Consider the following 86,758-nt stretch of genomic DNA (forward strand, 5'->3'; position numbering starts at 1 on the left):
CCCCTCGACAACGAGGTGGGCGCCCTCCGCTCCGGCCGTCTGGTGGCCCCGAACGAAGGCGCGCACGAGGACGAGGAGAGCGGGCTCATCGCCACGGACATCGGCATCGACGGCGCCGCGGCCTCGGCGGAGGAAGCCGCGATGCACATCGTCGACGAGGACGCCGTGTCCGGCTGACCGACACCCGTCCCGCGCCTGCCCCAAGGAGTTCCCATGCAGCAGGACAAGCAGCCCGACTACCACCCCGTGGTCTTCCGCGACCGCACCGCCGGCTACGCCTTCCTCACACGCTCGACCGCGACGAGCGACCGGACCATCGATTGGGACGACGGCGAGACCTACCCGGTCGTGGATGTCGAGATCTCCTCGGAGAGCCACCCCTTCTACACAGGCAAGGCCCGCACGGTGGACTCGGAGGGCCGCATCGCCCAGTTCGAGCGACGGTTCGGAGGCGGGGAGCAGGGGTCCGGCGCAGGGGAGAACGCCTGAGCGGAACAGGCGCGATCCCCTCACTGACGGACGTCCCACCGCCCGAGCCGGACACCCGGACGGACCGCCGCTCCCGCCATCGCACACCGCCGCTGCGGGCACGAGTCGCCCCGTACCGGCCGACGAGACCGACGAAGCCGGGCGCGGGGGCGGCCAGGGAGGCACCGGGCGCCGGCGTGGCCCGGGAGGAGCCGAGCGCCGGTGCGGCCCAGGAGGAGACGAACTCAGATGAAGTTCAGCGCCGCCGCGCAGCCCACGGCGCCCAGCAGCATGAACACCGGCGTCAGCACCTTGAGCTCGACCCAGCTGCCCGCGCGGAAGCGCATCACCTTGGGCGGGCCTATCGGGTACCAGCGCTTGCGGCCGACCGGGATGGGCCACAGGATCGGGCAGCCGGACACCGTCAGCGCGTCCCCGATGCAGTGCACCAGGGCGCCGAGGACGACCGGCAGGCCGAGCCACAGGTACTCCTGGCCCGGCGCCGTGAACAGCCAGTTCGCGCCGTTGCCCGGCTTGTCCAGGGTTTGCGCGAGGATCCACGAGGTCGTCGCGGCGAGCAGCCAGACCAGGATGTCGCTGCTGGAACCGCGGGCGGCCCGCCACAGCAGACCCTCGATGGCGAGCACCATGTGCACGAAGAGAATGGCCAGGACCGCCCAGCGCCCGCAGGTGATCGCCAGCCCAGCCGTGCCCGCCCCGATCATCACCGCCCACAGCCAGGTGTGGGTCAGCGTGCGGTGACCGCCGTTGCGCCGGGGGTCGCCCGCCTTCCTGGTCCCCTTGTAGGCGGCGTAGGAGAGTTTGTCGACGATCTCGCACAGCCTTCGTGACACCGGTCCGAAGGCGTTCGAGATGGTGGCGGCCTTGTGGTCCAGGTCCGGGGCCAGAGCGGCGCCGGCGCAGATCAGGGCGCCGACGAGCAGGACCGGCCAGGGCATGGTGTGGCCGGCCGCTGCGGCCGCCGCTCCGACGCCCAGCCAGGCCGCAGCCCCCGACAGTGAGTGTGCTGGTCCCATCATGGCCGTTCCCCGCCCTATTCCTCTTGTACCGCTGTCCAGTTGTCCGTGCACGCTGACGCGACGCCGGCGCCACAGCGTAGCGGTCGTGATCTTCCCCTGAGCATCCGATTCCCCCATCACGTGTATCGACAGGCAAGATGGGGGCGTGACCCTTATCGATCAGCTGCCGCCGACCGCAGACCCCGACGCCCTCTACGAAGCCTTCGAGTCGTGGGCCGGGGAACGCGGTCTCACGCTCTACCCCCATCAGGAGGAAGCGCTGATCGAGGTGGTCTCGGGTGCGAACGTGGTTGTCTCGACACCCACAGGCTCGGGCAAGAGCATGATCGCCGCCGGTGCGCACTTCGCCGCGCTCGCCCGGGACGAGGTCACCTTCTACACGGCGCCGATCAAGGCGCTCGTCTCGGAGAAGTTCTTCGAGCTGTGCAAGATGTTCGGCACCGAGAACGTCGGCATGCTCACCGGCGACGCCTCCGTGAACGCCGACGCTCCGGTGATCTGCTGCACAGCCGAGGTCCTGGCGTCCATCGCGCTGCGGGACGGCAAGCACGCCGACGTCGGTCAGGTCGTCATGGACGAGTTCCACTTCTACGCCGAGGGCGACCGGGGCTGGGCCTGGCAGATCCCGATCCTGGAACTTCCCCAGGCGCAGTTCATCCTGATGTCGGCGACCCTCGGCGACGTCTCGATGTTCGAGAAGGACCTCACTCGGCGCACCGGCCGCCCCACCGCGGTGGTCCGCTCGGCGATCCGGCCCGTCCCGCTGTCCTACGAGTACGTGCTCACTCCGCTGACGGAGACGCTCACCGAACTGCTCGCCACCAAGCAGGCCCCGGTCTACATCGTGCACTTCACCCAGGCGCAGGCCGTGGAGCGGGCGCAGGCGCTGATGAGCATCAACATGTGTACGCGTGAGGAGAAGGACCGGATCGCCGAGCTGATCGGCAACTTCCGGTTCACCACCAAGTTCGGCAGCAACCTTTCCCGTTACGTACGCCATGGGATCGGCGTGCACCACGCCGGCATGCTGCCCAAGTACCGCCGGCTGGTGGAGAAGCTGGCCCAGGCCGGTCTCCTGAAGGTCATCTGCGGCACGGACACCCTCGGTGTCGGCGTCAACGTCCCCATCCGCACGGTGCTGTTCACCGCGCTGACGAAGTACGACGGGACGCGGGTGCGCACGCTGCGTGCCCGCGAGTTCCACCAGATCGCCGGCCGGGCCGGGCGCGCGGGGTTCGACACGGCGGGCTACGTCGTGGCTCAGGCGCCGGAGCACGTCATCGAGAACGAGAAGTCGCTGGCCAAGGCGGGCGACGACCCGAAGAAGCGCCGCAAGGTGGTGCGCAAGAAGGCTCCCGAGGGCTTCGTCGGCTGGACGGAGACCACCTTCGAGAAGCTCATCACCTCCGATCCCGAGCCGCTGACCTCGCGCTTCCGCGTGACGCACACGATGCTGCTCTCGGTGATCGCCCGGCCCGGCAACGCCTTCGAGGCGATGCGGCATCTGCTGGAGGACAACCACGAGCCTCGAAAGCAGCAGCTGCGACACATCCGGCGGGCCATCGCGATCTATCGCTCGCTTCTCGACGGCGGCGTCGTCGAGAAGCTCGACGAGCCCGACCCGACCGGCCGCATCGTGCGGCTCACCGTCGATCTCCAGCAGGACTTCGCACTCAACCAGCCCCTGTCGACGTTCGCGCTCGCCGCGTTCGAGCTGCTGGACCTCGAATCCCCCTCGTACGCCCTGGACATGGTGTCCGTCGTGGAGTCCACGCTGGACGATCCTCGGCAGATCCTCGCGGCCCAGCAGAACAAAGCCCGTGGCGAGGCCGTGGCCGCGATGAAGTCCGACGGCGTCGAGTACGAGGAGCGCATGGAGCGGCTCCAGGACGTGTCGTACCCCAAGCCGCTGGAGGAGCTGCTCTTCCATGCGTACAACACCTACCGCACGAGCCATCCGTGGGTCGGCGACCACCCGCTGTCGCCGAAGTCCGTCATCCGTGACATGTACGAACGGGCAATGACCTTCACCGAGTTCGTCTCCAACTACGAGCTCGCCCGCACCGAGGGCATCGTCCTGCGCTACCTGGCCAGCGCCTACAAGGCCCTTGAGCACACCGTCCCGGACGACCTCAAGTCCGAGGACCTGGAGGACCTGATCGCCTGGCTCGGCGAGATGGTGCGCCAGGTCGACTCCAGCCTCCTCGACGAGTGGGAGCAGCTCGCCAACCCCGAGGTGGTGACGGCCGAAGAGGCCCAGGAGAAGGCCGACCAGGTCAAGCCGGTAACCTCGAACTCCCGTGCCTTCCGGGTCCTCGTCCGCAACGCGATGTTCCGCAGGGTCGAGCTCGCCGCGCTGGACAACGTCCACGAACTCGGCGAGATGGACGGCGATTCCGGCTGGGACGCCGACGCCTGGGGCGAGGCGATGGACAAGTACTGGGACGAGTACGAGGACCTCGGTACGGGTCCCGACGCCCGTGGCCCCAAGCTGCTGTCGATCGTGGAGGAGCCGCAGAACGGACTGTGGCGCGTCCGCCAGACTTTCGCGGACCCGAACGGCGATCACGACTGGGGCGTCAGCGCGGAGGTCGACCTCGCGGCCTCCGACGCCGAAGGCCGTGCCATCGTCAAGGTCACCGACGTCGGACAGCTGTGAGCACAGGAGAATCCCACCGATGACGAACCCTGCCGAGAAGCTTGTCGACCTGCTCGACCTGGAGCAGATCGAGGTCAACATCTTCCGGGGCCGCAGCCCGCAGGAGTCCCTCCAGCGGGTCTTCGGTGGCCAGGTGGCGGGCCAGGCGCTGGTCGCCGCCGGCCGCACCACCGAGGGCGACCGGCCGGTGCACTCGCTGCACGCGTACTTCCTGCGTCCGGGCCGGCCGGGCGTCCCGATCGTGTACCAGGTCGAACGGGTGCGGGACGGACGGTCGTTCACCACGCGCCGCGTCACCGCTGTGCAGCAGGGCCGCACGATCTTCAATCTGACCGCCTCCTTTCACAAGCCTGAGGAAGGGAGCTTCGAGCACCAGCTGCCGCCGGCCCGCGAGGTGCCGGACCCCGAGTCCCTGCCGACGGTGACGCAGGAGATCGAGGAGCATCTGGGCGTTCTTCCGGAAGCGCTGGAGCGCATGGCGCGACGCCAGCCTTTCGACATCCGCTATGTGGACCGGCTGCGGTGGACGCCCGAGGAGACCAAGGGCGCCGAGCCGCGCAGCGCGGTGTGGATGCGTGCCGTCGGACCGCTGGGCGACGACCCGCTCGTGCACACATGTGCTCTCACCTACGCGAGCGACATGACTCTCCTGGACGCTGTCCGCATACCGGTGGAACCGCTGTGGGGTCAGCGCGGTTTCGACATGGCGTCGCTGGACCACGCCATGTGGTTCCACCGGCCGTTCCGCGCGGACGAGTGGTTCCTGTACGACCAGGAGTCGCCGATCGCGACGGGCGGCCGCGGTCTGGCCCGCGGGCGCATCTACGACCGGGAGGGACGCCTGCTCGTCTCGGTCGTGCAGGAGGGCCTTTTCAGGGCGCTGTAGGCGGGCGCGGGTCCGGGTTCCTGCGGCGCAGCCATCCGAGCAGCCTCCGTGACCGCGCGGACTCCGTGGTCCTGAGCGGGTCGTCCACGGCGGCGAACCGTTCTCGCGCGATGCGCTGAGCACTGGCCGGTGACGGCGGGGCCGCTGGCATTGGAGCCCCTGCCGGCCGGCCGACGGGCGCTGCGGGAGCCGACCCCAAAGCTGCGACGGTTGAGGCAACGGGTGTCGGGCGGGGCGCGGGGTGGTCCTCCCTCGCTTCGCAGACGCTCTGACCCAGGTCGGCCCTGAGCCAGCTGATCTCGTCGGGGTCGTCCGCCGTAGTGATGCGCTCGGCGATCCGGGCCCCGGGCGAGTCCGGCGCGGCTTGTGAAACAGGCGCGGGCCGGAGGCGGTTGAGATGGGCGCGCTCGTAGGGATCCTGGACGATCTCGGCCACTTGGACGGGGTCGAGCAGGGACGCCACCACGGCGGCCCGGGCCCAGGAATCCTCGGTCTGCCTCAGCAGGAACCCCATGTGACGGCCACGCCAGTTGCGAGGACGGAGGTCCAGGCCTTCGTCGAGCTGATCGCGGAGACCTTCGGGCGTCCGCCCGCTCAGCAGCGGCGCGTTCTGCTCGTCGGTGGTGAACTGCCGCAGTTCCTCGGCGAGGTAGAGCCATACGACTACCCGGTAGCGGTTGAAATAAAATTTGACCGGCACCACCAGTCCCAGGCGCGCGAGGCGGGTGAACCGTGTGCTCGTGACGCCCATGAGCGCGGCACCATCCGTGGTGCCGACGGCCTTCACCCGCTCGCGCAGCGCCTCCGGGAAACCGGCTTCGGCGCGCACCCGGTCGATCTCCGCGCGTGCGACCCGGCGTCCCCCGCCTCCCTCGTCGGGAACCGAGCGCACGCAGCCGAGGTGCAGGGCGAGGTCGAACTCGCCGCGCCTGAGCTCCAGTTCCCGTGCGGCCCGACTGAGCGAGCAGGTGGCGGACGGCGTGATGGTGTTGCCGGACATGACGGTCTCCCCTGTGGTGTCGAAGGCTCGCGCCGGTGTGCGCTCGCCTCGGGAAAAACCGTATCCGGCTCGTCGGACATCGTGGCGAGCCTGTGGAAAACTTCGGCCGCGACGACATATCGGCAGGTCAGAGGTCTGAAGCGGGCTTGCCTTCCGGCTGTCGCGCATCCACGCCAAGGTGTTCGCCGACGCGGTTCACCAGCAACGTCATCTCATAGGCGACCTGGCCGATGTCCGCCTCCGCCCCGCTGAGGACGGACAGACAACTCCCCGCGCCGGCCGCGGTGACGAAGAGCACCGCTTCGTCGAACTCGACCATCGTCTGCCGTACTTGCCCGGCACCGAAATGGCGGCCGGAGCCCTTGGCCAGGCTGTGCAGTCCCGAAGACACCGCGGCGAGGTGTTCGGCGTCCTCCCGCCGAAGTCCTGTGCTCGCGCCCGTCACCAGCCCGTCGTTGGACAGCACCAGCGCGTGCCGAACGTGCTCGACGCGCTGGGTGAGGTCGTCCAGCAACCAGCCAAGTCCCGTGTTCTGCTCCATGATCCGGTCTCCCCGTGTGTCGTTCCCCCTGGCCGGAGGACTCGACCAGCAAGCCTTCCCCACAGCCGCCGTCCGGGCAAGGCGGATGGGTGGCATGGCAGAGAAGATGGCCGACGAGCAGGCGTGAGCGGTCGCGCAACGGGGAAGTCGAGCGATGGTGCCCGGGGAGGGCCGAGCGGGGCCGGCGCAGATGTCGACGAGCGGCCTCAGCCGACGGAGTCGAGCAGCCGGGCGGTGTGTACCCTCCCGGCGTATTCGACGAGCCGGATCAGTACCTCCTTCCCGGAGTCGCGGTCACGGGCGTCGCAGAGGACGACCGGCGTGCCTCGGTCGAGGTCGAGGGCGCGGGACACGTCCTGGGCCCCGTAAGCGCGTGCGTCCGCGAAGCAGTTGACGGCCACCACGAACGGGATGCGCCGGTGCTCGAAGTAGTCGACCGCGGGGAAGCAGTCCTCCAGCCGGCGGGTGTCCGCGAGAACGACGGCACCGAGAGCGCCCGTCGACAGCTCGTCCCAGAGGAACCAGAAACGGTCCTGGCCGGGTGTTCCGAAGAGGTAGAGCGAGAGGCCGGACCTGATGGTGATGCGTCCGAAGTCCATGGCCACGGTCGTGGTGACCTTCTGGCCCACTCCGCCGGTGTCGTCCACCGACTGACCGGCCTCGCTCAGCAGTTCCTCGGTGCGCAGCGGCCGGATCTCGCTGACCGCGCCCACCAGGGTGGTCTTTCCCACGCCGAACCCACCGGCGACCAATATCTTCAATGCCAGGGCGGTCGAGTCGCCACCCGAGGCATCGGAGTTCTCGGAGACCATCGATCACCTCTCTCGGGAGTGCCGACATCCGCCGGCATCGGTGCGTCTGTACGGGTGCGCGAAGTCAGCATCATGACAACTGCGGTTCCGGCGAACGGGGTTGGACCGCACATTGCCTCTTTCGACCGGAACACACCCATTCAGTGCCCAGGAGTGAAATCGAAGAGCCGCAGTGCCGACCGAAGTGGATCGCCTAGAGCGCCCTCAGCCCCGCGATCACCTCGCGGAGGATGCGCTCGTCGGGCAGTTGGGCGGGCGGCACCGGGCGGCTCACGGTGACACAGCTCCGTTCCAGGAGGTCGCCCAGGAGCACCCTGACCACACCTACGGGAAGATCGGCGCCCGCGGCCAGTTCGGCGACCGACTGCGTCTCGGTGCGGCACAGCTCGATCAGGGTCCGGTGCTCCGGACCGAGCGAGGTGTCCTCGTCGGTCCCTGGTGCGGCGCTGTCGAGCGTGACCAGGGCGATCAGATCGAAGTGCATCCCGGTCGGACCGGCTTTGGTTCGGCCGCCCGTCATGGCGTAGGGACGGACGAGTGGCCCCGCCTCCTGGTCGTACCACTGGCTCCCCGGCTGTGGCGGGGAGCCCGATGTGTCTTCGGTCATCTGCACAGGCCGTCCTCGGTCATCCTGCCGCGGGCGGCTGTACCGCGACGCGCGGCGGGGCGTGGAGATGCTCACCGACGCGCTTGACCAGAAGCGCCATCTCGTACGCCACGAGGCCGATGTCGGCGGTGACGGCGGTCAGGACGGCGAGGCACGAACCGTCCCCCGCCGCGGCGACGAACAGGAACCCCTCGTCCATCTCCACCATCGTCTGGCGTACCCCGCCCGCGCCGAAGTGGCGGCCCGCCCCCTTGGCCAGACTGTGGAATCCGGAAGCGACGGCCGCGAGGTGTTCGGCGTCCTCGCGCCGCAGGGCGGTGGACGCGCCCACTGCCAGTCCGTCGTTCGACAGCACCACGGCGTGTCGTACTTCGGTCACGCGCAGCACCATGTCGTCCAGCAGCCAGTCGAGTTCGCCGGACCGCTGGGCGCTTCCCGTGCTCGGATCCTGGATCATGCGGGGTCTCCTTCGCTGCTGTCGCTGCCCGCTTCGGGGCCGGGGGTGGCGCCGACGCCGGGCGACCGGCCGCCGCCGCGTACCCAGCCGGCCCGGTACGCGGCCATACGCGCCCGTACGAGTTCCGGTGTGCGCTCGTCGTCCGCCGTGGACACCGGGGGCTCCGCCGACTCCTCGGAACGCTGTCCGCGCAGTTGGGGGGCGAGGTTCGCCTGGCGGACACGGCGTGGAAGGTCGTCGGAGCCCTCGGAGTCGTCCCGGGGACGGTGCAGACGGAGCGCCGCGACTGCCGGAGGCGCGGTCTCCTTCGAACCGTTCGCCGCAGACGGGGTCTCCCGTGAACCGTTCGCCGGGGCCTTGGAAGCCTTCGGCCTCGGGGGGACCAGTGCGGGCCGCCCAGTGGCGGCCTGGACGGCGTCGTGCTCCGGAGCGGCCGACACGCGCGCGTACTGCGTTTCCAACGGCCTGTCCGTGTCGGCCTTGCGGAGGGAACGTTCCGCCGGGCCGTCGTGCAGCAGCGCCGTGGGCAGCAGGACGACCGCGGTGGTGCCCCCGTAGGGCGAGGTCCGCAGGTGCACCCTGATGCCGTGCCGGGCCGAGAGCCTGCTGACCACGAAGAGGCCGAGCCGGTCGCTGTCGAACAGGTCGAGCGCCTCGGACTGCTCGATGCGCCGGTTGGCCTCGGCGATCCTCTCCTTGCCCATGCCCAGCCCGCGGTCCTCGACCTCGATCACGTAGCCGTTTCCGACCGGTTCGCCGGTGATCCGCACTCTGGTGTGCGGGGGCGAGAACTGGGCCGCGTTCTCGACGACTTCCGCCAGAAGATGGGTGAGGTCGGCGACCGCTCCGCCGACCACCGCCACCTCGGGGAGTTGCCGTACCTCCACGCGCGCGTAGTCCTCGACTTCGGAGACTGCCGCCCGGACCACGTTCGTCAGCGAGACGGGCCTTCGCCAGGCCCGTCCGGGGGCGGCTCCGGAAAGGATGATCAGGCTCTCCGCGTGACGCCGCATCCGTGTGGTGAGGTGGTCGAGCCGGAAGAGGTCGCTCAGCTCGTCCGGGTCTTCGGACCTGCGCTCCATGGCGTCCAGGAGATTCAGCTGCCGGTGCACGAGTACCTGGCTGCGCCGGGCGAGATTGACGAAGACCCCGGAGATGCCACCGGCCAGCTCCGCGCGCTCGACCGCGGCGCGCAGGGCGGCTCGGTGCACGGTGTTCAGTGCCTGGGCGACCTGTCCGGTCTCGTCCTCCGAAGGCCGCCTCAGCGGGGCCTCGTCGTCCACGTCGACCGTGTCGCCCGCGCGCAGTCTGCGCATGGCCTCGGGGAGTTTCCGGCGGGCGATGTCGAGTGCGCTGTCCCGCAGGCCGCCGAGTTCGACGACGAGGTCGCGTCCGATGCGTACGGAGATGATCAGCGAGGCGACGACGGCGGCGAGGCCGCAGAGGACCGCGGCACCGGCGGGGGTGAGCAGGGCGTGCCCGAGCGGGTCGCTCCCGTCCGCGACACCACGGCCCGCGTCGGCCTCTACCGTGCGCATCCCGTCGCTCACGCGCTCGTGAGCGATGTTCCAGACGGTCTCCGGGGCGGCATCGAGGGCCTTGGCGCCGGGGCGCGAGACGAGCACCTTGTCCTCGACGGCGCGCACGTCGTCGTACGCGCTCCCCTCCACGAGGTCGTTCCAGGCGGCTCGTTCGGGCCCGCCGAGATCCGGCGCGGCGGCGTCCGTCAAGGTGCGGCGGGTTTCGACGGCCCCCGTGAACAGCCTTAGCCGCTCGCCGTCGAGGGTCCCGGCGAGCCGGGCCCCGCCGAGCACGGCGTTCTCCTGGGCGAGCGCCTCCCCCGCCCTGGAGAATTCGAGCAGGACGCGCGCCTCGGAGCGCAGGCCCGCACCGGAGATACCGGTGAGCGCTCCGTCGACACCGAACGCCGTCGAAATGGTCCTGGTGTACTCCCCGTATGCCTCGTCCCATCCGGTACGGCGTTCCAGTACGCCAGTGCGCAACGACCGCAGTCGCTCCGCGTCGGCGACGAAAGCGGTGAGCCGCCCGGCCACTCCGGCAGGCAGGTCGGCGCCGTCGGCGACAGTGTTGCGGTCCCCAAGGCGCAGTTTCGCAACGGCGCGGTCGGTGAGCCGTGAGAGGTCCTTGAAGTCGCTCGGCGGCACCGTGGCGGGGTCCGTCGCATAGCGGACGGCTTCCGCCCGTTCGGCCTGGAGCGCGGCGACCGCGGCGTCGACGGGGGCCCGGACCGTCGAGTCCACGCGTTGCACCTGCCGCAGGCGCGCGACGTCCTGCGCCGTGCTCACCGTGGCGTAGGCCCAGAGGGCGAGCAGGGAGACGATCGGCACCATCAGCAGGCTGACGATCTTGGCCCGGACGGTGCGGGGCCGGATGTGCCACCGCACCGCGCGCGCGAGTGCTTCCGGCGAAGGCCCGGCGACGGGCTCGCCGATGTCCGCGCCCTCGTCGGCCGGCGGGCCCGCGTGCGCACGCCGACCGCGCAACGGCGGCGCTGGCTGGGCGCCGGCTTTGGTGGTCCTACGGGGTGTACGCATGGCCTCCTCGATCGGAGAGGTTCGGGGGTGCCGCACGGGCCGCGGCGGCTCCGGGACCGCTGTCAGCGGGCAACGCTCTCGACCGGCCGCCGGGCCGGCGCGGACGCCTCGGGCCGGCCGGACATCGGGGAGAGCGCGACGAACGCCGCCGTCAAGAAGAGGTAGGACCCGAGACCGACGGCGAGGGGGAAGATGAACTGCATGGCCGTGACCCCGGGCAGTGCGCCGCCGGAGGGGCTCACGCGTACGCTCACCGCCATCATTCCGGTGTAGTGCATGCTGCTCACCGCGCCGCCCATGACGAGGGAGGCGACGGCCACCGCCACGGGGGACCTGATGGAGAGCGCGGCCCACAGCGCGGCGGTCGCTGCGATCACGCCGATCACGACGGAGAGCCCGACGAGTGCCGGGTCGTAGCGCACCTGACCGTGCAGCCGCAGCGCCGCCATGCCCAGGTAGTGCATGCTCGCGACACCGAACCCGGTGGTGAGCCCGCCGATGACGAGTGCGCGGTGCCGGTCGCGGCCGTAGCCGACGGCGAACAGGCCCGCGCCGACGACAGCCATGGCGACCAGCAGGCTGAAGATGGTCAGCGGCACGTTGTAGCGGATCTCCGTGCCGGTGACACCGAAGCCGAGCATCGCCACGAAGTGCATCGTCCAGATGCCGGTGCCGATCGCGGAGGCCGCCGCGAGGAGCCAGTTGCGGCGCGACCGTCCGGTGGCGTCGAGTGCGCGGACCGTGCAGCGCAGCCCCAGCGCGGAGCCTATGCAGGCCATCGCGTACGACAGTACGGGGGTCAGCCAGCCGAAGGCGGCGTGGTCCATGTGTCCCATGACCCAGGGACGCTAGTGCGCGCTGGGGCGCACGACTGGGGCGCATTTCGAAAGCTGTTGCAAAGTGACGAAGAGATGCACCTGAGCGATCGCGCCGGGCTCGAACGTGTGCGCCGCGTCATCCTTCGTGTCGGTGAGAGATCATGCGGCACATGAGCGACGACCACACACACGTCCAGAAGTTCTTCGGCGCGCGCGCCGCCGAATGGGACAGCCGCTTCCCCGACGACGGGCCCGCGTACGCGGCCGCTGTGGCGCGCATGGGGCTGCACGCGGGTGACCGCGTGCTCGACGCGGGCTGCGGCACCGGACGGGCCCTGCCTCCGTTGCGAGCGGCCGTGGGCGGCACCGGGGTGATCGTCGGAGCCGATCTGACGCCGGCCATGCTGGAGGCCGCGGTTCGGGCGGGACGCGACCGCGACGGGCAGCTGCTGCTGGCCGATGTCACCGGACTGCCGCTGCGTTCGGAGTCGCTGGACGCGGTGTTCGCGGCCGGACTCGTCGCCCACCTGCCGAACCCGGGTGAGAATCTGCGGGAGTTGGCCCGGGTGGTACGGCCCGGAGGCAAGCTGGCCCTCTTCCACCCGATCGGCCGGGCGGCTCTCGCGGCCCGCCAGGGACGGCAGATCACTCCGGACGACCTGCGCGCCGAGGCCAACCTGGGTCCCCTGCTGGCCGGTTCCGGCTGGGACATGACCTCGTACGTGGACGAGGACGCCCGCTTCCTCGCGCTGGCCGTACGCCGGGGATGACCGCCGACCGGATCCGGTGATCGGCCGTCAGGCCGTACCGGCGACGGCCGCCGCGAAGACGTCGGGGTTGTCGAACATGATGTTGTGTCCGGCGCCCGGCACGGTCACGACGCGCACCCCTGCCGCCTCCAGGCCTTCCGCTCCCGGCAGTTCACCGCTGAGTTCGCCCTGGAGGTAGACACGCTCCACGGTCAGCCCGACGAGCAGCTGACGCATCGTCGGGCCGGTGCCCTGCCCGAGCCCCTTCGCCGTGCGGTGCAGGGCGCGCGGATCGGCAAGGCGCATCGTCGCGGCCCAGGAGGGGCCGACCTTTTCGAGCACGCGCGCGTGACCGCCGTTCTCGACGTAGTCGTCCTCCTCGTAGGAGGCGATGCCACTGCTGCCCGGGGTGGCCGGAGGGTACGGGTCGAGGTTGGCCTCCACGAGGACGAGCCTCGAGACGAGTTCGGGCCGGTGATGGGCCAGCACGATGGCGACAGCGCCGCCCATGCTGTGTGCGACGAGTTCCGCCCCGGTGACCTCAGCGGCGTCCAGGGCGACCGCCAGCGCCGTGGCGTGGTCCTCCAGGGTGTAGCCGAAGTCCGCGGGCCGGTCACTGATGCCGTGGCCGGGCAGGTCGACGAACAGGGTGCGGCGTCCCGCCAGTTCGGGCCGGGCCGCGATATGCGCGTTGTAGACCGTCGAGGCCGACCCCAGACCGTGCACGTACACGCGCGCGGGTCCCGCGCCCGCCGCCTCGGTCCAGCGGATCTCGCTTCCCCTGCCGTCGAACTCGGCCTGCCGCATAGCGCTCTCCCCTGTCGCCGTTCCTTCGTTCCCACTGCCCCAGGAGCATACATCGGTTCCGATGTATGAAAGAAGCGATGTACAACGCTGGTAGGGCAGAATGTGGGCATGCTGGAGCTGGCCATCCTCGGATTTCTGTACGACGCCCCGCTGCACGGCTATGAGCTGCGCAAACGCATCACCGCGCTGACGGGCCATGTGAAGCCGGTGGCGGAGAGCACGCTGTATCCCGCCATCAAGCGGCTGGAGAACGGGCAGCTGCTGGAGCGGGCCACACAGCCAGGCTCGGTGGCCGCCCCGCGTCACGTCCTGACACTCACCGAGGAGGGCAGGCGCGAACTGCGCCGCAGGCTCGCGGACCCGGCGCTGCGGGACATCACGGACGAGAACCGCTGGTTCACGGTGCTCGCCTTCCTGCGGCATCTGCAGGACCCCGAGGCGCAGGCCACCGTGCTGCGCCGCAGGCTGGCCTTCCTGGAGGAACCCGCGAGCTTCTTCTACGACGGCGACCGGCCGCTGCGTGCCGAGGAGCTGGACGACCCCTTCCGACGCGGCATCCTCACCATCGCGCGGGCCACCACCCAGGCCGAACTGACCTGGCTGCGGACCACCCTCGACTCACTCGACGCGGTCGGCCGCTGAGACGGGGCAGAGCTTCACCGGGCCGTCCCTCTTCTGTCGCCGCGACTCCGTCTCTACGTTGAGTAGCAGCAACTGCACGATCAGCGATCACGCAGGGGGATGGTGACCCGATGCCCGGCATATTCGGCAGACTCCGCACGATGGGACGCAGGAAGACGGCCGAACGGCCCGAGGGGCGCCCGCCGGAGACGGCTCGGAAGGAGAGAAAGCGCACATACAACCTCTTCGAGGCGGCCGCGGCGTACGTGTCCGCGTGCGCGGAGGACAACCAGGAGCAGATCGACGAGGCGGCCGCCTGGGTGTCGCCGGAGGCGCTGTCGTTCGGCGTGAACGAGCTGGCCTGCCGGGCCGTCATCGCCCTCGCCCGTGAGCGGGACGAGTCGCCGCAGGCCGTCGCCCGTACCCTGCTCGGACTGCCCGCGGCCTGACCTGGGCGGGCCCGCGCGGGCGTTTCGCCCCTGTCCAGTCGGATAGCTGCAGCTCCGCATGCGTTTCGGGCCCGTGACAAGCGCCTTCCGGTCGCTTAAGGTGCGCCGACAGATGGAGCGATCGGGAGGCTGGAATGGCCGGGACGGACGAAGACGCCGTCGCCACCGGGGACGACGACGCGCTGTACGTGCTGACGGCGGTGTTGCTGACACCGGCGAAGTTCCCCAGCGTGCTCGGCGACGACTACCCGGAGGCCTGCGCGACGCTCGACCTCGCGCCTCTCGCGGAGGGGTACGGGCTGGTGCTCGGCCAGGACAGTGAGGGCGCGCGGTGGACCGTCATCATCGACGACGTCTCCCTGGTCGCCGTCGCCATCGCGTCCTGGGACTGCGGAATGGAGCACGAACTGTCACCGGACGAGCGGACGGTCGTCGCCGCACTGCCCGGCTGGCCCCTCGATGTAGCCGTCTCGGCCCCCGGGGTGCCGGCTCCGCACGATCCGTCGACGGAGCTCACGGACCGACCTCCGCTCAGCCCGCCGGACACCTCCACCTGGGGACCGGCCCAGCGACGCCACGGCGCCGACGAGATCGCGCTCCAGTGGGCGATGTGGCGCGAGCAGATCGACGACAGTGATTTCGCGCCCTCGGACGGTGCCGGGCAGCCATCGGACGACGCCGAGGACTCTCCGGACAAGGATGGCGAGGGCGGGAACCGCGCCGGTGTCCGCCGCGTTCTCGCGGAGGCACGCTCGTACGTGGACACACCGCCCCCACTGGGCCGTGTCCGCTCGTCCTTCGCCACGGGCGACGCTCGTACCCTGCGCGCCGACGGCCCCGGCTGGTCGCTCGTCGCCAGGACCGACGACATCGCGTTCGTCCTGCTCGACGAGGAACCCGGCGAGGTCCTGCCCGTCGGTCGCGGACCGGAGTTGCCCGGCCTCCTGGAGGCCCTGGACAAGATGGCGGTCCGCCCCAGCTGAGTGGCCGCGTCACACGGAATCCCGGTGACGCGGCCTTGATCAGTCCCCCGTGTCAGTTGTGTCGGTCTCTCCGGCCCTCACCGGCCGCGGTGATCGGAGGGGCTCCCGACGGATGGGCGGTCGCTCCTCAGCGGCCGAGCTCCTTGCGGGTGGCACGGCGCAGCCGGCGCCGCTGCGAGGGGTCCAGCGCCAGATACGCGGCCGCCGGAACTCCCAGCACGATCAGGAAGGCGGCCCACCAGGGCAGCCAGATCAACAGAATCAGGCCGACCGCCACACCTCCTGCGGCGATCTTCGCGTTCTTCGACATGTGTCGCCTCCTCCGCGGCTGCTGCCGCTCTCTGTCCTGAGAACGGGTCCCCGTGTCCCACGGTTCCGGACCGCGACCCTGATACGTCCCTGACGCGTGCCCCCTACTCAACCCTGAGAGGCTCTCCGGTCTCGCGCACAGGGCACAGGGCCTGCCGGTAGGAGTCGGCGAGCCCGGTCTCCGCACAGGGAATACCCAACTCCAGACAGGGCGCACGCACCAGGGGTCGAACACCGCGCAGATGACGGTGGCGCAAGCTGGGCATCAAGTGGTGCTCGGCGGATTCCGGACCGGCCTCCGGCGCGCCGCACGAGGTTCCGCGGCCTCGCCCGGCGGAAACCACCCGCGAACCTGTCAGGATGCGAAATCATGAGGCATGCGTTCGGACGACTGGCACCTCACCGAAGACATTGACGACTTTCTCGCCCGATCGGGAGACTTCCTGCGCTCGCGCCCCGTCCTGCACAACACGCCGCTCAGGGTGTTGGAGAAGTGGCGGACCGTCCCGGGCGCGTTCGAACCCGGGGCCGTCCTCTTCGGCCGACTGGAGTCAAAGGGCGAGACCCAGGCGATCTTCTACCGTCCGCCGACCCGCCGTCTGACTCTCACCGCTCTCTCCCCCGAGCAGGCCGACGCCCTCGCCGCCCAGCTTGCGGCCCTCGGACACCGCTTCGCCGGCGTCACCGCGGACCACGACACCGCCACCGCCTTCGCCGAGGCATGGCAGCGGCGCACCGGCGCGACGCCGACACTCCGCGTCCGGATGCATCTGTACCGCCTCGGCACGCTCACCCTGCCGGAGCCGAACCCGGAGGGCCGCGGCCGGATGGTGGGCGAGCAGGACCACGAGCACCTCATGCGCTGGTGCGGTGAGTTCGCCGCGGACGTCGGGGAAACCGTCTCGATCGACGCCGCTTCCTGGGCCGGCACCCGCTTCGCCGAGAAGCGCTATACCTACTGGGAGACCCCGGACGGCACGCCCGTCTCCATGGCGGGCGTGAACCCGATGGTCGCCGGCCAGGTCCGGGTGGATCCCGTCTACACCCCGTCACACCTCCGGGGCCGCGGCTACGCGGCCGCCGTGAGTGCCGAGGTGAGCAGGGCCGCGCTCGCCGCAGGCGCCAGGGAGGTCGTGCTGTTCACGAACGCGGCCAACCCCACGAGCAACGCCCTCTACCAGCGCCTCGGGTACCGCCGGGTCGCCGACTGGGCCCCGTACGACTTCTCGTGAGCCGCGGATCGGACGCGACGGCACGTGTTGGCCCTACCGGAAGGAGTGCGTCCTACGGGGCTCCCAGGCGGCGGTGAAGACCCGTCAACCGGCCTCGCGGCAAACGAGGAAGACCCGATGATTGGTTGACGCACGGCGTTCATCCTCAGGTCGTGAGCTGTTCGACATCGGGGCCAACTCTGGCCGCTGTCAACGAACTTGTGTCTCAGGAGGCCTGATGTCCCCGCATGCCGTCGGCCGGCGCCACGTCCACCGATCCGTCGTCCTGGGCGTACCCCTCGCCGTGCTGGCCGCCTTCGTGGTGGCCGGCACCGCGAGCGCGACCTCCGGACCCGCGCAACCGCACGTGACGCACACCGCGACGCTCGGAGACCTCCCCCTCGGCGCGTTCAGCAACGCGCTGCTGCCCGGCACGGTGGACAACGACCGCGGTGTCGACCTCGGCGGCATCGGCAGCGACATCTACCCGACCGGACGCAAGGGCGAATACTGGACGATCACCGACCGGGGGCCCAACGGCCAGATCAAGGTTGACGGCAAGAAGCGCCGGACGTTCCCGGTCCCGGGCTTCGACCCGGCGATCGTGAAGATCCGGGTGTGCGGCGACACCGTGAAGGTGCTCGACGCGATCCCGATCACCACGTCCTCGGGGAAGCCGGTCACCGGGCTGTCCAACCGGGCGGGACGCGACGAGGCGCCGTACTCCTACGACGCGCAGACCCCGCTCGCGTACAACCCGAACGGCCTGGACACCGAGGGCATCGTGCGGGCGAAGGACGGTTCGTTCTGGCTCGTCGACGAGTACGGCCCGTCGCTGGTCCATGTCTCCGCGCGCGGGAAGGTACTCACGCGCTATGTGCCCAAGGGTCTCAACCTGACCGGCACTGACTACCCGGTCGTCGAGGCGCTGCCCACCGTCCTGCTCCACCGCAAGATCAACCGTGGACTCGAAGGGCTCGCCCAGCTCCCCGACGGTGACCTGGTGATGGCCCTGCAGAGCCCGCTCTCACTGCCGGACGGGGGCGCGGGAGACGCGTCGCGCACCACACGGCTGCTGCGCTTCTCGCCCAAGAAGCGCGCCGTGACCGCCGAGTACGCGTACCGCTTCGACCCGGTGAACGTGGTCGACCCGAGCGAGGACGACACGTCCGAGCTGAAGATCTCCTCCGTGGTGGCCGTCGGCCGCGACCGACTGCTCGTCGAGGAGCGCACCGACAATGCGGCCCGTCTGCAGTCGGTACGGCTCACGCGCGACGCGGACATCCTCGGCGGTCCCTGGGACAGCGACACCACGTCGCCCTCGCTGGAGCAGTTGGACGACCCCGCGTCGGCCGGCGTTCCGGTGCTGACCAAGCGTCTGGTTGTCGACCTTGGCACCGTGGCGGGGGTACCCGGCAAGATCGAGGGCGTCGCACGCGTGGACCACGGCACTCTCGCCCTCATCAACGACAACGACTTCGGGATGACCGACGGGGCGGGCGCCTTCGACGCACAGGGCCGGCTGGTGGACAGCGGCATCGAGACGACGGTCACCTATGTGCGGCTGCCGCACGGGTTCTGATCCCGGACCCCCTCGAACTCGGCACGCGTGCGTGGAAGATGGACAGCGGCCACGCACGCGTGTCGCTCACTTCAGCGGCCCGGTGAGCTTGTGGGTGCCCTTGCCGACGTCCGCGGCCAGGCTGCAGGCGACCTTGTCGATACCGGTCTTGTAGCCACCGGTGTCCGGGTACTGCACGACGGTGTCGCGCACCGTGCCGGCGGCCTGGCCTGCCGCCTTTCGCTCCAGAGGAGCCTTGCACAACGCGGACGCGGCCTTCTTGAGGGCCGCGTCCGTCGTGTAGGTACCGTTGAGTTCGGAGACCTTCACCACTTCGGCGTCGTGGGGTTGGGTGCACCGCCGCTTGGCGGCCTGTCCGGGCAGACTGTCGTCCGTGTCGAAACAATCGCCCTTCCGGAGCATGTAGTACGGCACCTCGTCGTCCGCGAGGGACGGGAACAACGATTGCAGGTCGCTGGGCACCAGCCCGGTGGGCAGGTCCGTGGGGAGCGACGGCACGACACTGGGCAGGCCCGAGGGAAGTGACGGCAGTTCGGACGGAAGACTCAGCGAGGGACTCGGCGACCGCCCGCTGCTCTCGGTGGGGGACTTCTTGTCCTTCCCGCCGCCCGTGGCCGCCACGGCCACGGCGACAATGACGCCGACGCCGACGATCGCGGCGATGACGAGGAGCAGGGTGTTGCGGCGCCGCCCGCCGCGATGACCACCGGGCCCGTCCGGCGGTCCGGGTGGCGGCGGTGGCGGAGGTGGCGGCCATCCCCCGCCGCCCTGCCCGGGAGGCCAATCGCCCCCTTGTGCCGGTGAACCGTACTCCCCAGGGGAAGGGTCGTTGGCCCCCGGAGGAGCGCCATAGCGACCCGGGGGCGGACCGTAACCGCCGGAGGACGGAGGACCATAGCCGCCGGAAGACGGAGGACCGTAACCGCCGGAGGACGGCGGGCCGGACCCACCGGAACGCGGGCCCTGGACATCACCCCCTGGAGGGTGCAGGTCTCCCTGCGACCGTGGAGGCTGAGGCGGTTCGGGCGGCATGGCCATACCGCCAAGAGTCGTCCCGAACCGGTCATCGCGCGACCCTTATGCGGAAGTTGATGCGGACTCATGCCATGGATCGCGTGATTCCGGGATATTCCACGCGAGGATCAGCGGCCGCGGAGGGCGGGCCGGACCCACCGGAAGGCGGGTCCGTGCCCTTGAGAGCGGCCCGATCGTGCCCTTGGGAGCGGCCCGATCAGCCCCGAGCGCCCAGGAGATGCTCCATCGCCAGCTGGTCCAGCTGCTCGAAGGCCATCCCGCGCGCGGCCGCGGCCTCGACGTCGAAGTCCTCGAAGGCAGCACGGTCGGCGAGCAGCGCCGCCAGGCCGTCCTCCGCGGTGGGCTGCGCCAGCTCGTGCAGACGCGAGGCGCGCAGCGCCGCCTGGACCTCGGGATCGGCGCGGAACGCCGCCGCGCGCTCGCGCAGGATCAGGTAGTTGCGCATGCAGCCCTCCGCCGACGCCCAGACGCCGTCGAAGTCCTCGGTCCGCGGCGGCTTGAAGTCGAAGTGCTTCGGACCCGCGTAACCGGCGCTCTCCAGGAGGTCGACCAGCCAGAACGCGGACCGCAGATCGCCGGCTCCGAACCGCAGGTCCTGGTCGTACTTGATGCCGGACTGACCGTTGAGGTCGATGTGGAAGAGCTTGCCCGCCCACAGGGCCTGCGCGATGCCGTGCGCGAAGTTCAGCCCGGCCATCTGCTCGTGACCGACCTCCGGGTTGACGCCGTACATCTCCGGGCGCTCCAGGCGCTCGATGAACGCGAGGGCGTGGCCGACGGTGGGGAGGAGGATGTCGCCGCGGGGCTCGTTCGGCTTGGGCTCGATCGCGAACTTCAGGTCGTAGCCCTGCGAGATCACGTACTCGCCGAGGAGGTCGAAGGCTTCCTTCATGCGGTCGAGGGCGACGCGTACGTCCTTGGCCGCCCCGGACTCCGCTCCCTCCCGGCCGCCCCAGGCGACGTACGTCTCGGCCCCGAGCTCGACCGCGAGGTCGACGTTGCGGATGGTCTTGCGCAGTGCGTAGCGGCGCACGTCGCGGTCGTTCGAGGTGAACGCGCCGTCCTTGAAGACGGGGTGCGTGAACAGGTTGGTGGTGGCCATCGGCACCTTGAGGCCCGTGGCGTCCAGGGTCTGCCTGAACCGCTTGATGTGCGACTCGCGCTCGCTGTCCGAGGACCCGAAGGGGATCAGGTCGTCGTCGTGGAAGGTCACTCCGTAGGCGCCGAGCTCGGCCAGGCGCTGCACCGTCTCGACCGGGTCCAGGGCGCGCCGCGTGGCGTCGCCGAACGGGTCCCTTCCCTGCCAGCCGACGGTCCACAGGCCGAAGGTGAACCTGTCCTCGGGGGTGGGCTGGTAGTTCATGTCGCGGCTCCTTGCTAGCTCCGACTATTTCGTCATGGCGGTTTACAAATTAGTATGCGGACGCGTCTCTGGGAAGAGACGAAGTAGGAAACCCTGGTCACATGGGTCCAGGGACGAAGCGCGGGACCCGGGCCATGACGGTCCGGGCAACCCTGTGACCAGCACAGATCCCGCAGAGCCGCGAAAAAGGGAGAGCCCGATGTCAGCAGCCGAGGGTCCGCTCGTCGTCGGGGTGGACTCGTCCACCCAGTCCACCAAGGCCCTGGTCGTCGACGCCTCGACCGGACAGGTGGTGGCGAGCGGACAGGCGCCGCACACCGTCTCCACCGGTGCGGGCCGCGAGAGCGACCCCCGCCAGTGGTGGGACGCGCTGTGCGAAGCGCTGCGCCAGTGCGGTGACGCCGCGCACGAAGCGGCGGCGGTGTCGATCGGCGGGCAGCAGCACGGGCTCGTGACGCTCGACGCCCGGGGCGAACCCGTACGACCCGCCCTGCTGTGGAACGACGTGCGCTCGGCGCCGCAGGCACGTCGGCTGGTCGAGGAGCTCGGCGGCCCGAAGTCCTGGGCCGAGCGGACCGGCAGCGTGCCCGCCGCGTCCTTCACGGCCACGAAATGGGCCTGGCTGGCCGAGCACGAGCCCGACGCAGTCCGGGCGACGGCGGCGGTCCGGCTGCCCCACGACTACCTCACCGAACGGCTCACCGGGCAGGGCACCACCGACCGCGGCGATGCCTCCGGCACCGGCTGGTGGGCCTCCGGGAGCGAGGCGTACGACGAGGAGGTCCTCGCTCACATCGGTCTCGACCCCGCTCTGCTCCCCCGCGTCGCCCGGCCGGGCGAGGTGGCCGGAACGGTGCACGCCAGGGGTGAGCTGCCGTTCTCCAGGGGCACCCTGGTGGCGGCCGGAACCGGGGACAACGCGGCCGCCGCGCTCGGCCTCGGGCTCCGCCCCGGCACCCCGGTGGTGAGCCTCGGCACCTCGGGCACGGTGTACGCCGTCTCGACGCACCGCCCCACGGACCCGACCGGCACGGTGGCGGGGTTCGCGGACGCGCGCGGCGACTGGCTCCCGCTGGCCTGCACCCTGAACTGCACGCTGGCCGTCGACCGGATCGCCGCGCTGCTCGGCCTCGACCGCGAGGCCGTCGAGCCGGGCGCCTCGGTGACGCTGCTGCCCTATCTGGACGGCGAGCGCACACCGAACCTGCCGCACTCCTCGGGACTGCTGCACGGACTCCGGCACGACACGACGGGCGGGCAGCTGCTCCAGGCCGCGTACGACGGTGCCGTGCACTCACTGCTGGGCGCCCTCGACCTGGTACTGGACGCGGACGCCGACCCCTCGTCGCCCTTGCTGCTGATCGGCGGCGGCGCGCGCGGCAAGGCCTGGCAGCAGACCGTACGCCGGCTCTCGGGCCGACCCGTTCAGGTGCCCGAGGCAAGAGAACTCGTCGCGCTCGGTGCCGCCGCCCAGGCGGCGGGCCTGCTGACGGGTGAGGACCCGGCGGCGGTCGCGAGGCGCTGGGGCACTGCTCGCGGGCCTGTGCTCGACGCCGTGGAGCGGGACGACGAGACGCTCGCGAGGATCACCGGGGTACTCTCCGACGCGGCCCCGCTCCTCGAACGGGAGCCGACCAGAAACTGAGGACCGACCGGGCCCCGGCGTGACCGGCTCTCACGAGTGACGTCCCGCGTGAGCGGTCCCGGCCGGGGCCGCCCGGTGGGAGCCCGCGCAACGCGGGACCGCCCTGTGGGGACCGGCACCGAGAGAGGCCGACGGAACCCGGCCGGAGGAGGATTGACGGAGGCATGACCGCACCGCTGCACGAAGCCCACCCGACCGGTTCCGGCCGACGACTGCCCGACACCCAGCAGGGCATGCGCCGCCGCAACCTCTCCCGGGTCATGCACACCGTCAGCGACGAGGGACCGTTGTCGCGTGCCGCCGTCGCCTCTCACATAGGTCTGACCCGGGCGGCCGTGTCCACCCTGGTCGACGAGCTGATCCGGGCTGGGCTACTCGAAGAACTGGGGCCCGAGCGACCCGGCAGAGTGGGGCGGCCCGGCTCCGCGCTCGCCGTCAGCGGGCACGGCCCCGCCGGGATCGGCGCGGAGGTGGGCGTCGACCATCTCGCGGTGTGCGCGGTCGATCTGCGCGGCGCGGTGCGAGCCCGCGCCGTACGCCATGGCACGAACCGCGGCCGGCCGGCCGGGCCCGTGATCCGGGAGCTGACGGCACTGGTGCGTGAGGTCGTCGCCGAGGCCGACCGGCAAGGGCTGTGGCCCGCGGGCCTCGCCGTCGCCGTCCCCGGGCTCGTGGCACGCGACGCCCGGACCGTGGTCCGAGCCCCGAACCTCGACTGGCACGACACGGACCTCGGTGAGCTGCTGCCCTCCGAGCTGCCGCTGACCGTGGACAACGAGGCGAACTTCGGCGGTCTCGCGGAACTCTGGCTCGGTGACGCCACCCCACGCGACTTTCTGCACGTGTCCGCGGAGATCGGCATCGGTGCCGCGGTACTCGTGGACGGGCGGCTGCTGCGCGGGACCCGCGGCTTCGCGGGCGAATTGGGACATATACCGGTGCGTCCGGAGGGACCGGCGTGCCCGTGCGGCGGACGTGGGTGCCTCGAACAGTACGCCGGCGAGGAGGCCGTTCTGCGCGCCGCCGGTCTCGAACCCGGCGAGGACCGGGTCGGTCTGCTGTCCCGGCGCGCCGCCGAGGGCGATCCGGACGTGCGCCACGCCCTGCGCGACGCTGGAACCGCGCTCGGCATCGCCCTGACCGGGGCGGTCAACCTTCTGGACCCGGAGACGGTCGTGCTGGGCGGGGCCCTCGCCGGTCTCGCACCCTGGCTGCTCCCTTCGCTGGAAGGCGAGTTGGCGCGACGCACGGCCGGCCCCGCCTGCCCGGTGTCCGTCTCCCGACTGGGATCCGAGGGACCGCTGCTCGGTGCGGCGCATTCGGTGGTGCGAGGGGTGCTCGACGACCCTGCGGCGGTGGCCGGACGGGCGTAGGCGGCAGCGGCCGGACGGTCGCGGTCGGCTGACGGCTGACGGCTGACGGCTGACGGCTGACGGCTGACGGCTGACGGCTGGACAGTCACAGACGGCACGCCGTACGCGGCACGCGGCACGCGGCACGCGGCACGCGGCCGGACAGTCGCGGGCAGTGCCCCGACGTCACGCGTCGAGGCTCGCGCATCGCACGTAGGCCGTTCCCCCTCGCGGGTGATCGCCATGTCCACAATCCGCGGGCCGTCCACGGACTCGCGCCTCGCTCTTCCTGCCCAACCGGCAAGCGCCGTACCGTAATTCACGCGAGGCGCAGCCGTCCTGCCGATGGCTGTGTTCCCAGTCGAATCGGGGGGTTCACATGTCGGAGGGGGCGGTTCCGGGGCTGCGGCGTGAGGCGATCGGCCTGCGCGAGGTCCTGTTCCAGAGCATCACGGCCATGGCGCCGGCCGCGGCGGTCGCCGCGTCCATTCCGTCCGGCGCGGCGTTCGCGGGCGGCAGTCTGCCGCTGTCCGTGCTGATCGCCCTGGTGGCCTGCCTGTTCACCGCGTCGTGCGTGGCCGAGCTGGCGCGGGAAATGCCCGCCGCGGGGTCGGTGGCCACCTACACCGCGCAGGGGCTGCATCCGTCCGTCGGATTCCTCGTGGGCTGGGGCTATGCGTTCGTCGAAGCCCTGGTGCCGCCTCTGCTCCTTCTTCAGCTCGGGTTCACCACGGCGGGCACACTGCACCAGGAATGGTCCTCGTATCCGGACGACCTCTGGTGGCCCTGGTCGCTCGCGGGCGCGGCGGTCATCGCGGTGGCGGGATATCTGGGGGTACGTGCCTCGGCCCGTTTCGGAACCGTCCTCGGCATCTTCGAAGTACTGGTCTTCCTCGTCTTCGCGGTGTGGCTGATCGCCAAGGCCGGCGGGCAGAACACGCTGTCGGTGTTCGGGACATCCCACACCGCCACGGGATACGGCGGGATCAGCGGTGTGTTCGCGGGATCGGTGTACACCGTGCTCGCCTTCGCCGGGTTCGAGGCGGCGGCCCCGCTCGCGGAGGAGACCAAGGACCCACGCCGCACGATGCACCGGGCCGTCCTCGGCGCGGCGCTCGCGATCGGCCTCGTCTACGTGCTGACGACATACGCCATGTCGGTGTACTTCGGGCCAGACCGGTTCGCGTCCTTCGGAGCCTCCGGCGCCGCCTCGTGGGAAGGCGTGGCACGCGCTTCGTTCGGACTGTTCTGGGTGCTGGTGTTCCTCGCGGTGGTCAACTCGACGATCGCCAACGCCAACGCGTGCGCCACCGTCTCCACGCGAACGGCCTTCGCCCTGGCTCGGATTCGGATCTTCCCCGCGCTCTTCGCGCACATGCACCCCAGACACCGCTCCCCCGCGGCCGGGGTGGCGGTGCAGTGCGCCGTGGCCGTGGCGGCCGTGCTGGGACTCGGTCTCTCGTACGACCCCGTGACCGCGTTCCTGCTCCTCGCGACAGTGATCGTCACCGTGGTGATCGGCGTGTACATCGTGGTCAATCTCGCCTGTGCGGGCTACTTCCTGCGCCGCAGACGCGAGTTGCTCAAGCCTGTGCGACATCTGGTGTTCCCGGTTCTCGGCATCATCGCGTTCGTCCCCGCGCTGCTGACGGCCGCGGGTCTGCCGGTCTTCGATTTCGTGACCGAGCTGACCCCGCCCGTGTCGTACGCCGGGCCGGTCGTGGGTGTCTGGATGTCGGCCGGTGTCGTGATATTGATCTTCCTGCTGCGCCGCCACCCCGGGCGCATAGCCGAGACCGCCCGTGTCCACCTCGACGAGACCTCCACCCCCGCCCCTTCGCAGAGCGGAGCCGTGCAGCCATGAGCGACCCCCGGATCCTGACCGTGCGCCCGGCGCCGGGCGAGTTCGCCTGGACGTTCGGCGGCGCACCGCCCGTGGCACGCATCGCGCCGGGCACTGTGCTCGATCTCTACACCGAGGACTGCTTCGCCGGACGAGTGCGCTCCGAGAAGGACCTGGTGTCCGAGGTGTGCGAGTTCCCGTTCCTCAATCCGCAGACCGGTCCCTTCCACGTCGAGGGAGCGGAGCCGGGTGACACGGTCGCGGTCCACTTCGTCGCGATCGAGCCGGCCCGTGACTGGGCGGCGTCGACGACGGTCCCCCTCTTCGGCGCCCTGACCTCCACGCACACCACGGCGTCCCTCCAGCCGCCGCTGCCGGAGACCGTGTGGATCTGGCGGCTCGACCGGGAGCGGCGGACCGCGCTGTTCAGCGCACGGGACAGCGACATCCGGATCGAACTGCCGATGGATCCGATGCACGGCACCGTCGGTGTGGCGCCCGCGAACCTGGAGGTGCGTTCCGCCCTGGTGCCCGACGCGCACGGCGGAAACATGGACACGCCGGAGATGCGGGCCGGAGTGACCTGCTACCTCGGGGTGAACGTCGAGGGTGCCCTGCTCAGCCTCGGCGACGGGCACGCACGGCAGGGTGAGGGCGAGACCTGCGGAGTCGCCGTCGAATGCGCGATGAACACGGTGGTGATCGTCGAACTCCTCAAGGGAGTCGCCACCCCCTGGCCTCGCATCGAGTCCGACACTCACATCATTTCGACCGGCTCGGCACGCCCGCTGGAGGACGCCTTCCGGATATCCCAGCTCGACCTTGTGCAGTGGCTGGTGCGCGACTACGGGTTCAGCGAGCTGGACGCGTACCAGTTCGCGACGCAGACGGTCGAGTCTCCCGTCGCGAACGTCTGCGACACCAACTACACGTGCGTCGCCAAGCTGCGCAAGGAATGGCTGCCCCCGCGTGAGACCCATCGCGGACTGCACGCCCGACTGCGTGAGACGGCCGCGTCACTCCGGCACTGATCGCGCGGCCGGCGCGACAGGCCCTTGACCGACACGCCGCTCCCGACACCCGACTCCGGGTTCCCGACTCCCGGCTCTCAATTCCCGTCGCCCAACCGACAAACCACAGCCTCCGCCCTCGCCCTCAGCCCACCGAAACTCAGCCTCAAGCCCCCCCCCACGACGAAAGGCCAACTCTCCATGGAGCGAGCGCGATCGTTCCCGAGCCGGCGGCGGCTGCTCAAGGGCGCAGTCCTCGCGGCCCTCCCCTACGCGTTACTCCCCGACGTCAAGGCGACGGCGCAGGCGGCGGCCGTCGACTATCCGGGCGCCGAGTGGACTCCGGCGACCAGCTCCAACTACACGGCGTCCGATCGCCCCTACACCTACGAGCTGGACTATGTGATCATCCACGTCACACAGGCGACGTACGCCACCACTCTGTCCATCTTCCAGAATCCGCAGAAGAAGGTGTCCGCGCACTACCTCGTACGCTCGGCCGACGGCCATGTCGCCCAGTGCGTGAGAGAGCACGACGTCGCCTGGCACGCGGGCAACTGGGACTACAACACCAGAAGCATCGGCATCGAGCACGAGGGCTGGGTGGACCAACCCGCCTACTTCACCAACGCTCTCTACGAGGAATCGGCCAAGCTCACGGCCGCGATCTGCGACCAGTACGGGATCCCCAAGGACCGCGCCCACATCCTCGGTCACTACGAGGTGCCGGGCACCGATCACACCGATCCCGGGCCGAACTGGGACTGGACGCGCTACATCAGGCTCGTCAACTTCGCCTGACCAGGGGCGGCCTCGCGGTGGCCCGAGCGGGCACGCCGCGAGGCACCGAGCGGAAGGGGAGCGTCACACGGGTTGTCGGGGCCCGCACCGGGAGTGACGATGGACCCAGTCGCATCGCCTTCCGGGAGGCCGAGTTGACCGATCCTTGGGTGGCCCTGGAACCGGGGACCGACCCCGCCGAGCGGGTTCGGCTGCTGCGCCGCGCGTACGAGTCCTTCACCGAGGCCGGGACGGTGCCGCGACCGGTGCGTGCCGTGGTGGCGGAGTCGTGGCGGCGTTCGGCGCGGGCGGGCGTCGTTCCGGAGGGCACCGCGAGGGTGGAACTCATGGACGGGGAACTGGGTTCCTACCGGGCGGAGCATCCGCTCGCGCGGGTGATGCCGCTGTTCCGGGAGCTCATGGGGACGTTCGCGGCGGACGGGGAGCATCTTCTGGCGGTGTGCGACGCGCAGGGCAGGCTCTTGTGGGTCGAGGGCCATCCGGGGACGCGGCGGCAGGCCGGACGGATGAATTTCGTGCCGGGCGCGCGGTGGTCGGAGACGGCGGTCGGTACGAACGCGCCGGGCACGGCGGTCGCCGTCGACCGTCCGGTGCAGGTGTTCGCGGCCGAGCACTTCATCCGGCGGGTGCAGCCCTGGACCTGCGCGGCGGCCCCCGTGCACGATCCGCGCACCGGACGGGTGCTCGGCGCTGTCGACATCACCGGCGGGGATGGGCTCGCGCATCCGCACAGCCTCGGCTTCGTGCAGGCGGTGGCACGGGCCGCCGAGGCCCATCTGGCGCTGCTCGCACCGCCGCAGACCATGGAGGGCGCCCTTGAACTGACCGCGCTGGGGCGCGACGAGGCTCAACTCGTCGCGGCCGGACGGAAGATCAGGCTCAGCCGCAGGCACAGCGAGATCCTGGTCCTGCTGGCGCGGCATCCGGAAGGTCTGACGGGCGACGAGTTGCAGTGCGCGCTGTACGAGGACGAGTCGGTGACGCCGGTGACCCTGCGGGCCGAGTTGGCGCGGCTGCGCAGAATCCTCGGTCCGGGCCTGCTGGGTTCGCGTCCCTACCGGCTCACCCGGCCGGTCGAGTCCGATGTGGCGGTGGTGGAGCGGCGGCTCGGTACCGGCGCGGTGACGGCTGCCGCGGCGGTGTACGCCGGTCCGCTGCTGCCGGGTTCGACGGCGCCGGCGGTGGTGCGGCTGCGGCGAAGGCTCGCCGACGGGCTGCGGACGGCGATCGTCGCCCGGCGGGACCCCGACCTGTTGGCCGACTGGGCCCGTGCGCCGTGGGGCGAGGACGATCTCGACGTCTGGCGGGCGCTGTCCGCCGTACGCCCGGCCGCGGCGGTGCACGCGCGTCTGGTAGAGCTGGAGTCCGAGCAGGCCGCACCGGCCGGATGGGCCCACTCCGCAAGCGCCGGCCGTATGCGACCGCCGCCGCGCTGAACGGAACGGGCGCGGCCCCACCCTGCGGAACGGGCACGGCCCGCCTGCGGATTGGGCGCGGCCCCGCCCGCGGAGCGGGGAGGGCGGTTCCGGGGACACGCAACGTCCTTGCAACGTACGGGTTCCTAGCCTCGCGGCGAGAGCTGCCCAACGGCGGGCGGCGCTTCTCCGGGAGGCAACCAGCATGACCCGTTACGCGGCGCCCGGCAGTGAAGGCGCGATCGTCTCCTACCAGGCGCGTTACGACCACTTCATCGGCGGGGAGTACGTTGCCCCGGCTCGCGGACAGTACTTCGAGAACCCGAGCCCGTTGAACGGGCAGCCGTTCACCGAGGTCGCGCGAGGCACCGCCGAGGACGTGGAACGCGCGCTGGACGCGGCACACGCGGCGGCGCCCGCCTGGGGGCGCACCTCCGTGACCGCGCGCGCCGACATCCTGCTCAAGATCGCCGACCGGATGGAGGCGAACCTGGAGAAGCTGGCGGTCGCCGAGAGCTGGGAGAACGGCAAGCCGGTACGCGAGACGCTGGCGGCCGACATCCCGCTCGCGATCGACCACTTCCGCTACTTCGCGGGCGCGATCCGCGCTCAGGAGGGTTCGCTGGGCGAGGTCGACGACGACACCGTCGCGTACCACTTCCACGAGCCGCTCGGCGTGGTCGCGCAGATCATCCCGTGGAACTTCCCCATTCTGATGGCGGTGTGGAAGCTCGCTCCGGCGCTGGCGGCGGGCAACGCGGTCGTCATCAAACCGGCCGAGCAGACACCGGCGTCCATCCACTACTGGATGAGCCTGATCTCGGATCTGATCCCGCCGGGTGTGGTGAACATCGTCAACGGCTTCGGCGTCGAGGCGGGCAAGCCCCTGGCGTCCAGCCCGCGGGTGGCGAAGGTCGCGTTCACGGGTGAGACCACCACGGGGCGGCTGATCATGCAGTACGCCTCGGAGAACATCAAGCCGGTCACGCTGGAGCTCGGTGGCAAGTCCCCGAACATCTTCTTCGACGACGTGTGGGCGCAGAACGACGACTTCCGCGACAAGGCGCTCGAAGGCTTCACGATGTTCGCGCTCAACCAGGGCGAGGTGTGCACCTGCCCCTCGCGCGCTCTCGTCCAGCGCGGCCACTACGGCGAGTTCATGGAGGCGGCGGTCGCCCGCACCGAGCTCATCAAGCCCGGCAACCCGCTCGACACCGACACGATGATCGGCGCCCAGGCGTCCAACGACCAGCTGGAGAAGATCCTCTCCTATCTGGACATCGGCCGGCAGGAGGGCGCCAAGGTGCTCACTGGCGGTGAACGCATCGAGCACGACGGGGAGTTGAAGGGCGGTTACTACGTCCAGCCGACGATCTTCGAGGGCGACAACCGGATGCGGATCTTCCAGGAGGAGATCTTCGGCCCGGTCGTCTCGGTGACGTCGTTCGACGACTTCGACGACGCCATCAAGATCGCGAACGACACGCTGTACGGGCTCGGCGCCGGCGTGTGGACGCGGGACATCAACACCGCCTACCGGGCGGGCCGTGCCATCCAGGCCGGGCGGGTCTGGACGAACTGCTACCACGCATATCCGGCACATGCCGCGTTCGGTGGATACAAGCAGTCCGGCATCGGCCGCGAGAACCACAAGATGATGCTGGAGCACTACCAGCAGACGAAGAATCTTCTGGTGTCGTACTCGCCGAAGAAGCTGGGCTTCTTCTAGGCGCACGAAAAAAGGCGCCTGACCTGGTCTTTCACCCGTCAGGCGCCTTTCCCTCAGCTTACTCTCGGCCGAGCCCGGCTTGCGTGCTAACTCCCAGTTCCTCCCACACCTGTACCGCTCCTGACCAGTACTTCCGGACCAGTCACGGACCAAACCCACGCTTCAGCCCTCGGTTGCTTCGCCTTGGCTGACACGCCCCCACTCCTGCATCGACTGCTCGATGAGGCGGTTCGCCTGTTCTCGAACGCCGTCGAGGAACTTGGCGTAGTGACGGAAGAGAACCTCGATGCTTTGGCCGGCGCGGCGGGCGCATTCGGCCGGGTCTACTCCGGAGTAGAGCCAGAACGAGATCCCCGCGTGCCGGAGATCGTAAGGTCGCTTAGCCAGGCCAGAGGTGCGCTCCAGGCGAGTCAGGGCGTGTTCCCGGGCCCGCGCCCACGTCTTGCCGTATGCGGCAGCGTCGACGTAGTTGCCAGCCTCGTTCCGGAAGAGTCGGCCATCAGGTGCCACGTCGAAGCGTTCCACGTGGGCACGCAGCATGCGTACGAACTGCGGTGGGATGGGCACAGGCCGCGTCGCGCTTGCCGCGCGACGCTTGAGCGAGTGCACCTCGTGCACCTCACCGTCGTCAGTCCACTCCTTGCCGGACGTGACGACCCCGCCCGAAAGGTTGAGCATTCCCCATCCGGTCTTCGGCAAGTGGCATTGCTCGATCCGAAGATGGATGACCTCAGCGGGCCGCATGGCCGCGAAGTACATGCAGCCGAAGAACGCCTCAAGATGACGCCCCCGCCCCGACTGGCCGGCAACAGCCTCGAGTAGCCGAAGCACCTGGGCCGGATTCGGAACGGCAGCCGGATCCACCTCCTCATTGACCGCCAGCGCATTCCACCGGATCCCGTTGAGGGGGTTCTCCGCGAAGTACCTCTTCTCCACCGCAGTGTTGAGAGCTTCGTTGAACGCAGCCCTCTTGCGTCGGGCTGTCTTGGCCGCAGCCGCCTTGCCGTCCAGCCTGCGGCACATAGCATCGAGGGCCCTGCGCAGAACATCCGCATCCGCAAGGGCGCTGACAGGCAGAGAGTTCCGCTTCATCCAGTCCAGCGCGTGGAGCCACTCCTCGTCGGGTTCGCGCTGCCAGGCGTTCTTGTTGAATGCCCAGGAGTACAGGGCACGCCTCAGTACCCGCGGATCGGAATACGTTGCGCCGGGGTGCACCAGGGCGGGCGTGATGGTAGCGAAGGCATCGGCCAGGGTGCGGCGGGTGTTCCCTGGCGTACGCTCCCATCTTTGCTCGATGTATTCGTGCGCCAGGTCGTACCACGTAGTCCGCTGCTTGATGGCCCGCAACTCAGATGCGGGCAGACCGGTGTGCTCATCAAAAGGCTCACCCTCGCGCGCCGCTGTCATCAGCTTCGCGCGCCGGCTATCAGCAAGCGCGAATGTGATGAAGGACGCGGACTTCTCGCACCCGTTGACCGTCCACCGGATCTGGAAAGGCTTGCGCCGATCAGAACGCTCGCGTATGTCCCAGAAGCGGACGTTATAACTCATAGCCATCCAGGCGTATCCCTTTCACACGCCTCCCACCACGCATCCAGATCAGCGCGGCGGCAGCGCAGTTCACCATTCGGTAGCTTGATCATTCGGGGAGCCTGACCGCGAGCGCGTAGGCGGTAGAAGGCCGATGCGCTCATGCGGATTTCCGCTAGGACTTCGGCAAGCTTGAGCGCAGGTGGACGAGCCATTGATGCCTTCCTCGGGCATTCCGGATTTGTCGGCCACCCAAGCGGCAGCGCGACTTGTACCCACTCCGCCACAGCTGATGGGCAGGCGCTGTCAGTTACAGGGGCTGCAGGGCGCCGACATGAAGGGCCATAGTGTCCGAACGACTCCACCGCCAAGCACAGCCGCTGCGAACACCCTCAATGGTCTTCATGATCGCCGGTTTGGCCAACCGGCGATCGTGGTCTATGTTGTGCGCCCCACAGGGAAATTCACGGACGATCGCCAGCGGACGAAACTCAGGGACCAGCCGGTGCGATCGGACAACGGGGTCGCGCCGTCCGTCACGAGCACCCGGAGCCCGCCGTCAATTAGCCAGTCCAAATCGTGCGCAACGATGCGCTCGGGAGCGCCGACGGCTCGGGCTATGTACCAGGGTGGGGCTCCAGACGTGTCGCGATGCGCGCGAGGACCACTCGGTCCCGGCGATAGCTACGTTGCAGCAAGTCCTCGCCGACCAACCCGATCGCACAGACGCAAAGAAACAGCACCGTGGATGAGCGTCGTAATCCTCTCGCTCCGATGTGGTCCATACGTTCAGGGCGTCAAGTGCCAAGCGGATGGGGGCGTTGAATCGGACGGATCGGAGAGCGGCATTCGACAGGGGGTACTCCTTGGGTCGGGCCTCTGCGATGAGGCCGAGCAGCACGAGGTACCGGCCTCCGGCATGGCCGACCTGCAGGTCGGCCCGGAATCCTGAATCCCATCACTGACCTGGTGTTTTTCGGGGACGTTGTACGTTGACATAGTCCCAGAGAAGGTTCCAGTCCTTCGGGGCTATCTCTCGTCTGCCGTGGGCGAATGCCGGGCCGAGGGAAGTCCAACCGGAAAACGTCAGGGGCTTACCGTCGGAGAAGAGCGGCAGGGCATGCTCCGCCTTCGCCTGGCTCGGGCGCACCGTGAAACCGGTGCGCACGGCGCCGGCGGCCAGCCCGGACGAGAAGCCGACAGCCTCCGAGAAAGAGGCGGCGCGGAAGTCGCTGGCTGTACTGCGGACAGACCTGCGGGTGGCGCAGATCGCTGGGAATCGGGGCCCGGAGTGAAACGGAAGGGCTACAACGCCTGAGTGTCGCGGCGTTCGCGAGGGCTACATGATCCCTTTCCAGTGCCAGGGTCACTGCTCTGCACGGCCACGCAGGCAGTCGACACGGTACTGAGCCTCTGCCTGCGAGTCAGGTCGCATGGACGCGTGCTGGGCTGTGTAGGTCGTCATGCGTAACTCGCAAGTAATTGTCAAGAGTTGTGGATCAGCAGCGGCTCACCATGATTCGCGGCCCAGGTGCACGAGACCTTGGATGGTGCCCAGGCGGGTGTGCAGGGTGGGCTCTGGGGCCGGGGTGTTGGTGAGCAAGAGGATCCGGACCGCCGGGTGTTCCGGGGTGTAGAGGTCGTCCTGGCCGTCATCTCCGGGAATGGCGTTCGGCTGGATCTCGATGCGTCCGTAGGTGCCCTGGGCAAGGTGGTAGACACCCCGGTAGTCACTTTCACGCTCGGTGAAGACCACATCGAGGTGGCCGGTGACGAGGCGGACCAGTTCACTCGCGGTGTGTCTGCTGGTGCCGTAGGTGTCGTAGTCGGTCATGGTGGCTGACCTTATGCCGCGAGCGTTTCGGGGCGTTCGAGGAGCTCGCCGCATTCGAAGCGGGCTCCGGCCCTCACCAGGGCGACGAGGTGGGGTGCGTTGACGGCCCGCCATCGTGCCTGGGCGGACTCGACGAGCTTGAACACCATCGCCAGGGCGGCCGCGCGGGAGCCGGCACCCTTGGTGACCTTCGTCCGCAGCCGCACGGTCGCGAAGGTCGACTCGATCGGGTTCGTGGTCCGCAGATGGATCCAGTGCTCGGCGGGGAAGTCGTAGAAGGCCAGCAGCTCGGCCTCATCGTCCGTGATCTTCTTGACAGCCTTGGGGAACTTCGCCTTGTACTGCTTCTCGAACGCCTTGACCGCCCTGGCCGCATGCTCCTTGTCCTCGGCGTTGTAGATGTCCTGGATGGCCTTCTTCGCGGCGGGCTGGGCCGACTTGGGCAGGCAGTCGAGGACGTTGGCCGTCTTGTGAACCCAGCACCTCTGGTGACGGGTTTCGGGAAAGACCTCGTGAAGCGCATTCCAGAACCCGAGGGCGCCGTCGCCGACGGCGAGGACGGGAGCACGCATGCCCAGCCGGGCGGCGTCCCGCATCAGGCTCGCCCAGGACTCCGCGGATTCCCGGTAGCCGTCGGCCATGGCGATCAGTTCCTTGGTGCCGTCCGCGCGTACGCCCATCACGACCAAGACGGCGGCCTTGGCCTCCTCCAGGCGTATGCGCAGGTGGATGCCGTCGGCCCAGACGTAGACGTAGTCCGCGGCGGACAGGTCGCGCTCGCCGAACGCCTTGTGGTCGGCCTGCCACTGGGTGGTCAGCCGGGTCACGGTAGCCGGGGAAAGGCCGGCAGAGGAGCCGAGGAACTGCTCGAGCGCGGGCACGAAGTCGCCGCTGGACAGGCCGTGCAGGTAGAGAAGCGGCAGCACCTCGCTGATCTTCGGGGACTTCCTTGCCCAGGGCGGCAGGATCGCCGAGGAGAACCGCTTGCGCTCGCCCGTCTCCTCGTCGATGCGCTTGTCGTTGACGCGTGGAGCCTTGACCTCGACCGTCCCGGCCGCAGTGGTCAAGTTCCGGGGCTGGTGGTGTCCGTTGCGGACCACGAGCCGCCGCCCGCGCTCGTCCTTCTCCTCGGCCAACTCGGCTATGTAGGCGTCAACTTCGGCCTCCAGTGCGGCGGCCAGCATCCGTCTGGCGCCCTCCCGGACGATCTCGTCGATCAGAGACCCGCCTCGCGTCGAGCCGTCCTCGGTGACTACCGTGAGCATGGGCGTACCTTCCCAGCCGACGGGCCAACGTCGGCCTACTCGATTCCAGTCAATCGATCACCCGGGAAGGTACGCCCTTCGCGTCCAACCCGGGGCCGATCCACAGACATCCGAGCTTGCTAAGAAGTCAAGCCGCGAGCGTCACCAGCGGCGTGGACGTGGTGGGGAACGCCTTGCCGGGATCGAACTTCTGCCCGGTCTGCAGGCAGTGGTGGAGGCATCCCAGGAGGCGGTTGAAGACGTTGCGCATGGCGGCGGTGTGACGGTCCCCGAGATCGCGGCGTCGGTCGTATTCGGCCTTGACCGGTGGAGAGGGCAGTGCGCCGAAGATCCAAACGTAGCCTGCGGCGGCCAGTCGCTGGTTTTTGACCCGGCGGTGGCGCACGAGGTGGCTCTTGCCGCTGGCGATGGTGACCGGCGCCGAGCCGGCATATGCCTTCAGGGCGCGGGCGTCGGCGAAGCGGGTGCGGTCGTCGCCGATCTCGGCCAGGACGCGTGCGCCCGTGAGCGGACCGATACCAGGGAAGCTGCCCAGGATTTCGGCGTCCGGATGGCCGGCGAACGCTTCGGCCGCGGCTGCGGCGAGGTCGTCGGCTGCCCGGCAGGCGGCATCCAACTGGGAGACCAGCGCGAGGGTTTGGCGTCCCATGGCCTGCTCGACGAGCGGCGGCTGGTGCAGGTAGTCGCCGGTGAAAAGGGTGCGCAGCCGCTCCACCCAGACCTCGATGTTCCGCTGCCGTCCGGATCTGCGCAGTGCGGCCCGCAGCTGGGCACGGGTCAAGCGGGCGGCGGTATGCGGGTCGGGTGCCGCGGCGAGGACCGCACGTGCTTCCCGGGAGTCCAGGCCCACGCCGCGGACGGCGAACGCCGCGAGGGCGGCCGGGTAGTACTGCTTGAGGTGCGAGCGCAGCTGGTTGTTGAGCTGGGCTCGGTTCCACACCGTGTCTGCTGGGCGCGGGCCAGGACGGCGATCGCACGGACCAGTTCGGAGTCGGCGGGCAGCGGCCGGTGCACGTCGGCATCGGTCCGCAGGATGTTGGCCAGTGTCATCGCGTCGGCGTGGTCGGACTTCGCGCGGGCACTGCGGTGCCGCTCGCGGTAGCGGGCCACCGCCATCGGGTTAATCGAGTACACCTTGCGGCCGGTGGTGCGCAGGCAGGCGAACACCAGGCCGCGGGCGGTCTCCACCGCGACCGGTATCGGCGCCTCAGCGCAGTCACCAGCTTCTGCGAGCAGGGCAAGCAGTTGGCGGAAGCCGTCCGCGTCATCTTTGATGCGCTGCTTGGCGACCAGCTTTCCTGTCTCGTCGACCAGCGCCACGTCGTGGTGGTCTTCCGCCCAGTCGATCCCGCACATGATCGTCAACTTCAAGCTCCCTGCTCTTCGTGCTCGTCCTGGTGTGTGAACCCGCGCAGGGCGCGCCGCGACCTAATAGGAGGGCTCGATGGCCCGACATCCGATGAGCAGTTCGCAGCCCCAGCTCCCCGCACGGTCCCCGGTCTCTGGAAGGAGCTCGGCGGCTCGCGTGGTGAGGGAGGGGTGGCCGTACGGACGGCTCAGGTCACGATCATGACTTCATCGTGGAGATATGCGACGTACCCCGGCAGATGCACGGTGACGGGGCCCTCTGCCTGTGGAGAGGAGTCCGGCTCCGGGTATTGAGTAGGGGTCACCCGTCACCGTGCACTGCTATTAGGTATTGAGCATTGCTCGTAACTCGCGAGCCCCAGCGAGAAGCTCGTATCCCTCCCACTCGGTGACGTCCGTTCCGTACGGACTCTGCTGCGCATTTCGCTGGGGCGTGCGGGGTGACCCTGTCGGGGGCCGGCAGCTGCGAGGTGACGTGGGGGCGTCAGGTCTCCCGGTGCTCGCTCAGAACAGTGCTGGGCCCTCGCCGCTGGTGTCCACGATGACTGGCCGGAACTGGGCAGGGAGGCCGTCCAGGCGGTCAGGACCGGCCGCGGCGGCCACGGCAGGGGCCGTCTCGGCCAGCCAGGTGCGAAACCGCTCGGCGGCTTCGCGGTAGGGGACTCGCGCCAGGACACGGTGCTCGCCGGAGGGGCAGAAGTCGACGGCGACCGTGAGCAGGCAGGAACGGGGCGCCTGGTGACTGCCCGTCCAGGACACGCGCAGGACACCGCAGGGCTTGCGCCCGCGGGGAGCGGGGTGGGTCGGGCGCAGTGATCGGCAGGCTGTGTGGGCGGTCCATGCGGCGAGGTGCGGCAGGGGCAGGGTGGTGCGTGCGCGGCAGCCGGGGCAGCGGTGCCAGTGGCGGAGCCAGTCGCCGGTGGCGGTGTTGAAGAGGCGTGTGTAGCGGTTCGCTACGCGGATGTCGTTGCTGTACAGGTGGTCGGGGCGTTCCAGTGTGTTGCAGGACTGGCAGAGGGGGGCGCGGACGTAGCCGTGTTCGTGGCAGTGGTCGAGGACTGTGGCGGGCGCAGTGCGGCAGACAGCGCACGCCCACCCAGCCACCCTGCGGGAGGTACCGGGCTTCCTGCTGAGCACCGAGTACAGCTGGCCTTCCAGCTCTGCGTTGTACGGGCGCAGGGAGGCGGTGGGGCCCTCGGGGCTCGTCGTCTGCCGACCGCCGGCGTCTCGGGCCTGCCGGGGGTAGGAGGGCGGCTCGGTGACGGCTGCGCCTGTCTGGCGGGTCCGCGCGGCTTTCACCCACTGCGTTTCGGTGTGCTCGGCCGCATCCAGCAGCCTGACCACAGCACGCGGCAGCCACCACGTCCGCTGCGTCCCGTCGCGGGTCTGCTCCACGAGTATCTGTCGCCAGTCGATCCCCGCCAGATGGTACGGCCGGCCGACTTCACGTCGTGCTGCCCGCGCGGGGCCGCCCGGCTCCTGCAGTTCCCGCGTGATGCGCCGGCGCCAACGCAGCGGCGTTTCCTCGTTGTACTCCTGCCTCGGCGCCCCACGAAACGGACCGATGCGGACCAGGTCCTGCCGGTCCATTCCCACCGCGTTCAGTTCCGCGGCCGCCCGGCGCACCTCAGCCTCCGGAACACTCCACTGACCGCCGCTCGCCCTCACCGTCGCCACCACATGGCCGCCGAGCAGGACGTAGCCCGCCCGAGCATGGGCAGGAGAGCAGGTGAATGCCCCAGAAGCCGTCGGCACAGCACTGTCGGCCGTCAAGTCGACCCACAGAGCGTCCGCGGCACCCAGGGTGATCAGGCCATCCGTGCGACCGGGCATGACACGCTCTGACATACCGACAGGCTAACGGCCTGCAACGCGGCAACGGGTCTCCAAGCTCCTCGGTCAGCCGGGCCGCCGCCCCCAACTCCATATTCCTGAGCATCTGGTTCGTCAGCACCTCCCGTGCCCGCAGCGTCACCACCAGAACGTCAAGAACCGGGCAAGTCACCCTCGCGCATCAGCGGTCCCCGAGCCCAGACGAATTGAGCAACAGAGTCCGTACGTCTCACAAAACTCGGCGTACTCGGCCTCGGTGACCGCGCCGGTCGTCGTCATCTTGACCGCCGTAGAGACGAGATCCCACTCCGAGGGCCCGGCAGAGACCAGCTTGAAGTCCATCAGCAGCGGCCGGGCCGCCGTGCGGTCGACGTTGCCGACCCACGCGCCGTGCACGACGCATTCGGGCGTGCCCGCGGGCCTGTGCTCCCGCCACTCGCGGAGTTCCGCATGTCGTTGCCGCAACCACCCGCGATCACCCTCAGACAGGGACGTCGCCGCCTCGATCACTCGGCGACCCGTATGACTGTTCGGGTCTGTCGAGCGGAAAGCCCGGCACGGGCAAGGGGCGGAGCTGTTTCAGCAGCGTGACGTGTGCCCTTGACGGCTGGGTAGAGTCGCGGTATACGAGCTGGAGAGGTAGTTGTATGGCCAACGATATTGTGATTGCGCAGACGACCAGCGACGACGAGGATCAGGCGAAGGCGCTGGCCCGGGGCGCGGTCGAGAGCAAGCTGGCAGCGGGCGTTCACGTTGATGCGCCGATCACCGCCTTCTATCGGTGGAAGGGGAAGGTCGAGACGGCGCAGGAGTGGCGGATCTCGTACATGACTACGACGGACCGTCTCCCGGCACTGGAGGCGTGGCTGCACGAGCAGCACCCGTACGACGTTCCCCAGTGGATCACGCTGCCCGTGAGTGGTGGGTCGGAGGCGTACCTGTCCTGGGTTGTCGAGGAGACGGCACGCGACTGACGGCCGACAGGTCATACGACGGCGTTCGCATCCTGAGCTTGCCCGTGTGCCGCGCGGGGGGGGTCAGGAAGCGAACTGCCGCAGGTGAAGGCCAAGTTCCTGCTCGCTGTCGGGGAGGGACGCTGCGATAGTCGCGGCGCGCTCCTTGCCCATCGTGTTGGGCTTGGCCTGAGCCGCTGCGGCGAACTGGCGTGACACGTAGACCCCTTGGTCGACGTCACCTCCACGCAGCAGGGCCGAAGCGAGATCACCGAGGACCACAACGCCTCCGTCCGGGAGTTCGTCTCCGAGGCGATCGACTGCGGTGTCTGCTGTAGCGGTGAGTTCGGGACGCCCCAACTGCCCGTATACAGAGAGGGCCAGCGAGTCCATGCGGTACGGGGTCACGAACCGGACCCACGCCTGCTCGCTGGTGTGATCCGCGAAGTCGTAGGCGAAGCGCGCTCGCTCCAACGCCCGGAGCGCCCCCATCTCGTCGCCGGCCGCCGCAGCCTCCTCCGCGTACCTGCCAAGGACCCAGGCGGCAGCAGTAGCGTTGCCGTGGCCTCGCACATCGCTAGCCGCTTGGAAAAGGAAGTCCAACTTCGCCTTCGGCGTCGAGGCGCCGTAGCTGCTGTAGGTCAGGGCCAGGGCTCGGAGCGGAGGGTGCCCGGCGGTCGTCGCGCACTGCGACGTGACCTTGTAGTAGGCGTCAGCTTTGTCGTGCTCACCCAGATCCCAGGCCACCCAACCGGCCAGGGCGGCAGTTTCTCCGGCGGCGATAGTGAGAGCCCGCTCGTGTTCGCCAGCACGGGGCAGAGCCGCGGTGATCGCGTCAAGATGTGACTCGACCGTGCTTTGTAGCCGCCGGGCGCTGAGGCTGAGTTCCTGGACGTGCAGTTCAGCAGCCCAGTCGATGAGCGCGCCGGCGGAGGGCGAATCAATCTTGGACCCCTTGCTGAGGGCAATGGCTAGGCGCCCCCAGGGCTCGGCAGCCGCGCTCACGCCAGCAGCGGCGCCACCCAGCAGCGTGCGACGCTTCACGGCGTCCTGGTTCTCCCCCGCATTGGTATGCCCCTTTCTCTTCCGAGCGCGGGCAGCCTTGGCCTCCCGCTGTAGTTCCTCGAAGGGGACACCGCAGGCCGCCGCGATGTGGCCGATTGTGTGATTGGTAGGGATGTTCTCGAAGTTCTCATAGCGGCTGATCTCTCGGCGGGTCATGGTGTCCCGGCCGGAGACAGCGTTGATCGCCTCTGCCTGCTCCTCCTGCGTCCGGCCCGCATCCTGCCGAAGCCGCAGGAGCAGGTCGGCGAACGGATCTGGCATGAGTGTGACCTCTGTCGGTGGGCGGAATCCCATCATGGCCTTAATTCCCCCTCCAGCTTTCCCCCTTGACAGATTTTCCCCCCTCTGGATTCCCCTGGTCGACAGTGTCGCCACGCGATGCGATAGCCCCCATGACCAGGCTCCAAGAGGAGACCCCGCCCAGCGGGGGCATCCGTAGCTTTGCCGACGTGGCAGGCGTGTCATGCGCGAGGTCGGTTCACGAAGACCGGCACAGCACATCGGCGAGGCCAGGCGTACCGACGGCATCCCATGGCTGTCAGGCGGCCTTTCCCCCTGATCTCGCGAGAGTTGGGGAGATGCGGCAGACAGTTGGGGCGTTCCTGCGGCGGTGCCGTGTTTCGGAGCCGGTGGCGGGAGCCGTCGTACTGGCCGTCTCGGAGCTGGTCACCAATGCCGTGGTTCACGGTGAGGGAGAAGTCGTGCTCCGGATCACGGTGGCCCTCGACGTGGTGCGCGTCTCGGTCACCGATCACAATCCGGCCCCAGCTGTACTCAAGGAAGCCGGACTCGACGGTGAATCCGGTCGCGGGATCCGGCTTGTCGATGCGATCTCAGACGCGTGGGAGAGCAGCGGCAAGGAGACGTGGTGTGAGTTCCGGTACGCGAGGGCTGCGGGTTGAGCCAGACTTCTAACTGGTTTCCGGCCATGCGGTTGACGAGTCGGGCAGCTCAGTCACTTCCACTACAAGGGACGCTCCGAGGGCCGTTCACTTGCCTTCGCCCAGTAGTTCGGTTCAAGCATCTCGCCAGGCCATGCGGGCTGACGGATCGGGCCCTGAGGCCCCATCTGTTCGAAGTACGGTGCCAGGTCGATCACGGGCGTCCCGTCGACGGCGTCGAGATCGGTGACCATGAGGTCCCTGCCTTCGACCTTGAGCAACCGCGGGTAACTGAACGCCAGTTGGTTGGGGCGCCGATGGTTGCGGTGGACAAACGTACCGGTCGCCGGCCAGTTCTGGTTTCCCCTTGGACTGCGTGCGTGGAGCTGGACATCTTCGGGTCGGGCCAGATGGAAGCGCCAGGTCACGGTCAGGTGGGAGAACTCCTCGATTCCTTGCAGCGTTTCGAGGGGGTACGCGTCGTCGAGCCTGATGATCGATTCGACCCCGCCTTGGTAGTCATCCTGCACGAGGGTGTGGCCGCCGACGACCGTTGCGATCGACTTGACCTCGTAGGTCGGCATCAGCGCTCGTTCCTCTCCCTGTACGTAGCGTGTACGGCGACCTCCGGTCGGCGCCGCGGATCTTTTCTGTGGTCAGCCTATGGCGCGCAGCATGCCTCGCGCGCGACGGTCCAGTTCGGCAACGTGACGACCGCCGCGTTGCCGGACGGGCGAGAGGTCGCTCTGCATGCGGACGATGACGTCGCGGGCGCGGCCGGACTGGACGCCAGCCATCGCGTCGAGGGCTTGGTTCCAGGTGGCGCACGCCTCATCGAGGCGTCCCTGCTGGACCTGGACGGCGCCGAGGTAGCCAAGGGTCACGCTGTGGGTGCGGGCGTATTGCTGGCGGCGGCGGGTGGCGACGCTGCGCCGGAAGTGGATCTCCGCGTCCAGCGGCTGACCCATGTCGCGCAGGGCGCAGGCGGTCTCGTGGGCCAGGGAGGCTTCCTGGAAGAAGCCCACGCGGCTTGGGGCGCCGTTGTTGTCGGCGCGGGAGAGATCCCGCTCTGCGCGGCTGATGGCCGTGAGTGTGCCGGTGCGGTCGCCGTCTGCCGCAAGGGCTCGGGCGTGAACGATTGCGAGCAGAGCCTTCTCGCGATGGCTGGCCTGGCCGTAGCGGTCGCGGGACATGGATGCGTCGGCCAGGGCAAGCGCTCGGCGAGGATGTCCGAGGTCCACAGCTTGGTGGGCGAGGGCGCGCAGGATGTGGCCACCGAGCGGCCCGTCGCCCGCTTCGGCTGCGATGCGGGCGGCAAGGGTGAGGTAGCGCTGGGCGGTTCGGTGCTCGGAGGCGTCGAAGGCCATCCAGCCTGCGAGGTAGGTCATCTCCGCCACGGCCGAGCATGTGTCGCGGCGGAGCTGCTCCGTGCGGAACCTGCTGCCGAGCAGTGGCACCGCTTCGTCGCGAAGGTGGCCAGCAAGCGCCGAGCGGCCGGAGGCCCCACCGCGCTGCTGGTCGCGTGCGGAGTAGAAGGTCGTCAGGTCACGGACATCATCGATATCGGTCTGCGTCACCAGCCTAGGGGAGACTGCTGGGCGCTTCGCCGCCGCGGCCGGAGCAACTGCCCACCACGAGGCGGCGGGCAAGACGAGGCCGGCGGCCGAGTACGCGGTGGTCGCCAACATCTTGCGTCGGTGCATATCGAGGTCGTCGCTTCCCAACTCGGCCAGCACGGTCAGAGGGTCGACGCTCCAGTCGGAACCACTGTCGGTTTGGCCTGTGGCTTCACCGTCCAGCCCAAGGTCGGCCAAGGTGAGGCGGCGGCCGAGTCTGCGGGACAGCGTCTCGCGAAGGATATGGGGCGCCTGACCGCTCGGCTGCGTGCCCTGCACCCACATGGCGATGTGCGAGCGAGAGATGGCCTCCAGCTCACGCACCCCGTTCTCTGCGGCTACCCGGGCGACTGCTGCGGCTGCTTGCGGCTGGGACCAGCCCGCTTCGCGCAGGAATGCGGCAAGGGCGACGTTTCGCGCACGGGCCATGGGCTGCCCCTCGGTTCCGAAATGATCTTTGACGCCTTTGACGGCCCCGGGGGCCGCGCAGGCATACCCCTCGGCAGGGATTCACGGTTCGCTCAACGTAGCGGCCGGATCACTCACTTTGCACGACAGTCGTCGTCCCGGTACGGCCGTTCCCACTCAACTTGGCTCGATCTGAACAGGAGTTGTGTCATGCGCCTATCGCTGGCTTCACGGCAAAAGGACGGCCAGCGCGCAGCGCCCATCAGGAAGTCTGGCGGCACTGAGGAGTCGGCCCGGCGGCGTGATCAAGTGACAGCTACGGCAGAGACGGTGGCACTTGTGCTGGATGAGGACTCGCCGCTGGCGGAGACCGCGGCTGATGTGAAAGACCTCGTGAGACGTCTGCGCGGTCACATCCAGCAGCTCGGCGTCAGGGTGCCGAATGAGGAGCTGGCGCTGCGTCAGGCGCAGCAGCTCGCCTCGGCGGGGGTTCCCGACGGCTACATGCCCAGCAGGGTGTACCTGGTCCGACTGGCCGAGGCGACCCAAGAACTCGCTGCGGCAGTGGAGACCTGCAGCAGCGGCCGCGAAATTCAGCTGCCAGGACGACGTGGGTGGACGCCCCCGATCAGCATCCTACGAGGCGCGATCTTCATCTTTTGCGCTCGCCTGTCTGGTCTTTGCCGCCTCCGTGCCACGGACATGACCGTCACTGCAGCCGTTCTGATCGTCCAGATCCTCGGCCGCGTGGCGTGGCTGGTGCTCCGTGGTAACCGCCGGTACCCGCCAATCGGCGACCGCACCGGGATGGACGACCTGCTTGGGCTCCTGGCCGAGGAGTACGACCCCGTTCGGCATCACGCAGGCCGCGCCAGACCTGCAAAGACCTGACGTCGCAGCACGCTTAGCAGCCCCTCCCACTGACAAGGATTCCCATGCCTGACAGCGCGTTCCCGACACGGTCGGCCGCCACTGGCCATCGCAGACGGCGGCTTCCAAGGATCGACGCATTCACGCTGCACTGTGTCCGCCGTGCCGTGGCGCTGCCGCTTCTGCTACTTGTAACGCTGCTGGGTACCGCCTTCACCATCTGGTCGATGTCCGCGGTAGCTCCCAGCTGGCTGCTGACCACCGTTGTCTGCGGGCTGGCCGCAGTCGTACTGGGGGCGGCCCGGGGAGCACGAACGGTCGCAGCGGCCGTGCAGACAGCCGGGGAGGAAGCCCGGGTAGCGGAGCTGACAAGGGTCGCGGGAGTTGCGGCGGCCGTCGAGAAGTCGGTGCAGTGGTCGGCGGACGAGCTGTGCCGTGGGGCGCGCCCGCCGCTGCCGGACCTGCAGATGCCGCTGCCGGCCAGTGCGACCGCGGAGATCGACAAGGCGTTGAGGGCACTCCAGGTTCAGGCCGTCGCATCGTTGATACGCGTGCACGACGAGTCCCAGTCCGTCGTCCTTCTGGAAGTGCTGCGCCGTCTGGCCATGCGGGAGCACACCTTGGTCGGGAAGGCGCTGGAGGCACTGAGTCGGCTGGAGATGCTGACCGACGACCCGGAGCTGCTGTCGAATATCTTCGAGATCGATCACCTCGTGACGCGGATGCGTCGTCAGGTGGAGAGCACGGCGGTCTTGGGCGGGCAGTCCCTGCGCAGTGTGCGTCTGCCCGTTCCGGTCACGACCGCGCTACGCGGTGCGGTCTCCGAGGTGGTGCAGTACCCGCGTGTGGCGGTCGCGCCCGGTTCAGTAGGAGCGGAGCTGGGCTTTCCGGGACACGTGGGTCCGGACCTGACGCATCTGTTGGCCGAGCTGATCGAGAACGCCTGTGAGTGCTCCGATCCAGCAACGAGGGTGACCGTGCGCGCGCAGCGGGTGCCGAACGGGCTGGCGGTCGAGGTCGAGGACCGGGCCATCCGGATGCATCCACAGACCCGCGAGCAGATGAACCGGCTGCTCGCGGCGCCCGACGCGGTCGACGTCAGCGGTCAGGTACGAGCGGGACAGCTCGGCTTGCTGGTCGCCGCGAAGATCGCTCAGACACACGGGCTGTCCGTTGTCCTGCAGGAGAATGTCACGGGCGGCACCACTGCCCTGGTCGTCATTCCGGCACGGCTCCTCGTAGCGATTGATCCCGTCGGTGACGCGGGCGCCCGCCACCGGGATATGCGCCCCTCCGCGTCCCCGCCGCGGCGGCAGGCTGCGGCGACGGCCGCCCCACCGGCAGGCCGGGCCGCACGCCCGATCGCCGCGCAGGAGCGGCGAGTCGGAGAAGCAGATCACTCTGTGACCGCGCCCGACCTTCCCCGGCGTACGCGTCAGGCCGCCTCGTTCCGTCCACCACGTGAAGGGGAGCAGCCCCCTGCGACCGCGGCGACGCCAGGGCTCGCAGCCGCCTTCCGTAACGGCATCGAGGCCGGCAGGACCACCGGTTCTCACCCCGCCTCGGCCGAGCAGCCCAGGAACTGACCCTCGCCCCCTCCCCGGTGGCCCGGATGTATCCGCCAGTCCTTCCCCCTTCTGGAGCGATTCCTATGAGCACCCACCCTGAGATGAACAACGTGACCGGCGTCGTGCCCGCGTCCGAGACGACAGCGACCGGTTCACGGGAGGACATGGCCTGGCTGTTACGGAGCTTCGCCTCCGAGGTTCCGGGCGTCACGCACGCCGTCCTGCTGTCGCGGGACGGGCTGCGGCTGCTGGACAGCGAGGTCGAAAAGGACTGGGCGGACGAGCTGTCGGCCGCAATCAGCGGAGTAGCCTCGCTCGCGGCGAACATCACCGGCCCCACCCACAAGAAGAGGCCGGCCAGGCAGGTCATCATCGAGCGAGACGACTGCCTGTTTTTCGTCCAGAGCGCCGGCCGTAGCGCGGCCTTCGAACACCACCCCGGCAACGAACGCGGTGCGGTGGACACGGTCCTCGCCGTCATCGCCACCAGGGAAGCCGACGCAGGCACTGTCGGGTTCGAGACGGGTCGGCTGGTACAGAAGTTCGCCCCCCCACATGCAGATCCCCGTCCGCGTCGGCACGGGTGCTGAGGTCCGGTGACCGCACACGGTCGCGCGGCCGGGGACTCAACGTTCGTGCGGACCTACACCCTGACGCGCGGGCGCACCAAGCCGCGGCACCTGCTCGGCCTGGAAACCGTGCTGGACGCCGGGCCGGGGCGCCCCGGCCCGGGCCAGGCCGAGGAATGCGCAGACATCCTCACCCTGTGCCGCGAGCGCCGACGTTCGGTGACCGAGCTGGCGGGCCGACTCGGCCGCCCCGTCACTGCCGTCAAGATCCTCGTCTCGGACCTCCTGGACGCCGACGCCCTGGTCGTCCCCGTCACCTCCCCCTATGCCGCATCCGACGCGGATGCAGGTCCCTCCACACAACTGCTGGCGGCCCTCTCAGCGGGCCTGAAAAGGAAGTGGCCCAATGCCATCGCCTACCCCCAGGCCGGATGACCCAGCCCTGGTGCTGCGGACTCCGCCGGGCCCGCAGGCCGGTGCACCTACCGTGCTGAAGATCGTGATCGCCGGAGGCTTCGGAACGGGCAAGACCACCGCCGTGGGCGCCGTCAGCGAGATCACGCCGCTGAGCACGGAGGAGTACCTGACCGAGGCAAGCGCGGACGTGGACAGCCTGGAAGGCGTCGAGGCCAAGCGGACCACCACGGTCGCCTTCGACTTCGGCCGCCTCAGCCTGCCCGACGCGCCCGTGCCCCTGGAACTGTTCCTGTTCGGCACGCCAGGCCAGGACCGGTTCGTCGACCTCTGGTACGACCTTGCCCGCGGAGCCGTCGGCGCGGTCGTCCTGGTCGACACCCGCCGCCTGGAAAGCAGCTTCACCCCCCCCGTCAGCTTCTTCGAAGACATCGGCCTGCCCTTCGTCGTCGCCGTCAACCAGTTCGGCGGAGCACACCGCTACCACCCCGAACAGGTCCGCACCGCTCTCGAACTACCGGCCTTCGTACCGGTGCTCACCTGCGATGCCCGCGACCCGAACCACGTCGCCGGCGTCCTCCTGACCCTCGTCGGCCACGCCGTGAGAAACGCAGCAGCAGGCCCCGACCTCCCCACACCCACTTCCACCCTCCAGGACGCCTGATGACATACCAGCCCACCAACCCCTACCTCGTACCGCAGACCGCCCCGCCCACGCCAGCACTGCCGCGGCGCGGCATGCGGGACACCGCCCAAGGGCTGTCCGTCCCGGCAGGCGGCGGCCCCGACGCCAGCGGCCCGCAGGTTCAGCAGGCGACAGAACTGGCGCGGCGGTACGAGCTGATCAAGCGCCTGGGCGTGTCCACCGCTGCCAGCGAGGACTTCGACGAGCTGGCCCGCGACATGGCCGAGCGTGCCGGATTCCGGTACGGGTTCGTCAATCTCTTCCTGGAGGAGCAGACCTTCGTCGGACTGCACCAGCCGCCCTCGGACAGCGGGTACGTCATCGTCGGCCGCACCATGAGCGGCGACCACGGCTGGTGCCCGGAGGTCGTGGCCCGCAAGAAGGCCCTCCCGCTGCACGACGTGCACGCCAGCCCGCGCTTCAGCAGCAACCACGTGGTCGACGCGGTGGGAATCCGCTCCTACTTCGGCGCTCCGCTCATCCACGCCAGCGGCACCGTGCTGGGCACGGTGTGCGTCATCGACCCCGAGCGGCGGCCCCTGAGCCAGGCCCGACGGATCAGAGACATCACCATCAGCACCGGCGCCCAGGTGATGGACCTCATCGACCGGGCCCCCGTCCGCTAGATCCGTCAGATCCGTTCCGCCACCCCCCACCCGGGAGCCGCAGGCGATCCCTGGCCGCTCCACCACGCGACCTTCACCCAGGGAGAGAGACAACCATGCCCGCCACACCCACCGCGCCACCTCCAGCGCTGCGCCCCTACCTCACCGCTTTCCACGAGCTGTTGTGGCAGGAGGCCGACGCCTTCGCGGCCGAGCACGTCGAGCCCCGCGTCGCACGCATGGAATCCGCGCCCCGGCGGGTGGAACGCAGGATCGCCGAACTCATGGCACGGCGCGGGTGGTTCACGGTGGCCGTTCCCACCGTATTCGGCGGGATGGGGGCCGGGCACGTCGCCAGGACCGTCCTGGTCCACCGCATCGCCCGTGTGTCGGCTGCCGCAGCGGCCATTCTGCAGGCCACTTTGATCCCCGTGGGCGCTCTGGTGCACTTCGCGACCCGCGAGCAGAAGGCTTGCTGGCTCCCGCAGGTCGCGGACGGGTCACTGCTGCTGACGATCGCCTCCACCGAGCCGGATGCCGGCGGGCACATCGGCGGCATCGAAACCACCGCCGAACGTACCGGCCAGGAGTGGGTGATCACCGGCAGCAAGGCCCACATAGGAAACAGCCACCTCGCAGGGGCCCACCTCGTCATCGCCCGGACCGCCGAAGCGGGCACGAGCGCATCCAAGGCGCTGACCGCGTTCCTGGTCGAGTCCGGCCGCAAAGGACTCACGGTCGTCAAGCACCGGGCCGGGCTCGGGCTGCACGGATTCTCCGCCGGCCGCCTCGACCTCGACCGCGTCCGCGTTCCCGAGGACAACATGGTCGGAGAGATCGGACAAGGGCTGAGCGTAGCCCAGAGCAGCAGCATCCCGTACGGCCGGCCCAACCTAGCCGCAGTCAGCCTCGGCATTCACGAAGCAGTCGTGGCCACCACAACTGCTCGTCTCAAGACCCGCTCCCGCTACCAGGGCACCCTGTCCGATCTACCCGTACTGCGGGACCGCATCGGCGACATGGAGGCCCGCCTGCGCGCAGGCCGAATACTCGCCTACCAGTCCGTGCACCTCCTCGACCTGGGCCTGCCCTGCGACGCCGACCTGATCAACGCCAAGTACCTCGGCCACCAGTGGGCCGCGCAGTCCGCCCAGGACGCCATGGAACTGCACGGCGCCCACGCCCTCGACCACGACTACATCCTCCAGCGCCTGTGGCGCGACATCCAGCACACCTACCCACCAGCCGGAACCGGCGAAGTCCAGCGCATACGCCTCGCCGACGCCGCCCTCGGCGAGGACCACATCCAGTGGTCCGAACGCCTTGCCGCCGAAACCGCCTGGGCACGCCCCGACCCCACTGCCGCATAAGCCCCCGTGCGCGGCACCCCCGTGAATCCAGACGCCGCGCACGGGTCCTGGCCGCCGGCCCCGTCCCCCGCGGGGACCGGCGGCACCCTCCCGCTGAGCGTCCACCCAGCCGAGAAAAGGACACCCGTGACCATGGCCCAGGGCTGCAGCAGCCATGCCAGGCCGGCTGCCGTGGTCGGGGGAGGCGTTGTCGATCCGGGCGGTCCAGCGTGGCGGCCCGTGCGGGTGGGGCGGTCGGCGGTGCCGGTGCGCGCCGTACAGCACCAGCGCGAGGCCGATGGCGAGTTTCGCGGCGATCGTCGCGGTCGAGGGCAGGCTGTGACGGGCCGGGGGCTGACCGCCCGTCAGCAACACCACACAGGCGATCACCACAATCAGGTTGGCCAGCCACGACAGCAGGAACGCCAGGCCCTGGCGAACGCCGCGCCGCGAGGAGAGCAGCAGGATGAAGGCGCTGTTGTGCAAAGGCCCCAAGGTGATGGCCGTACCGATCACGAGCAGGTCGAGGACCATCGGATCAGTCGCTCCTGAAGATCAGGACCGTCTACCGCCTGCGGACGGGCCGGCCGGCAGAGTCAGGCAGCGCACTCGTGGCGCCGCATCCCGACCCTGCAGGGGGTGGCCCGGCCAATCAAGCAGGCCACGCCCACGTCCTCGTATGCACCAGGCCTCGGTCGTCTTAAGAGCCCAGTGGCAGCAGCCCGCTCAAGACCCTCTCTCGGCCAACAGGGCAGGTCGGCCAGCACAAGATTCTTTAAGGAGCACCTGATAGTAGGACTCCGTTCCATCAAGCCGAAATCACCTCTGGGCCGCGGAAACCAACCGGCTAGCAGACTGACGAGTCCATTGGTTCGCCCAACGCGAGTTAGAAACCTCGCGCAGAAGCTCCACATGGTCTTCGCGAAGTACCCTCCCGACCAACCAACGCGTCGCGCATTCTGCCCAATGACCGCTTTGGCTCCTTAGCCCCATGGACAGGACATCATCGATGGGCAGCAATGCGCACAGATCTTCCGCAGTCAACCCATATTCCGTGGCTGCACTGCCGAGTTTGTCTTGAAAGTCAGACTCACTCATATCCAGGAGAGTCAGCCACGGTTGAGGCAAAGACAGGCCGTGCGCAGAAGAAACAACTTTCCCCTGCAATCTCCCAAGGATCCATTCAGCTTGCCGATCGACACCCAACCAAAGGCCAGATTCACTGATGGAGACTAGCGGCAGCCAGTCGATGCTTCTGCCATCACATCTTGAAGTGCGCCAAAAACCCTCGCCGACCTCTGCAAGCTCTGCTTGCAACGCCTCACGGGCCATACCTACCTCCCTCGTTCCGGTCAGCCTCAATACGCGGCATGCGTCCATACGCCGCACGCTCCCCTCGACTATACGCCTGGCCATCTACTATTCACCCCATGATGTATGAATGGCATCCAATCCATTTTCATGCATGAAATTGGCGAATTGCGTTCTAATCCCAGGCGTCCATTGGTGACCATAGTGCCCGGACCACTCATCGGTAATGAACTCACCGTTCGAACTTCGGGAAATCCGCCCCCCGACGATGTTCGCAGGATCTCCACCGATCGCCGCTCTGAGCCCATCATGACCCAGAACCCCCTGACTACTACCGGTCGCAAACCTACCCGTGGTGGGGTCGAAAACGAAGTCACGTGGTATCGACGGGAAGAAGCCATTCTTAAGAGCTCCAACCGACTTAGCGCGATTACCGACTTCAATAACACCTGGCATGGGTCCGCTACCGTGATGCAAACCACCCGATTTGAAATTATCATTTGCCACATCTGGTGCAGGTTCACCTTCAACTTCGGGAGCAGCACCTTCACCCAACCACGGACCTTCGGCAATGGGAACGACATCACAGAGAACGTCAGGGTCACACGGAGGAGCTAGAAATTGACTGATAACCTCGCGCCAGTCTCCACCGGCCAGCGCTTTAAAGAGAGAAGGCTTTTCCGGGGCGTCCCAGCCTTTTAGCATCCCCACGGGCTTCGTTACACTGTTCGACACATAAAGGGGCGTGTCAGACTCGTCACTGTCGTAGTAGGTATAGCCATTCGTTCCATTGATCGGCTTACCAGTAATGTCATCGATGCCGTCATACTTCGCTGGATTGCGGTTCTTTACCTTCCCTGCCGCTTCCTGGACGGATTTGACACCACCGCAGCCGACTTCGGGCATGCACACTCCGAGTCCAGAAGGGTCGCTATTGGTGATGGGGTTGTCGGCGGCGTAGGTGTAACCGCCAAGTTCCTGCGGGCTGGTCGGATCGAAGAGTGGGTCGACGCTGATGAAGCGGCCCAGGGTGGGGTCGTACTTGCGTGCACCAACGTCGGTGTAGCCGGTGGTGGTGTCCTGGGGTTTGCCGAGGTAGGAGTGGGTGGGGTCGGGCCAGGTGGTGGTGTTGGCGCTGTTGCGTGGTTGGCCGTAGGGGGTGTACTCCTGGCGGGCGATCTGCTGGGTGGTGGTATCCATCGCCAGGGTCGCCGTACCGTGTGCGTCGTTGAACAGGTACTTCGCTCCACCGCCCGTGAGGCTGGAGCGGACGGCCACGGGGGTCCCGGAGCCGCCGTGGGAGTAGGTGCGGACGGCGCCGAGGAGGACGTTGGGGGTGACGCTGGTGTTGACGACGATCTGGGTGTCGCCGGCAAAAAGGGTGGTCTGGCTGGGGTCGCGGCGGATGAGCTGGTTGCCGTCGGCGTCGTACAGGTACTTGATGGTCGTGGGGCTGGATCCGCTGGTGTCCACCTGCGCGAGATGGCCCTCGTCGTCCCAGGTCAGGGTCTGGCCGGGGCCGGTGGTGGGGGCGCGGGTGTGCAGGTTGCCGTTTTCGTCGTAGCCGAAGGTCGTGGGGTTGGTGCCGCCTGTGGTGGCGGTCAGGGTGTGGGGCTGGGCTCCGGTGGAGTTGCAGTTGGCGGTGCAACCGTTGGCGTAGGTGGTAGTGACGGTGGTACCGGAACTGCCGACCGCGTGGTCGACGCTCTGGTGGCGGTTGCCGATGGCGTCGTAGCTGAAGGACTGCCAGTAGGAGCCGGGCGTTGTGGTGAGCGTGCCGGCCGTGGGCGGGTTGGCGGCGCAGTTGTCTTTACCGGTCCATGCGTCGGTGAGCCGGTCCAGGGCGTCGTAGTTGTAGCACTGCTGGTCGGTGACGGTGTTGCCGGTCTCCGACTGCTGGTCGGTGACGGAGGTCGGATTGCCGGAGGCGTCGTAGGCGTACTTGGTGTCATCGACCGTCGGGCCGGGTGCCTGGGTCCGGCTGATGAGGCGTTCGGTCGGCCGGAGTGTCTGGTCGTCGTAGTGGTAGGTGGTCGTGGCCGGGTTGGTCGAGGCGCCCTGGGTGATCTGGGACGGCGCCCCGTAGTCCGTGTAGACGGTCGAGGCGACGTAGATGTTGGCGCTACTGCTGGTTTCCGCCGGGTTGCCCAGTGCGTCGTGCTCGTAGGCGATGGTCTCGCTGTTCAGCCCTTGGGCGCGCGGGTCACTCTGCGTCGCCGGCAGCTGGTCCCTGACGGTGTAGGTGTACGTCGTCGTGTAGGTCGACGGCAGCGGCGTCTCGGACGCCGGCAGGGTGATCTTGGTACCGGTCGGCTTGCCAAGGACGGTGTAGCCGGTAGCGGCGACCGTGTATCCGCCCGTCACACCCTGGACATAGCGGGTGGAGGAGGTCGGCAGGCCGACGCGCAGCGTGTCGTACGTCCAGGAGGCGAACTGGAAGTTGGAATTCGACTTGTCGCTACCGGTGAGTTTGCGGCCCAGGAGGTCGTAGGTGTAGTCGAGTTCGATTTGCTTCGCGTCGTCGGTGGTGGACACGAGGTTGCCGGCGTCGTCGTAGCCGTAGCTGCTCTTGCCCGCGTCCGGGTCGTTCTGGGTCTTCTTGCGTCCGAGCAGGTCGTAGTCGGATGTCCACACCGTGTGGTCGGCGCCGGTGACCTGGTGCTGCTGGCCCGACGCCGTGTAGGCGTATGTCGTGGGTGAGGTGGTGCCGCCGGTGGTAATGAAGCCGGTGGCCGCGGTACCGGAGACGGTGGGAGCCGCCGTGTACTGGTCGAGCTCGGTGGTCTGGCCGCGTGCGTTGACGACTGTTGTGGTGGCGACACCGCCCTTGGGAGGCAGGACGGTAGTCTTGTCGCCTGTATAGGCGGTGGTCGTGGTCCAGGTCTTTGAGCCGTTGTGCTCTTCGGTGACCAGGTCGGCGCGGCCGAGTCCGTCGTGGTCGGTGACGGTGGTGTCGGGGATGGTCACCTGGGAGACGGGGACGAGAGTGCTGACGGGGTTGCCCGCGACGCTGTAGGCGTTGTTGGTGTCAACGGTCCAGCCGTGCGAGTCGTACTCGATGTCGCTGACCGTGGTGCTCGTGTTCTCCGCGGTCGCCTGCGTCTGCAGGGGGCGCAGCATGGCGTCGTACAGCGTTTCGCTGGTCGCGTAGCTGCTGTTGTCCAGCAGGGTGTTGGTGGCGACGACCGAGGGGCCTGTCTGGGACAGGTTGTAGGTGTAGGTGGTGTTCGCCGGTGCGCTGTTGGCCTTGATCTCGTTTGGCAGCCATACGGCCGTGCGACGGCCGAGCGCGTCGTAGGTGAGTGAGGTGAGCAGGCCGGCCGGGCTGGTGTTGGCTGTGGGAAGAGCTCGGGCCGGGTCCATGGTGCTGGTCGTGACGTGGCAGTCCTTGGAGCTGGCCGTACTGGTGGTGCAGGCGGCTCCGGGGGTGACCTGGGTGGCGGTGACGACGCTGGTCGGGAGTTCTCCCGTCGCGGGGGTATAGCCGGTAGCGGTGCTCTGGGACAGGCTGGTGCCGTTGGGGGCGGTGGAGTGGGGCGTACGGGTGATCAGCGTGCTGCGGCCGTAGCCGTCATAGGTGGTTGCCGCCTCGTCGACGAACGCGGTCGCCGTGGCGCCGGTGGCGGCGGACGCCTTCTGGACGAGGGTGACGTCTCCGGTCTTGGGGAGCGCCGGGCTCTGCTGGCCGTCGCCGTCGTAGGCGAAGGCGTTCTTGTCGTAAGAGGTACGGACGTCGGAGATCAGGGTGCCGCCGGGCGTCGCTCCGGCCGCGGAACAGTCCTGGTCAGTGGCAATGATCTCGGCCGGCACAACCACGGTGTCCAACGCACCGGTGAGGTAGCGGGTGTAGGCACACTTGGCCGCGTTGTCGCTGCCAGCGGTCTCGCCGCGGTCGTCGATCTGCTCGGGCATCCCGGTCGTCGACTTGCCCAGGGTGGTGTTGTAGAAGGTGTCGGTCTCGGTCTTGCGCCAACCGTAGGAGACCTTCTGCCGACTGAGGCTCTTGGCGGTGCGGACCATCTGCGTCGTCAGGTCCGGGAGACCGTTGCGGGATCGGGAGGCCGTGGGCCCGATGATCGTGGGCACCGTGACGGTGGCCTTGTCCAGGCTTCCGGTGGGACTGGTGTAGGTGTCGGTCTCGAAGACCTGTCCGGCCAGTGCGTTGTCATCGGCGACGGAGTTGGCACCGTCCTGGCTGGTGAGCGCGGGCACCGAGCGGGTTTTGCTGCCCGGCAGTGTGTCGCCGTTCATGCCCAGGAAGTAGTACGTCTTGCTCAGCGTCTTCTGGTCATAGACCTTGGCGCCGTCGGTCAGGTGGAAAACACTGGGATCACCGGTGGTGACGTCCACCTCCGGGTAGCCACGGAACTGCCCCCAGGTCCGATTTTTGGCCTTGACGACCTCGTTGTCGTCATGGTGCCAGCCGGGGTTGCCCTTGTAGGTGTAGTCCGTTTCGAGCTTCGGCTCGGTGCCGTCCTGGTAGGAGTTGTGCGGGTCATCGGTGACGATCGAGGTGACCTTGTACTTGTAGAACCAGTCCATCATCGGTGCTGGCTGCCCGTACGGGGTCCAGTACACCGGGAAGCACGACAGGGTGTTGGTCGACGCGAAGGTCTGGGCGGCTGCGTCCGTCGGGTCTGTGGGGTCGCTGGCCGGGGCGCTGGAGCAGTTGGGCCGGTCGTAGGTGACGGTGGTCTGGGCGCCGGTCTCGCTGGTGACCGTCTGGATGCGGTCGTGGTACATCAGCGGCATCTGCGGGATGGTGCCCACTCGGTTGGGGAGTTGCAGGGGCGGGTCGAAGCTCACTGCCGGTGTGGAGGTGCTGCCCGTGGCGCCGCCCAGGGTGTCAAGGCCGGTGCGCTTGATGGAGTCCAGCCACAGGGTGGGGGCGTGGTCGCCGCCGTCGGGGAAGGACTGGGTGAAGGTGTACTTGTCGACCTGCTGGGTCGCGCCGCCCGTCTGGATCTGCGTGGTGATCGACGTCAGGCGCTTGCGCGACCAGAAGCTCGGACCGTGGTTCGTACAGCTCGCCCCGGAGGTGCAGTTCAAGTCGATCGGCACATCCGGCCAGTACGCGGCGTTGGCGGTCGTGAACTGGCTGTCCGCACAGGTGTTGCCCGACGGAGTGCCGGGGATGCACCGCTCTCCCATGGTGTCGAAGAGGATCTGCTCCGGCGCCGTACTCGCGTAGATGCTCGTGGAGGTCATGCCGTAGTCGATGCGGGACAGGGTGCCGCTGCGGGTGTAGGGCACCGCGGTGTCCTTCAGGTCCGCGCCGTAGTAGCCGATCTCCGGCGCGTAGTACCAGGCGGTGGCATTGCCGTGCAGGTCCACCGCGTAGTCCAGGTTGAACCGGTACCCGAGCGTGCAGGAGGTGGCGGCGAAGTCCGTGCTGTCCGGGCAGTCGGATACACCGGCGTGCGCGTGGTAGACCGGCTCAGTCCAGACGGATTTGGTCTCGCCCTTGCCGCTGGTCCAGCCGGGCAGGCGGTTGAGGCCGAAGAAGTACTGCACGCCTCCTTCGGTGACCTTGAAGTACTCCCCGTTCTTGGTGCCGTTCGTACCGCCCGACAGGTCCTCGATCTTGATAGTGGAGTTGTCGTCGGCGGGACGGAAGCTCTTGGTGGCGTCGTCATAGACGATGTCGGTGGACGTACCGTTCAGCGACAGGGTCAGGAGCTGTCCCGCCCAGCACTGATCGCCGTCGCCTTTCGGAGCGCCGGACGAAGAGTCGTCGCTGCACGACTTGTAGGTGCGCTCGACGTAGTTCTCAGTCGAACTCCAACCGTCACCCAACCACGACGACTGATTGTTCGTCCCCTCGGTGCGCGCGTCCTGACCTGCGGAGCTGTACGACAGGCCCACTTGAGGCGCTGCCCCACCGATCGCCGACGGCACCGTGATCGGGTAACTGTAGGTGAACGCGCCCGTGTTCCCGGAGGTCGACCAGGAGCCACCCGGCGACAGAGCGGTCGCCGAGTAGTCACCGGATGAGCCGGAAGCCCCTGCGGTCGCGGCCATGACAACCATCGCGCTGGATGCCTTCATTGCCGAGCGCGAAAAAACAGCCGTGCCCGAGGTCGTGGGCAAGCCTGGCAGCGAGACTTGGGCAGACAGCGGCGCGCCCGGGGCCGCGCGTACGGCAGTCTGTGTCTGGCACTTGGCCAGCTTCGGCGTGGTCAGCGCGCAGGCGGGCAGCTGGACGAGGTGCAGGCGAGAGGCGAAATCGCCACCGAAGGCGTAGCGGAACGAGGAGTCGTCCACCTGCAGCGGGATCTTTCCGCTACCGGGGCTGGTGCGATGCAGCGTGAAGAGGACACCGTGGACACCGGCGGCTCGCGCGGCTTTCTGGTCCAGCATCGTCACCCGCACTCGCTGCGATCCGGTGACTGGCTGGGGGTGCGAGCCTGCGACAGCACCGAGCAGGACGGGGGTGTCTCCGGCCCGTACCTGAGTCGTCTTGGCGATCAGGCTCGCGAAGGCGGTCGCGTTGGGCAGGGTCACCACGGCACTGCCCGGTGCGGGCAGTTTCGTCTGCCCACGGGGATCGAAGTGTTTGAACTTTTTGGGAGATAAGCCCCGCTTGGGCCATGGGCGAGTCACGGGGACCCGTTTGTTGTGCGGAGCGGCATGAGCCGACATGTTCCGTTTCACCGGTGTGGCCGCCGCGGCCACACCGGCGGGCAGCAGGCTCACCACCAAGGCGCCGGCCATCACCACCGCCGTGCGACGAACCCTCCGGGCAGCCCAAGCCGCCCGACCGCGTCTCCATCCCGAAATCCGCGCCATGCTGCGTGCCCCCTCCTCGGCCCTCGAATTCGCCCAAGTCCCTTTCGGCTTCAGCGATTTGAGTGCACGTCAAAACGGAGGCATACGTCGATCAAGCCCCCCGCAGAGACCCACGCTAGGGCCAGAGGCCACACCGCTAGGCAAAGGATCTTCCGGGGGAAAGCAAAGGAAACGCACAGACTGGAACGCAAGTGGCCTTCTATGTGTCAAAAGTGGACCTCGCGTGGGTACTTGGCGATCAGCTGGTGATGGACCCGGCTCCCACCGGCCCCAGAGAATGCACAGCGGCGCGGGGCCCACGGGGGGAACCGCATGAACCCGCGAAGGACCCCAACTTCGATGTCCGCTTCTCGCATACCCGTGCGCGCGTCCAGACGCCCCGCGTCGAAACCGATCGCCGCCGCCGTCGTCGCGGCCCTGACTGCCGGTTCACTGGCCGCTACGGCCCCGGCTCACGCTTTATCGAGTGCACCGACCCCATCACGCCAGGCCGCATCCGCGAGCAACCGCCCCCAGTCCGCCACCGGACGCCTCAACCCCACCGAGTTGGCGTCCGCGCAGGCGAAAGCGACTGGCAAGCCAGTGACCGTCGACTCGCTCACCGGCAGCGGAACCGAGGTGGTGGCCAACCCGGACGGCACTTTCACCCGGACCGATTCCTCGATGCCGCAGCGCGTGCAGCAGCAAGGGAAATGGGTCCCCATCGACACCACTCTGGTGCGACAGACGGACGGGACCTGGGCACCCAAAGCCGCCGTCACGCACGTGGTCTTCTCCGCTGGTGGCTCCGGCGCACTGGTCACGATGCATGACGGAGCCGACACGCTGGGCTTCTCCTGGCCGGGCGCACTCCCCAGACCCGTGATCTCCAAAGACACCGCCACCTACCCCGAAGTGCTGCCTGGAATCGACCTCCAGCTGACGGCGGACGCCTCTGGATACTCCTCGATCCTTGTGGTGAAGACCCCCAAGGCCGCAGCTGATCCGCGGCTGCAGGGTCTTGCCTGGAACACCACCTCGACGAACCTCAAGCTGGCCACCACCTCAGACGGGGGCGCGCAGGCCACCGACAAGCACACCGGAAAGACGGTGTTCCACAGCGACACCGCGCTGATGTGGGACAGCGCCGGCCAGAAGACGGGTAGCGCTGCCCGCGCCCGGACGGCAACCGTCGCCGCCGCGCGGGCCGAGCACACCGCGGCGGCAAGGGTCGGCCGGCACCGTGCCCGCGTCCGTGTGACCCTCAAGCACGGCAAGCAGCTGCTCGGCCTGGACAAGTCCCTGCTCACTGCCAAGACCACCACCTACCCGGTCTATGTGGACCCGGAGTGGAGCGGCAGGCCCTCCCAGCTGGACTGGGCCCGGATCTCCGACAACGGGTGGAACGTCTACAACTCGACCTCCACCTCCGGAGCGACCAACGCCCGGGAAGGGTGGGACAACAGCGCCCCGGGCAACGGTGAACGGGCCCGCACCTACTACCAGATCAACACCAGCGGCATCAAAGGCGCCGTGGTCAGCCACGCCTCGCTGTACGTGAAGCAGCTCTCCGCCGCCTCCTGCTCGGACACCCCCGCCGCCGTCTACGGCACCGACCGCCCCGCAGGCTGGAACTCCTCCTCGCTGTACTGGGGACATGAGCCCGGCGGGCGCACCGCCGCACTCGGCACCAACCCGAAGAGCCACGAGGCCGGCACCTGCCCGGTCACCGACGGCGCCAACTCCTGGGTCAGCCCACCATCGCTCGAGTTCGACGTCACCTCCCGGGCACAGAGCGCGGCAGGCGGCAGCTGGAGCAGCATGACGCTGATGGTCCAGTCCCCCGACATGAACGACGCCACCCAGTGGAAACAGCTCGCCTACGGCGGCGGCGCCACCCTGTCGGTCACCTACAGCTACCGCCCCAAGCTCAAGAACGGCACTGGCACCCCCGCCATCAAGCCGTCCATCGTCAGCTCGGGCAAGACAATGACCACCACCCACACCCCGACGCTGTCCGCCCGCGCGGTCGACCCGGACCTGGCCGGCGGCAGCGAACTGGTGCGCGTCGACTACAACGTCTACAACTCCTCAGGCACCCTCGTGGGCCAGGGCTTCGGTCCCAACCTGGACTCCAAGAAGCGCGCACGGTACAACACCAACGGCAGCGACTGGACGACACCGAGCCTGCCGGACGGCACCTACACCTGGAAGGCCACCGCGCAGAACGCGGCAGGCTATTGGGCCGGCACCGGCTCGGGCCTGTGGACCAAGACCCAGACCTTCACGGTCGACACCAGCGCACCGCCCTCCCCCACGGTGACCTCCAGCCAGTTCCCCGCCAAGCAGATCGGCGCCGCCTTCGGCGACCAGGGCACCTTCGTCCTGGGCAACAACCACACCAACAACATCACCGGCTACCTGTTCTCCCTGGACGCCACCCTCGGCAGCACGGTGTACAGCAGCAGCGGCGTCATCCACTTGACACCAGGCGCAAAGATCACACAAGGCCAGATCTACTACGCCACGTCCGACAACGGCCACGGAACCGGGACTTCGGCGATCAACGGCAGCGCCTCGCCCGTGTTCGCCCCGGGCGTGGTGGGACCTCACACGCTGTATGCCAAGGCGGTGGACCAGGCCGGCTCTACGTCCATCTCTCAGACTGCCTACGCCTTCTACGCCGGGACCAGCGCCCCGACGTACGCCTACGGCGACAAGATGATCAGCGGCTGGACCGCGACCAACACCGATGGCACCACCACCGCCGTGCCCAAGGCGACGACCACCAGCACCGGCGGCCAGCTGATCAGCCAAGCGGCCTTCAGCGGCTACGAGTTCGCCGACGGCTACCAGGCCATGCTCAGCAACAAGAGCACCACCTCGAAGGTCGTCAGCGGTGACAGCGCCACCTTCAGCTTCGACATCCCCAAGGACGGCCCCTGGAGCTTCGGCGCAAATCTCACCAAGGCCAAGGACTACGGCATCTACCACCTGATCCTGGACGCGGGGAAGAGCACCCAGTCCACCCTGATCAGCGGCTTCGACGCCTACAACTCCTACACCACCACCCAGTTCCTCAACCTGGGCATCCCCAAGGACGCCAATGGCCAGTTGCTCACCCTCAATCAAGGCGTGCACACCCTTACCCTCACCGTCAGCGGCAAGAACCCTGGTTCGACGGGCTACCAGGCCGGAATTGACGTGCTGCGCCTCGGGCCCGCGCTGGCCTGTGCGGTCAACGCCACGAGCAGTTGCCTGAACAACACGGCCACCAGCACCTTCACCACCACGACCAGTACGGCTGACGCCGACGGATCCGGCAACAGCATCAACTCCGCCGACCTGACGAGCACGGCGGGCTGGCAGAGCAACAAGACGGTGACCGTCGACGGCGCGACCGTCGCACTGCCGAAGTTCGGCACCGGCACCTACGACAACATGCTGGCTTCCGGCCAGACCATCACCCTGCCGGGCAGCGGAGTGGTGAACACCGGTGACGCCGTCGTCTTCCTCGCCTTCGCAACCGGTGGCGCCGCCAGGGGCGCCACCGGCACCATCACGTACGCCAAGAACAACTGTGTCGACCAGAACAACGCGGTCGACCAGGCATACCGGCTGGACACCGTGCCGGACTGGCTGTCCGGTCCGGCCTCCGCGGCCTCGATCACGCTGGTCCACGAGAACCACAGCAACAACACCCAGACCAGTCCGAGCTCAGGCCCGAAGGTTTACGCCGTCAGCGTCCCGCTGGAATGTCCCGGCTCGGTCATCAGCAGCGTCTCCCTGCCGTTGTTCACCAACGGCGTCCAGGCAGGACAGCCCACTCTGCACGTCCTCGGGCTGGGTGTGCGGCCGATGACCGTGACCGGCAGCGGATCGAGCGCCAAACACTGGGTCGGCACCTGGTCCTCGGTCCAGGACACCGCCAAGGTGCAGCTGTCCAGCGGCAGCACCGCCAGTGTCAACGGGCAGACACTGCGCATCCCTGCCCATGTCAGCATCGGCACCGATGACGACGGCAGGGGGGTACGCATCCACCTGTCCAACGCCATGGGGACCACCCCGGTGACCTTCGACGCGGCCTCTGTCGCTCTGCAGGACACCACTGCGGGCGGTGCCACCGCGGCCGTGACACCGACGACCGTGACATTCGGCGGCTCCGGTGCCATAACCATCCCCGCAGGCGCTGACGCCACCAGCGATTCCGTGTCCCTGCCCGTCGCACAGCAGACAACACTCCTGGTCAGCCTGCAGGTGCACGGCTCGGTGTCCGCCATGCCCGGCCACGCCGTGGCGCAGACGCCCGTATGGACCAGCGACGCCGCCAACCGCACCGGTGACACAACCGCCGGCAACTACACGCAGACCACCTACACCGGTCTGCCCTACCTCGCCGGCATCGACGTCACCACCCCCAACTCCGCCCCCACCGGCTCACTGGTCCTCTACGGAGACCAGACCATCAACGGAGACACCGCAAGCGGCGACGGCCAGCACCACCTCAGCGACGCGATCACCAACGCCCTGGTCGGTGACACCAACGGGGACAACTCCGTCGACTACGGCATCCTCAACGCGGGCACCAACAGCACCAGCCTGAGCAACAACCTGCTGCCGCAGATCACCAACAGCACCACCCCGGAAAGCGCACTCAACCCCCTGGACCGCAACGTGCTGACCCAGGGCAACGTGCGCACCGTCCTCCTCTCCACCGGGGCCGCCGACCTACTCAACTGCACCGGCAGCGCTGACACCTGCGCAACCAACGTCGAGAACGGACTGGCCGCGCTCAACAGCCAGGTGACCTGGTACAACACCGATGACAGTCAGACCATGGTCAACGGCCAGTACATCACCCAAAACGCCAACATCACCGCGTACTTCGCCACCATCCCACCCTTTACCGCTGCCCACCCAGGCACGGCAACCCAGGAAGCCGCGCGCGAGCAAGTCAACGACTTCCTCCTCAACAACTTCCCCAGTCAGGTCATCGATTTCGCCGCGGCGGTATCCACAGACGGCACGGCTCAGTCATCCAGCGTGAAAGCTGCCGATCTCACAAACGGCAATCCGTCCAACGCCTACTACGCCGACCTCGCCAGCCGATACGTCAGCGACACGAACACCGTGGTCAGCATCGCGCCAAACCTGATCGTCCCACTCGCCACGGGCAGCGACACCCCCGAGGACGACTGGGAACTGGCCACCGACGGCACCGACAGCAACGGAGACAACCCGTCCACCGCAGTCGGCGGCACGACGTTCAGCACCGACGGCCCGGACGCGGTCAACGCCGGAGCCGGCGCAGCATCCTTCGACGGCAGCACCGGATTCCTGGAGAGCGACCACACCGCCGTCGACACCTCCGGTGACTACACCATCTCCGCCTGGGTGAAGATCAACTCGAATGTCGGCGCCACCGCCATCTGCCAGGGAACCAGTCAGCACCAGGCGTTCTACATCGGCTACGACAGCGGCAACAAGGGCTGGATGTTCCAGACCACGACCACCAACGACGCCGGCGCCGCATTCCCCACTGCGGAGGGCGACAGCAACACCGGCGCCGTCGGCACCTGGGCGCACCTGCTGGTCACCTACACGGCCCCGGTCGACGGAGACTCCAACACCGGGGTGATGTCGATCTACCAGAACGGCACCCTGATGGGGACGGCCAGCAACCTCACCCCGCAGTACGACTCGGCCATGCCTCTGACCATCGGCGGCTGCGTCAACAGCCCCGATGCGACCACGCCGTACGCCGCCTTCCCCGGCTCCGTGGCAGACGTCCACACCTACCCGTACGCGATGCAGGCGAGCCAGGCCAGCGCAGGCAGCGTGATCGTTCCCATGGGCTGGGGCAACGGCATGCCCGAGGACGAGTGGAAGCTCGCAGCCAACGGCAACGACACCGCCGCCCTCAACCTGTTCACCGCTTCCGGCAGCGCCGCCTTCGGAACCGACGCGCCGAGCGGGGCCACCGGCAGCGTCGCCTTCGACGGGAACACCGGCTTCCTCAAGAGCAAGCAGAGCGCGGTGAACACGCTCGGCGACTACACCGTCTCCACCTGGGTGAAGATCAACTCGGCGCTCGGCACCACCGCTGTCTGCCAGGGCACCACCCAGCACCAGGCGTTCTATCTCTCGTACGACAAGGCCAGTAAGGCCTGGATGTTCCAGACCACCACCACCAACGACGAGAACTCCGACTTCCCCACCGCAGAGGGAGACGCCAACACCGCCCCGGTCGGAACCTGGACCCACCTCGTCGCCGCCTACCGGGCACCCGTCGCCGGGAACTCCAGCTCCGGCTCGATGGCCCTGTATCAGAACGGGACCCTGATGGGGACCGCCACCAACCTCAGCCCCCAGTACGACTCCTCCATGCCCCTGACCATCGGCGGCTGCGTCAACAGCGCATCAGCCACCAGCCCGTACCTGGCCTTCCCCGGATCCGTAGCCGACGTCCACGTCTTCCCACGGACGCTCTCGGCAACCGAGGTCGGCGCACTGCACTGACTCCCCACCTTCGGCAGGGCCCTACCGCTCCCGCCAGGAGCGGTAGGGTCCTCCCGACGGGCCGGGAGGACCCTGCGTCCCGCAGCAGGCGCAAGCCCGCACCCTCGTGGACACTTCGCGGTCCCCACGTCCTGCCAGCGTCCCGAATTCACCGCTCCGGCCGCCAGACCAGCGACCTGCGGTGGCTCGCGCCACCAGCGGATCGATACATCTGCGCAAGCCAGCGCAGCGCCAACCGCCACAGACCACTCCGGCACCAACTCGCGAGCAGCCCATTCAGTCCGCTGCTCTACGACGAGATTCATCTCCCTCGCCGCACGCACCGAGCCTTGCCATCAAACGACAGGGTGTGTCGGCAAGCGTGTTGACCAGCTGCTGGACGCCCGGTAGCTGGTCTGGGCCTCGTGTCCGCGGCCAAGATCCGGGCCATTCCCGGACCAAGTCGCCAACCGCTGCCGACAAAGCTCCCTTTTCCGCAGGTCAGAGCAGGCGCCTCGCGTGTACCACCAGCAGCCGAAGAACTTGCTAGTGAGCTACTCGCCGAAGAAGCTGGGCTTCTTCTAGGCGCAGAAAAAGGGCGCCTGACCAGGCGAAATGTCCGTCAGGCGCCCTCCTTAACGAGGTCGAGCAAGAATGTGACGTCGTCAGCGGGAGCTGCTGTCGTGGTCATCGGTCCGGCAGCAACTCCAAGGCGGTCTCGGCGACGGCGTCGGGAGCCGGCCTCGTGTCCACCGCGCCTCCGCGCTCGTCCGGTTCCAGCGGTTCCAGTGTCGCCTCCTGCGAATCCAGCAGTGCTCTCGGCATGAAATGACCGGTGCGCTTACTCAGGCGCCGCTCCAGCAGATCGTGGTCGGCCGTCAGATGCACGAAGAAGGCGGCCGGGCATGCCGCGCGCAAGATGTCCCGGTAGCGACGCCGCAGCGCGGAGCAGGTCACCACGCCTCCGGTGCCCGCCACGTCGCCGTGGTGCAGCCAGCGGCCGATGGACTCCAGCCAGGACTCGCGGTCGGCGTCATCGAGTGGGACACCAGACGACATCTTGGCGATGTTGGCAGGCGAATGAAAATGGTCCGCCTCGGCGAACGGGATGTCCAGCCGCTGGGCAAGGATCCGGGCCACCGTGGTCTTGCCCACTCCGGACACGCCTATCACCACAACACACGGTGGGCGATGCCCGGCACAACCGGCATCGGGGAGCTCTCTTTCCATGGCTGACATCTTTCGGGTCATCACATCAGGCGTTGCCCGGCAGAGCCGTTTCCTCGTGCAGCAGGTCGTCCCGACGTACCGGGCCGGGACCGTACGGTTGCCGACTGGGCGGTCCGTCCGAGCCTGCCGGGTAGTCCTGCAGCGGAACGAGATCCCTCTCCCACGCCGAGATGACGGGTTCGAGCACGCGCCATGCTTCCTCTGCCTCGTCGCCGCGGATCGACAAGGCCGGGTCTCCGTTGAGGATGTCCAGCAGCAGCCTGCCGTAGGCGGGCAGGTCGGGCGGTTCCATCCCAGCAGCGAGCTCGAGTTGAGTGAGGTGGCCGGTGCGGGAGCCCGTGCCCATCAGATCCAGGGACAGGCCCTCCGGTTCGAGTCCGAAGCGCAGCACATTGGGCAGGACTTCCCCGCTGTGCCCGAAGGGCAGGTGGGGAACGGAACGGAAACGGACCGCGACCTCCTTGCGGTCGGCCCCGAGTGCCTTGCCGCTGCGGAGCCGGAATGTCGTTCCCGCCCAGCGCCAGCTGTCCAGCTCCAGTTCCACCTCGGCGAAGGTCTCGGTGCGGCGCTGCGGGTTCACGCCCTCCTCGTCGACGTAGGGCGGGACGTCGTGCTCGCCGCTCCGGCCGGACGAGTAGCGGGCGCGGCGCGTACGGTGCCCCACGTCGTAGTCGGTGAGCAGGCGCACGGATCGCAGCACGTCGACCTTCCGGTCGCGCAGATCCCGCTCCCCCAGCGTGATGGGCGGTTCCATGGCAACGAGGCAGAGTACCTGCAGCAGATGGTTCTGCACCATGTCCTTCAGCGCGCCCACGTGGTCGTAGTAGCCGGCCCTGCCCTCCAGCGCGAGGGTCTCCTCCCAGACGATCTCCACCTCGGCGATGTGGGTGCTGTTCCACAGGGGTTCGAGCACGCGGTTGGCCAGGCGGCTGCCGAGCACGTTCTGGACGGTCGTCATGGCCAGGAAATGGTCGACCCGGAACACCGCCTGCTCCGGCACCAGATCGGCGAGCAGCCGGTTCAGCTCCTGTGCGCTGTCCAGGTCTTCGCCGAATGGTTTTTCCAGCACGATCCGGCTGCCTGGTGGCAGGCCCGCCTGGTGCAGTGCGCCAACCACACGGGGGAAGAGTGAGGGGGGCAGCGCAAGGTAGACCGCGACGGGTTCGTCACCGGCGACGGCCGCTCTGACGTCGGCGGCGTCGGTGACATCCGCCCTTTGGTAGCGGGCCGAGGCTGCGATCGCCTGGTGGGCGTCTGCCGGGCAGGATCCGCCGTGTCGGCCGAGTTGACGGGTGATCCACTCCTGATACTGCTCGGTGCTCCAGTCCTCCCGGCTCGCGCCGGTCATCCGGAACCGGTCGCCGAGGTGTCCTGCCGCCCGCAGGGCAGCCACGGCCGGCAGGAGGTATCGCGCGCTGAGGTCGCCTGTCGCGCCGAAAACGACGAGTCGGTTGATCATGTGTTGGCGTCTGCTTTCGCTCGGGCGAGGTTCACGCCGCTGGCGATGATTCCGATGTGGCTGAATGCCTGAGGAAAGTTGCCCATGAACTCTCCCGTGGATGGGGCGATCTGCTCAGACAGCAGCCCCAGCGGGCTCGCGCGGGCACACAGCGAGGCGTACAGCTCCTCGGCCACCTCGATGCGTCCTTGGCCGATGAGGTTGTCGACCAGCCAGAAGCTGCACAGCACGAAGGCGCCCTCGTCGCCGGCCAGGCCATCGGGGGACTCGTCGTGCAGGTAGCGGTAGAGCAGTCCATCACCGGCCGACAGGCGCTCGGCGATGGCCGCGGTGGTGGCCACCATCCGTGGGTGATCGGCCGGGACGACCTGGCGCAGCGGAAGCGCGAGCAGGCTGGCGTCCACAGCGCCGCCGCCGTCGAGATGTGCGCTCAGGGTCTGCGCCTTCTCGTCCCAGGACTCTTCCAGGATGAGCCGGTGCAACTGGTCGGCCGAGGTTCGCCACTCGGCGATCCGTCCGGGGAGGCTGAGCCGTTCACCGATGGCTGCAGCCCGGTCCAGAGCCACCTGGCACATCCCGGCCGAGTACGTGAACACCCGGCCTTCGTTGCGGACCTCCCAGATGCCCTGGTCCGGCTGGCGCCACGCATGCCCTGCGGCGTCGGCCAGCCCGGCCAGGCTGGCCCACAGCGCGGGCTGGATCTGTCCGCCGGAGCGCAGCCACTGGTCGGCGCAGTCCAGGATCTCCCCGTAGACGTCGTGCTGGCGCTGGTCCGCCGCGCCGTTGCCCCATCGCACCGGGGCGGAGCGCCGGTAGCCTTCCAGTTCGCTGTCCTCGACCTCGTCCGGTACCGGGCTGCCGCCCAGGGTGTACATGATCCGGGGTCGCTCGCCGTACTCGAAGGCGTCCAGGACCCAGCCGAGGAAGGCGTCGGCCTCGCCGGCGAAGCCGATACGGCGCTGGGCGAAGACGGCATAGGCCGCGTCCCGGATCCAGGCGTAGCGGTAATCCCAGTTGCGGATCCCGCCGACCGGTGCGGGCAGGGAGGAGGTGGGGGCCGCGACCAGCGAGCCGTTGGCCCAGTCGTCGCACATTTTCAGCGTGATCGCGGCGCGCCGTACCAGGGGTTCCTCGGGGCCGCTGTAGGCGAAGTGCTTCATCCAGCGGCGCCACGCGTCGGCGGTTGCCTGCAGCATCGCGTCGGCGTCGAAGCGGTGGTGGCGGTGGAAGCGGCCCCAGGACAGCACGAGATCGAGACGATCGCCTTGCTGCAGGTCGTGTGTGCTGTGCAGGCCGGTGAGGGGGCGGGTGGAGCGTAGGTGCAGCCGCAGGTCGGACCGTCGGGACGGTCGTACTTCCAGCCCGCTGAACAGCGGCTGCGCCTGGCCGCCGCCGCGGGGCTCCAGGTCCATCCGCAGGCGAACGTTGCCGTCCAGGACCAGGGCTGAACGCACGAGTTCGGCCCGGTCCGCCGGGGCGTCATCGGTGAGGTCGGTGCCGGAGCGCACAACGAGGGCGTCGGTGACGCGGACCACGCCGGTGGGGCTGCGCATTTCGGTGATCAGTACGCCGGTGTCGGGTTCATAGCGCTGTCGCGCCTCGACCAGGTCTTCCGGGGCCAGCGTGAAGTGCCCTCCGCGTGCGTGATCCAGCAGGCCGCAGAACAGCGGTTCGGAGTCGAACCGGGGCAGGCACATCCAGGGAATGGAACCGTCCAGGCCGACCAGCGCGGCCGTCGCACCGTCACCGATGAGGCCGAGATCCTCCAGCGGCAGGTAACCCTCCCTTTGGCGAATCGGCCGGAAGGGGGGATCGGGATCGTGCATGCCGCCTCACTTCCACATATCCGAACAATCGCGCGACCAAATGGGGGCATCTAGAAGGTGATCATTACCTTGACGACGTCCTCGAGTTTCTTGTCCGACACCTCGAAGGCGCGCTCCATGTCGTCGAAGCGGAACTCATGGGTCGTCATGTGCGCGGGATCGACGCGCTTGGTCTGCAGGACCCGCAGCAGTCGCTCCATGCGCAGCCGGCCTCCGGGGCAGAGGCCCGTGGCGATCGTCTGGTCGGCCATACCGACGCCCCATTCGACGCGGGGAATGCGTACGAACTCCCCTTCACCGAAATAGCCGATGTTGGAGACGGTGCCTCCGGGTTTGGTGATTTTGACCGCCGTCTGGAACGTCACGTCCGCGCCGAGTGCCTCAATGGCGGTGTCGACGCCCTGGCCCTGCGTCAGTTCATGGATCCGCTCGACGACATCCTCGCTGGTGAAATCCACGATCTCGTCCGCGCCGTAGGTGCGCGCGAGTTTCTGCCGACCGGGAACCGATTCGACCCCGATAACGAGGCCGGCGCCGCGGAGCCGGGCCCCTACGGTCGCCATCAGGCCCACCGGCCCCTGAGCGAGCACGGCCACGGTCCCGCCGATGGGAATGTCGCCCTTCTCCGCACCCATGAATCCGGTCGACAGCATGTCGGCGCAGTAGACCGCCGCCGCGTCGGAGATGCCATCAGGGATCTTCGCGAGATTGGCGTCGGCGTCATTCACATGGAAGTACTCCGCGAAGACACCGTCCTTGGAATTCGCGAACTTGAAGCCGCCGAGCGGGCCACCGGACTGCGACGGGTACCCGTTCTGAGAGGCCAGGTCGCCCCAGTCAGGGGTGATGGCGCCGACCAGCACGCGGTCGCCGGGCCGGAAGTCCTTCACCTCGCTTCCCACGGCGTGCACGACGCCCACCGCCTCGTGGCCCAGCGTCAGGTTCTCCCGCGGACCAATGCCGCCCTGGACGGTGTGGGAGTCCGAGGTGCAGATCAGGGCCCTGGTCGTCTGCACGACCGCGTCACCCGGACCCGGCTGCGGAACGGGCTTCTCCATGAAGCCCACCCGCCCGATCTCCTTCATCACAAATGTCTTCAACTGCTCCGTCCCTTCTGCCGGGCTCCACCGCCATCGAAAGGGCGGCAAGGGCCCACCACACGGGCCGTGCTCCACACTCCCAGGGGCCGAGCCGGATCGCGATCCGGCCGCTTCGGCGGTGCGCCGTTTCAGTGAAACCGCGTCACTCCTTGCCCCGGACGACGGCGACCGGGCAGTGAGCGTGATGCAGCAGAGCCTGACTGACGGATCCCAGGAGCAACCCGGTGAAACCGCCCCGCCCCCTGGCACCGACGACCACGAGCTGGGCGGTCCTGCTCGCCTCGATCAATGCCTCGTGGGTCACACCGTGCACCAGTTCGTGCCGGACCGAGACGTCCGGATACTTCTCCTGACGACCCGCGAGCGCCTGGGCCAGCAGACGCTCCTCGCCCTCGGCGACCGTGCCCGGCCCGCGCACGTCCGGCACCTGCGGCGGAGACACGGGCACATTGTCCGGGGTCCACACGTGCAGGGCGACGATGTCAGCCCCACGCAGCGCAGCCTCGGCGAACGTGAAATCGACCGCTTTCTCGCCCGCCCGGGACCCGTCGACGCCCAGCACGATCGGCCCAGCGGCCTCCCGTTGCTCCCGCACGACCATCACAGGACACCGACTGTGGGCAGCCAGGTACACCGCCGTCGATCCCAGCAGCATCCCGACGAAGCCTCCCCTGCCCCGGGATCCGATGACCACCAGGTCCGCATCACGCGACTGAAGCTCCAGCACCGTCAACGCCTCGCCAGCTACCACCTCATGGGTGACCTCCACCTCAGGCGCCACGTCGCCGGCACGGTGCAGCGCCTCAGTCACCAGACGCTCGGCCGCGGCCGGCAACACGCCCTCGGCTGGACCGAAGGGCGCGGCTCCCATCGGCACAGGCCCGGGCACGATCACTGGCCAGATGGCGTGCACCACTCGCAGCTCCGCACGACGCCATCGGGCTTCCCGAGCCGCCGCCTCCACCGCTGCAAGACTGGACGACGAGCCATCCACTCCTACCACAACCCGGTTGCCCACCACGCCTCCCATGATCGACTCGGCCCTTACTCCCAGCTTGACCCCGGCGATACGTCACTGCCACAGGACCAGGCAGTCAGCACAGGGCACCTACCGCCACACTGCTGAACTCACGACTGCACCCGCGTCGCCGGGCACCGCAGCCACGAGACCGGCTGCTAGCGTCGCCACGCGTGCGAGCAGGGATGAGGCGACGGGCTCAGCTCAGGGGCACGTCGAAGAGGGACTTGCGGTGGCTGAAAGCCTCGATGGAGTAGATGCCGTGGTAATGGCCCATGCCGCTCTCGCCGACGCCGCCGAAGGGCACGTCGATGATGCCCAGTTGCATCATCGGCAGGCCGAAGCCCAGGGCGCCGGAGGAGGTCTCGGTCGCGAGACGCTGCCGGGTGGTGTCGTTGTCGGTGAACGAGTACAGGGCGAGCGGCTTGTCGCGGTCGTTGATGAAGGCGATCGCCTCGTCCAGGTCCGCCACCGTGAGGATGGGCAGGATCGGGCCGAAGATCTCCTCCTGCATGACCGGCGCGTCGGCCGGGACGTCCGTCAGGACAGTGGGGGCGAGGTACTTGTCGTCACGGTCGATCTGCCCGCCGGCGACAGTGCGGCCGGAGTCCAGGAGCGCGGTGAGGCGGTCGAAGTGCCGCTCGTCGACGATCCTGCCGTAGGTGTCGGAGTTCTGCGGGTCGCTTCCGTACAGGTTCTTGATCACCGCGGGGAGTGCGGTTTCCAGCGCGCGGGCGGTGTCCCGGTCGGTCAGGACGTAGTCGGGGGCGACGCAGGTCTGGCCGGCGTTGGTGAACTTGGTGGAGGCCAGTCGGCCGGCGGCGGCCTCGATGTCGACGTCGCGGTCGATGAACACCGGGGACTTGCCACCCAGTTCCAGGAGGACGGGGGTGAGGTTCTTGGCCGCGGCGGCCATCACGATGCGGCCGACGCTGCCGTTGCCGGTGTAGCAGATCTGGTCGAAGCGCTGGTCGAGCAGGGCGGTGGTCGCCTCCCTGCCGCCTTCGACAACGGCCACCGCGTCGGGGTCCAGGTACTGCGGCACGAGGCGGGCAATGAGCGCGGAGGTGGCGGGGGCCTGATCGGCGGGCTTGAGGACGACGGTATTGCCCGCGGCGATCGCTCCGGCCACGGGCACCATCAGCAGGGTGACCGGGTAGTTCCAGGGTGCGATGACCTGGACCGTGCCGAGAGGGTCGAGGCGGGTGCCGGCGGTGGTTCCGCTGGGCAGGAACGCGAGGCGGTCCGGGGCGACGGTGGTCGGGCTCAGCCACTCCTCCAGGTGTTCCAGCGTGTGGTCGATGTCCCGGACCGGGAAGTCGATCTCCATCTGGTACGCCTCGGCGCGCGGCTTGCGCATGTCGGCTACATGGCGTCGGCGAGGGCTTCCCGGTTCTCCGTGAACAGACTGCGCAGTTGGGTGAGTTGCGTGCGGCGCCAGGCGATCGGCTTGGTACGGCCGGTGCGGAAGGTGGCCTGGAGCCGGGCGACGAGGTCGGCGGCGGTTTCGGTGGGGGCTTCGGTGGTGGACATCAGGGGCGCCGATCGCACGATGCGAGAGATGGATGAACAGGGAGATGGTTCAGTGGGGTACGGCAGTTCGAGCGCGCAGCTCAGTGCCGTAGTGGAGATGGCCTCCGGTCGGAAAGCTGTTGGGCCCGTTCCGGGCCCCCGATCTGGCACGCCTTGCGGGCTCATCCGCGGAAGAGCTGGGCGGGAGCGGGACGGTGCGCGGTGTTGACTGTCAGGCGTCGAGGTCGACGGCGTGGCGACCTGGGGCCGGGGTGGACGTCAGCCGGCCGTGACGAACTCGAGCTGGATGTTGTCGAGGTCGCGGAAGACCACGGTGGAGATGGGGAACGGCTGCGTGACATGCCGGACGCCGGTGTGCTCGATGCCAAGCTCGTCGAGCCATGCCGCCCACGCCTGCAGTTCCTCGCGTGAGGCGACCGAGAAGGACAGGTGATCAAGGCCCGTACGGACCTCGTCGAATGCCTCCCCCTGGTTACCGGTGTTGGTGTGGAACGCGATCACCACTCCCGAGCGCGGCTCGGCGAGCAGCGTGCCGTAACCGGTCTCCTCCTTCTCCAAGTGCGGGAACGTACCCAACACCTGGTCCGTGCGGAACAGCCGCTGGTACCAGGCCATGCTGGCGTCGATGTCGGTGACCGTCAGAGCGACGTGATTTCAAGCCCGCGATGGTGGGGCCGGTGTCTCCTTGAAGGGAATGCGGTGACCGAATTGTTGGCATCACCGCATGGTGGGGGTGTTTCTCCACCGGGCCCTTGCTCTGACCGTGTGCGGCGCGGTCGACCCGGGCTCCGGTCGTGGGCCGACGCCCCGGGCAGTCGCGGGTCCGACACCCGGGCAGGGGGCGAGTGCTCGGCGTGCCCGGTGGTGTCAGCCCGGCAGCTTGTTGAACTTGCGGATCTGCTGGTCGAAGAACCGGGCGGGGGCGAGGCGACGCGCCAGGTGCATGCGCTTGGCGAACGGTCCCGCGGGGGAGCGCAGCTTCGGCTTGCCGGTGGTGGCCGCGGTGACGACGGCCTCGGCGACGACGGAAGGGGCGTCTCCGCCCCTGACCGCCTGCGCGACGGCCTGATCGACGGTCCGCCGCCGGCTCTCGTAGACAGACAGCGGCGTGTCCGGCTGCACGAGGTTGCCCTCGAAGGCGGTGTTGGTCCCGCCGGGCTCGACGAGCAGGACCCGGACCCCGTACTCGCGTACCTCGTGGTCCACGGACTCGGAATACCCCTCGACCGCGTGCTTGGACGCGATGTAGGCGGACATGAACGGCTGGGGCGCGAACCCGTAGAACGACGACATGTTGATGATGCGGCCACGACCCTGGGCCCGCATGAGGGGCAGGACGGCCTTCGTCATGCGGATCACGCCGAAGACGTTGATGTCGAAGACGCGCTGGTGCTGCGCCACGGAGCTTTCCTCGGTGGCGCCCGACGAGCCGATGCCGGCGTTGTTGACCAGGACATCGATCCGGCCGAACCGGTCGATGACCTGCTGAACCAGCGTGGCGACCGAGTCATCGCTGCTCACATCGAGGTCGAGGAAGGTCACGCCCTCGCGCGGGGCGACCTTCGCGGTGTTCCGGCTGGTGCCGACCACCTCGAAACCCGCCCTGCCGAGGGCAAGGGCGGTTGCCTCTCCGATGCCGGAGGACGCGCCCGTCACCAGCGCTACCGGTCGTTTCGTGGCCATGGGTAACTCCTTGGAATCGGATCACTTTCGGGGTGATGTGCAGCTGTTCGTGGCGACCGCCGCAAGATCAGCTTCACCCATGCTCACCTCCGCCGCACGAGGGGTACCTGCAACTCCAATGTAGCCGCTTCCACGATAATTGCAACTTTACTGTCCCAGTTAAGCGATGATGTGCTGCTTGGATGTAGCCTCTGTGGTAACAAAACCCGATGACGGGAGGGGAGAAGCGATGGGCCGAGTACTGCGGGCCGATGCCGAACGTAGTGTGCGCGCGATCCTGGAGGCAGCCGAACGGGTGCTCGCCGAGGATCCCGGCGCACCGATGGAGAAGATCGCCGAGGCCGCCGGTCTGGCCAGGACGACGGTGCACCGCCGGTTCGCGAACCGGCAGGCCCTCATCGAAGCGCTGGCCGCCTCCGCGAAGCAGCAGCTCACCGACGCCATCGACGACGCCCACCTGGACACCGCACCGCCGCTGGTCGCGCTGCACCGCGCCACCGCGAACACGCTGCGGGTCAAGGGCGCCTGGCGCTTCACACTCGGCAACCCCATGGCCCAGGACGGTGTCACCGAGGACGTCTGGGGCGAGATCAACTCGCGGTCCCTCGCCTTCCTCGCCCGGGCGCAGCACGAAGGGCTCCTCGATCCGGCCGCGGACCTGGAGTGGACACGACGGGTCTACTACGCCCTCATCAGCGAGGCACTGCACGGGCCCGGCGCCGGCGAGGACCCGGATACGCAGAACCCCGAGGCGCAGGCCACCCGCATCGTCGACACGCTGCTGCACGGCGCGGGACGACACCACTGAGCCGCACTCACCCAGTCGCCGGACGCTCGGGAGCAGGCGCTCACACCACCCTCACAGACCCCATGGACACTCCCCCGCCACAGAGTCTCCGACCTGGACTTACGCGATCATCCTGGACCAGCTGGACCCGCTGGGACGGTTTCTACGACATGTGCCATGTCGTACCGCAGGACTCGCACGCCAACACCACAGATCACGGACCAAGATCCGGACTAGGTGCGGACCAACTCGGCTCAGCAGCAGACGATTCCACCGTTTTCCGCAGGTCAGAGGTGATGCTGAGCGTGTACCTCGTACTCGCCGAAGAAGCTCGGCTTCTTCTAGACACAGAAGAAGGGCGCCTGACCAGGCAAGATGCCCGTCAGGCGCCCTCCGCGTCGCCCATCGGCGCCTCCTACCCCTGCATGGACTCCTCGATCAGCCCGTTGGCATGGTTCCGCGCTGCGACCGGGAACTTGGCGTAGTAGCGGAAGAGGACCTGGATGCTTTGTCCGGCTCGGCGCGTGCACTCGGCGGGTCGACTCCGGAGGCCAGCCAGAACGAGATGCCGGCGTGGCGCAGGTCGTAGGGGCGCTTCGCCAGCTCACGGGCGTGCTCGTCAGGGGCAGGAGCGGCCTCACGCGCCATCCGCGGCCCACGAGTACAGCGCGCGTCTCCGTATGCGAGGCGCCCGGTAGACGGCCCCTGGCTCAACGAAGGTCGGAGTGACCTGAGGGCGTCCGCCGAGCTGATCGGGCTGTGTCTGCGCGACCGTCCGTCAGCGGTCCTTGTCGGCGGCGACGGACGAGCAGTTCACGCACACGGCAAGGAGGCGGGGGTTCGACTCGCCCGTGGCGCCGATCGGCTCAGCTGTCCGCTGTCTCCGTGGTGCCGGTCGACTACGAGGACGGGGGCTTCGCCGTCTGCCGCACTGCGCGCAGCGCGAGGGAGAGTTCGGTGATGCCGCGGGGATCGGCCAGGGAGCGGCCGGTACGCTCGGCGATCCGGCGCAGGCGCATGCGCACTGTGTTGGGGTGAACGTAAAGACGCTTGGCTGCCTCCTCGGCCGATCCGCCGCAGCCGAACCAGACGTCCAGCGTGTCCAGCAGCAATTCGCGTTCGCCCTCTCCCATCTGGTGGACCGCACGCGGGAGCACGGCTGGGTAGAGCGCGCGCCGGATCCTGTCGACCGTCGTATCGTCCTCGCCCGGCTGACCGGCGCGGGAAAAGTTGCCTTGCAAACGGCAGCTCCGCTCCACCTTGCCTGTGTGCGCTCTCGCTTCCTCGATCGTCTCACCCCTGCCCAGGTGGAGCAGCTGCGCGAGATCAGCGAGGCACTCATCGGGTCGGTCGACCAACAGAATGAAGGCGGCAACGCAGGGTAGGAATCGGCGCCTCCACCGTGGGTCCGCCGGTTGCTGCCCATTCTCGGGCGCCGGATGGTCGGTGGCCAGGGGATGGATCTCTCGATCTTCCAGCGTGGCGTCCGAGCCGTTCGGAGGACTCGATACCGGGCGGGCGATACGGGCGTGCTTCTACCGTGCGGCGGACAAGTCACTGGGTTGGTGGCGGTGTTGAGTGGTCGTGAGTCAGGTGGCGCGGAAGGTGACGCGGACGGTCAGCCCTCCGTCCCGGCCGGGGTGGGCGGTGATGTTCGCGCGGTGGGCGTCGGCGATGGATCTGGCGATGGACAGGCCCAGGCCGTGACCGGTGGTGCCGATACGGTCCTGGCCGAGGCGGCGGAAGGGCTCGAAGAGGTCGGCGACCTGGTCCGGTTCGATGGTGCTGCCGGTGTTGGCGACGGTCAGGGCACGGTCGGCGAGATGGACGGTGACGGTGCCACCGGGCCGGTTGTACTGCAGGGCGTTGTCGAGCAGGTTCGTCTGCAGGTGACGCAGCAGAGTGGGATCGCCCTCGACCCGGAGCGGCTGGTCCGCCGTCAGGGTGAGCGAGAGGTCCTTCGCCCGGGCGGCGGGCTGCAGTGCGCCGGTCAACTGGCGTGCCATCGCGGCGAGGTCGACCTCTTCGGTCTCCTGCAGGCCGCTGTCGCTGCGGGCCAGAACGAGCAGTGAGTCGATCAGTCTCTCCGCCTCGCGGTTGACGGCCAGCAGGTCCTCTCGTACGTCCGCCAAGCCGTCGGGCAGGGGGTCGGCCAGTCCGACCTGCAGGCTTGTCCGCTGCACGGCAAGCGGGGTGCGCAGTTCGTGCGAGGCGTTGGTGACGAAGCGGCGCTGGCCGGCGAACGCCTTCTCCAGGCGTTCGAGCATGATGTCGAAGGTGTCGGCGAGTTTGTGGAGCTCGTCGTCCGGTCCGGTGAGAGCGAGACGCTCATGCAGGTTCTCCTGACTGATCCTGCGCGCCGCGTCCGTCACCGCCGCCACCGGCCGCAGCGCACGCCCGGCGATCCACCACCCCACCACAGAAGCGAGCAGGGTGATCAGTACCAGCCCGACGCCGGACCACAGGAGCATCTGCTGCAGCGCCGCGCCCTGTACGGCGGCCACCGTCCGGTCGACCAGCTTGAGGGCGATGCCGTCGGAGTCGGTGCCGTGCGGGAGGGGGAAGCTCGTCCCACCCGGGGTCGTCAGGCTCACCGGCGTGGTCGTGCCCGTCGGACTCGCCACGCTGAACGGCCCCACCGGGCCGACGCCGGAGACCACATCGATGTCCCGCACCTGCTGGGTGGTTCCGTAGCGAGCCAGCACCACCACGAAGGCCAACAGCCCGGCCCCCGACAGTACGAACAAGACGGCGAAGGCAGCGGCGATCCTGCCCCGAAAAGGCATCTTGCGCAGGGGGCGGCGCATACGGGCCGACCAGGTCAACGGCACAGCCGATACCCCTCACCGGCGTCCGCCACGATCACGTCCGGCAGGCCGAGTTTGCCCCGCAAGCGGCTGACGGTGGCGCGGACCGCGCTCGTGCGCGGGTCCAGGTGCTCGTCCCAGACGGAACGCACCAGCTCCCGGTGTGTGACGGCCTCGCCGCGCGCCTCGACCAGCATCAGGAGCACGGCGAACTCCTTGGGCGTGAGATCGACCGCCCGGCCGTCCACGCGCACTTCGTGCCGGGACAGGTCCAGAGAGATCCCCTGGTAGTGGTGGACGACCGGCGACGCCGTGGGCGTACGCCGGCTCAGTGCCCGCACCCGGGCGACCAGTTCGGTGAAGTCGAAGGGCTTGGTGAGATAGTCGTCGGCTCCCAGGCGCTCCAGGCCGTAGACCCGGTCCTCGAGTGTGCCCGCCGCGGTCAGCATCAGGATCATCGGCGGATCCGCCCGTCCGCGGAGCCGGAGACAGACCGCGTCGCCCGTCATCACCGGCAGATCGCGGTCGAGGACCAGCACGTCGTAGTCGGCAAGCAGGCACATCCGTTCGGCCTCGTCGCCCGATGCGGCGATGTCGACCGCCATGGACTGTCTGCGCAGGCCGGTGGCGATGGTCCGCGCCAGGATCGCGTGATCCTCGGCTACCAGAACTCTCATGGGATCAGAAGACCACGCCCGCGTTTACAGCGAGATAAACGCCGTCCGGTGCGTTCGGCCCACTAACCGTCCGGACCCGGCGCCCGATCGGCCCATCCCGGTGGGCGGACCCGGGAACCGCGACTTTATGCGGCCGTAACAGCCTTTATGTCGCTGTGCGGGTCCGGCTGTTGTCCTGCGTCCATGAACTTCGTCAAGCGGGCTGCCTTCAGCCTGGGGGCCAGAAGAGGAAAGACCAGCCTTCTGCTCGGCATTTTCCTGGTGGTCTGCACACTGCTGCTGGGCGGCTTCCTGCTCCGGGACGCGACCACCCGCCAGGAGGCCGAGGCCCAGCGGCGTATCGGCGTGGACGTCACTGTGCGCGGCCCCAAGCTGACCTCACACACGGTCGACACGCTCGGTTCCTCCCCGGTGGTGCAGCGGTACAACCCGGTGCTGCGCGGAGTGAGCAAGCCTCCGGGGCTGCCTCTCGTGACCTCGAACCTGCCGAAACCCGGCCGGCCGGAAGGAGGCAGCGACCGGGGCCATGACGGACTGGCGGTGAACGGCATCCGTGACTCGGGGATGCTCCTCGACTTCTCCACCGGCCGTTCCACGATCGTTGCCGGTCGCGGGCTCACCTCGCAGGACAACGCCCGCAAGATCGTTCTGGTCAACCAGCGCCTGGCCACGAAGAATCGTCTGAAGGTCGGCGACACCATCCCCCTGGCCTCCCCCGACGGCAAGCACACGGACTCCTTCACCGTCGCCGGCGTGTACGAGGACTCCCGCCAGGACCCGCCCCAATGGGTGGCGCCCAGCGAGCTGTCCGCGAACCAGGTGTACGCCCCGGCCGCCGCCCTGTCCGCGCTCGGCTTCGGAACCAAGCCCGACGAAGCCGTCTTCAAGATCCGCTCTCCTGAGCAGGCCCGGCAACTGCACACGGAAGCCGCCCGGTTGCTCGGCACCGACGGCTTCCGCTTCGACATCAACGACAAGGCGTACCGCGACCAGGTCCTGCCACTGCAGCGGGTCGGGACGTTCACCACCGCCCTGGTCTGGCTGATCACCCTGTCCGGAGCGGTGATCCTCACCCTGATCGTGACCATGACGATCAGGGACCGCCGCGACGAACTGGGCATGCTGCTCGCCCTGGGCGAGAAGAAGTGGAAACTCATCGGCCAGCACACCGTGGAGGTCGCGGCCGTCCTGCTGCCCGCCCTCGCTCTGGCAGCCCTGGCCGGCCAGTCCCTGGCCCACCACGCGGGCACCCTGCTGCTGGTTCGCGATCAGCACAGCGTTACCGCCGGCCAGAACCCCGCCGACCAGAACCCCACGGTGTCGGACATCCGCATGGAAATCGGCGACCTCGGCAAGGTCGCCGCCATCGGCCTGGGCATCGCCCTGGTCGCCACCGCCGTCCCCGGCATCGGGATTCTCCGACTGCACCCGCGCTCCATCCTCACCGACACCGAATAGGCCCACTTCCTCATGAACTTCATCAAACGCGCCGGCCTGAGCCTGTGGTCACGCAAAGCCAGAACCCTGATCGCCCTGGGCACCTTTCTGGTCATCTGCACCATGGTGCTCGCCGGGTTCCTCATCGGAACCGCCACCGGACGCGCCGCCGACAGCGCCGAACGCCGCCTCGGCGCCGCCGTCACCCTTGAGATGGATCTCACCGGCGCGGGGGGCGGCATGCCGGGCCAGGCCCCGCAGATCGGCTCGGACGTCGTCGACAGGATCGGCGGATCCCCGCTGGTGGCCAAGTACAACTACACGTACAACGACGGAACCACGCTGCTCGGCGGCCTCAAACTCACCAGCAGCAAACGTTTCGCGTCCGATGCGCCCGCCACCTACACCCTGGCCGCCGGCGTCCGGGACTCCTCCCTGCTCCCCGATTTCGCCAGCGGCAACTGGAAGCTGCTGTCCGGCGGGCATGTCACCGCCGCCGATCAGGACCGCAACGAGGTCCTGATCGAGGAACGGCTGGCGAGCAAGAACCACCTCAAGGTCGGCGACAAGATGACGCTGTCCGAGAACGACCCCACCGGCAAGGGCAAGGCCGTCTTCACCGTCAAGGGCATCTACCACAACCCCTCCGACCAGCCCGACCCCGACTATCAGCAGGCCCCGGGCGACAAGCTGATCGTCCCGGCCGGCGCACTGGGCAAGCTCAACTCCGGCGGCAAGCAGGGCCCGACTCCCCTGCAGGGCGCGACCTTCCAGCTGAAGGACGCCGCCGCGTTCGACGCCTTCCACGCACAGGCCGACCGTACGGCCGGGAACGCGCTGAAGGGATTCAAGCTCAGCATCAACGACAAGGCCCTGAAGCAGATGACCGGTCCCCTGGACAGTGTCACCACCTCCGCGACCGCGGCCACGTGGCTGATCGGCATCGCCGGGGGCCTCGTCCTGGGTCTGCTTGCCACTCTCGCGGTCAAGCAGCGCCGCACGGAGTTCGGCATCCTGCTGTCCTTGGGCGAGACGAAGTGGAAGCTGGTCGCCCAGCAGTGCGTCGAGATGGTCGTCGTCGTGGTCCTCGCCATCGGTCTGAGCTCGGTGTTCGCCCAGAACTTGACTCAGAAGGCAAGCGACACGTTGCTGCACGACCAGGCCGCCTCGGCCCAGCGGAAGATCAACGCCTGGCAGCCGCCGCCCCCCGGCTCCACCGGACTGGAACAGGGCATCGACCCGAACTCCGCGCCGGTCAAGGGCGCCGACCCCATAGACAAGATCACTGTCCGGCTGCAGCCGTCGGACGTCGCCACCGTCGCCGGTGTGAGTCTGGGCATCGGTCTGCTGGCCACCGCGATTCCCGCCGCCTCCGCGCTGCGCCTCAACCCCCGCCGCATCCTCACCAAGGGCAAGTGACCGCCATGAACGAGACCGCACCCGCCATCACGCCGCCCGCCCTGCAGTTCACGGATGTCAGCCACATCTACCAGAACCAGCGACGCCGGACCACCGTGCTCAAGCAGATCGACCTGGCTTTCGAACGCGGCACCTTCTACACCGTCCTCGGCCCCTCGGGCAGTGGCAAGACCACGCTCCTCAGCCTGGCCAGCGGGCTGGACAGCCCCACCAAGGGAATCATTCGTTTCGACGGACAGGACCTGGCCGAACTCGGTCTGGGCCGCTACCGCAACAACCACGCAGCCACCGTCTTCCAGCAGTACAACCTGCTCACCTATATGACGGCGCTGCAGAATGTCATCACCGCCATGGAGATCACCGGCGCCAAGCCGGCCACGGGACGGCGCAAAGCTCGTGCGCTGGAACTGCTCGCCAAAGTCGGCCTCGACCCCGACATGGCCGACCGTAACGTCCTCAAACTCTCCGGCGGGCAGCAACAACGCGTCGCCATCGCCCGGGCCCTCGCCTGCGACGTGGACATCCTCTTCGCCGACGAACCAACCGGAAACCTCGACGAGGACACGGCCGACGGCATCATCGGCATCTTCCAGGAGCTGGCGCACACGCAGAACAAGTGCGTCATCGTGGTCACCCACAGCCAGACCCTCGCCGCCCGGTCCGACCGAACGCTGACCCTGCGCAAGGGCAAGGTCGCCATGGGAGCCGCCTGAGCTTCGGCTCCTCCCCACCCCGGCCACGTTGCGCCTCCGCCCGCAGGAGGGGCGGGGGCGCCGACCGGCGCCTCACGAGACATGCCCTCAGGTAATTCCGGGCGACTCTGCCGCGCATGCGGCGCAGGCCGACCAGTGTGTAGTGGCCGACCGCGCCGGTTCGGGGCTAGCCAATATCGAGGGTGATGGTGTGTTCGGCCTCGAACGACTCGTCCTCCTCACCCCATAGGACACGGTTTGGAGTTCTTGGCCGTGGCCCGTCGCGCGATCCCGGGCGTGCGGCGAGGTCACCGGGCCGTGCCGGTGGGGTGGTTGCCCAGGGCGGCACCAAGGAGGGTGCGGAGGTGGTCGGCCTCCGGGAGCAGGGTGGCCTCGATCTGGTCGTCGGTGCGGCCGGCCAGGGTGAGTTCCTGGATGCGCCGGAACAGCAGGCGGTCCGCGGCGGCGATCAGGGCGGCGGCGGCCCGGGGTGTGATGGCCGGGGTGGGGTCCGGGGCGGCGGCGGTCAGTGCTGCGGCGAGTGCCGCTTCCCGCTGGTCGTGCAGTTCGCGCAGCCGGGCTGTGAGGGTGGGGCTGTCGGCGACCATGCGGGCGAAAGCGGGGCCGGTGAAGCCGACCACGGGGTTGTGTTCCAGCAGGGTGGCGCGGAAGGTCCGGCCCAGGGCGGCGAGCGGCTCCTCGTCGGGCCCGCGCTCTGCGACGGTCCGGGCCAGGCCCTGGGTGAACGCCTCGTGGTGGTCGAGGGCCAGGTCTTCCTTGCGGGGGAAGTAGTTGGTCACCGTCTTCTTGGCCACCCGGGCCGCGGCTGCGATCTCGGCGATGGTGGTCTGCTCGAAGCCCTGCTCGATGAAGAGCCTGGTCGCGCAGTCGGAGATCAGCTGCCTGGTCTCCTGCTTCTTGGACTCACGGAGTCCCATCTCGGTCACCATGGAGCAATCTTACGTCCGTCGCAAAATTATGCTTGACCTATCAGCTGGCTCGTAGCTAAAGTTATGCCCGTAGTAAACTTAGCCCGAGCCAATGGAACTGGATGCGAAAGCTCACCTACTTCGTCGGCACCACCATCGACGGCTTCATCGCCGCCCCCGACGGTGACTTCGACTTCTTCACCCCGCACCTCACCGAGGACTACCTCCCGCACCTGGCCGGCGAGTACGCGGACTGCCTCCCGAGCCCAGGCCGCGCGGCCCTCGGCGTCGCGGACGTACCCAATACCCGCTTCGACACCGTGCTCATGGGTCGCGGCACGTACGCCCCGGGTCTGGCCGTCGGCCTCACCAGCCCCTACGCCCACCTGCGGCAGATCGTGTTCTCCCGCTCGCTCACCACCAGCCCGGACCCGACCGTCGAGGTCACCGGCGAGGACCCGGCCGCCCTGGTCCGCAAGCTCAAGCAGCAGGACGGGCTCGGCATCTGGCTCTGCGGCGGCGCCGACCTGGCCGGCCGGCTGCTCCCCGAGATCGACGAGTTGATCGTCAAGCAGTACCCGGTCGTGACCGGCACCGGCATCCCGCTGTTCCGCGCCGGCTTCTCGCCGCGCGCCTTCCGGCTCACCGACAGCCGCGTGTTCGAGAACGGCACCCTCGTCCTCACCTACACGAAGGCCGCCGGCTAGACCGGCATCCTTCGCCCGCCACGCCACGCCCGAACCAGCCAGGAGCTGCCTTGAACGTCACCACCGCCACCCTGTCCCTCAGCGTCGCTGACGTGGACGCCTCACGCGACTTCTTCTGTACGCACCTCGGTTACCAGGTCACCATGGCCGCCGACGGCTTCGCGTCCCTGACCCGCGGCGACGCCGCCGCCGACATCGTGCTGCTCCGCCGCGGCACCGAGGTGCTCCCGCCCGAACAGCGGAACCGGCAGGCCGGCGGCCTGATCCTCGCGCTCACCGTCATCGGCCTCGACGCCGAGGAGCGCCGCCTGCGCGAGGCCGGCGCCCCGATCACCATGCCGCTGCGCGAAGAGCCTTGGGGCGAGCGGCTGTTCCAGCTGACCGACCCGAACGGAGTCGTCGTCCAGCTCGTCGAATGGGCCACCCCCGACGAGCCCGCACGGACCGAGGAGCCCGCCATACACGTGATCAGCCCCGACGCCAAGAACGTCACCCAGTCCCCGAACGCCCGGATGACCGGTCTGGCCGCTCCCAGCCGGGGCAGCTCCGAACTCAGCACCTGGACCGTCGCGATGGAGGCCGGCCAGACCGGCCCCGAGCACTCCATCAGCCGCGAGCAGGTCTGGACGGTGACCACCGGCGTCCTCCAGGTCACCTGCGCCGGCCGCACCGAGAAGATCACGGCCGAGCAGACCTTCGTCCTCCCGCCGGACGTGCTCCGCCAGGTCCACGCCCCACAGGCGGCCGAGGCACACGTCGCCATGCGTGCGGATGGCATGGCCTCCGTGCCCGGCACCGAGGGCACCCGCACCCTGCCCTGGGCCCAGTGACGGCCCGTCACCCCTCGATCATCCTTCCTGCGATCCGCAACGGAGCCCGCCTGTCCATCCGCATCACCGCCCTGACCGAGCCTCAGCAGACCTCCACCGCCCGCCGCCTCGCCTGGCTGGCCGCCGCCCCTGACGGCCACCCCGTCGGGTCCGCCTTCCTGCGCCTGTTCACCAAGGACGGTCAGCGCCACCTCGCCGAACTGGACGTCCAGGTCGACCCGGCCGAACGGCGCCGACGGGCAGGATCCCTCCTGCTCGGCGCGGCCGTCGCCGCCGCCCGACAGGGCGGCCGACGATCCGTCATCTCCCAGGCCGAAGCCGGCACCCCCGGTGCGGACTTCCTCACCGCCGACGGCTTCCGCGCGGTGCCGACCCTGACCTACGCCCGGCTGCCGCCGGCCGACGCGGACCTTCCTGCGCTCACCGCCGACGCCGAAAGCCCGCACGCCGGTTACCAGTCTCGTCGCGGCCGCCTCCGGCGCGTAGTGCCGGGCATGAAGCAGATCAGCAGTCGTTGGCCATGGCTTGCGTGTCGTATCTGCCGGTTCAGTTCCCGAGGACTGTCGTCGTTGCACTGCTCAGGACATTTGTGAGGCTCATTGTGTGACATCTGTACTGCAGAATGTGTGCCTCTTGACCGTGCCCCACGCCTGTCGACCTTCGTAGGCTTGGGGCATGTTCAAATCCCACAAACCAGGACCAGACGACGCCTGGGAAGGCATCGTCGAGGACAAATCGCGGGGCATGCTCGACGGCGCGAACATGTACCACTTCGTCAAGGTGAGGCGTGCGGACGGCCAGTCCACAAAGGTGCGCATCGACCGTGGGCTGTGGAAGTCGATCGCGGTCGGCGATCGCATCGTAAAGGAGCCGGGCGGCGGCCCGGTCAAGGCATAACCTCCCAGGACGCGGGACGGAGAACACCTCGCAACGACACCCGCCGGCACCACAGGCCTACGGGCGTTGTCCAACAACGCACCCAGTTTGATCTGCTCGCCAGCGACGTACTCCACCGCTTTCCTCCCAACGCGCAGATGGCCTTCGGGTTCAGGCACGGATTCCGTGAAGTCGATGCCGAGGCCGCTACGGGCTGCTGCCAGCCCGCGTCTTGCTCGCGGTGGTTCGCGGTGAGAGAGAACGCTCGGCATGACGACTTGAAGAGCACCGGCCGGGCACCAGCACTGGTTGAAGGTCGGGGCCTGGGACACGGTCTCGGGAGGGGAGCGACGGATCTGTGCCGCTTGCGGGACGTCCGTCCGCTCGTATCAGTACCGCTTCCATCCGCCCGGGTCCTCCTGAGCTTGTTCCGCTTTGACGGCCACCATCGGTGGTGGTCTGCGAGTGCGGTCTCGTATTCGAGGGACTGCGGTAGCCGAGGCTGCTGTGCAGACGGTGCAAGTTGCACCAGCCCTCGATGACCAGTTCCTGGCACGGACCGGCGTTCGTCTCTGCCGGAACAACCGACTGCAGCACTTCGCGCCTCGCCGGGCTGCGGTCAGTGACGACGGCGCTCCGTGGGGAGAATTCGGGGAGTGTCCGAGCCCCCGGGAGCGCGAGGGGAGGAACGACCCTCGTCGTCCGGGTCGCCGCTCACGGTCACTGCGGGTTCGCGAGCGCTCCCGCCCCGTTGCTCGATCGTCGCTTTCAGGACGGAAGCCGTAGTCCCGATGATGCTGAGGAAGAGAGGCAACCGCATGTCCAAGCCGACCGGGGAACCGGCGAGAGTTGTGCCTGCGAAGTCCGGCGTTCGGTCGGCATGTCTCGCAATGTGCCGACAGCCGTCTGCACCTCGACTCGTTCTGGCGATTACCGCGTGACCTGTGCGTGCCGGTCGCGTTCGTCGGCTGCGCGAAAGATCATCACGTGTGGCCGCTGGATCTGGTGTGCTCCGGGGGCCGGCATTGTCGGTAGCGTGACCATCTGCTGCATGGAGTGTCCATGTGTCCGGCTGGTCCGTGCGACGGTCTCCGACGCAACCTGATGAGGCGCAATGAGTGAACTGAAGAAGCCCGAGGTCGACGTTCCGGAGGGTGACGCTCCTATCGAGCTGACCATCCGGGACCTGGTCGTCGGGGGCGGGGCTGAGGTGAAGCCGGGCATGGTGGTCAAGGTCCACTATGTCGGGGTGACCTTCGAGTCCGGGAAGGAGTTCGATGCCTCCTGGGACCGAGGCCAACCGTTCAAGTTCACCCTGGGCGGCGGCAAGGTCATCAAGGGCTGGGACCGGGGGGTAAAGGGGATGAAGGTCGGCGGCCGGCGCGAGATCATCGTTCCCCCGCGTCTCGGCTACGGCAATCAGTCGCCCTCGCCGTTGATCCCGGCGGGCTCGACCCTGGTTTTTGTGGTGGACCTGCTGGACTCGTATTCCAGCACAGCTGGTTGGAGCAACGCCTAGCCTCGATCTTTCGTGACGGTCCGTCGGTTCTTCCGGTGGGCCGTTTCGGCTTGTCGCGCGGATTGTGGGCAGGGTGGCAGCCCGGCTGTCGT

69 protein-coding genes and 4 pseudogenes (1 of these 73 running past the window's edge) are annotated in these 86,758 nt (G+C 68.6%); 36 read left to right on the forward strand and 37 right to left on the reverse strand.

What is annotated here, in order from left to right:
* Both ACFYR3_RS31030 and ACFYR3_RS31035 read left to right on the forward strand, forming a co-directional pair.
* Window positions 1-177: the end of a DUF5709 domain-containing protein gene (locus tag ACFYR3_RS31030; protein WP_355838968.1), read on the forward strand. The gene continues 294 nt to the left of window position 1, outside the view; 177 of the gene's 471 nt are visible here — the last part of the coding sequence; its start codon lies beyond the left edge, outside the window; it ends in the stop codon at window positions 175-177.
* A gap of 36 nt (window positions 178-213) precedes the next feature.
* Complete coding sequence (locus tag ACFYR3_RS31035) at window positions 214-489, forward strand: type B 50S ribosomal protein L31 (RefSeq protein WP_355838966.1); 276 nt, start codon at window positions 214-216, stop codon at window positions 487-489.
* Between the two features lie 224 nt (window positions 490-713).
* Here ACFYR3_RS31035 and ACFYR3_RS31040 read toward each other — a convergent pair whose 3' ends face one another.
* Window positions 714-1,508 (reverse strand): metal-dependent hydrolase, encoded by a 795-nt coding sequence (locus ACFYR3_RS31040; protein ID WP_355838964.1) that lies wholly within the window; start codon window positions 1,506-1,508, stop codon window positions 714-716.
* A 145-nt stretch (window positions 1,509-1,653) separates the two neighbouring features.
* Here ACFYR3_RS31040 and ACFYR3_RS31045 point away from each other — a divergent pair, with 145 nt between their 5' ends.
* Both ACFYR3_RS31045 and ACFYR3_RS31050 read left to right on the forward strand, forming a co-directional pair.
* Window positions 1,654-4,167, forward strand: coding sequence for a DEAD/DEAH box helicase (locus ACFYR3_RS31045; protein ID WP_389285272.1), 2,514 nt, complete (start codon window positions 1,654-1,656; stop codon window positions 4,165-4,167).
* 19 nt (window positions 4,168-4,186) lie between these two features.
* Entirely contained in the window at window positions 4,187-5,053 is an 867-nt protein-coding gene (locus ACFYR3_RS31050; protein WP_261703141.1) for an acyl-CoA thioesterase II, read from the forward strand.
* On the opposite strand, the gene ACFYR3_RS31055 is transcribed toward ACFYR3_RS31050, so the two are convergent.
* From ACFYR3_RS31055 to ACFYR3_RS31085, 7 genes are all read right to left on the reverse strand, one after another.
* Entirely contained in the window at window positions 5,040-6,053 is a 1,014-nt protein-coding gene (locus ACFYR3_RS31055; protein WP_389285273.1) for a DUF6397 family protein, read from the reverse strand. The two genes, ACFYR3_RS31050 and ACFYR3_RS31055, sit on opposite strands and share 14 nt — an antisense overlap.
* A 127-nt stretch (window positions 6,054-6,180) precedes the next feature.
* Window positions 6,181-6,594, reverse strand: a complete 414-nt coding sequence (locus ACFYR3_RS31060; RefSeq protein WP_355838958.1) for a roadblock/LC7 domain-containing protein — start codon at window positions 6,592-6,594, stop codon at window positions 6,181-6,183.
* A 206-nt stretch (window positions 6,595-6,800) separates the two neighbouring features.
* On the reverse strand, window positions 6,801-7,406 hold the full coding sequence (locus ACFYR3_RS31065) for an ATP/GTP-binding protein (protein ID WP_355838956.1): 606 nt from the start codon (window positions 7,404-7,406) through the stop codon (window positions 6,801-6,803).
* A 193-nt stretch (window positions 7,407-7,599) separates the two neighbouring features.
* Window positions 7,600-8,013 carry a DUF742 domain-containing protein gene (locus ACFYR3_RS31070; RefSeq protein ID WP_355838954.1) on the reverse strand — a complete coding sequence of 138 codons (414 nt, stop codon included), beginning with the start codon at window positions 8,011-8,013 and terminating at the stop codon, window positions 7,600-7,602.
* Between the two features lie 19 nt (window positions 8,014-8,032).
* Window positions 8,033-8,470: a roadblock/LC7 domain-containing protein gene (locus tag ACFYR3_RS31075; protein ID WP_355838952.1), complete on the reverse strand. Its 438-nt coding sequence runs from the start codon at window positions 8,468-8,470 to the stop codon at window positions 8,033-8,035.
* Complete coding sequence (locus ACFYR3_RS31080; RefSeq protein WP_389285274.1) at window positions 8,467-11,025, reverse strand: nitrate- and nitrite sensing domain-containing protein; 2,559 nt, start codon at window positions 11,023-11,025, stop codon at window positions 8,467-8,469. The genes ACFYR3_RS31075 and ACFYR3_RS31080 overlap by 4 nt, the downstream gene beginning before the upstream one ends.
* Before the next feature lie 62 nt (window positions 11,026-11,087).
* Window positions 11,088-11,861, reverse strand: coding sequence for an MHYT domain-containing protein (locus ACFYR3_RS31085; RefSeq protein WP_355838948.1), 774 nt, complete (start codon window positions 11,859-11,861; stop codon window positions 11,088-11,090).
* Between the two features lie 143 nt (window positions 11,862-12,004).
* On the opposite strand from ACFYR3_RS31085, the gene ACFYR3_RS31090 reads away from it, so the two are divergent.
* A complete protein-coding gene (locus tag ACFYR3_RS31090) occupies window positions 12,005-12,613 on the forward strand; it encodes a class I SAM-dependent methyltransferase (RefSeq protein WP_389285275.1) in 609 nt (202 codons plus the stop codon).
* A gap of 27 nt (window positions 12,614-12,640) precedes the next feature.
* On the opposite strand, the gene ACFYR3_RS31095 is transcribed toward ACFYR3_RS31090, so the two are convergent.
* Window positions 12,641-13,399: an alpha/beta hydrolase gene (locus ACFYR3_RS31095; RefSeq protein WP_355838944.1), complete on the reverse strand. Its 759-nt coding sequence runs from the start codon at window positions 13,397-13,399 to the stop codon at window positions 12,641-12,643.
* Between the two features lie 108 nt (window positions 13,400-13,507).
* Between ACFYR3_RS31095 and ACFYR3_RS31100 the strand changes: the two genes are divergently transcribed.
* From ACFYR3_RS31100 to ACFYR3_RS31110, 3 genes are all read left to right on the forward strand, one after another.
* Window positions 13,508-14,041, forward strand: a complete 534-nt coding sequence (locus ACFYR3_RS31100) for a PadR family transcriptional regulator (RefSeq protein ID WP_355838942.1) — start codon at window positions 13,508-13,510, stop codon at window positions 14,039-14,041.
* A 140-nt stretch (window positions 14,042-14,181) separates the two neighbouring features.
* Complete coding sequence (locus ACFYR3_RS31105) at window positions 14,182-14,469, forward strand: hypothetical protein (protein WP_355838940.1); 288 nt, start codon at window positions 14,182-14,184, stop codon at window positions 14,467-14,469.
* Window positions 14,470-14,603: 134 nt separating this feature from the next.
* Complete coding sequence (locus ACFYR3_RS31110; RefSeq protein ID WP_355838938.1) at window positions 14,604-15,452, forward strand: hypothetical protein; 849 nt, start codon at window positions 14,604-14,606, stop codon at window positions 15,450-15,452.
* Window positions 15,453-15,579: 127 nt separating this feature from the next.
* On the opposite strand, the gene ACFYR3_RS31115 is transcribed toward ACFYR3_RS31110, so the two are convergent.
* Window positions 15,580-15,762 (reverse strand): hypothetical protein, encoded by a 183-nt coding sequence (locus tag ACFYR3_RS31115; RefSeq protein ID WP_261703155.1) that lies wholly within the window; start codon window positions 15,760-15,762, stop codon window positions 15,580-15,582.
* Window positions 15,763-16,138: 376 nt separating this feature from the next.
* Between ACFYR3_RS31115 and ACFYR3_RS31120 the strand changes: the two genes are divergently transcribed.
* Together ACFYR3_RS31120 and ACFYR3_RS31125 are read left to right on the forward strand one after the other, a co-directional pair.
* Window positions 16,139-16,993 (forward strand): GNAT family N-acetyltransferase, encoded by an 855-nt coding sequence (locus ACFYR3_RS31120; protein ID WP_389285276.1) that lies wholly within the window; start codon window positions 16,139-16,141, stop codon window positions 16,991-16,993.
* Between the two features lie 217 nt (window positions 16,994-17,210).
* Window positions 17,211-18,554: an esterase-like activity of phytase family protein gene (locus ACFYR3_RS31125; RefSeq protein WP_389285277.1), complete on the forward strand. Its 1,344-nt coding sequence runs from the start codon at window positions 17,211-17,213 to the stop codon at window positions 18,552-18,554.
* Window positions 18,555-18,620: 66 nt separating this feature from the next.
* Here ACFYR3_RS31125 and ACFYR3_RS31130 read toward each other — a convergent pair whose 3' ends face one another.
* Together ACFYR3_RS31130 and xylA are read right to left on the reverse strand one after the other, a co-directional pair.
* Entirely contained in the window at window positions 18,621-19,181 is a 561-nt protein-coding gene (locus tag ACFYR3_RS31130) for a hypothetical protein (protein WP_389285278.1), read from the reverse strand.
* Between the two features lie 604 nt (window positions 19,182-19,785).
* On the reverse strand, window positions 19,786-20,952 hold the full coding sequence (gene xylA / locus ACFYR3_RS31135; protein WP_389285279.1) for a xylose isomerase: 1,167 nt from the start codon (window positions 20,950-20,952) through the stop codon (window positions 19,786-19,788).
* A 199-nt stretch (window positions 20,953-21,151) separates the two neighbouring features.
* On the opposite strand from xylA, the gene xylB reads away from it, so the two are divergent.
* The 7 genes from xylB (at window position 21,152) to ACFYR3_RS31170 (ending at window position 30,747) form a co-directional block, all read left to right on the forward strand.
* Complete coding sequence (gene xylB, locus ACFYR3_RS31140; protein ID WP_389285280.1) at window positions 21,152-22,597, forward strand: xylulokinase; 1,446 nt, start codon at window positions 21,152-21,154, stop codon at window positions 22,595-22,597.
* A 164-nt stretch (window positions 22,598-22,761) separates the two neighbouring features.
* Entirely contained in the window at window positions 22,762-23,970 is a 1,209-nt protein-coding gene (locus tag ACFYR3_RS31145; RefSeq protein WP_389285281.1) for an ROK family protein, read from the forward strand.
* A 358-nt stretch (window positions 23,971-24,328) separates the two neighbouring features.
* The gene (locus ACFYR3_RS31150; RefSeq protein WP_389285282.1) at window positions 24,329-25,813 is read left to right on the forward strand and encodes an APC family permease; all 1,485 of its coding nucleotides are present in this window, start codon (window positions 24,329-24,331) and stop codon (window positions 25,811-25,813) included.
* Window positions 25,810-26,823 carry an acetamidase/formamidase family protein gene (locus ACFYR3_RS31155; RefSeq protein ID WP_355838924.1) on the forward strand — a complete coding sequence of 338 codons (1,014 nt, stop codon included), beginning with the start codon at window positions 25,810-25,812 and terminating at the stop codon, window positions 26,821-26,823. Before ACFYR3_RS31150 ends, ACFYR3_RS31155 begins: the two co-directional genes overlap by 4 nt.
* A 180-nt stretch (window positions 26,824-27,003) precedes the next feature.
* Window positions 27,004-27,603: an N-acetylmuramoyl-L-alanine amidase gene (locus tag ACFYR3_RS31160; RefSeq protein WP_355838922.1), complete on the forward strand. Its 600-nt coding sequence runs from the start codon at window positions 27,004-27,006 to the stop codon at window positions 27,601-27,603.
* A gap of 134 nt (window positions 27,604-27,737) precedes the next feature.
* Entirely contained in the window at window positions 27,738-29,039 is a 1,302-nt protein-coding gene (locus ACFYR3_RS31165; protein ID WP_389285283.1) for a GAF domain-containing protein, read from the forward strand.
* 184 nt (window positions 29,040-29,223) lie between these two features.
* Entirely contained in the window at window positions 29,224-30,747 is a 1,524-nt protein-coding gene (locus tag ACFYR3_RS31170) for an aldehyde dehydrogenase family protein (protein WP_389285284.1), read from the forward strand.
* Window positions 30,748-30,909: 162 nt separating this feature from the next.
* Here the strand turns inward: ACFYR3_RS31170 and ACFYR3_RS31175 are convergent, their stop codons facing one another.
* The 7 genes and pseudogenes from ACFYR3_RS31175 to ACFYR3_RS31205 all read right to left on the reverse strand — a co-directional run bounded on the left by ACFYR3_RS31175 (window position 30,910) and on the right by ACFYR3_RS31205 (window position 39,042).
* Window positions 30,910-32,304 (reverse strand): tyrosine-type recombinase/integrase, encoded by a 1,395-nt coding sequence (locus ACFYR3_RS31175; protein WP_389285285.1) that lies wholly within the window; start codon window positions 32,302-32,304, stop codon window positions 30,910-30,912.
* Window positions 32,295-32,492 carry a helix-turn-helix transcriptional regulator gene (locus tag ACFYR3_RS31180; RefSeq protein ID WP_385694247.1) on the reverse strand — a complete coding sequence of 66 codons (198 nt, stop codon included), beginning with the start codon at window positions 32,490-32,492 and terminating at the stop codon, window positions 32,295-32,297. Before ACFYR3_RS31180 ends, ACFYR3_RS31175 begins: the two co-directional genes overlap by 10 nt.
* A 1,295-nt stretch (window positions 32,493-33,787) precedes the next feature.
* Entirely contained in the window at window positions 33,788-34,111 is a 324-nt protein-coding gene (locus ACFYR3_RS31185; protein WP_389285286.1) for a hypothetical protein, read from the reverse strand.
* 11 nt (window positions 34,112-34,122) lie between these two features.
* A complete protein-coding gene (locus ACFYR3_RS31190; RefSeq protein WP_389285287.1) occupies window positions 34,123-35,376 on the reverse strand; it encodes an IS256 family transposase in 1,254 nt (417 codons plus the stop codon).
* 127 nt (window positions 35,377-35,503) lie between these two features.
* A pseudogene (locus ACFYR3_RS31195) lies at window positions 35,504-36,732 on the reverse strand (IS110 family transposase).
* A 516-nt stretch (window positions 36,733-37,248) separates the two neighbouring features.
* Window positions 37,249-38,592 carry an endonuclease domain-containing protein gene (locus ACFYR3_RS31200; RefSeq protein ID WP_389285288.1) on the reverse strand — a complete coding sequence of 448 codons (1,344 nt, stop codon included), beginning with the start codon at window positions 38,590-38,592 and terminating at the stop codon, window positions 37,249-37,251.
* 153 nt (window positions 38,593-38,745) lie between these two features.
* Complete coding sequence (locus ACFYR3_RS31205; RefSeq protein ID WP_389285289.1) at window positions 38,746-39,042, reverse strand: hypothetical protein; 297 nt, start codon at window positions 39,040-39,042, stop codon at window positions 38,746-38,748.
* 182 nt (window positions 39,043-39,224) lie between these two features.
* Between ACFYR3_RS31205 and cutA the strand changes: the two genes are divergently transcribed.
* Window positions 39,225-39,551: a divalent-cation tolerance protein CutA gene (gene cutA / locus ACFYR3_RS31210; RefSeq protein ID WP_389285290.1), complete on the forward strand. Its 327-nt coding sequence runs from the start codon at window positions 39,225-39,227 to the stop codon at window positions 39,549-39,551.
* Window positions 39,552-39,614: 63 nt separating this feature from the next.
* Here the strand turns inward: cutA and ACFYR3_RS31215 are convergent, their stop codons facing one another.
* Window positions 39,615-40,856, reverse strand: coding sequence for a helix-turn-helix transcriptional regulator (locus ACFYR3_RS31215; RefSeq protein ID WP_389285291.1), 1,242 nt, complete (start codon window positions 40,854-40,856; stop codon window positions 39,615-39,617).
* A gap of 131 nt (window positions 40,857-40,987) precedes the next feature.
* On the opposite strand from ACFYR3_RS31215, the gene ACFYR3_RS31220 reads away from it, so the two are divergent.
* The gene (locus tag ACFYR3_RS31220) at window positions 40,988-41,497 is read left to right on the forward strand and encodes an ATP-binding protein (protein WP_389285292.1); all 510 of its coding nucleotides are present in this window, start codon (window positions 40,988-40,990) and stop codon (window positions 41,495-41,497) included.
* A gap of 62 nt (window positions 41,498-41,559) precedes the next feature.
* Here ACFYR3_RS31220 and ACFYR3_RS31225 read toward each other — a convergent pair whose 3' ends face one another.
* Both ACFYR3_RS31225 and ACFYR3_RS31230 read right to left on the reverse strand, forming a co-directional pair.
* Window positions 41,560-42,060 (reverse strand): SAM-dependent methyltransferase, encoded by a 501-nt coding sequence (locus ACFYR3_RS31225; protein WP_389285293.1) that lies wholly within the window; start codon window positions 42,058-42,060, stop codon window positions 41,560-41,562.
* 72 nt (window positions 42,061-42,132) lie between these two features.
* Entirely contained in the window at window positions 42,133-43,521 is a 1,389-nt protein-coding gene (locus tag ACFYR3_RS31230) for a Tat pathway signal protein (RefSeq protein ID WP_389285294.1), read from the reverse strand.
* Window positions 43,522-43,830: 309 nt separating this feature from the next.
* On the opposite strand from ACFYR3_RS31230, the gene ACFYR3_RS31235 reads away from it, so the two are divergent.
* The 7 genes and pseudogenes from ACFYR3_RS31235 to ACFYR3_RS31265 all read left to right on the forward strand — a co-directional run bounded on the left by ACFYR3_RS31235 (window position 43,831) and on the right by ACFYR3_RS31265 (window position 49,581).
* The gene (locus ACFYR3_RS31235; protein WP_389285295.1) at window positions 43,831-44,391 is read left to right on the forward strand and encodes a DUF6415 family natural product biosynthesis protein; all 561 of its coding nucleotides are present in this window, start codon (window positions 43,831-43,833) and stop codon (window positions 44,389-44,391) included.
* Between the two features lie 44 nt (window positions 44,392-44,435).
* On the forward strand, window positions 44,436-45,956 hold the full coding sequence (locus ACFYR3_RS31240; protein WP_389285296.1) for an ATP-binding protein: 1,521 nt from the start codon (window positions 44,436-44,438) through the stop codon (window positions 45,954-45,956).
* A 65-nt stretch (window positions 45,957-46,021) separates the two neighbouring features.
* A pseudogene (locus tag ACFYR3_RS31245) lies at window positions 46,022-46,538 on the forward strand (roadblock/LC7 domain-containing protein).
* Window positions 46,535-46,942, forward strand: coding sequence for a DUF742 domain-containing protein (locus ACFYR3_RS31250; protein ID WP_389285297.1), 408 nt, complete (start codon window positions 46,535-46,537; stop codon window positions 46,940-46,942). The pseudogene ACFYR3_RS31245 and the gene ACFYR3_RS31250 overlap by 4 nt, the downstream one beginning before the upstream one ends.
* Before the next feature lie 52 nt (window positions 46,943-46,994).
* Window positions 46,995-47,585: an ATP/GTP-binding protein gene (locus tag ACFYR3_RS31255; RefSeq protein WP_389285298.1), complete on the forward strand. Its 591-nt coding sequence runs from the start codon at window positions 46,995-46,997 to the stop codon at window positions 47,583-47,585.
* On the forward strand, window positions 47,585-48,232 hold the full coding sequence (locus tag ACFYR3_RS31260; RefSeq protein WP_389285299.1) for a GAF domain-containing protein: 648 nt from the start codon (window positions 47,585-47,587) through the stop codon (window positions 48,230-48,232). The genes ACFYR3_RS31255 and ACFYR3_RS31260 overlap by 1 nt, the downstream gene beginning before the upstream one ends.
* 95 nt (window positions 48,233-48,327) lie before the next feature.
* Complete coding sequence (locus ACFYR3_RS31265) at window positions 48,328-49,581, forward strand: acyl-CoA dehydrogenase family protein (protein ID WP_389285300.1); 1,254 nt, start codon at window positions 48,328-48,330, stop codon at window positions 49,579-49,581.
* Window positions 49,582-49,797: 216 nt separating this feature from the next.
* Here ACFYR3_RS31265 and ACFYR3_RS31270 read toward each other — a convergent pair.
* The 3 genes and pseudogenes from ACFYR3_RS31270 to ACFYR3_RS31280 form a co-directional block, all read right to left on the reverse strand.
* Window positions 49,798-50,094 (reverse strand): annotated as a pseudogene (locus tag ACFYR3_RS31270) (GAP family protein); the annotation flags it as partial.
* Window positions 50,095-50,379: 285 nt separating this feature from the next.
* A complete protein-coding gene (locus tag ACFYR3_RS31275; protein WP_389285301.1) occupies window positions 50,380-50,892 on the reverse strand; it encodes a hypothetical protein in 513 nt (170 codons plus the stop codon).
* Window positions 50,893-50,979: 87 nt separating this feature from the next.
* Complete coding sequence (locus ACFYR3_RS31280) at window positions 50,980-57,585, reverse strand: polymorphic toxin type 43 domain-containing protein (protein WP_389285302.1); 6,606 nt, start codon at window positions 57,583-57,585, stop codon at window positions 50,980-50,982.
* Window positions 57,586-58,242: 657 nt separating this feature from the next.
* On the opposite strand from ACFYR3_RS31280, the gene ACFYR3_RS31285 reads away from it, so the two are divergent.
* The gene (locus ACFYR3_RS31285) at window positions 58,243-64,158 is read left to right on the forward strand and encodes a LamG-like jellyroll fold domain-containing protein (RefSeq protein WP_389285303.1); all 5,916 of its coding nucleotides are present in this window, start codon (window positions 58,243-58,245) and stop codon (window positions 64,156-64,158) included.
* Between the two features lie 666 nt (window positions 64,159-64,824).
* On the opposite strand, the gene ACFYR3_RS31290 is transcribed toward ACFYR3_RS31285, so the two are convergent.
* From ACFYR3_RS31290 to ACFYR3_RS31325, 8 genes and pseudogenes are all read right to left on the reverse strand, one after another.
* A complete protein-coding gene (locus tag ACFYR3_RS31290) occupies window positions 64,825-65,376 on the reverse strand; it encodes a gluconokinase (protein ID WP_389285304.1) in 552 nt (183 codons plus the stop codon).
* Between the two features lie 16 nt (window positions 65,377-65,392).
* Window positions 65,393-66,826, reverse strand: a complete 1,434-nt coding sequence (locus ACFYR3_RS31295; RefSeq protein WP_389285305.1) for a glucose-6-phosphate dehydrogenase — start codon at window positions 66,824-66,826, stop codon at window positions 65,393-65,395.
* Complete coding sequence (locus tag ACFYR3_RS31300; RefSeq protein ID WP_389285306.1) at window positions 66,823-68,652, reverse strand: glycoside hydrolase family 15 protein; 1,830 nt, start codon at window positions 68,650-68,652, stop codon at window positions 66,823-66,825. The genes ACFYR3_RS31295 and ACFYR3_RS31300 overlap by 4 nt, the downstream gene beginning before the upstream one ends.
* 50 nt (window positions 68,653-68,702) lie before the next feature.
* Window positions 68,703-69,752 carry an NAD(P)-dependent alcohol dehydrogenase gene (locus ACFYR3_RS31305; protein WP_389285307.1) on the reverse strand — a complete coding sequence of 350 codons (1,050 nt, stop codon included), beginning with the start codon at window positions 69,750-69,752 and terminating at the stop codon, window positions 68,703-68,705.
* 142 nt (window positions 69,753-69,894) lie between these two features.
* Window positions 69,895-70,782, reverse strand: a complete 888-nt coding sequence (locus ACFYR3_RS31310; protein ID WP_389285308.1) for a universal stress protein — start codon at window positions 70,780-70,782, stop codon at window positions 69,895-69,897.
* A 187-nt stretch (window positions 70,783-70,969) separates the two neighbouring features.
* Window positions 70,970-72,303 (reverse strand): annotated as a pseudogene (locus ACFYR3_RS31315) (aldehyde dehydrogenase family protein).
* Window positions 72,304-72,561: 258 nt separating this feature from the next.
* Window positions 72,562-72,945, reverse strand: coding sequence for a VOC family protein (locus ACFYR3_RS31320; protein WP_389285315.1), 384 nt, complete (start codon window positions 72,943-72,945; stop codon window positions 72,562-72,564).
* 225 nt (window positions 72,946-73,170) lie between these two features.
* Complete coding sequence (locus ACFYR3_RS31325) at window positions 73,171-73,986, reverse strand: oxidoreductase (protein ID WP_389285309.1); 816 nt, start codon at window positions 73,984-73,986, stop codon at window positions 73,171-73,173.
* Between the two features lie 229 nt (window positions 73,987-74,215).
* On the opposite strand from ACFYR3_RS31325, the gene ACFYR3_RS31330 reads away from it, so the two are divergent.
* Complete coding sequence (locus ACFYR3_RS31330) at window positions 74,216-74,794, forward strand: TetR/AcrR family transcriptional regulator (protein WP_389285310.1); 579 nt, start codon at window positions 74,216-74,218, stop codon at window positions 74,792-74,794.
* 878 nt (window positions 74,795-75,672) lie between these two features.
* Here the strand turns inward: ACFYR3_RS31330 and ACFYR3_RS31335 are convergent.
* The 3 genes from ACFYR3_RS31335 to ACFYR3_RS31345 all read right to left on the reverse strand — a co-directional run bounded on the left by ACFYR3_RS31335 (window position 75,673) and on the right by ACFYR3_RS31345 (window position 78,257).
* Window positions 75,673-76,014 (reverse strand): helix-turn-helix domain-containing protein, encoded by a 342-nt coding sequence (locus tag ACFYR3_RS31335; RefSeq protein ID WP_389285311.1) that lies wholly within the window; start codon window positions 76,012-76,014, stop codon window positions 75,673-75,675.
* A gap of 348 nt (window positions 76,015-76,362) precedes the next feature.
* Entirely contained in the window at window positions 76,363-77,520 is a 1,158-nt protein-coding gene (locus ACFYR3_RS31340) for a sensor histidine kinase (RefSeq protein WP_389285312.1), read from the reverse strand.
* A 74-nt stretch (window positions 77,521-77,594) separates the two neighbouring features.
* Window positions 77,595-78,257, reverse strand: a complete 663-nt coding sequence (locus ACFYR3_RS31345) for a response regulator transcription factor (RefSeq protein WP_355838791.1) — start codon at window positions 78,255-78,257, stop codon at window positions 77,595-77,597.
* A 183-nt stretch (window positions 78,258-78,440) separates the two neighbouring features.
* Between ACFYR3_RS31345 and ACFYR3_RS31350 the strand changes: the two genes are divergently transcribed.
* Genes ACFYR3_RS31350 through ACFYR3_RS31360 form a run of 3 tightly spaced genes read left to right on the forward strand, consistent with a single transcriptional unit; the run spans window position 78,441 to window position 81,826 of the window.
* Complete coding sequence (locus ACFYR3_RS31350; protein WP_355838789.1) at window positions 78,441-79,715, forward strand: FtsX-like permease family protein; 1,275 nt, start codon at window positions 78,441-78,443, stop codon at window positions 79,713-79,715.
* A 12-nt stretch (window positions 79,716-79,727) separates the two neighbouring features.
* Window positions 79,728-81,113, forward strand: coding sequence for an ABC transporter permease (locus ACFYR3_RS31355; protein WP_389285313.1), 1,386 nt, complete (start codon window positions 79,728-79,730; stop codon window positions 81,111-81,113).
* 5 nt (window positions 81,114-81,118) lie between these two features.
* Complete coding sequence (locus ACFYR3_RS31360; RefSeq protein ID WP_355838785.1) at window positions 81,119-81,826, forward strand: ABC transporter ATP-binding protein; 708 nt, start codon at window positions 81,119-81,121, stop codon at window positions 81,824-81,826.
* A 287-nt stretch (window positions 81,827-82,113) separates the two neighbouring features.
* Here ACFYR3_RS31360 and ACFYR3_RS31365 read toward each other — a convergent pair whose 3' ends face one another.
* Window positions 82,114-82,743, reverse strand: a complete 630-nt coding sequence (locus ACFYR3_RS31365) for a TetR/AcrR family transcriptional regulator (protein WP_355839293.1) — start codon at window positions 82,741-82,743, stop codon at window positions 82,114-82,116.
* A 113-nt stretch (window positions 82,744-82,856) separates the two neighbouring features.
* Between ACFYR3_RS31365 and ACFYR3_RS31370 the strand changes: the two genes are divergently transcribed.
* The 5 genes from ACFYR3_RS31370 to ACFYR3_RS31390 all read left to right on the forward strand — a co-directional run bounded on the left by ACFYR3_RS31370 (window position 82,857) and on the right by ACFYR3_RS31390 (window position 86,666).
* Window positions 82,857-83,441 carry a dihydrofolate reductase family protein gene (locus tag ACFYR3_RS31370; protein ID WP_355838783.1) on the forward strand — a complete coding sequence of 195 codons (585 nt, stop codon included), beginning with the start codon at window positions 82,857-82,859 and terminating at the stop codon, window positions 83,439-83,441.
* 50 nt (window positions 83,442-83,491) lie between these two features.
* The gene (locus ACFYR3_RS31375; protein ID WP_355838781.1) at window positions 83,492-84,271 is read left to right on the forward strand and encodes a VOC family protein; all 780 of its coding nucleotides are present in this window, start codon (window positions 83,492-83,494) and stop codon (window positions 84,269-84,271) included.
* Window positions 84,268-84,864, forward strand: coding sequence for a GNAT family N-acetyltransferase (locus ACFYR3_RS31380; RefSeq protein ID WP_355838779.1), 597 nt, complete (start codon window positions 84,268-84,270; stop codon window positions 84,862-84,864). The genes ACFYR3_RS31375 and ACFYR3_RS31380 overlap by 4 nt, the downstream gene beginning before the upstream one ends.
* A gap of 82 nt (window positions 84,865-84,946) precedes the next feature.
* Window positions 84,947-85,168: a hypothetical protein gene (locus ACFYR3_RS31385; protein WP_355838777.1), complete on the forward strand. Its 222-nt coding sequence runs from the start codon at window positions 84,947-84,949 to the stop codon at window positions 85,166-85,168.
* Between the two features lie 1,093 nt (window positions 85,169-86,261).
* Complete coding sequence (locus tag ACFYR3_RS31390) at window positions 86,262-86,666, forward strand: FKBP-type peptidyl-prolyl cis-trans isomerase (protein WP_355838775.1); 405 nt, start codon at window positions 86,262-86,264, stop codon at window positions 86,664-86,666.
* The last annotated feature ends 92 nt before the right edge of the window (window positions 86,667-86,758 follow it).

Source organism: Streptomyces sp. NPDC005784 (assembly GCF_042871525.1).
Classification (GTDB): Bacteria; Actinomycetota; Actinomycetes; order Streptomycetales; family Streptomycetaceae; genus Streptomyces.

What these genes read in the sequence shown, in the direction of transcription:
- xylA (WP_389285279.1), bottom strand. Translation starts at nt 20,952, where the DNA reads ATGAACTACCAGCCCACCCCCGAGGACAGGTTCACCTTCGGCCTGTGG.
- ACFYR3_RS31275 (WP_389285301.1), bottom strand. Translation starts at nt 50,892, where the DNA reads ATGGCCCGTGAGGCGTTGCAAGCAGAGCTTGCAGAGGTCGGCGAGGGT.
- ACFYR3_RS31220 (WP_389285292.1), top strand. Translation starts at nt 40,988, where the DNA reads ATGACCAGGCTCCAAGAGGAGACCCCGCCCAGCGGGGGCATCCGTAGC.
- ACFYR3_RS31090 (WP_389285275.1), top strand. Translation starts at nt 12,005, where the DNA reads ATGCGGCACATGAGCGACGACCACACACACGTCCAGAAGTTCTTCGGC.
- ACFYR3_RS31345 (WP_355838791.1), bottom strand. Translation starts at nt 78,257, where the DNA reads ATGAGAGTTCTGGTAGCCGAGGATCACGCGATCCTGGCGCGGACCATC.
- ACFYR3_RS31075 (WP_355838952.1), bottom strand. Translation starts at nt 8,470, where the DNA reads ATGATCCAGGATCCGAGCACGGGAAGCGCCCAGCGGTCCGGCGAACTC.
- ACFYR3_RS31160 (WP_355838922.1), top strand. Translation starts at nt 27,004, where the DNA reads ATGGAGCGAGCGCGATCGTTCCCGAGCCGGCGGCGGCTGCTCAAGGGC.
- ACFYR3_RS31385 (WP_355838777.1), top strand. Translation starts at nt 84,947, where the DNA reads ATGTTCAAATCCCACAAACCAGGACCAGACGACGCCTGGGAAGGCATC.
- ACFYR3_RS31295 (WP_389285305.1), bottom strand. Translation starts at nt 66,826, where the DNA reads ATGATCAACCGACTCGTCGTTTTCGGCGCGACAGGCGACCTCAGCGCG.
- ACFYR3_RS31060 (WP_355838958.1), bottom strand. Translation starts at nt 6,594, where the DNA reads ATGGAGCAGAACACGGGACTTGGCTGGTTGCTGGACGACCTCACCCAG.
- ACFYR3_RS31370 (WP_355838783.1), top strand. Translation starts at nt 82,857, where the DNA reads ATGCGAAAGCTCACCTACTTCGTCGGCACCACCATCGACGGCTTCATC.
- ACFYR3_RS31260 (WP_389285299.1), top strand. Translation starts at nt 47,585, where the DNA reads ATGACATACCAGCCCACCAACCCCTACCTCGTACCGCAGACCGCCCCG.
- ACFYR3_RS31055 (WP_389285273.1), bottom strand. Translation starts at nt 6,053, where the DNA reads ATGTCCGGCAACACCATCACGCCGTCCGCCACCTGCTCGCTCAGTCGG.
- ACFYR3_RS31310 (WP_389285308.1), bottom strand. Translation starts at nt 70,782, where the DNA reads ATGGGAGGCGTGGTGGGCAACCGGGTTGTGGTAGGAGTGGATGGCTCG.
- ACFYR3_RS31175 (WP_389285285.1), bottom strand. Translation starts at nt 32,304, where the DNA reads ATGGCTATGAGTTATAACGTCCGCTTCTGGGACATACGCGAGCGTTCT.
- ACFYR3_RS31215 (WP_389285291.1), bottom strand. Translation starts at nt 40,856, where the DNA reads ATGCCAGATCCGTTCGCCGACCTGCTCCTGCGGCTTCGGCAGGATGCG.
- ACFYR3_RS31240 (WP_389285296.1), top strand. Translation starts at nt 44,436, where the DNA reads ATGCCTGACAGCGCGTTCCCGACACGGTCGGCCGCCACTGGCCATCGC.
- ACFYR3_RS31105 (WP_355838940.1), top strand. Translation starts at nt 14,182, where the DNA reads ATGGGACGCAGGAAGACGGCCGAACGGCCCGAGGGGCGCCCGCCGGAG.
- ACFYR3_RS31330 (WP_389285310.1), top strand. Translation starts at nt 74,216, where the DNA reads ATGGGCCGAGTACTGCGGGCCGATGCCGAACGTAGTGTGCGCGCGATC.
- ACFYR3_RS31280 (WP_389285302.1), bottom strand. Translation starts at nt 57,585, where the DNA reads ATGGCCGGCGCCTTGGTGGTGAGCCTGCTGCCCGCCGGTGTGGCCGCG.
- ACFYR3_RS31125 (WP_389285277.1), top strand. Translation starts at nt 17,211, where the DNA reads ATGTCCCCGCATGCCGTCGGCCGGCGCCACGTCCACCGATCCGTCGTC.
- ACFYR3_RS31230 (WP_389285294.1), bottom strand. Translation starts at nt 43,521, where the DNA reads ATGGCCCGTGCGCGAAACGTCGCCCTTGCCGCATTCCTGCGCGAAGCG.
- ACFYR3_RS31300 (WP_389285306.1), bottom strand. Translation starts at nt 68,652, where the DNA reads ATGCACGATCCCGATCCCCCCTTCCGGCCGATTCGCCAAAGGGAGGGT.
- ACFYR3_RS31050 (WP_261703141.1), top strand. Translation starts at nt 4,187, where the DNA reads ATGACGAACCCTGCCGAGAAGCTTGTCGACCTGCTCGACCTGGAGCAG.
- ACFYR3_RS31355 (WP_389285313.1), top strand. Translation starts at nt 79,728, where the DNA reads ATGAACTTCATCAAACGCGCCGGCCTGAGCCTGTGGTCACGCAAAGCC.
- ACFYR3_RS31070 (WP_355838954.1), bottom strand. Translation starts at nt 8,013, where the DNA reads ATGACCGAAGACACATCGGGCTCCCCGCCACAGCCGGGGAGCCAGTGG.
- ACFYR3_RS31155 (WP_355838924.1), top strand. Translation starts at nt 25,810, where the DNA reads ATGAGCGACCCCCGGATCCTGACCGTGCGCCCGGCGCCGGGCGAGTTC.
- ACFYR3_RS31265 (WP_389285300.1), top strand. Translation starts at nt 48,328, where the DNA reads ATGCCCGCCACACCCACCGCGCCACCTCCAGCGCTGCGCCCCTACCTC.
- ACFYR3_RS31325 (WP_389285309.1), bottom strand. Translation starts at nt 73,986, where the DNA reads ATGGCCACGAAACGACCGGTAGCGCTGGTGACGGGCGCGTCCTCCGGC.
- ACFYR3_RS31080 (WP_389285274.1), bottom strand. Translation starts at nt 11,025, where the DNA reads ATGCGTACACCCCGTAGGACCACCAAAGCCGGCGCCCAGCCAGCGCCG.
- ACFYR3_RS31350 (WP_355838789.1), top strand. Translation starts at nt 78,441, where the DNA reads ATGAACTTCGTCAAGCGGGCTGCCTTCAGCCTGGGGGCCAGAAGAGGA.
- ACFYR3_RS31225 (WP_389285293.1), bottom strand. Translation starts at nt 42,060, where the DNA reads ATGCCGACCTACGAGGTCAAGTCGATCGCAACGGTCGTCGGCGGCCAC.
- ACFYR3_RS31065 (WP_355838956.1), bottom strand. Translation starts at nt 7,406, where the DNA reads ATGGTCTCCGAGAACTCCGATGCCTCGGGTGGCGACTCGACCGCCCTG.
- ACFYR3_RS31110 (WP_355838938.1), top strand. Translation starts at nt 14,604, where the DNA reads ATGGCCGGGACGGACGAAGACGCCGTCGCCACCGGGGACGACGACGCG.
- ACFYR3_RS31040 (WP_355838964.1), bottom strand. Translation starts at nt 1,508, where the DNA reads ATGATGGGACCAGCACACTCACTGTCGGGGGCTGCGGCCTGGCTGGGC.
- ACFYR3_RS31120 (WP_389285276.1), top strand. Translation starts at nt 16,139, where the DNA reads ATGCGTTCGGACGACTGGCACCTCACCGAAGACATTGACGACTTTCTC.
- ACFYR3_RS31180 (WP_385694247.1), bottom strand. Translation starts at nt 32,492, where the DNA reads ATGGCTCGTCCACCTGCGCTCAAGCTTGCCGAAGTCCTAGCGGAAATC.
- ACFYR3_RS31360 (WP_355838785.1), top strand. Translation starts at nt 81,119, where the DNA reads ATGAACGAGACCGCACCCGCCATCACGCCGCCCGCCCTGCAGTTCACG.
- ACFYR3_RS31365 (WP_355839293.1), bottom strand. Translation starts at nt 82,743, where the DNA reads ATGGGACTCCGTGAGTCCAAGAAGCAGGAGACCAGGCAGCTGATCTCC.
- xylB (WP_389285280.1), top strand. Translation starts at nt 21,152, where the DNA reads ATGTCAGCAGCCGAGGGTCCGCTCGTCGTCGGGGTGGACTCGTCCACC.
- ACFYR3_RS31145 (WP_389285281.1), top strand. Translation starts at nt 22,762, where the DNA reads ATGACCGCACCGCTGCACGAAGCCCACCCGACCGGTTCCGGCCGACGA.
- ACFYR3_RS31035 (WP_355838966.1), top strand. Translation starts at nt 214, where the DNA reads ATGCAGCAGGACAAGCAGCCCGACTACCACCCCGTGGTCTTCCGCGAC.
- ACFYR3_RS31095 (WP_355838944.1), bottom strand. Translation starts at nt 13,399, where the DNA reads ATGCGGCAGGCCGAGTTCGACGGCAGGGGAAGCGAGATCCGCTGGACC.
- ACFYR3_RS31200 (WP_389285288.1), bottom strand. Translation starts at nt 38,592, where the DNA reads ATGTCAGAGCGTGTCATGCCCGGTCGCACGGATGGCCTGATCACCCTG.
- ACFYR3_RS31185 (WP_389285286.1), bottom strand. Translation starts at nt 34,111, where the DNA reads ATGACCGACTACGACACCTACGGCACCAGCAGACACACCGCGAGTGAA.
- ACFYR3_RS31150 (WP_389285282.1), top strand. Translation starts at nt 24,329, where the DNA reads ATGTCGGAGGGGGCGGTTCCGGGGCTGCGGCGTGAGGCGATCGGCCTG.
- ACFYR3_RS31170 (WP_389285284.1), top strand. Translation starts at nt 29,224, where the DNA reads ATGACCCGTTACGCGGCGCCCGGCAGTGAAGGCGCGATCGTCTCCTAC.
- cutA (WP_389285290.1), top strand. Translation starts at nt 39,225, where the DNA reads ATGGCCAACGATATTGTGATTGCGCAGACGACCAGCGACGACGAGGAT.
- ACFYR3_RS31100 (WP_355838942.1), top strand. Translation starts at nt 13,508, where the DNA reads ATGCTGGAGCTGGCCATCCTCGGATTTCTGTACGACGCCCCGCTGCAC.
- ACFYR3_RS31085 (WP_355838948.1), bottom strand. Translation starts at nt 11,861, where the DNA reads ATGGGACACATGGACCACGCCGCCTTCGGCTGGCTGACCCCCGTACTG.
- ACFYR3_RS31190 (WP_389285287.1), bottom strand. Translation starts at nt 35,376, where the DNA reads ATGCTCACGGTAGTCACCGAGGACGGCTCGACGCGAGGCGGGTCTCTG.
- ACFYR3_RS31290 (WP_389285304.1), bottom strand. Translation starts at nt 65,376, where the DNA reads ATGTCAGCCATGGAAAGAGAGCTCCCCGATGCCGGTTGTGCCGGGCAT.
- ACFYR3_RS31115 (WP_261703155.1), bottom strand. Translation starts at nt 15,762, where the DNA reads ATGTCGAAGAACGCGAAGATCGCCGCAGGAGGTGTGGCGGTCGGCCTG.
- ACFYR3_RS31390 (WP_355838775.1), top strand. Translation starts at nt 86,262, where the DNA reads ATGAGTGAACTGAAGAAGCCCGAGGTCGACGTTCCGGAGGGTGACGCT.